The sequence below is a fragment of the Sphingobium sp. PAMC28499 genome, assembly GCF_004795815.1.
GTDB classification, from domain to species: Bacteria; Pseudomonadota; Alphaproteobacteria; order Sphingomonadales; family Sphingomonadaceae; genus Sphingobium; species Sphingobium yanoikuyae.
Map to the genome: position 1 here is coordinate 2,609,894 of NZ_CP039248.1, position 112,343 is coordinate 2,722,236.

The following is a 112,343-nucleotide window of genomic DNA, read 5'->3' on the forward strand; positions in this document are numbered from 1 at the left end:
CGCGGCAACCGGCTTGCCGCGCAGGTCGGCCATCAGCTTGTCTTCCTCGCCGAAGCGGGTCGACATGCCGGCTGCCAGAAGGACGGCGGCGATGCGTTCAGTGCGCATGATCTTGCGATTGTAATGACATGTTTCTGTGGTGCGTTCCCGTTAAGCTGTGATTTGCCACCACAGCGATGTTGTGTCCAGCCGGGGCAAAAAGGCTGGTCAGACGGCCACGCAGTCGCCATATGCCGGGGCCAACAATTATGGAGTGGCCCAGTTCATGGCATATGATCCCGATGCGGAAACCGTAGGCGAAGGCTCGAAGGAGCCGGTCCCGGCCGAAGTGTCGGAGGCGATCCGCACCCTCATCCGCTGGTCGGGCGATGCGCCTGAGCGCGAGGGGCTGGTGGAAACGCCCGAGCGGGTGGCGCGCGCCTGGCGCGAATATTGCCGGGGCTATAATGATGATCCGGCCTATCATCTCTCGCGCATCTTTCATGAGGTGGGCGGCTATGACGATGTCGTGCTGCTGAAGGACATCCCGTTCCAGTCGCATTGCGAACATCATATGGCGCCGATCGTCGGGCGCGCGCACATTGCCTATCTGCCGGGCGACTATGTGGTCGGCATTTCCAAGCTGGCCCGCGTGCTGCACGCCTATGCCAACCGGCTGCAGGTGCAGGAACGGCTGACCTCCGAAGTCGCCAACTGCATCTGGGAAAATCTCAAGCCCCAGGGCGTCGCCGTGGTGATCGAGGCGACCCATGGCTGCATGACAGGCCGCGGCGTGCGCACCCCCAATGTCATCATGAAGACCAGCCGCATGCTCGGCGTCTTCCGCGACGATGAAAAGTCGCGCGAGGAAGTGCTGAAGCTCATCGCCTCGTGAATGATGTGACCGGAGAGGGGGAGGGCGCCGAGCCCGCCTATCGCCCGATCGGCGGCGCGAAGAAGGATGCCGGGCCGACCGGCCCCTTGCCGCTGGCCTCGCGCCGGCTGGCGCTCGTGACCGGCGGCCATCGCCGGCTGGGCGGCATCATTTCGGCGGCGCTGGCGCAGGCCGGCTATTCGCTCGCCATCCATGGCAGCCATGACACGCGGCTGGACTCTCATCTGGCGATCGCGCTGGAGGAGAACGGCGCCGAGTGGGAGGGTTTCGTCGTCGACTTTGCCGATCCCGAAGCGGCCGAGGAACTGGTCGCGCAGGTTGCCGAACGCTTCGGCCGCCCGCCCGACCTGCTGGTCAACAGTGCTGCAATCTTCGGCCAGGACCGGATCGACAGCGTCACCGCCGACGATCTGATGCGCCATTATGCGGTCAATTGCGCCGCGCCCGCGATGTTGACCAAGGCGTTCGCGACCGTTCCGGCCGGGACCGGCGATCGCTGCATCGTCAATATCCTCGACCAGCGGATCGACCATCCCCATGGCGATCAGCTGGCCTATACGCTGTCCAAGCTGGCGCTGGCCGGCCTGACGAAGACGGCGGCCAGCAGCCTGGCGCCGCAGGTGCGGGTCAATGCGGTGGCGCCCGGCCTTACCATCGCCACGCCCGACTATGATGCGGAGCAGATGGCGCGGCTGGAGCAGTTGATGCCGCTCGGCCGGCTGCCGCAGGCGGAGCAGATCGCGCAGGCCGTGCTTTATCTCGCCGGGGCGACGGCGGTGACGGGCCAGACCCTCTATGTCGATGGCGGCGCCCATATGCGCAGCTATGATCAGGATTTCATGCATCTTTGCCGATAGGATCGGCAAAATCGCCGCGCCGCAAAGGCTGGCGATCCGTTTTTGGCCGACATAGATCGGCGCTGACAGCTTAGGGAGACGGCAATGGCATATGAAACGATCCTGGTGGAACAGCAGGGCGCGGTGACGCTCATCACGCTCAACCGGCCACAGGCGCTCAACGCGCTCAACAGCCAGGTGCTCGCGGATCTGGGCGCGGCCTTTGCCGCCTATGATGCCGACCCGACCCAGCATTGTGCGGTGCTGACCGGCAGCGAAAAGGCCTTTGCCGCCGGCGCCGACATCAAGGAGATGGTCGACAAGGAAGCGGCCGATTTCTTCCTGCAGGATTTCTTCTCCGACTGGCAGACCAAGGTCGTCGCCACCCGCAAGCCGTGGATCGCGGCGGTTGCCGGCTTTGCGCTGGGCGGCGGCTGCGAACTGGCGATGATGGCCGACTTCATCCTGGCAGCCGACACCGCCAAGTTCGGCCAGCCCGAGGTGAAGCTGGGCGTGGCGCCGGGCATGGGCGGGTCGCAACGGCTGACCCGCGCGGTCGGCAAGGCCAAGGCGATGGAAATGTGCCTGACTGGCCGGATGATGGGCGCCGAGGAGGCCGAGCGCGCCGGTCTGGTCGCAAGGATCGTACCGGCCGCTGAACTGCTGGACGGCGCGCTCAAGACGGCCGCCGCGATCGCCGCGATGCCGCCGATGGCGGCGATGGTGAACAAGGAAATGGTCAATATCGCGTTCGAGACCAATCTGGCCCAGGGCATTTTGACCGAGCGCCGCCTGTTCCAGATCCTGACCGCGACGCAGGACAAGAAGGAAGGCATGACCGCCTTCGTCGAGAAGCGTCCGGGCGTCTGGAAGGGGCGATAAGGCCTTCAGGAACGATCCTCTCCGACGAAGAGAGGACAGGCGATTTTGCGATCCTCCCCAGGCCAGGCCTGGGGAGGATTTTTTGTGCGCGCGTGCGAGGAAGCGGGCATTGATTGCGAAATCTCAATGCTTTGACGCGCCTCGTTCCGCTTGAGAAATCATCATAAGCGCGTGGTGGATTTTCCCGAAGGGCTCGTTTCAGATGACAAATGGATGACATGGCTGCGCTCGTTCCAAGCGGCGATCGACAGGCCAGGGTCCGGGGAGGAACGGCGCGATAGCCCGAAGGGGCGGGCGCTCCTGATTGGCGCGAACTGCCCTTTTGCAGGGCCTACAGGGAGCCTCTATGCCTTCGATTACGTCTGTTCGTCGCGTGTCTCGCGCTGCGCTGCTGCTTGCCTGCTGCGCGGGTGCCTTATCCACTGCCGCCTTTGCGCAGGAGGCTGCTTCAACGGACGAAAATGACAGCATCACGGTGACCGGTCGTCGTATCTCGCAATCGTCGGAAGCGATCGGCGAAGACAAGATCAACAATGTCGTCGCCGTCACGCGCGAGGCGCTGCTGTCGGCGCCGTCGGGTATTTCGGGCCTGAAGATGCTGGAGCAGCTGCCCGGCTTCAACGTCCAGACCGACGGTGCGCTGGGCCTTTATGAATTTGGCAACAGCGTCCAGACCCGCGCCTTCAACCTCGACCAGATCGGCTTCGTGGTCGACGGCATTCCGACCGGCCGCAGCGACGCCTTCGGTGGCAGCCCTGTCTTCCGCTATGTCGACAATGAAAATCTGGGCGTGGTGGAAGCCTCCGTCGGCGCCGCCGATGTCGGCCTGCCCAGCTATTCCAGCCTCGGCCCGGTGGTGCAGTATAACAGCATCGCCCCACAGGAGGAGATGGGCCTGTTCGTGTCGCAGAGCTTTGGCGACAATAATATGAAGCGCACCTTCATCCGCGCCAGCACTGGCCGGGTGGGGCCGTTCAAGGCCTATGTCAGCCGCACCAAGCTGGACAGCGACCTGTGGCGCGGTCCCGGTTCGGTCGATCGCGAACATTGGGAAGGCCAGATCCATGCCGATCTGGGCGGCGACAGCTGGGCGCGCTTCAAGTTCGTGTCGAACGACTTCTTCGATTATGACTCGCCGACGATCACCCGCGCCCAGTATAATTGCACCGCCACCAGCGTGGTCGGCGCCTGCGGCCGCGACTTCGCCTATATCGAGAATGTGCCCAATACCACGACCGGCTTCGCGCCGACGGCGGCGGGCGTCTATTATTCCAATTCCAACTACACCAATGTCTACAACCTCGCGATCAACGTGCGGAAGGACAAGCTTTATGGCGGCACCTTCCACCTGGGTATCGCCGACGGCATGTGGGCGGAATCGACCCTCTATTATGAGGACAAGAATGGCTATGGCGTCTCGCCCGACAGCTATTCCAACTCGCTGACCCGCTACACGGCGCAGGCGGCCGCCGGCCTGGACGTGACCGCGCCCAAGGGCGTGCAATATGGCCGGTCGGGCGTCGGCGGCGATCGCTATGGCGTGACCACCAAGCTGCACTGGGAAAGCGGCAACAATGTCGTGGAAGGCGGCATCTGGGCCGAGGTCGACAAATATCACCGTACCCAGGCGCGCTACAACACGATGGACGGCGCCCCCGACGGCGAGCCCAATCTGGACGAACTGGTCTATCTGCGCCGCGACTATCGGTCCAAGCGCGACACGCTGCAGATATTCCTGAAGGATACGCTCAAGCTGATGGATGACCGGCTGGTTCTGGATGCCGGCTTCAAGGGGCTGATGCTGGACTACAGCCTGGGCGGTTATCGCGACTTCGACGACTATTATCGCGTCGTGGGCGGCACGGCGGTCGCAGGCTGGGGGCCGCAGTATAATACGGCCCATTATCGCGACATGTTCCTCCCGATGGCGGGCCTGCTGTTCAAGATCAATGAGCGCAGCCAGGTCTTCGCCTCCTATGCCGAGACGATGGCGCTGCCCAAGGGCATGGATGACATTTATGCCGTGACGCGTACCGGCACGTCGGCGCTGGTGCCCCAGCCCAAGGCGGAACGCGCGCAGAATATGGAAATCGGCTTCCGCACCAACCAGGGGCAGCTCTACGCCTCGATCGCGGGCTATTACACCAAGTTCAAGAACCGCATCCAGTCGATCACCACTTTCCAGGAAGGCGGCGGCAGCACCACCGAAACCTTCTACCAGAATGTCGGCCGGGTCGAATCCTACGGCGTGGAAGCCAGCGGCACCTACAAGCCGGCCTTCCTCAACGGCCTGGCCTATGCCAACGCCAACGTCACCTACAACAACGCCAAGTTCCAGGACGATATCGTCGCGTCGGTCACCTATGCGACCTCCGGCAAATATATCCCGGACAGCGCCAAGTGGATTGTCAGTGGTGGCGTCACGATCGAGCCGGCAAGCTGGCTGGTTGCGAACATCAGCGGCAAATATACCTCGAAGCGCTGGTCCACCTTCACCAACACGGCAGGCTCCAGCGTACCGGCCTACACCGTGTTCAGCGGCTATGTGGATATTGGCGACGGCTGGAGCTTCGGCCCGGTGAAGAGCATCAAGGCGCGCTTCAACGTCGACAATATCTTCGACAAGGACACGCTGTCCTACATCTCCTCCTCGGTGACGGGCGACGGTGCCTTCCGGCCGCTGTCCCCACGCACCTTCCAGTTCACCATTTCGGGCGAAATCTGATGCGGAATGCTTATCTGATGGGGGCAGCGCTGGTCGCGCTGCTCCCGATTGCGGCGCAGGCCCAGCCAAAAACAGTGTCGAAACAGGTCTATCAGCTACACCAGAAGCTGATCACGCTCGACAGCCATCTCGATACCCCGGCCTCGCTCGACCTGCCGGACTGGTCGATCGACGAGGAGCATGGCGTCCATAGCGACTATACCCAGGTCGACCTGCCGCGGATGAAGAAGGGCGGCCTGGATGGCGGCTTTTGGGCGATCTACACCGGGCAGGGGCCGCTGACGATCGAGGGCTTCCGCAAGGCGCGCGATTTCGCGCTGCTGCGCGGCATGTCGATCCGATCGATGGTGGCGGCCGACCCCGACAATTTCACGCTGGCGCTGGAGGCGAAGGACGCCGCGCCGATCGCCGCGGCGGGCAAGCGTATTGTCTATATGTCGATCGAAAATGCCTATCCGCTGGGCGAGGATGTCTCGCTGATCAAGACATTCTACGACATGGGCGTGCGCGTGTCGGGCTTTGCCCATTTCGCGCATAACCAGTTCGCCGACAGCTCGACCGATCCGTCGAAGAAGCCGCGCTATGGCGGCCTCAGCCCGCTCGGCAAGGAATTGCTGAAGGAGATGAACCGGCTCGGCATCGTGCCCGACGCCTCGCACAGCTCAGATCAGGTGCTGGACGATCTGCTGGCGCTGTCGACCACGCCGGTGCTGCTGACCCATTCAGGCTGCAAGGCCGTCTATGACCATCCGCGCAATATCGATGACGAACATCTGAAGGCGCTGGCGGCCAAGGGCGGCGTGATCCAGATGAACGCCTATGGCGCCTATCTGCGCGCGTCCAAGCCCAATCCCGAGCGGCAGAAGGCGCTCATGGCGCTTTACAGTCAGATGCGGGAGGGCGCCAAGGTTTCGCCCGAGGCGCGGGCCGCGATGCTCGCCAAGCGGCAGGAGATCGACCGACTCTATCCCGACACCGACCGGCCGACCTTCGACGATTTCATGGCGCATATGCTGCATGCGCTGAAGGTCGTCGGCCCCGATCATGTCGGCATCGGCCTGGATTGGGACGGCGGCGGCGGGGTCGTCGGCATGGAGGATGTGGTCGATCTGCCCAAGATCACCGACGCCCTGCTGAAGGCCGGCTATAGCGAGGCTGACGTACAGAAAATCTGGTCCGGCAATGTGCTGCGCGTGCTGGCCGCGGCCGAGGCGGGCAAGCAGAAATAAGGACTTGTGCCGGACCGGCCGTTGCTGGTCCGGCATGAAATCTTGTTAAGCCAATCGACGGGGGCGTTCCGGCCCGCTAAGGGGAGTCGGCACCAGAAAGGAGCGGTCGCATTTCGCCCATGCAGCACAAGCCGAAGCGCAGCCGGGCAATCGCCCTGCCGAACAGCGAGTTTCGCGCCCGCGCCACCGAATATCTCGATTTCCTCGCCGCCTGGGTGAAGAAGCCCCGGCAGACCGCCTCGGTCGTGCCCAGCAGTCGCTATCTGGCGCGACTGATGGTGGCCGACATCGATCCGCAGGGCGGCCGCGTGCTGGAACTGGGCGGGGGCACGGGCGTCTTCACCCGCGCCATCCTGGAAACCGGGCTTGCCGCCGACCAGCTGGAGGTGGTGGAGATAAATCCCGCTTTCGCGCGTGGGCTGCGGCGTCATTTTCCCCATTTATCGATCCTAGAGACGCCGGCGCAGATCGTCTCGGTTGCGGCCGCCGGTGGCCCCGGCGACTATCAGACCGTGGTCAGCGGGCTGCCGCTGCTGGCGATGGACCGGGCGATGCATATCGACATATTGTCGGAAGCCTTCCGCATGCTGAAGCCGGGCGGCAGCCTGGTGCAGTTCACCTATTCGACACGGCCGCCGGTCAGCCGTGCGGTGCTGGACCAGCTGGGCCTGGAGGTTGTGCGCGCCGGCCATACGGTGCGCAATTTCCCGCCAGCGACGGTCTTCCGCTTCACCCGACGGGGCGAATGACCGGGGCAAGAGAAAAGGGCCGCATCGGATGATGCGGCCCTTCCTTTTTCTGCCTCAGTAGAAGGCGCCGTAGACCACATCGACCACGCGGCGCGACCGGACCTCGACCAGCAGCAGGTCGGGGCCATAGCGCACCCAGCGATAGCCATAGGGCGGCGCGCCCAGGCCCAGGCGCCAATAGTCATTGTAATAATAATAGCTGGAGAAGAAGACCGCCGGCAGGAACAGGCCGACCGTCCAGCGGCGATAGCGATAGCCATGGGGATAGCGGAAGGCGGGGCCGGGGATCGGCCGGAAATTGGGAGGACGGCCGGCACCGGGGCGATGCGGCTGGCCTGGCCGTGGTGGCTGGACGCCGGGACCACCGGGACGCGGCGGCTGGGGCGACGGGCCACCCGGTCGGGGTGGTTGAACTGCCGGTCCACCTGGCTGACCCGGACCGGGCGAAGGCTGTCCTGGGCGGGGCGGTTGCGGTCGAGAAGCACCGGGCCGGGACGGCTGTGTCGACGGACCGCCGGGGCGGGAAGGCTGCACCGATCCGCCGGGGCGTGAGGGGGCGGGGGCAGGGCGCGTGGACGGAGATGGTCGGGCGCCGCCATTGCCGGATGGCGGCCTGTTGCCCTGCTGGGCGATGGCGATATCGGGAACGACGATCAACGCGATCGACAGATAGAGAACTGCCTTTTTCATAGCCTTCTCCACATGGTGGGGGGGCAAGCCTATGCCCGCTCATTACCGGCTTCAATCTTTTTCCAATATGTTGCCCTGCTTCGCTATTTCCCGCACTGCCGGTTGCATGGCGCCGTCCGCCCCCTATCTTGCCCGCACAAGGAAAGGGGGCGCTGCCGCATGGCATCCATCATCGAAATCAAGGGCCTGACGAAAAGCTATGCGTCGGGCTTTCAGGCGCTCAAGGGCGTCGACCTGAATATCGAGGAGGGCGAGATTTTCGCGCTGCTCGGCCCCAATGGCGCGGGCAAGACGACGATGATCTCGATCATCTGCGCCAATGTCCGACCCAGCGGTGGTACCGTCACGGTCGCCGGCCATGACATCATCCACGACTATCGCGGCGCGCGATCGGCGATCGGGCTGGTGCCGCAGGAGCTGAATACCGACCAGTTCGAGCGGGTGATCGATACCGTCACCTTCAGCCGTGGCCTGTTCGGCAAGCCGCGCAACGATGCCTATGTCGAAAAGATACTGCGCGACCTGTCGCTGTGGGACAAGCGCAACAACAAGATCCGCGAACTGTCCGGCGGCATGAAGCGGCGCGTGATGATCGCCAAGGCGCTGAGCCATGAACCGCGCGTGCTGTTCCTCGACGAGCCGACCGCCGGCGTCGACGTGGAACTGCGCCGCGACATGTGGAAGCTGATCGGCGAACTGCGCCAGACCGGCGTCACCATCATCCTGACCACCCATTATATCGAGGAGGCCGAGGAAATGGCCGACCGGGTGGGCGTGATCAACCATGGCGAACTGATGCTGGTCGAGGACAAGACCGCGCTGATGGAGAAGCTAGGCAAGAAGACGCTGTCGATCATGCTGGCCGAACCGATCGAGGCGCTGCCGCCCGAACTGGCGGAATGGGATGTCGCGCTGAAGGCGGAGGGGCAGGAGATCGAATATCTGTTCGACACACGGGCCGAACGCACCGGCGTTTCCTCGCTGTTGCGCAAGCTGGGCGATCTGGGCATCGGCTACAAGGATCTCAACACGCGGCAGAGCAGCCTGGAGGATATTTTCGTGAGCCTGGTCCATCAGGAGAAAGCGGCATGAACGGCCCCAATCTGCGCGCGGTCGCCGCCATCTACAAGTTCGAGCTGCACCGGTTCCGGCGCACCTGGCTGACCGGCCTGCTGGTGCCGGTCATCACCACCTCTCTCTATTTCATCGTGTTCGGCGGGGCGATCGGATCACGCATGACGCAGATTGACGGCATTCCCTATGCCGCCTTCATCGTGCCGGGCCTCATCATGATGTCGATGTTCACGGAGAGCATCTTCAACGCCAGCTTTGGCATCTACATGCCCAAATTCACCGGCACCATCTATGAGCTGCTATCGGCGCCGGTGTCGGCGATGGAGACGGTGATCGCCTATGTGGGCGCAGCGGCAACCAAGGCGCTGATCGTCGGCTTCATCATCTTTGCCACCGCCCATCTGTTCGTCGATTTGCCGGTCGCCCATCCCTTTGCCATGGTCGGCTTCATGCTGCTGATCGCGGTGAGCTTCTGCCTGTTCGGCTTCATCCTGGGCATCTGGGCGCAGGGGTTCGAGCAGTTGCAGGTGATCCCGCTGCTGATCATCACGCCGATGACCTTCCTGGGCGGGGCCTTCTACTCGATCCACATGCTGGCCGAGCCGTGGCGCACCATCACCCTGTTCAACCCGATCGTCTATTTGATCTCGGGCTTCCGCTGGACCTTCTTCGGCAAGGGTGATGTCGGGATCGAGTTCAGCCTTTTGTTCGTGGGGGGCATGCTGGCGGTATGCCTCGGCATCATCGCCTGGGTGTTCCGCACCGGCTATCGGCTGAAGAAGTAACGATAAAAGAAAAGGGCGGCCAATGGCCGCCCTTCTTAATTCGGGTCGATGCGATGCCAGTGCCGGTCAGGCGGCGGCGCTCTGCGGATCGACCGCGAACAGGGTCACGCCCTTATATTTGTCGTCGCCCTGGTCATAGAGGCCGTGCATCGCCTCGAACGTCTCGTCGAGGATCTCGACGTCGCTCAGGCCCGCCAGCTTGAACGTGCCCAGCTTCAGCTCGCGCGGCGGGCGGCCGTCGCGGTCCGTGGTCACGGCGTCCATGAACATCTCGTCATGGCGCGTGTAGAGGATGTGCGGGGCCAACGTGACGACCATCTTGTTATAGGTCGCCTTGAGGCACTTCTGAAGCGCGATCGCTTCGAAGATAGGGGTCGGAGAGTCCATGATGGGCCGCCCATATCAAGAAACACGGCCCCGTTTCAATTGCTTTGTGCGTCGCACCATGTGCCTGCCGTGCAACCGGCCGGATTTTCACGACGAATTGTGCGGCCGTTTTCCTAGCGCAGAACCAGCCCGAGCCGGTCGCGCAGCGACCAGCGCGCGATCAGCAGGATCGCCACCGTGCCGAGGCCCGCAGCCAGGCCGAACCAGATGCCCACGCCATGCAGCCCCATCGGGAAAGCGAGCAGGGCGCCGACGCCGATACCGATGATCCAGTAGCCGAAAAGGGCGAAGATCATTGGCACCTTGGTATCCTGGATGCCGCGCAGCACGCCGGCGCCGACGGCCTGGGCAGCATCGACCAGCTGGAACAGCGCGGCGACCGCCAGGAAGCTGACCGCCAGATTGGCGGTGGCGAGATTGGCCGGATCATGGACGTCGAGGAAGATCGACACCAGCGGTCGCGGGATCAGGACCAGCATCAGCGCAGCCGCCATGGCGAAGCCGGTGCCGACGATCAGCGCCAGCCAGCCGGCCCGGCCGATCGCGGCGGGATCGGATCGGCCATAGGCGACGCCGACGCGCACGGTCGCGGCCTGACCAATGCCCATCGGCACCATGAAGACCAGCGAGGCGATCTGGATCGCCACGGCATGGGCGGCGAGCGATTCCCGGTCGATCAGCCCCATCAGGAAGGCCGAGGCATTGAATACCGTGACTTCCAGCCCCAGCGTGATCGCGATCGGCAGGCCCAGCGTCCACACCGCCCGCTGCCGGTCGCGATCACGTGTCCAGAAGCGGCCCATCAGCCGATAGCGGCGGAAGCGGCGATCGACCAGGATGACGGTCAGCAGGCCCAGGAACAGGAAGGTGGAAGAGAGGGTGCTGGCGATGCCGGCGCCCAGTAGGCCAAGCGCGGGCAGGCCGAGATGGCCGAAGATCAGCGCCCAGCCGACCAGCACGTTGAACGGGATGGCGAGCAGCATGATGATGAGGCCCCAGAGCGGGCGCTCCAGTGCCGAGATGAAGTTGCGCAGCGTGGTGAAGCAGAGGAAGGGCAGCAGCGCCCATTGCATGCCGCGCATCAGATGGCCGGCTTCGCGCGCCAGGTCGGGTTCCTGGCCCATGGCGCGCAATATCGCCTCGCAATGCCACAGGATCAGCCAGGCGGGCAGCACGAAGAAGGCGGCGGCGCGCAGCGTCTGGTGGACGGTGCGGCGCACGTCGCGCACCGAATGGCGACGACGGCCGCGCTCGCTGGCGATCAGCGGCGCGGCGGCGGTGACGAGGCCAAGGCCGAAGATCAGCAGCGCGTTGAAGAGATTGATCGCCAGCGCCCCGGCGGCGACCGCTTCCGCGCCCAATCGACCGACGAGCAGCAGGTCTGTTGCGGCGATTCCCGACCAGGCGACATTGCCCGCGATCATGGGAATGGCGAGCGTGACGAGCGCGCGCGCCTCGATGCGCCAGGGGGAAGATTGGGTCACTTGGAAAGTCCGGAGCGAGGGAAGCGCCGGCAAAGGCGCGGGCGCTCCCCTTAATCGCCTCAGTGCTTCTTGAACAGATGCAGCACGGCAACGATGATGCTGCCGATCACCAGGCCGACAATGCCCGCGCCGATCGCATTCACCAGCCAGTCGATCACCGGACCGATCGCGGGCACCGCATGGGCTGCACCCTCGGCCAGATGATGGATCGTGCCGGGGATCAGATCCCAATGAAATTCGTGCAGGCCATGGACAATCAGGCCGCCGCCGACCCACAGCATCGCCGCCGTGCCGACCACGCCCAGCACGCTCATCACGACCGGCATCGCCTTTACCAGGCCGCGGCCGATGGCGCGCGTCGCCGCGCCGCTGCGCTGGGCGAGGTGCAGGCCGATATCGTCCATCTTCACGATGAAGCCGACGACGCCATAGACGCCGGCGGTGATTGCGATGGCAACGACGACCAGGATGATCGCCTGTTCCCAGATCGGCTCGCTGGCGACAGTGCCAAGAGCGATGGCCATGATCTCGCCCGACAGGATGAAGTCGGTGCGGATCGCGCTGGAGACCTTCTGGTCCTCCAATTCCTTGGAGGTGAGGGTTGCGGCGGCATCCGCCACCTCGTCATGGCCGCCCTGGATCGCCTCCAGCAGCTTCTCCGCCGCCTCGAAGCACAGGAAGGCGCCGCCCAGCATGAGCAGCGGCGGCAGCAGCCAGGGGGCAAAGGCGCTGAGCGCCAGTGCCGCCGGCAGCAGGAACAGCAATTTGTTGCGCAGGGATCCGCGCGCGATCTTCCAGATGATCGGCAGTTCGCGGTCGGGCGACAGGCCCATGACATAGTTGGGTGTCACGGCAGTATCGTCGATGACGACGCCGGCAGCCTTGGTGCCGGCCTTGCCGGCGGCAGCGGCGACATCATCCAGCGACGTGGCCGCCATCTTGGCGATACCGGCAACATCGTCGAGTAGCGCGATCAGACCCGAAGGCATGGTTGAATAATTCCCCTGTTGAAACGGATGGATATCATCCGTGCGCGCTTCTTAATGCGCGGGCAGGGTGGGGGCAATGGAGCGATGATTGCCGGTTCGTGACCGGGCGTCGGCGATATCAGTAATTGCCGGGCGGATCGCTGGCGGGAAAGGATTCGTCGGACTGTTCATCGACCATGTCCCAATCGCTGTCGTCCGCCTGCGGTCCGGCGTCGCGGACGATGCCGGACGAGCCGACCGGGCCGCGATCGTCCGGATCAACGGCCGCGGCACCATCATTCTTGCCGGCCCGTTCCTTCAGGCTCTTCCAGGCAACGGCGCCCAGGCCGGTCAGAAAGGCCAGCTTCAACAATCCCTTCATGGTGTCTCCTTCGACGCGCTGTGGAGATGGACCCACTTGGCGGCGTCCTGGTCGATAGCCTCGGGCGATAGGCGAATTTCGCCCTCTTCGTCCGCGCTGCCGGCATGATCCTCGTCGGCGCCGGTCATGCCGGGCGGAAAGATGGTCCAGCGCTGTTGCAGGGCGGTATCGATCATCGCCTGCCAGGCGGTCACGTCGCCCGTCTCGCGCATGGCGGGATCGGGCTCCTTGAGCATCGCCAATATGCTGGCGGCATCCTCGACCCAATAGGGCCAGTTATGCGTTGCCCCGGCGGCGAGATGCCGGGCGAGGCGCTCAAGCAGGCTACGTTGCTCCATGATGTCCGGAACGTTCATGGCGACTCTCCGTTCCTCATTTTCTCGCCATGCAACTTAATGGCAATCCTCGGGAAACGCCCCTCGGTATTTGAACCGATATGGGACGAAAAAAGGAGGCAGACATGCCCAGAGGCGACAAGGATCGTTACACTGGCAAGCAGAAGCGCAAGGCTGCGCATATTGCGCAAAGCTATGAAGAGCGTGGTATATCGCATGACGAAGCGGAGGCGCGGGCCTGGGCGACCGTGAACAAGGATTCGGGCGGGGGCAACCTGTCGGGATCGGGGCGGGGCAAGCCCGACAGCCATGCCGCCGAACGGCGCAAGGCGGCCGATCGATCGGCCGCGGCGAAGAAGGGGTGGGAAACGCGCCGTCGCCGGGCGCAGGGCTGAAATCAGGGCGAGAAGATATCGCCGTTGCTGAAATGGGCGGCGAGATGATCGATCCAGGCGCGCACCAGCGGCGGCAGCCCGGTGCGGGTGGTGAAGACGAGGTGGACGATCCCCTCCTGCGCCTGCCATTCCGGGAACGGCAGCGCCAAGGCGCCCGAGCGAGACGATCTGGACATGGCCCTTGGGATGGAGCGTCAGGAAATCGGGCAATGGGGCGGTGACGGCGGTGCGGCACTGGTCATAGACCGACAGGCCAAGCTCGGTGAGCGTTCGATCAGCCGCCCAAGGCAACAAAAAAGCCGCCCGGTGACGGACGGCTTTCTCGTTTGTCAGAGCGAAGAGGCTCAGGCTTCTTCGGCCGGGGCTTCTTCCGCCTCGACGGCGATTTCGCCCGGCTCGGCGTTCGGATCGTAATCCTCGGTGAAGCCGGCTTCGTCCTTCTCGAACAGGTCGGCCATCACGTCGACGCCCTGCGCCTGCAGTTCGGCTTCTTCCGGCGAGCGGGCAACGTTCACCGTGATGGTGACGGCCACTTCCGGGTGCAGCGCGACCTTGACGTCGAAGACGCCCAGGGTCTTGATCGGACGCTCCAGCACGACCATCGCCTTGGAGACGTTGGTCACGCCATCGGCGTGCAGCGCGTCGACGACGTCACGGACGGCGACCGAGCCGTACAGGTGGCCGGCGTTCGACGACTGGCGGATCAGGACGATCTGCTTGCCGTTGACGCCTTCGGCAGCCTTTTCGGCGTCCGAACGACGAGCGGCGTTGTCGGCTTCGATCTTCGCGCGGTTGGCTTCGAACACAGCCTTGTTGGCGGCGTTCGAACGAAGAGCCTTCTTGTTGGGCAGCAGGAAGTTACGAGCGTAACCGTCCTTCACGGTGACGACGTCGCCGATCGCGCCCAGCTTTTCGATGCGCTCAAGGAGAATGATTTCCATGGGTCTTTCTCCCTTACTTCACGATGTAGGGCAGCAGGCCCAGGTGACGGGCGCGCTTGATGGCCTGGGCCAGCTCACGCTGCTTCTTGGCGGACACCGCGGTGATGCGGCTGGGGACGATCTTGCCGCGCTCGGACACGAAGCCCTGCAGCAGACGGACGTCCTTGTAATCGATCTTCGGCGCATCCTTGGCGGCGAAGGGGCAGCTCTTGCGGCGGCGGAAAAACGGGCGTGCCATGTTTCAGATCTCCTTATTCGGCAGCCGGGGCTTCTTCGCGCTCACGGCGCGGGCCACGGTCACCACGGGGGGCACGGTCGCCGCGTTCGGCGCGTTCCTGCTTGCGCATCATCACCGACGGACCGGCTTCCAGCTCTTCGACCTTGATGGTCATGTAGCGGATGATGTCTTCGTTGATCTGGGTCTGACGCTCCAGCTCGGCAATCACGTTGCCCGGTGCGTCGATGTTCAGCATGACGTAGTGCGCCTTGCGGTTCTTGGCGATCTTGTACGCGAGCGAACGCAGGCCCCAGGTCTCGACCTTGGTCACCTTGCCTTCATTTTCCTCGACGATCTTGGTGGCGGTTTCCGCCAGAGCGTCCACCTGCGCCTGTGCCAGATCCTGGCGCGCAAGGAACACATGCTCGTAAAGAGCCATGGGTATTGCCTCATCTGTTGGCCGATCGCTGACGCCCACCCCATGTGGAACGCCCCTCCGGCTGTCGTCTCAAGCATTCGAAATCGTCCGACGTCCGAATCCGGGGCCGAGCGAAGGCGCGCCTATGACGGAAAAGCGGGGGAAAGGCAAGCGGCATCGGTGCAGCCATGGGCGGCAGCGGCTCTGCTTGCAGTCAGGCTTCACCTGTCTCTATCCTGCCCTTCAGAAAAAGAGAAGGAGAGACGGATGGCGGTCGCGATCGCGGCACTGGCGCTGATCTTGCTGATGCTGGCGGCCTATCGCGGCATGAGCGTCATATTGATGGCGCCCTTGCTCGCCATGCTGGCGGTGTTCCTGACCGATCCGGCGGCAGTGCCCACCGCCTTTTCCGGCCTGTTCATGGACAAGGTCGCCACCTTCCTGAAGCTCTATTTTCCGGTCTTCCTGCTCGGCGCGTTGTTCGGCAAGCTGGTCGAGATATCGGGTTTTTCCCGCGCGATCGTGACGGCGGTGATCGGTTTCGTCGGTGCGGGGCGAGCGATCCCGGCGATCATGATCGTGACGGCGCTGCTGACCTATGGCGGGGTCTCGGTCTTCGTGGCGGTGTTCGCCGTCTATCCCTTCGCCGCCGAGATGTTTCGCCGCGCCGATATTCCCAAGCGACTGGTGCCGGCTACCATCGGCCTTGGCGCGCTGACCTTCACCATGGATGCGCTGCCGGGCACGCCGCAGATCCAGAATGTCATTCCGGCCAGCTTCTTTGGCACCACTGCCTGGGCGGCGCCGGTGCTGGGCGTGATCGGATCGGTGGTGATCGCGGCCGCGGGCCTGGTCTATCTCAACTGGCGGCGCCGGGCGATGGCGGCCGCGGGGGAGGGCTATGGCGCGCCCGAAACGCTGGTCAACGAACCCGATCGGCAGGAAGAGGCGGTGACCGTCCACCCGCTGGTCGCCCTGCTGCCACTGTTGGTGGTGGGGCTGGGCAATCTGGCGCTGACCCTGCTGATCCCGCGCATCACCGGTGGGGCGGAGACGGTGAGCATTCGGCTGGCGGGGCTGCCCGAGCCGGTGACAGCGAAGGTGACACAGCAAGCGGCGCTGTGGGCGGTGGAGGGGGCGCTGCTGATGGGCATCGCCACCATCCTGATCTTTGCTTTCCTGGTCGTGGCGCGGCGCTTTGCGGAAGGGGCGAAGGCGGCGGTCGGTGGCGCCTTGCTGGCGGGGATGAACACGGCGGTCGAATATGGCTTTGGCGGGGTGATCGCGGCGCTGCCCGGCTTCCTGGTCGTCAAGGACGCGCTGAAGGCGGTGCCCAACCCGCTGATCAACGAAGCCATTACGGTGACGACCCTGGCCGGCATTACCGGGTCGGCGTCGGGCGGCCTGTCGATCGCGCTGGCGGCGATGGCGGACCAGTTCGTGGCGGCGGGCGATGCGGCGGGTATCCCAAGAGAGGTGCTGCACAGGGTTGCGTCGATGGCATCGGGGGGCATGGACAGCCTGCCGCATAATGGCGCGGTCATCACCCTGCTGGCGGTGACGGGCCTCACCCATCGCCAGGCCTATAAGGACATATTCGCGCTGACGCTCATCAAGACGATGACCGTCTTCGTCGTGATCGCCGTCTATTATCTGACCGGCCTCGTCTGAACGCGAAAGCGCCCCGGAGCGGGGGCTCCAGGGCGCTTTTCAGGAGGACGGGCGCTTAGCGGATGGCGCCGGCGACGACCGCGCCGATGATCCCGCTGGTGATCGCGACCAGCACCGCGTCATTGCCCGAGCGGACCCAGTGATAACCGCGCGGCGGGGCCGACAGGCGATAGCCGCGATAATTGTCGACGACCCGGTAATTGGTCGCGTAGCGGCGATCGAAGCGCTGGCCCTTGGCCCAGTGGCGATCGTTGCGCACCACCGTCTTCTTCTGGACGACGGTGCGGTGCGGACCTTCCTTCACGACCCGGACGGTCTCGCGATGGGGCGCGGCCTGGGCCTGGGCGGTGACGATCGGGCTGGCGGCAACGGCGGTGGCGGTCAGGGCCAGAATGATCTTCTTGAACATGTCTTCACTCCTCTTGTTTCAATCGAGGGCGCCGCTTCCGGCGTCGAAGACAGAGATAGGCCGCGCTTGTCGCAAGCCTGTCCCAAGGGTGGGGCAGTTTTGTCGGAAATTGTATCAAATCGCGATTTAAGCTGAATATCGGTTCAGAAATTGCGCTTTTTCAATGCCTTGTTCGACTCACAGCATCAGCGAGATGGCATTGCCGAAATTGTGCAGCAGGATCGGCAGCAGCAGGCTGCCGGTGCGCAGGCGCAGCCAGACGGCCAGCAGCGAGGGGATGGCGGTGAGCGCCATCACCATCGGGTCAAAGCTGAAATGGCCGCCCGAATAGCCGAACGCATGGGCCAGGCCGAACAGGCCGCAGGACAGCAGGGTGCCCCAGCCCCAGTCGACGCCCAGGAAACGGACCCGCCGGGTGAAGGCGCGATCGAGCGCGAAGAGCAGGATGCCGCGATAAAAGGGTTCTTCCTCCAGTCCCGGCATGGTGAGCTGGAAGGCGATTTCCTCCGCGCTGCTCGGATCGTCGGGGAAATAGAGCGCGAGCGCGGTGAAGAAGGCGCAATAGAGGAGAGCCACGGGCAGGGCCGCGGTCAGGCTGCCGCGCGCCTGGCACAGCGTCAGGCCGACCCGCTTCCAGCCAAATGCCGGCAGGGCGGCGACCAGCAGCGTGAGCGCAAGGGCCAGCAGCTTGCCCTGCCAGTTCCAGTCGGCGGCGGGGATGAGATCGGGGATATGGCGATAGGCGCGGGTCAGCAGCGCGTCATTGGCAGCGACCAGGGCGGCGGCAACCAGCAGCCAGCCGGGCCGAAAGCCGCGCCGATCGATCAGGCCGATCGCACCGCCTGCGGCCAGCAGCAGCGCCAGCGTGCCGAGCAGGCCGATGACGCCGTTCATGCGCGCCGCTCCGGCGCGCGGCGGTTCAGTCGGTGGAGGCGGGCAGAGGGACGGCGGGCAGGGGCGTGGCGGTGACGGTCATGCGGGCGAGCAGGATGGGATGATCCTTGCCCTCCAGCACTTGCGCCGTCTGCGGTGCCTGCGCGTCGGCAAAGGGGGTGAGGCTGACCCCGAACAGCAGCGCACTGCTGATGAGGCTGGCGGCGATCATCTTCATGGAGGCATTCCTTCCATGGCACCGGAGCGGCGCCATGGAAGGAGGGATTAGGCAGAAGATGTCGCAGCATTATCCCGGATAACCGCCCTTTTGTCGGAAAATGTATCAGCCTATTCGTGTCGCAGCGCGTCGATCGGATTGAGACTGGCCGCCCGGCGGGCGGGGAAATAGCCGAACACCACGCCGATCGCCGCCGAAAAGAGGAAGGCGATCAGATTGACCTGCGGGTCGAAGGTGAAGGGCACCTTCATCAGCGGCGCGATGCCGACCGATGCGATGAGGGCGATGACCAGGCCGATCAGGCCGCCCATGCACGACAGCACGATCGCCTCCACCAAAAACTGCATCAGCACTTCGCGCGCGACCGCGCCAATGGCGAGGCGGATGCCGATCTCGCGGGTGCGTTCCGTCACCGACACCAGCATGATGTTCATGATGCCGATGCCGCCGACCAGCAGGGATATGGCCGCGACCGCCGCGACGATCTGGGTCAGGATGGTGGTGGTGCCGGTCAGCGTGTCGCTGATCTGCTTGGTATCGAAGACGTTGAAATTATCCTCCGCGCCCGCCTTGATCTTGCGGCGCTCGCGCATCAGCTGCTCCAGGCTGTCCTGCACGGTCGCGCTGTCATAGGCGTCGTCGACCGCGACCATGATCTGGCTGATGTCGCGATCGCCGGTGAAGCGGCGCTGGACGAACTTGATCGGCATGACGACGACATCGTCCTGGTCGCCAAAGCCGCCCTGGCCGCGGGTCGCAAGCACGCCCACCACCTGACAGCTCACGCCCTTGATCCGCATCCGCTTGCCGATCGGGTCATTGCCCTGGAACAGGTTGGTGCGCACCGTATTGCCGATGATGCAGACCGATTTGCCGGCCTCTTCCTCGTCCGGCATGAACAGCCGGCCTTCCGACACATTCCAGGACTGGACCTGCGAATAGGCCGACGTCGTGCCATAGACGGTGGTCGACCAGTTATTGCCTTCATAGATGGCGGTGCCGCTCGACTGGACCACTGGCGCCACGGCGCGCACGCCGGTCAGCTGGTTCTCGATCGCGGTCAGGTCCGCTTCCTTGAAATTGGGCGGGCGCGGCCCGCCGCCGCCTCGGCCAAAGCCCTGACCGGGGCGCAATTGCAGCACGTTTGCGCCGAGCGAGCTGATCTGTTCGCGCACGGCGGCAGTCGCGCCATTGCCCAGCGTCACCATGGTGACGACGGCGGCAACGCCGATGATGATGCCGAGCGTCGTGAGGAAGCTGCGCATCTTGTGCCGGTTGATTGCCCGGAAGGCGAGGATGACGGTGGTGCCCAGCATCAGCCCACGGCTCCCTTCTGCGGTCCGCCCTGGCCCTTGTCGACCCGCTCCACCAGCCCATCCTTGAAATGGACGATGGTATGGGCAAATTCGGCCATGTCGGGTTCGTGCGTCACCATCAGCACGGTGATGCCGCTATTCTGGTTGAGGTCGGTCAGCAATTGCATGATCTCCACTGACCGTTCGGAATCGAGATTGCCGGTCGGTTCGTCCGCCAGCAGCACGTCGGGCTGGGTGACGATGGCGCGGGCGATGGCGACGCGCTGTTGCTGGCCGCCGGACAGTTCGGCTGGGGTATGGTCCCACCAGTCCTTCAGGCCCACCTTGTCGAGCGCGGCCATGCCCATGTCATAGCGGGTCTTCTTGTCCTCGCCGCGATAGAGCAGGGGGAGTTCGACATTCTCCAGCGCGCTGGTGCGGGCGAGCAGGTTGAAGCCCTGGAAGACGAAGCCGAGATAGCGGCGGCGCAGCAGCGCGCGCTGGTCGCGGTCCAGCGTTTCGACATGGCGGCCCTTGAACAGGAACTGCCCGCCCGATGGCACGTCGAGGCAGCCCAATATGTTCATCGTCGTCGACTTGCCCGAGCCCGAAGGCCCCATGACGGCGACGAAATCGCCCTGCTCGATGTCGAGGTCGATGCCCTTGAGTGCCTGAAAGGCGGTGGGGCCGCTGCCGAAGATCTTGGTGATCCCCCGCAGCGAGATGATGGGATCGGCGGCCATGGGGTCAGGTTCCGCTCTGCCGGCCGGTGCCCCGGCTCTCCGCGCCGCCGCTGCCCTGGGGGGGGGCGGGCGTCGGGGCGACCGGGGCGGTCTGGGGCGCGGCATCGCCCGAATTGCCAAGCGACTTGACGCTGGCGGGGCTGCCGTCGGCGGCGGGATTGCGCGGGCGATCCTTCGTGTCGCCAGCGGCGGGGTCTGCCTTCTGGTCCTCGGCGGGCTGCTGCGCGCCGGCGGCAAGCTGGCCGGTGATGACCTTCATGCCGGGCTTCAGGTCGCCGCCGGTGATGACGGTGCGCGATCCGTCGCTGGCGCCGACGGTCACCTGGATCGCCTTGGGATCGCCCTTTTCGTCGAGGACATAGAGGGTCTGGCTGCTACCCGCGCCGAAATTGACCTGGCGGTTGGCGCCGCTGCGGCGCATGCGGCCGGGGCCGGGCAGGACGCTGGTGATGCCGCCGCCCGATCCGGCGCCGCTGCTGGGCTTGAATCGGAGCGCGCTGTTGGGGACGAGCAACACATCATGCAGTTCCTGGGTCACGATGTCGGCGGTCGCGGTCATGCCCGGACGCAGGGTTTCGTCCGCATTATCGACCGACAGCACGGCGGTATAGGCGACGACCGTGCCGGTCGAGCTGCTGGTCGTGCTGGTCGAGGACGAGGAGGACGAGCTGCTGCTGGAGCTGTTCGATCCGACATTCACCCGCGTGACCTTTGCCGGGAAGGTGCGGCCGGGGAAGGCGTCGACGGCGAAATTGGCGGTCTGGCCTTCCTTGACCTGGCCGACATCGGCTTCGTCCACCGACACCTCGACCTCCATCTTGGTGAGATCCTCGGCGATGGTGAACAGCACCGGCGCGTTGAGCGAGGCGGCGACGGTCTGGCCCGGTTCGATGTCGCGCGACAGGACCACGCCGGTGACGGGCGAGACGATCTGGGCGATCGACAGGTTGGTCTGGGCGGTCGACAGCTGGGCGCGCGAGACATTCACCTGCGCCTGCGCCGAACGAAGATTGGCGAGCGCGCCATTATAGTCGGCGCGGGCCGAATCCAGTTCGGTCTTGGCCGGCACCTTGCCACCCGAAAGCTGATAGACGTTGAGCTGACGATCGAGCGTCGCCTTGGCCAGCGCGACCTGCGCCTGCGCCTGGGCGACGCCAGCCTGGGAGGAGGCGACCTGAGCCTGCGTCTGGTTGATCGTGTCGACCAGGCGGCGGGTGTCCAGTTCGGCGAGCTTCTGCCCCTTGGTCACGCGATCATTGACGTCGACATAGACGGCGGTGATCTTGCCCGACTGTTCGGACCCCACATCGACCTGGTTGATCGGCTTCAAATTGCCGGTCGCCGATACGCTGACCGTCAGGTCGCCCTGGCGCGCCTCGCGGGTGGCATAATTGGGCTTGTCATCGCCGGCAAAGCAGCGGGCAACAAGCAGGACCAGGATCAGCAGCACGACGCCGATAATTCCGCGCATCATCCACTTGCGATGCGGCTTTTCCGGCTTGGCGCCCAGAAAGTCGTTGAGATCCTGGTCGGGGCTGGCGTCATTGCTCATGGGGGCGGTCATCCATATTCTGCCAGCCGCCACCCAGCGCATTATAGAGCTGGGCGATGGCCAGGATCTCGTCCGATTGGGCGCTGGCAAGGCTGTTGCTGGCGTTCAGCAACGTGGTTTCGCTGCTGGACAGGGTCTGGAAGTCGATCAGGCCGGACTGATACTGGCTGCGCGCCAGGATCGCGGCATTGTTCGACGCTTCATAGGCGGTGGCGAACTCGACCTTGCGTCGGCGGGCGCTGTCGAGCGAGGCCATGCCATTTTCGACATCCTCCAGCGCGCCGAGGACGCTCTGCTTGTAGGCGGCGAAGGCGCCGTCGGTCGCCGCCTTCTGCGCGCGAACCTGCGAGGCGAGGCGGCCACCATCGAAGATGGTCTGGGCGACATTGGCAAAGACGCCGCCGGTGATGAGGTCGAACAGATCCTTGAAGGCGTTCGACGTGGTGCCGATGTTGCCGCTGATGCCGAGCGAGGGATAGAGCTGCGCCTGGGCGACGCCGATCCGCGCGGTGGCGGCGGCCAGCGCCCGTTCGGCCGAGCGCACATCGGGCCGCTGGCGCAACGTATCGGCCGGAATGCCGGTGGCGATGTCGGTGGCGGCGGTGGGGATCGGTGCCGGCGTTTCCAGCGCGCGCGTTGCGTCGCCCGGCGCCTGGCCGGTCAGCACGGCGATGCGGTTGAGGCTGCCCTTCAGGCTGGCTTCGAGCTGCGGGATGGTGGCGTTGGTCTGGGCGAGCTGGGCCCTGGCCTGCTGCTCGTCGAGCGAGGAGACCAGCCCGGCCTGCAGCCGCCAGCGGGCAATGTCGTAATTGTCCTGCTGCACCTTCTGCGTCTCGCGGGCGATGCGCAGCTGTTCCTGTGATGCGCGCGCCTGAACATAGTTGGTGACCAGTTCGGAAATGATGGTCATCCGCACATTGGCGAGGTCATAGCCGGACGCGGCAAGATCGGCCCGCGCGGCTTCGGCCGAGCGTGACAATTCGCCGAACAGGTCGATCTGCCAACTGGCATTGGCGCCGGCCGAATAGCTGCTGGACCAGTTGCTGGCGCCGGTGGAGATGACGTTGCCGCTGTCATCGACACGGGTGCCGCCGGCCTGGCTGCGGTAATTCTTGCCGCCGCTGGCCGATCCGTTCACCTGCGGCAGGAAGGCGGCATTGGCCTGGCGCAGGGATTCCCGCGCCTGCCGCAGCCGTGCCTGCGCCTGGACGATGTCCAGATTGCCGGCGATCGCCTGATCGATCAGGCCGGTCAGCGTCGGATCGTTGAGCCGCGTCCACCAGGTGGCGAGGGTGGCGTCGTCCAGTGCGGCGCCGCTGCCCTGGCTATAGCCGGCAGGCACGCCCAGCGCGGCGGATTGCGGCGCGTGATAGTTCGGGCCCGCCGCGCAGGCGGACAGGGCAAGCACCGATCCCGTGAGCCATGCAATGCGATATCGCACCTTTTCCTTGCACTCCGTCGTCGTTAAAGGGGCCAGCAATATTCCCCCGGAGAGACAGGGGGGCAGGTGTATCAGGTCGTTACGTGCCGAAAAGCAATGTACGCCTCAATGCCATATATGTCTCAAAGTGTAACGTGCGTGAATTCCCGTGTTTTTCCCAGGAAAGACACCAGTAGATCAGAGGATGGAAGATGAGGGCATTTCTTTTCCCGGGCCAGGGTAGCCAGTCGGTCGGCATGGGCAAGGCGCTGGCCGAGGCAAGCCCGGCGGCAAAGGAACTGTTCCAGGAAGTCGATGACGCCCTGTCGCAGCATCTGTTCCGCATCATGGTGGAAGGCCCCGAGAGCGACCTGACCCTGACCGAGAATGCCCAGCCCGCGATCATGGCCAACGCGCTCGCCACGCTGCGCGTGATGCAGAAGGAAGGCGGCTTCAGCCTGGCCGACAAGGGTGATTATGTCGCGGGTCACTCGCTGGGTGAATATAGTGCGCTCTGCGCGGTCGAGGCGTTCGACCTTGGCACCACCGCTCGCCTGCTCAAGCTGCGCGGTCAGGCGATGCAGGCCGCCGTGCCGGTGGGCGAGGGCGCGATGGCCGCGCTGTTGGGCGCCGACATCGAAAAGGCGCAGGCGCTGGCCGATGCCGCTGCCGAGGGCGAAGTCTGCACCGTCGCCAACGACAATGATCCCAGCCAGGTCGTCATTTCCGGCCACAAGGGCGCGATCGAGCGCGCCGTCGCGCTGGTCAAGGATTATGGCATCAAGCGCGGCGTGCTTCTGCCGGTGTCGGCGCCCTTCCACTGCCCGCTGATGCAGCCGGCCGCCGACGCGATGGCGGAAGCGCTGGCAAAGGCGACGATCAACGCGCCGCTGCTGCCGGTCTATGCCAATGTGCTGGCCGCGCCGATCAGCGACCCGACCGACATTCGCGACCGTCTGGTCGAGCAGGTCACCGGCCGTGTGCGCTGGCGCGAGTCGATCGGCGCGATGTGGGACGCGGGCGTCACCGATTTCGTCGAACTGGGCGGCAAGGTGCTCGGCCCGATGGTCAAGCGCATCGCGCCGGACGCCACCGTGCGCAGCGTGGTGACGATGGACGATATCGAGGCGGTGCTGGGCGCGCTGTGAGCGAGAGCCCGGTTCTTGCCAGCCGCGACGGGGCCGTCCTGACGGTCACGCTGAACCTGCCCGACCGGCGCAACCCCATCTCCGATCCGGCGATGGTGGATGCGCTGTGCGACGTGTTCGAGGCGGCGGACCGGGATGCGAGCATCTATGTCGCGATCCTGACCGGGGCGGGCAGCGCCTTCTCCTCGGGCGGCGATCTCAACGCGATGCGGCCGGATGCCGGCGGGCTGCGGGCCAGCCTGCCGGTGCAGACGCGGCGCAATTATCGCGCGGGCATCCAGCGCCTGCCCTTGCTGTTCCAGGCGATCGAGCTGCCGGTGATCGCGGCGGTCAACGGTCCGGCGATCGGCGCGGGGCTGGACCTGGCCTGCATGTGCGACCTGCGCATCGCGGGGCAAAGCGCGCGTTTCGCCGAAAGCTTCGTGAAGCTTGGCCTCGTCTCCGGTGATGGCGGGGCCTGGTTGCTGCCGCGCATCATCGGTTTTTCCAAGGCGTCGCAACTGTCGCTGACCGGCGAGACGATCGACGCGGGCGAGGCACTGCGGATCGGGCTGGTTGGCGATGTCGTGCCCGACGCGGACTTGATGACGGCGGCGCGGGCGCAGGCTGACGCCATCGCCGCCAATCCGCCGCACGCGACGCGGATGACCAAGCGGCTGCTGCGCGCGGCGCAGACGGCCGAACTATCACAGATACTGGAAATGGCGGGCGCCATGCAGGCGCTGGCCCACGCGACCGCGGATCATGACGAGGCGATCACCGCCTTCTTCGACCGCCGGCCGCCACACTTCAAGGGAGACTAAAATGTTCGATCTGACGGGAATGACCGCGCTGGTGACTGGCGCTTCGGGGGGCATCGGCTCTTCCATCGCCAAGGCGCTGGCCGCGCAGGGCGCCACCCTGGCGCTGTCGGGCAGCAATGAGGAGAAGCTCAAGGCCTTCGCCGCTGAGTTGGGCGGGGATCACAAGACTCTGGTCTGCAACCTGTCCGACCCGGCCGCCGTCGACGCGCTGGTGCCGCAGGCGGTGGAAGCGCTGGGTGGCAAGATCGACATCCTGGTCAATAATGCCGGCATCACCCGCGACAATCTGATCCTGCGCATGAAGGACGAGGAATGGTCGCAGGTGATTGCGGTCAATCTGGAAGCCGCCTTCCGCCTGTGCCGCGCGGCCGCCAAGCCGATGATGAAGGCGCGTTTTGGCCGCATCATCTCGATCACCTCGGTCGTGGGCGTCACCGGCAATCCGGGCCAGTCCAACTATTGCGCGTCGAAGGCCGGCATCATCGGCATGTCCAAGTCGCTGGGCCAGGAACTGGCGAGCCGCGGCATCACCGTGAACTGCGTGGCCCCCGGCTTCATCCGGTCGGCCATGACCGATGCGCTGAACGATGCGCAGAAGGGCACGATCCTGGCCAAGATCCCCGCTGGCGATCTGGGCGATGGCGACGATATCGGCGCAGCAGTCGCCTATCTGGCGAGCAAGGAAGCGGGCTATGTCAACGGCCAGACCCTGCACGTCAACGGCGGCATGGCGATGATCTGATTGAAGTCCCGGTCAGGCGATCTTCGTCCGGCCGGGCAGGCTATAAGCGAGCGCGCCGTCCAGCAGGATGGCGCGCCGCATCGCCAGCGCCAGCACCGCGATCGCGGCGATCAGGTTGACCGGCACATGGGTCCATTCCGACAGGGCTCGGCCGAACAGCGGCGCCATCCAGGCATAGGCCAGCCAGCTGCGTTCCCAGCCAAGCGCGCCGCGCTTGCCCATGTCGGCGGCGACGAAGGCGATCGCCATTCCCAGCAGCACATAGTCATAGTCGAGCACATAGGGCGTGCAGAGCAGGGCGGCGCTGAGCGCGGCGGCACCCCGCACTTCCATCGTCCCGCGGCGGGCGACCAGTGCGGCGATAGCGATGGCGATGGCTGTCACCAGGCCCTGCACCACATAGGCGGCCGGAATGCTGCCGCCCCATTGGCGGATCGCCGCAAAGGGGCTCTGGATCTTTTCCCAGCCGGTGGCGCCATTTTCGATGATGATATGCCGCGTCAGCGGCAGCGAATCGATGAAGGCCTGCCACACCGGCCAGCCCCAGATCAGCAATGTCAGCAGGCACAGGCCGGCCGAGGTCAGGCCCGCAGCCAGGAAGGCGCGGACATTGCCGCGCGCGATGATCAGCACCGGGATCAGCACCGCAAATTGCGGTTTGTAGACCAATGCGCCCAGCAGCATGCCGGCGATCCAGGGACGTCGGTCGAGCAGGGCCATGCCGCCGCCCAGCAGGCCGGCGGTCATGAACGCATTCTGGCCATGGCCCAGGCACACCATCACCACCGGCGCACCGAGCGCGATGAGCAGCGCGTCGCGCTGACCCGGCAGGACACGGCGGACGACCATCAGCGCGCCGGCCAGCGTCAGTCCCTGCCACAGCAGCAGGGCAGGGGTGTAGGGGATTTGCGCCAGCAACGTGGCCAGGATCAGGAAGGGCGGGGGATAGTGCCAGCCATAGAAAGGGATGGCGGGATCATGATGGATCGCCTTCTGCACTTCATGATGGGCGGGCCAGTTCCATGCCTGGGCGGCCTGGCCATGGTCGGCCATCCATCCCGCCGTCCAGACGTTTGAAAAGTCGGTGCCAAGCGGTCGGCCAAGCGAATCTACCGTGCCATGGGCCGTCGCGAACAGGTAGGCGAGGCCGATCAGCGTTGCTGCCAGCATCAGCCAGGCGGTCATTCTTGCCCGTTCCGGGGTGATGAACTGGTCGGGGCACAGGCGGCTTATCATGGCTATTTGCTGGCACAAGCGGCTGAAATTTTGGTAAACAACCCGTTGTTTCCGGGTTTTTTCCGGCTTTTTATTGCCGAAACGCACCTGTCACTCCATCTAGGGGCTTGGCGGGCTTCCCTCTTGCCTCTATCGGGGCTTGGCACTAGGGCAATGCCTTAACGGTTATTCAGAACCACCAACGATACCCAGTAAGAAGGACCACTCATGAGTGAGACCGCGGATCGCGTAAAGAAAATCGTCGTCGAGCATCTGGGCGTCGAAGCCGAGAAGGTGACCGAGGACGCCAGCTTCATCGACGATCTGGGCGCAGACAGCCTGGACATCGTTGAACTGGTGATGGCGTTCGAAGAAGAATTCGGCGTCGAAATCCCGGACGATGCGGCTGAGAAGATCGCCACCGTCAAGGACGCGATCGACTATATCGACAGCAAGGCCTAAGGGCTTCGCGGCCTGCCCCAGTGGCGGGCCGCCCTCCTTGCACAAGGATTGGCTCCTCCTGTCCGGTGATCCCGGAGCTTGGGGAGCCTTTTCGTATCTGGCCTGCCGTTCACAAGTGCGTGTGGAACGCCTAGATGAGCGGCACGGAACCAAAAATTGGAATTTCGGAGCAAGCATATGCGTCGCGTCGTCGTAACCGGCCTTGGCATGGTAAGCCCGCTTGGCGGGGATGTCGAAACCACCTGGAAGAACATCATCGCGTCGAAATCCGGCGCGGCGACGATCACCCGCTTCGACGCCACCGATTACAAGTGCCGCATCGCCTGCGAAGTGAAGCCGGCGGATCATGAATATGGCTATGACGCCTCGCTGGACGTCGACCACAAGATCCAGCGCCAGGTCGATCCGTTCATCGTCTATGGCATTTCCGCCGCCAGCCAGGCGCTGCGCGACGCGGGCCTGGACAATATGTCGGAAGAAGAGCGCCTGCGCGCCGGCTGCTCGATCGGTTCGGGCATCGGCGGCCTGCCGGGCATCGAAAGCGAATCGCTGGTGCTGGCCAACAAGGGCCCCAACCGGGTTTCGCCGCACTTCGTCCATGGTCGCCTGATCAACCTGATCTCGGGCCAGGTCTCGATCAAATACGGCCTGATGGGTCCGAACCATGCCGTCGTCACAGCCTGCTCGACCGGCGCCCACTCGATCGGCGACGCTGCGCGCATGATCGCGATGGACGATGCCGACGTGATGCTGGCGGGCGGCGCGGAAAGCGCGATCTGCCCGATCGGCATCGCCGGCTTCGCCCAGGCGCGTGCGCTCTCGACCGGCTTCAACGACACGCCGGAAAAGGCGTCGCGTCCCTATGACGTCAACCGTGACGGCTTCGTCATGGGCGAAGGCGCGGGCGTGGTCGTGCTGGAAGAATATGAGCGGGCCAAGGCGCGCGGCGCGAAAATCTATGCCGAAGTCATCGGCTATGGCCTGACCGGCGACGCCTATCATGTCACTGCGCCGCACCCGGAAGGCAATGGCGGTTTCCGTTCGATGCAGATGGCGCTCAAGCGTTCGGGCCTGTCGCTGGAAGATATCGACTATGTGAACGCGCATGGCACTTCGACCCCGCTGGGCGACGAGCTGGAACTGGGCGCGGTCAAGCGTCTGTTCGGCGATCATCTGGGCAGCATGTCGATGTCGTCGACCAAGTCGGCGATCGGCCACCTGCTGGGCGGCGCGGGCGCGGTGGAGAGCATCTTCTGCATCCTCGCCATGCGCGACCAGATCGTGCCGCCGACGCTCAACCTCGACGAGCCGAGCGAAAGCTGCAAGGGCGTGGACTTGGTCCCGCACGTCGCCAAGGAGCGCAAGGTGCGCGCGGTGCTGAACAACTCGTTCGGCTTCGGCGGCACCAACGCCTCGCTCATCATGAAGGCGATCTGATACGCCTGATCCTCCCCTAAAAAGGGGAGGATCATGTAAGCCATAGCCGGTTGGGCATTATTTGGGTCGGGCAGTTGGGATGATGGCAAGACGATCCGGCGCAAATCCGGTGCGGCGACTGGGCTGCATCATCCTTCTGATCGGCCTGGCCGTTGTCGCCTTTGTTGGTTTCCGCTTCGTTCATGGCTGGACCGAGACGGGGCCGGCCACCCAGAATATCAGCATCGTCGTACCGGAGGGATCGACCCTGTCCGATGCCGCGGTGCTGCTGAAATCGGCCGGCGCGGTGCGTTCGGCCGATGCCTTCCTGACCCGCGCGAAGGTCTTTGGCGGCGCCAAGCCGATCAAGGCCGGCGAGTTCGTGGTGCCCAAGGGCGCCAGCAACCGCGAGATATTGTCGATCCTGCAGGGCGGCAAGACGCTGACCCGGCTGGTTACCATCCCCGAAGGCATGCCGTCGATCCTGGTGCAGGAACGGCTGATGGCGAATGACGAGCTGACCGGCGAAGTCGCGGTGCCGCAAGAGGGCAGCGTGCTGCCCGACAGCTATGCCTTCGACAAGGGCGAGCCGCGCGCCGCCGTATTGAAGCGGATGCAGGCGGCGATGGACAAGGCGCTGGCGAAGCTCTGGGCCGAACGCGCGCCCAACACGATCGCCAAGTCGCCCCAGGAGGCGATCATCCTCGCCTCGATCGTCGAGAAGGAAACCGCGATCGCCAAGGAGCGGCCGATGGTCGCGGGCGTCTACAGCAACCGTCTGCGCAAGAATATGATGCTGCAGGCCGACCCGACGATCATCTATCCGATCACCAAGGGCAAGCCGCTCGGCCGCCGGATCAAGAAGTCTGAGATCGCCGACGTCAACGACTACAACACCTATGCCATGACCGGCCTGCCCAAGGGGCCGATCGCCAATCCGGGCCGCCTGTCGATCCTGGCGGTGCTGCATCCGGCCGAGACGAATGCGCTCTATTTCGTCGCGGACGGGAAGGGCGGCCATATCTTTGCCGACACCTATCAGCAGCATAATGAGAATGTGCGGAAGTGGTTCGAGATCCGCCGCGCGCGGGGCGAGCTGTAAAGCCCGGCTTGGCCGATATATAGCCGGGCTTGCCACATGGTCCGGCGCGCGCTAGGGACAGTGCAGCATCAAGAGTTGGGGCGACGCCCAACGCCAACCTGCCGTTCCGGGCAAGGTGGCACTCCCGATCCGGGAGGATGTGGCCGATCCGGCAACAAAGCGGACCTCAGCCACCGATCGTCGCCCCGCCAGGAAGGACTGACGAGACGTGCCGATCAAGATTGCCGACGACCTGCCCGCCCGCCGCACGCTGGAAGCCGAGGGCGTTGCCGTGATGGGCGAGGCGGATGCGGTGCGGCAGGATATCCGCCCGTTGCGGATCGCGCTGCTGAACCTGATGCCCAACAAGATCGATACCGAGACGCAGCTTGCGCGGCTGCTCGGCGCCTCGCCGTTGCAGGTGGAACTGACGCTGGTGCGGATCAGCGACCATGTGTCGCGCAACACCTCCGCCGATCATATGCAGTCCTTCTACCGCGCCTGGACCGATGTGCGCGACGAGCGGTTCGATGGCTTCCTGATCACCGGCGCGCCGGTCGAGCATCTGCCGTTCGAGGAGGTGAGCTACTGGCAGGAACTGCGCGCGATCTTCGACTGGACCCAGACCCATGTGCATCGTTCGCTCAGCATCTGCTGGGCGGCGCAGGCGGCGCTCCATCATTTCCACGGGGTCGAGAAACATGCGCTGGAGCGCAAGGCGTTCGGCGTGTTCCGCCATCGCAACCATGCTCCGGCCTCGCCCTATCTGCGGGGCTTTTCCGACGATTTCTCGATCCCCGTGTCGCGCTGGTCGGAAGTGAGGCGGGAATCGCTGCCGCTCGATCGCGGGCTGCAACTGCTGGCCGACAGCGCGGAGACCGGGCCTTGCCTGGTCCATGATCCGCGCCATGGCTTCCTGCACATGTTCAACCATGTCGAATATGACACGCGCACCCTGGGCGACGAATATGCGCGCGACGGCGGCCGCCAGATGCCGGCCCATTATTTCCCGGATGACGACCCGACCCGGCCGCCGGAAAATCGCTGGCGCAGCCATGCCCATCTGCTGTTCGGCAACTGGATCAACGACCTCTACCAGACCGCGCCGTTCGACGTGGACATGATCGGCCAGGAGATATTGCAGAGCGCGGCCTGATCGGCGCCGATCAGCGCAGCAGACCCTTGGCCGCCTGACTGCGGGCGTAGAGCCACTGGCCGATGCCGATCAGGACGATGACGGTCGGGAAGATCGCCGCGCCCGCGCCCTTCACCGCCAGCAGGTCGGTGTGAAGGAATGTGTATCCGAACTGGACGATCACCGCGAGCAGCGACAGCAGGAACAGCGGCACCGCGACGCGGCGGCGCAGCAGCAGGGCGATCGCGCCCAGCGTGCCAGCGCCCACCGCCACCGCATAGACGGCCCAGGCCCAGCCGGGCATCTGGGCAAAGACGCGTGCGGTGTCGGGATCGGTTTTGGCGAGTTCGCCGAGGTCGGCGCCATATTGCATGACGAAGGCGGCGACCCCCATCAGGTTCCATAGCAGCAGGATGACGGCGATGATGACGAAGGATGCCGGTGCGCGCATGATGCTTCCCCTCCTGGGCCGCGCCTGCTTGCCGGGCGCGGCATCTGTCATCATATAGCCTGTCCCGGCCGGGCGAAAGTCCGCCATCGCGTTGCAGGGAGGCGGTCCTGGCTGATCCGATCATTGTCACCGCGCTGCTGGGCGCCGCCGATTTCGCCTGGGCGGATGGCTTGCGCCGCGCCCATTTTCCGCCCGAACGCAATCAGGTGCCGGCGCATGTCACCCTGTTCCATCATCTGCCGCCTTCGCTGCTGCCGGAACTCAGGACGCGGATGAAACAGATATGTGCCGGCCCGGCGCCACGGGCGCGGCTGGGCGATGTGCTGCTATTGGGGCAGGGGGTCGCCTATCGCATCGACAGTCCCGATCTGGCGGCGTTGCGGGACGAATTGGCGGACGCCTTCACAGGCCTGCTGACGCCGCAGGACCAGGCCGGCTTTTGCCCGCATCTGACCGTGCAGAACAAGGTGGAGCCCAGGGTTGCGCGGGCGCTGGCCGACCGATTGCGCGCCGATTTCCATCCCCGCCCGATCGCAATCGCAGGCCTGGCCGCCTGGCACTATCGCGGCGGACCATGGGAACTGGCAAGCGAGACCCGGTTTCGCGGGTAGGGGGGATTTGGGTGGTTTTCCGCTATTCCCCTCCCGCACGCGGGAGGGGCTGCGAGACTTATGCGCGAAGCGCATTAGTCGCAGCGGGGTGGGCTTGTGCGACGTCCATCCCACCCCCCAACCCCCTCCCGCCTGCGGGGGGGGGGGAACAGGGCTGCTCTTGGTCGTCAGCCGTCAAAACCCGATACCTTCATTGCTTCGCTACGCCTGCAATGGCGGGGTTCGCTCGCTTCCCGGCCGTCTTTCCTACTCGGCATTTTTCTGGTCCACCCTGTGGGATGGAATTGGCCGCTCCCATTGCCCCGATATCGACCTTGCTGCAGCGTCCTGCCGCAACAAGTCTGTCGCGTCATGGTAGCCTGATCGTCGCTTCGCTGGCGCGTCGGTGTCGCTTCACAGGCGCGCGATTGTCGCGCTGCCGTCGCTTTCCGATGATCCTGTGCGTGGAAAATGGCGCAAAACGGGGCGACGACACTGTGAACTTCGTAGGAAAATCCGATTGTCGCGTCGTCGCCTACCGATCAGGCGAGGCCCACTTCCTTGAGCGGGATGCCGGCATCGGCCAGCTGCACGGGATCGAGATGGGCGCCCGACAGCACATGGGCGCGGCCCTGGACATAGTCCTTGACGGCATTGACGCAGTCGAGCGCGATCAGCTTGCCGCCCTTCAAATAGACGACCGAGAAGCTGCGGGTGGCGGGATCGCCGCGCAGTACCGTCTGGTCGAAACCGGTCGAGAGGCCCACGGTCTGGAGCTTGAGATCATATTGGTTCGACCAGAACCAGGGCACGGCGTCATAGGCTTCTTCCTTGCCAAGGATGTGGGCCACCGCGGTCTTGGCCTGGTCATTGGCGTTCTGGACGGATTCGAGGCGCATCTGCGCGCCGCCGGCAAAGCGGTTGGCATGGGACGCGCAATCGCCCACGGCATAGATGTCGGGCAGCGAGGTGCGGCAATATTCGTCGACGTCGACGCCATTGCCGCCGGCCGCGCCCGCCGCGATCAGCGGGCCGGTTTCGGGCACGATGCCGATGCCCACGATCACCATGTCGGTCTCGATCCGCTCGCCATCCTGCATCAGCACCGCGGTGGCCCGGCCGTCCTCGACCGCGATACAGTCCATCTTTGCGCCGGTGCGCAGATCGACGCCATGGGCGCGATGCTCCGCCTCGTAGAAGCGCGACAGATCCTCGCCCGCGACGCGGGCCAGCACCCGGTCGAGCGCTTCGAGCAGGACGACGGTCTTGCCGAACTTGGAGAGGACGGCGGCCGCCTCCAGCCCGATATAGCCGCCGCCGATGATGGTGACATGGCTGACGCTGTCGATCTTCGCCATCATCGCGTCGACATCGTCGCGGCGGCGCACGGCATGGACATTGGCGGCTTCGGCGCCGCTACAGGTGAGCATCCGGGGGCTGCCGCCGGTACACCAGATCAGCTTGTCATAGCCGATTTCCGCGTCGCCGACGGTGACGAACTTGCCGACCGGATCGACGCTCCTGACCCGCTTGCCCAGAAGCATGTCGATCTTGCGCTCGTCCCAGAAGGCGGCGGGGCGGATCAGGATACGGTCGAAGCTCTTGTCGCCGGCGAAATATTCCTTGGAGAGGGGCGGGCGCTCATAGGGCGGATCCTTCTCGTCGCCGATCATGCCGACCGAGCCTTCGAAACCGTGTTGCCGCAGCGAGATCGCCGCCTGCGCACCGGCATGGCCGGCCCCCACGATCAGAACGTCATAATAGCTCATCCGCCCGCTCATCCTCTTTTATCCGGGGCTTTGCTTGGCGGCATTTGGCGGTGCTGGCAAGCGCCGATGTGGCGGGGCGGGCAAGCGATGCCCGCCAACCATCGTCGGGGCGGTGCGCGCCGGTCAGGACATGGTCAGAACGCCCTCATAGGCGCGGTCTTCCAGCGCCTTGCCGGCGCCCATGGCGACGCACATCAGGGGCGTGTCGGCGATCCGCACGGGCAGGCCGGTGGCTTCGGACAGCGCCTCATCCAGCCGGCGCAGCAGCGCGCCGCCGCCGGTCAGGGTGATGCCCTCGTCAATGATGTCGGACGACAGTTCCGGCGCGGTCTGTTCCAGCGCGGTCATCACCGCCATCACGATCTGGCCGACCGGTTCGGACAGGGCGTCGCAGATTTCCGCTTCGCTGATGGTCATTTCGGCCGGGCGACCATTCACCAGGTCGCGGCCCTTGACGATGATCCGCTCGCCCTCGCCATCGGGCGGGGTGGCGCAGCCGATCGCGCATTTGACCCGTTCGGCGGTGGCTTCGCCGATCATCAGATTATGGACGCGGCGGATGTGCGAGGCGATCGCGTCGTCCAGCTTGTCGCCGCCGACGCGGGCCGAATTGCTGTAGGCGATGCCGTTGAGCGACAGCACGGCCACTTCGGTCGTGCCGCCGCCGATATCGACCACCATCGCGCCGCGCGGTTCGGTGACGGGCAGGCCGGCGCCGATCGCCGCGGCCATCGGCTCCTCGATCAACTGCACCCGCGCCGCGCCGGCGTTGGAAGCCGCATCGCGCAGCGCGCGCCGTTCGACCATGGTGGAGCCGGTCGGCACGCAGATCACGACATCATAGCGGCGGCCGAAACGTCCGCCGTCCTGCGCCTTCTCGACGAAATGCTTGATCATCTGTTCGGCCACGTCGATGTCGGCGATCACGCCGTCGCGCAGCGGGCGGATCGCCTGGATATTGGCCGGGGTCTTGCCCATCATCAGCTTGGCTTCATTGCCCACCACCTTGACCTTGCGGATGCCGCGAATGGTCTCGATCGCGATGACGGACGGTTCGTTCAGCACGATGCCCCGGTCGCGGGCGTGGATGACGGTATTCACGGTGCCAAGGTCGATCGCCATGTCGCAGGCGGTCGAGGAGAAGAAGCGGGGCATTTTCATGGGAAAGCGGCGATCTGCAAAGATTGTGAAACAATGGCTCCCTGTGCCGCCGCCCGGCGGCGATCAGAAGGGCGCTGCGCCAGTCCGTCCGTTTCCCGCGTCTGGCCGAGGGTGAAGGGACGGAAAAGCACGGTAAAGGGCGGTTCAGGCGGTCTTGCGGATCAGTCGGCGGCCCAACAGCACGCCGGCGATCCCGAGCAGGAACAGGGTCCAGCCCGGCGCTTCGGGCACCGGCGTGCCGCCCGAGCTGCTGCCGGTCGGCGGATCGATCGGCGGCGTATAGGTTCCGGTATAGGTGCCCAGATGCATCTCGCCATTCTGGGTCAGGTTGCCGAACACGGCCGATCCCTGAATATAGTTGGCGGTGGTCGCATCGGCCCAGGGCGCGAGCAGCGATCCGCCCCAGCTGTTGGTGAGGTCGAGCGACTGGGCGTCGCCGAAATTCCAGATCACATGTTCGCCCAGACTGGCGGTGCCGCCCAGGAAATTGTCGTTGAGGCTGACCGCGCTGCCGCTGACATTGACGATCGCGGTGTCGGCGCCGTTCAGGTTGAAGGCGATCTCGCCCACCTTGTCGAGATCGGCGGCGCTGATCGAGAAGACGGCCAGGCCGTTGGCGTCTGGGCTGGCGTTGAAGGTGGCGCGGTTGCCGCTGATCACCATGTCGCTGTTGGCGGCCAGGCCCGACAGGTTGGTCGACAATTGTTTCATGCTGCCGGCCAGCACCGTGCCCTGCGTCGCCAGGCTGGATGCGAAGCCGGGGTCGGACGTGGCCAGGCCGGACTGGACGCTGTTCTGGTTGATATTGGTGTTGCTGATGGTGCCGCCGACCTTCACCGTCTGGGCCGCGCCATTGAGGTTGAAGCCGCTTTCGACATTACCGCCGACCAGTGCGCCCGACCCGTTGTTCAAATTCTTGATGCCGCCGGTGACATTGCCGACCACGGTGAGGCCCGCCTGGCCCGTGGCGGACGTGGCGGGGGTGCTGATCTGGTAGCTGGAGGAGGTGCCGGTAAGGTCGCCGCCAACGAAGGTGCGGCCCTCCACTTCGGAAGAGGAACTGAGGTCGCCCAGCACGATCAGATTCCATTCGCGCAGCGCGTCGGTGCCGGTGACGGGTGAGGCATGAGCGGGGGCGGCAGCCAGCAGCGCCAGCGACGCCGAAACCATGAAACCGGTCTTTTTCATAATAGATAACGCCAAGTCTTCGCATGTCGTCACAATGGATTGCGTGACGCGTGGCGAAGTCCCCCCTTCCGCTCCCTGGATTGTCGGCCCCGACTCCGGCGCCGGGGCGCCAAGGACAGGGTGGGCGCGCCATAATCCTGTCGGACCGGCGCGGCAATATTTTATTAACTATTGCGCGAAGATCGTGGCGGCTCGTCTTGGCGAGGGAAGACGCGGACTTTTCAGGCCAGGGTCAGGTAAAGTTCCGCCTCGATCAGCCACTCGCTGCCAATCTGCCGCCATTTGGCGGTGTAGGCGCCCGAGGCAATGAGGATGCCGGACGATGCGGCGGCGCCCTGCCACTGGCCATGTTCGAAGGCGATCGGTTCGACGGGCGAGACGAGGATCGTGTCGGGCGTGCGGGTGTAGATGCTGCGATCGGGCGCGGCAAATTCGCGCTTCCAGGCCATCAGCTGCGCCTTGCGCCCGGCGATGACGCCGCTGTCGGTGCCGGTCACCATCACCACATCCTGCGCCAGGATCGGCCCGATGGCGGCCAGGTCGGCATCGGCGAGCGCCCGGTTGAAGCTGGCGCGGCGCAGGCGGATGGCAAGATCGGCGGTGGCGGTCATGGCGCTTCCCTTAGCAGGCAGCGCTGCCATCGCCATGCCCGTCAGGTCAAAAAAAAGAACGCCCGCAGCGGGCTGCGGGCGTTCCGTTCGCCAGACCGGGCCATGTCGAGGAGGGCATGGCCGGCCTGGCGGGGAGAGGGGGTTAGAGCTTGTAGCCCAGGGTCAGCACCCAGGAGCGGCCTTCGCCCGGATTGGCCCAGCCATTGTTGCGGATGCTGGTATAATATTTTTCGTTGGTGAAGTTCTGGACGTTGAGCTGCGCCGTCAGCTTCTCGTCGAAGGTGTAGGACAGCATCGCCCGGTGAACGAGATAATCGTCCGCCTTATACATGGTCGCGGCACTCGAATTGCTGAGATACCAGCTGCCCTGATAGGTCAGGCCATAGCCCAGCTGCAGCCCGAAGGGCAGGGTGTAGGTGGTGAACAGGCTGCCCGAATGCTTGGGCGTGTTGGTCAGCGGATTGCCGGCCTGCACGTCCACGACGCCCTGGTCCTTCTGATAGTCGGAGATGCTCTGGATCACCTTCGTATCGAGATAGGTGTAGTTGGCGAAGACGGTCCAGGCTTCGGTGATGTTGCCCGACGCGCCCAGGGTGACGCCGTTGACGCGGTTGCGGCCGTCATTGACCGGCAGCGTGCCGATCAGCGGATCATTGCTGGCGACGCGATAATTGGTGCGTTCGTTGCGGAACAGCGCGGCGGTCAGCTGCAGGCCGCCGTCGAACAGGTCGATCTTGCCGCCGACTTCATAATTGACCGCCTGTTCGGGTTTGGCTTCGCAGGCATTGTTGCTGCCGCCCGAGCCGACGATCACCAGGCCGCAGCCCGACCGCACGCTGGTCGCGGTCGGCGTCTTGCTGTTGGCATAGGCGACATAGAGGCTGGCATTGTCGGCTGGCTTGTAGACCAGGCCGATGCGGTAGGAGAAGAGATCGTCGGTCGCATTCTGCTGCGCGCCGGTGGTGTAGGCGCCGCCGGCGGCCGGCGTGGCGATCGTGTCGGAGCGGAAGCGGGCGCGGTTATGTTCCCAGCGGACGCCGCCATTCAGTTCGAGCCCATCGACGATCTTGGCCGCAGCAAAGGCATAGGTCGCGATGTTGAACAGGTCGCCCATCTGGTGGCCGGACCGGATCTTGTTGACCGAGCCGGTATAGATGCCGTTCGGATCGCTGATGCTGATCGGATCGAGCGTGGGGTTCGGCGTGGCGCCGTTGGCGTTGCGCAGGACGTTGCCATTGTCCAGCGTGTAATCTTCCTGCAGCATCGAGGTGCCGATGACCAGCGTATGGCCGCCCGGAATATTGAAGGTCAGGTCGAGCTGATTGTAGAGCGTCTGGTTGACCGAGTCCCGGAAGCCGCCACGCGGGCCGCTGGGATAATACATGCCCGGCACCTGGCCGGCGGCGCAGGCCGCACCGGTCGGCAGCGTGCCGTTGGCGAGGCAATAGGCGCCCTGTGGCGGGTTGACGACCAGATTCTGCTCGACGCGCTGCCAGCGCGACAGGTTGCGGACCGACAGCAGGTCGCTGAAACGATGGTCGAAGATCGCCGTCGCCTGGTCGATCGTCTGATCCTGCTTGTCGAGATTCTTGTAGCCATAATAGCCGCTATAGGGGGCGCCGGGCAGCGGCCCGTCATAGATCGCATTCTTGTAATAGGGCACGCCGTAGAGCGGCGTATTCTCGTCTTCCTGATGGGTGTAGAGCAGGGTCAGCGAGGTCGGCCCTTCCACGCCCAGCTTGACCGAGGGGGCCACGCCCCAGCGCTTGTAGCTGTCGACATCGCGCCGGGCGACGTCATTTTCATGATACATGGCGTTGAGGCGCACGGCGATTTGCTCGTTGACGCGGACATTGCTGTCGATGGTCGCGCGATAATAGTCGGACGTGCCGATGCCGCCCTGAACCAGCGTTTCGCTGTCGGCCTTGGGACGCTTGGTGACCAGGTTGATATTGCCGCCGATCGCGCCCGAACCACCATAGACGGAGTTGGCGCCGTTGGTGACCTCGATCTGCTCCAGGTTGAACGGGTCGGTGCGGCTATATTGGGCGCTGTCGCGCACGCCATCGATGCTGATGTCGGTGTTGGCGCTCTGGCCACGCAGGTTGATGCTGTCGCCATAGCCGCCGCCGCCTTCGCCCGCGCCGAAGGTGATGCCCGGAACGGTCGACAGCACGTCGCGCAGGGTGAGGAGGTTCTGCTTCTGGATGGTCTGGTTGCCGATCACCGTGATGGTCTGCGGCGTGTCGAGCAGGGGGCGAACATATTTGGGCGATTCGGGCTTTTCCACCTTGATGGAACTGTCGTCGATCGCCGTGTCGGTGACCGTGACGCCACCCAGTGCCTGGCCCTGGCCATTATCCTGCGCGTGCGCGCCGGATGCGAAGGCCATTGCGCCGACGCAGCTCAGTGCGAGGAAGGATGGAGTGTTTCCATATTTCGCCATTGTTTCAGAACCCCTTTCGATTGTTGCAGGGGCTGCTATTGCGACCTATTCGCATTGTCAATGCTATTGCGAGTGGATATCTATTCGACGATGCTTTTTTGCTAAATGATGTAAAAGTCGCACAGTCGGCAAAGTGGCTAAATGGCCGATGCATGGATCATGACGGTGCCATCAGCGGCGCGTGCCTGTGGCGGCACCCGAACGCATCGCTTTGTGGTGTGCGATGCTGCTTCACACGCGGTCGAATGCGCACAAGGTGGCCAAAACCTGCCGATTTTGGCGGTCGGCCTCGAAATGGGCGAGGGCTGGGTCATGATCGGCGATCGCGTCGATGATGCGCAGGCGACCGTGGCGCCATATGCCGAGGTCGAACATGTCGGCCCCGGTGCCGTCGCGCTCCACATCGCGCGCGCTCCCCAGCGCAACACGGGTCAACAGCTCGAACAGGGGCTGGCTGACCATTTTGAACAATATGTCCTGCAGTTGGCCTTCCAACTGGCCGAGCCTGTCCATGCTGTCGCATGCATCGATCTGATTGCGCAGGTCGCGCAATTCCCTGTGAAGGGCCTGGTCGTCACATCGCGCGGCAGCGGCGCAGAGCCTGTTGAACAGCAGCGAGGTGATGTCGAGTATCTCGCGCCAGGAGCCCGGCTCGCCGCATAGATAAGCGCTCAGCATCCGTTCCAGATCGGCCATTTGCGGTCGTCGGCCATAATAGCCGCCGCCCGGACCGCGCCGGACCTCCAGCAAGCCCTCATGCTCCAGGATGCGTGCAGCCTGCTGGACCGTGACGATGCCGACTTCAAGCTCGCGGGCAAGGGTTTGCAGTGAACCAATCTGTTCGCCGGCCGATGCAGCGAGGATGCGCCGGCGCAGGGTGTCGGCGGTATGGCGGACGATCTGCCGCTTGCCGATCGCCGGTTCGGTCAGGTCATTTTGCTGGATGAGGCTCATATGAATTAATGTGCATGTTGATTGATATTTCGCAAGGGCGATACTGAGCGCGATCGCCTTGATGATCTAATAATATGCACATTAATATCAATTCTAAGAGTCGCCGCCCGGTCCTGGAGCGGTGCCGCTGCGCTTGCCGCGCCGGAAGGAGAGAGCCATGGCGTTCAGGGATCCCGTGATCGACGCATTGCCGCGTCACCCCATCATCATTGGCGGAAAGCGCGAAGTGCCCACCGGCCAGGCGCGCCACGCCCATGTCTATCCCGGCACCGGCAAGGTGACGCAGGAACTGGCGTTGGCAGATGCAGAGGATGTCGACCGGGCCACGGCCGCCGCGCGCAAGGCTTTCCCCGCATGGCGCGCGATGCCCGGCGACAAGAGGCGCGACCTCATGTTCCGCATCGCCGCCCTGCTGGAGGCCAAGTCGGCGGATTTCGCGCCGAGCCTGATCGCCGAAAATGGATCGGTGGCGATGGTGGCGCCCTATATGGGTTATGATGCCGCCCAGAAATTCCGCTATTTCGGCGGCTGGTGCGATAAGCTGCACGGTCGCACCATCCCGATGTGGGGCGCGCCGGCCCATGATTATGTCAGCTATGATCCCTATGGCGTGATCGGCATCATCGTGCCGTGGAACGGACCGCTGTTCGCTGCGACCATGGTGCTGGCGCCGGTGCTGGCAGCGGGCAATTGCGTGGTGATCAAGGCACCGGAACTTGCCCCCTACAGCGTCATGCAACTGGTCGAACTGCTGCATGAGGCGGGCCTGCCGGATGGCGTCGTCAACCTGGTCACGGGCGGCGCCGATGTCGGCGCGGCGATGGTCAGCCATCCCGGCATCGACAAGATCGAGTTCATCGGATCGGGCGCGACCGCGCGCCATGTGCTGACCAATGCGGCCCAGTCGCTCAAGCCCGTCGGCCTGGAACTGGGCGGCAAGTCGGCCGTGGTCGTGTTCGATGATGCCGACCTGATGCTCGCGGCGAAGAAGGGGCTGACCGGGGCGATTTCCTCCAATGGGCAGGGCTGCATCAACGGTACACGCCTGCTGGTCCAGCGCGGTATTTATGACCGTTATCTCGACCTGATCGGGGCGATGGCGGGCCATGTGCAGTCGGGCGATCCGTTTGATCCCGCGACGGTGCTGGGGCCGGTGATCAGCCAGACTGCGCTCGATCGGATCAGCGGGATGGTGGCGCGGGGCGTCGCCGATGGCGGCCGCATCATCGCGGGTGGGCAGCGGCTGGACGGCGATTTTGCCGATGGCTTCTACCTGCCGGTGACGATCCTCGCGGATGTGCCGGACCAGTGCGAGATCGCCCGGAATGAGGTGTTTGGCCCGGTCCTGGTCGTGACGCCGTTCGAGGATGAGGAAGAGGCGATCGCGCTCGCCAACGGCACCGACTATGGTCTGGGTGCCTATGTCCACACGCAGAATTTGCGCCGCGCCCATCATCTGGCGCGCGAGCTGCAGGCCGGCATGATCCATGTGAATGGTGCAGGTGAGGCGATGCAGCCCAATTGCCCGTTCGGCGGCTTCAAGAAGAGCGGTCATGGCCGGCTGGGCGGGGTCGAGGGGTTGCATGAGTTTCTCCAGCCCAAGAATATCTGGATGAGCATGGCCGCGCCGGAGGGTGGGCAATGAGCCTGTGTGATCCGGCAGTGCGCAACGCGCTCGGCAGTCGCCTCCAGTCTGAACTGACCGGGCGGGATGATCCCGCGCCGCAATCGCCGGTGGCGGAGAGCTGGCGCGATTTCATCTATGCCGAAATCTGGTCTCGTCCGGGGCTGGATCGGCGCGCACGTTTCCTGATCGCGCTGGCTTCCGCGGCCGGCGCGGATGCGCCCGCCGACCGGCTGGACGGCTATGTCCGTGGGGCGTTGACGACCGGCGCGCTGACCCAGGGCGAATTGCGCGAGGCAGCGCTGCATGTCGCGGTCTATTCCGGCTGGGACAAGGGGGGGACGATTGATGCGGCGATCGATCGGGTCGAAGCAGAGCAGGGGCTGGCGCCGGCTGTGCTGGCACCGATCCGGGCCGAACCCTGGGATGCGCAGCAACGCATGGAGCAGGGCTTTGCCGAATTTCGCGCGGTGATGACCTTTCACGGCCCGCGCGTCGGCAATGGCCTGCCCTATCTGCAGGATGGCATATTGAACTTCGTGTTCGGCGAAATGTGGTGTCGGCCGGGCCTCGATCAGCGGTCGCGCCGCTTCCTCACGCTGGTGGGCGTCGCAGATTCCGCTGCCACCGTGCCGATCGCCAGCCATTTCCATGCTGCGATGGCGAGCGGCAATTGCACCGCCGCCGAACTCAACGAGTTCGTCCTCCAATATGCGGTCCATGCCGGCTGGCCCAAGGCGTCGGTGATCCAGGGCGTGGTGCTGGAAATGGCCGGCAAGGTCGCCAAGGGCCTGGTTTGGAACCAGAAAGAGGGGGGCAAGCAATGAGCATCGCGATCGACATGCGCGGCAAGGTGGCGCTGGTGACTGGGGCAGCTTCGGGCCTTGGCCGCGCGACGGCGATGAAACTGGCACAGGCCGGCGCTGGGCTGTGGCTGGTGGACGTCAATGCGGAAGGGGTGGCCGAAACGCTGAGCCTGCTTCCTGAGGGCGAGCATCAGACCGCGATGGTCGATCTGGCCGATCCTGACGCTTGCCGGGCCACCGTCGATGCGGCTGTCGCCCATTTCAGCCAGCTCGATGCGCTTTGCAATGTCGCTGGCCTCATCTATCTCGCCAATTCGCCCGACATGCCCCGGCTGCTTTGGGACAAGACGCTGGCGGTCAACCTTACCGCGCCCTTCCTGCTGTCACAGGCGGCAATCCCGCATCTGCTGAAGGTCAATGGCGCGATCGTGAATGTCGTCTCTTCGGCCGCCTTCATCGGCGAGGCCTATGCCGCCGCCTATTGCGCGTCGAAAGCCGGCCTTCTCAACCTCACCAAGGCCATGGCGATGGAGTATCAGAAGCAGCCGATCCGCATCAACGCCGTTGCGCCCGGTGGCATGATGACCAATATCGCCACCAATTTCCGGCCGCCCGAAGGTTGCGACTTCGAATTGCTCAAGCGTTTTTCCGGGATGCGCGGCACGGTCGAGGTCGATGATGTCGCCGACATGGTCGCCTTGCTCGCCTCGCCGGCCGGGCGTGGCTTCCATGGCAATTGCATCTCGATCGATGCCGGGATCACCGCAGGATGAGCGGGATGGAACGGATCGGTTTCATCGGCCTTGGCAGCCAGGGCGGCCCCATGGCTGAACGGATCGCTGCCGCTGGCTATCCGCTCATGCTCTGGGCCCGCCGTGCGGATGCGCTGGCGCCCTTCGTCGAAAAGGGCGCCACGGCAGCGCCGGACATCGCGACATTGGGTGCGACCTGCGATCATGTCGGCATCTGCGTCGTCGATGACGCCGGCGTGGCGGAGATCGTCGGACAATTGCTGCCCGCGATGCGACCGGGCAGCCGGATCGTCATCCATTCGACGATATTGCCCGACCATTGCGTCGCACTGGCCGAGCGCTGCGCGGAACGGGGCATCGCCTTCCTCGATGCGCCGGTCAGTGGCGGTGGCCCCGCCGCGGCGACCGGCACCTTGACCCTGATGTGTGGCGGTGCGGTCGATGTCTTCGAGGCCGCCCGGCCGGTGCTGGAAAGCTTTGGCGGCCTGATCGTGCGGATGGGCGATGTCGGCGCCGGGCAACGGGCGAAGATCGTCAACAACGCGCTGATGGCGGCCAATATGGGACTGGCCCATGCCGCGATGGAGGCGGGCAGAGCGCTGGACCTGGATGGCGCAGCCCTGCGCAACCTCATCAAGGCGAGCAGCGGCCGCAGCTTCGGCTTCGAGGTCTATGCCCGCCTGCCGACGCCGGGCGCCTTTGCCCATGGCGCGCCGCTGCTGCGCAAGGATGTCGGTCTGCTGATGCACAGCCTGCCCGGTGACGCCGGTGCCGAAGCCCTGTCCCGCGCCGCGATGCCCTTCCTATCCGCCGTCTGCGGCGACTGACCTTTTCAGGAGATCCAATCATGTCCTTCACCCTCGATCAGTTCCGCCTCGACGGCAAAGTCGCGATCGTCACCGGTGCCGGCGGACGCGGCAATTCCATTGGCCGGGCCTATGCGCTGGGGCTGGCGGCGGCCGGTGCCGCAGTCGTCGTTGCTGACCTCAATGGCGAAGGCGCGCAGGCGGTGGCCGACGAGATTGTGGCCGGTGGCGGCCGCGCCATTGCCGTCAAGGTCGATGTGGCTGATGAGGCATCGACGCTGGCCATGGCGACGACGGCGAGTGATGCCTTTGGCGGCGTCGACATCCTCATCAACAATGCCGCGCTGATGGTCGACATCAGTTACGACAATATTGAGGCCGTCAGCCTCGACGCCTGGAACCGGGCCTTTGCGGTCAATCTCAATGGTGCGCTGCTCTGTGCCCGCGCGGTGATCCCTTCGATGCGGGCGCGTGGTGGCGGACGGATCATCAACCAGACGTCGGGCGGTGCCTTTCCGGCAACCGGTCTCTACGGCATTTCCAAGCTGGCGCTGGTGGGGCTGACGACCACGCTCGCCAAGCAATTTGGCAAGGACAATATCACCAGCAACGCGATCGCGCCCGGCAATGTCACTTCGGACGCCGGCAAGATGCTGGTGCCCGATGATTCCCCGTTCATCCAGTTCCTGCAGATGAGTTGCGCCCTGCGTCCGCGCGGCGAGCCGGATGAACTGGTCGGCACGGCGCTGCTTCTTTGCTCGGACGCTGGGCGATGGATTACCGGCCAGACGATCCATGTCGATGGCGGATGGGTGTTGCGGCCTTGAACAGGGGCGGGGCGTCATGGCACAAATCGCGATCAGGCCAGATGCCCGTTGCCGGATCAGCGTCCGCGATTCCTGTTCGCAAGATTGTCGGCATTTTGTCGGAATTGCCGAATAATCTGCGGATTATTTCCAAAATCGTCAAATGTTACGAAACACATTCGGCCGCCCCCTTGATACCGTTTCCTCCAGAAAAGAACAGAAATGTGGCGAGGAAAACAAATAAAAACAGGGGGTTTTTATGTTGTCATCTCACAAGGGTCGCCTTTTCAAGCTGTTGCAGGCCGGCAGTGCATTATCCTGCATGGTCGCCATGGCTGGCGGCGTCGCACAGGCCCAGGAACAGGATCAGGGCGAAATCGTCGTTACCGCGCTCAAGCGCAACACCCGCGTTCAGGACACGCCGATCGCCATTACCGCAGTCACCGGCGCCAGCCTGGAAGCAGCCGGCACCAGCAGCTTTACCGAACTGACCCGCGATACGCCCAGCCTGCGCATCGTCGATGGCGGCCCCGGCAATCGCCGCGTCATCCTGCGCGGCGTCACGGCAGCCGGTGAACCGACGGTCGGCGTCTATTATGACGAAGCACCCGTATCCGGATCGGTCGGCACCACCAGCGATGCGGCCGGCGCCACGCCCGATTTCCGCATCTTCGACGTGGAGCGCGCCGAAGTGCTGCGCGGCCCCCAGGGCACGCTCTACGGTTCCGGTTCGATGGGCGGCACGCTGCGCATCATCTTCAACAAGCCCAAGACCGACAAGATCGAGGCGGCCTTTGCCAGCACCATGTCGGCGGTCGAGGGCGGATCGATGGGCGCCTCCTTCGACGGGATGCTGAACGTCCCGCTGATCGAGGACAAGCTGGCCATCCGCATCGTCGGCAACGCCACCCAGGTCGCGGGCTATGTCGACAACAGCTATTATGGCTACAAGAATATCAACGATCCCTACACCTATGGCGGGCGCATCATGCTGCGCTTCACGCCGACCGAGGCGCTGACGCTGGACCTGAGCGCCAATTACGAGAAGGCGGCCGGTGAATCGCCGCGCTGGTATGCCGAAACCGGCAAGCGCTGGACCACCGACGCGCGATCGGAATCGGGCAATTACGACACCAACCGCATCTACAATGCGACGCTCAACTATGATTTCGGCCCGGTCGCGCTGACCGCCATCACCACTTACACCGACCGCGACCGCATCGTCGTCGGCGATGTCAGCGATACGTTCAACGGCCGCGACACCGCGGCCCGCTGCCAGACCTATCGCGGCAATGGTGCGGCCTGCTCCGCCGACGTGCTGGCCGATTATCTGTCGGATACCCGCGCCCTGCTGTCGTCCAGCCTGTATCAGCCGCAATCGGTCAAGAACTGGCTCAACGAAATCCGCCTGAGTTCGACCGGGGATGGCCCGCTCAACTGGACCGTCGGCCTGTTCAGCGAGGACCGCAAGACGGTGGTGCGCTCGACCCTGCTCAAGGCCGATCCGGACACCGGCTTCCTCTACGATCCGGACGATATCGCCAATCTCGCCTATGATCGCACCATCAACGACAAGCTGAAGCAGAAGGCGGTCTTCGCCGAAATCTCCTACAAGCTGTTCGACAAGCTGACGCTGACCGCAGGCGCGCGCTATTATGATTATAAGAAGACGGTCGGCGGCCGGATCGACATGGGCCAGGAACATTATGCGTCGGTCGTGACGCCCTATACCGAAGCCAAGTCGTCCGAGGACGGCGTGCTCACCAAGTTCAACATCTCCTATCAGGCGACCCCCGATGTGATGGTCTATGCCCAGGCCGCGCAGGGCTTCCGGCCCGGCGGCGTCAACCAGGTGATCGGCCTGTCGGCGGCGCTGGCCGCCTACACATCGGACAGCCTGTGGAACTATGAGCTGGGCTTCAAGAGCAAGATCCTGCCGCGCACCTATCTCAACATGGCGACCTACCAGATCGACTGGAGCAACATGCAGGTGTCGGCCCGTACGGCGGGTACCGGCTCGGTCTTCGGCCTCATCTCCAACGTCGGCGCGGCCCGCATTCGCGGCGTCGAGGCGGAATTCTCCACCGAGATTGCCGGCATCAGCTTCAGCGCCAACGGTTCCTACACCGATGCCAAGCTCACTGAGGACCAGGTCAGCACCATCGTCGTGGCATCGGGTCGCAAGGGCGACCGGATCGCCAATGTGCCGAAATGGAATTTTGGCGGATCGGCCGAATATAAGCATATGCTGACCGATGCGATGGATGCCGTCATTCGCACCGACGTCACCTATAATGGCAGTTCCTACAGCACGATCAGCCCGACCGACACCTATCGGCGCCGGCTGGATGATTATACGCTGACCAACCTGCGCCTGGGCGTTCAGGCCAGCGACAACAACTGGGGCGCCCATTTCTTCGTGAACAATCTGTTCAATGAACTGGCGGTGGTCAGCTCCAGTTCCAGCAGCAACACCGGCGGCAAGACGGTGGTGTTTACCGCGCCGCCGCGCACCTACGGCATCAACCTCACCAAGAAGTTCTGATCGCCTGGCACGGGGGCGGCCTGTCGGTCGCCTCCCTTTTCGGGGGCCTTATGGCGGCCCCATGATCGACACAGGGGGATGATATGTTCAAGCGACACATGTGTTTCGCCGGCCTTTCACTGCTCGCGCTGGCTGCCGGAGGGGCGATCGCCCAGCCTGCCAAGGCGCCCGTGGAAGCGGTCAAGCCCCGCGCCGGCGCCAATCCCGCACCAGCACGTGCTGCCGGCGAAGGCGCCGGCCCGTTCCGCAAGATGGTGATCCGCGGCGTCACCCTGATCGACGGCAGCGGTGCGCCGCCGCGCGGCCCGGTCGACATCGTCATCGAAAATGACGTCATCGCCGACATCTTGCCGGCCGGAACGCCCGGTCTGCCATTCAAGCAGGGACGCGCGCCGACTGACGCCGATTATGAACTGGACGCGACCGGCATGTTCGTGACGCCCGGCTTCATCGACATGCATGTCCATGGATCCACCGACGACAAGGCGCCGGACCTGTCCTATTCCTACAAGCTGTGGCTCGCCCATGGCGTCACAACGGTGCGCGGCGTCGACCTCGCCCCCATGGAAGTGTCGCTGAGCGAACGGGCACGCTCCGCCCGTAACGAGATCGTCGCGCCCCGCATCTTCGCCTATCAGCGTCCTGGCCAGGGCAAGGGCTGGACCGGTGGCCGCACCAATACGCCCGAAAAGGCCCGCGCCTGGGTGCAATGGGCGGCCAAGCAGGGGATCGACGGCATCAAGCTGCTGGACGACCCGGACCAGCCGCCCGAAGTGATGGCCGCCATCATGGATGAGGCGAAGAAGCTGAAACTGGGCACCACGGCGCATCTGTCCCAGATCGGCGTGGGGCGCATGAATGCCGAACAAGCCGGCGATGCGGGCCTTGGCACCGTCACCCATTTCTACGGCCATTTCGAATCCCTGCTGAAGAATGGCCCGGTCCAGAACTGGCCGGTCGACTATAATTATGCCGACGAGCAGGATCGGTTCGGCAATGTCGCCAATCTGGCGGAAGAAAGCGTCGAGCCGGGATCGGACCGCTGGTGGGCCTATCTGGAGCATCAGAAGGCCAATCATGTCACCTTCGACCCCACCATGACCATCTATGCTGCCGGCCGCGACCTGATGCTGGCGCGCAATGCCGACTGGCACGACAAATATACCATGCCGCAGCTGTGGAATTTTTACATGTCCTCGCGCGAGAACCACGGCTCCTATTTCTATGACTGGACCACCGCGATCGAGGTCAAGTGGCGGAATTTCTACCACAAATATATGCGCCGGATTAACGACTACAAGAATATCGGCGGGCGCGTGACCACCGGTTCGGACTCCGGCTTCATCTTCAAGCCCTATGGCTTTGGCTATGTCCAGGAACTGGAACTGCTGCAGGAAGCCGGCTTCAATCCGTCGCAGGTGATCCAGTCGGCGACGCTGAACGTCGCGCTGACGCTCTATGATCCCAGGGGCGAAGTGCCGCCGATCGGCACGGTTCGCGTCGGCAAGCTGGCGGACCTTGTCATCCTCAAGGAAAATCCGCTGCAGAATTTCAAGACGCTCTACGGCACCGGCACGCTGCGCCTCAACGAACAGACCCAGCGGCTCGAACGAGTGGGCGGCGTCAGCTACACGATCAAGGACGGCATCGTCTATGACGCGAAGAAATTGCTGGCGGATGTCGCGGACATGGTCGTTGCGGAAAAGCGGCGCATGGGCATGCCGGAACAGGGGCTGTCCCACCCGTAACGGGACGGGGCGTTATAATTCAACAGGGACGGGAAAAGAATGAAGAACAAGATGCTGATCCGGTCGGGCCTTGCTGCGCTCGCCCTCATGACGGTCGCCAGCGCCTCTCATGCGCATGATCCGGACGAATGGTATGTCGGTGGCGCGGCCGGCATCGTCAATGGCAAGAAGCCGACCTTCGTGCCCGCGCCGGCGCGCGGCAGCGCTGACAATGTCGGCCCCTTCCGCAAACTCGTGATCCGTGGCGCGACCCTGATCGACGGCACCGGCGCGCCGCCGCGCGGCCCCTATGACATCGTGGTGGAAGGCAACAAGATCACCGCCATCACCCAGGCCGGCTGGCCCGGCCTGCCGCAGGCGAAGGGGCGTGCGCCGACCGACGCCGATTATGAGATCGACGCGACCGGCATGTATGTGATGCCCGGCTTCAACGACATGCATGTCCACACCCCCGCCAGCGACAAGGCGCCGGATATGAGCTATGCCTACAAGCTGTGGCTGGCCCATGGCGTGACCACGGTGCGCGGCGTGCCGCTGGCTGATCCGGTCGTCGCCAGTTCGGAAAAGAACCGCTCCGCCGCCAACGAGATCGCGGCGCCGCGCATCTTCAACTACCAGACGCTGGGTGCCGGCTGGGACGGCGGGCCGATCGACAGCCCGGACAAGGCGCGCGCCTGGGTCAAATGGGCTGCCGCGCACAATATCGACGGCATCAAATTCTTCAATCGGCCCGAGGAGACGCCGCAGATCATCGCCGCCGCCATTGACGAGGCGCACAAGAACAGGATGGGCACCACGGCCCATCTGTCACAGACCGGCGTCGCCAATTTCAACGCCTATGACGCGGCCGAGGCGGGGCTGGATACCGTCACCCATTATTATGGCCATTTCGAATCCCTGTTGAAGGACGGAACGATCCAGCGCTTTCCGTCCGACTATGACTATAACAATGAACAGCATCGCTTCGGCGAGGTGGCGGAAATCTGGAACCAGACGGTTGAACCGGAATCCGAACGCTGGTGGGATTATCTGAAGCATCAGAAGGAGAAGCATGTCACCTTCGACCCGACGATGAACATCTATGCGGCATCCCGCGACCTGATGCGGGCGCGCAATGCCGACTGGCAGAATCTCTACACCACGCCGCAGCTCTGGGCCTATTTCCAGTCGACCCGCGACAATCACGGCTCCTATTTCTACGACTGGGGCACCGAGAACGAGTTTGCGTGGAAGAAATTCTACAACAACTATTTCAAGCTGGTGAACGACTATAAGAATATCGGCGGCCGGGTGACGGTCGGCACCGATTCCGGCTTCATCTACAAAGTCTATGGCTTCGCCTATATCGAGGAACTGGAACTGCTGCGCGAAGCCGGCTTCTCGCCGCTGGAGATCATGCGCTCGGCTACCATGTGGGGTTCGCAGACCCTCTACGAGCCCAAGGGCATGGCGCCGCCGACCGGCGTGCTGCGCGTCGGCATGCTGGCCGACATGGTCATCACCAAGGAAAACCCGCTGGCCAATCTCAAGACCCTCTATGGCACCGGTCATTCGCGCCTGAACCCGGAAACCAACAAGCAGGAAATGGTCGGCGGCGTCAGCTACACGATCAAGGACGGCATCGTCTATGATGCCAAGAAGCTGCTGGCCGAAGTGGCCGAGATGGTGAAGGCGGAAAAGGCGCGTACCGGCCAGGCCGGCGCCGGCCCGGCCAATCCCAACGCCATGTAAGCTTCAGATGTAAGGTCCAGGCAACGGCGCCCGAACAGGGGCGCCGTTGCCGCCATCACAGCGGTAGCGCCGTGGTCGACTTGACCTCTTCCAGCACCGCATAGGTCCGCGTCTCGCGCACACCCGGCATGTCGACCAGTTCCTCGGCCAGGAATTTCCGATAGGCGGCCATGTCCTTCATCCGCACCTTGATCAGATAGTCGAAACCGCCGGCCACCATATGGCATTCCAATATGTCCCGCTGCCGCCGCGTCGCTTCGGCAAACTGGCGGAAGATGTCGCCGGTGGTGCGGTTGAGCAGCACTTCGATGAAGATCAGCAGCGGCCGCTGGTTCAGATGCGGATCGAGCAGCGCGACATAGGAAGAGATATAGCCATTGTCGCGCAGCTTGCGCGTCCGGTCGAAACAGGCCGATGGCGAGAGGTTGCAATGCTTGGCCAGATCCTGGTTGGTTATGCGACCATCGGTCTGAAGCTTGTTCAATATCTTCCGGTCAGTTTCGTCCAGGTTCATCGAAACCCCCAAAACGCTAGCAGTTGGCCAAACCTCAACGATATCTGTGCAAGTCGCGGAAAATGCTGGGCTGCGATCCCATGGGCTCATGCCGGGGATAACGTATCGCTGTGGGAAACCCTCAGCGGCATCGCACGTCCCCTCGCGGGATTAGCGCCCAACTTGCCAGCGAGGCAGGAGTGTACTAAATGGTACACAATGTCGCAGCCGTCAGGGCTGGGCGACTCGATCGGCCTGTGGACCCGTGGGCACCGCTCTCCGACGACCATAAGAGATGAAGGAGGTGCCGCGTGTCAGGCACGAAAATGCACGGCCAGCCGCTCGTTCGCGGTTGGCTGCTTCTGTTGGGGGCGGTGATCCTTGCCGCTGGCCTCTTTTTCGCCATTGGCGGCGGCAAGCTCGTCAGCCTGGGCGGCAGTCCCTATTTCCTGATCGCCGGCATCGCGCTGGTCCTTGCGGGCGGCCTCATTGGCCTGCGCAAGACCAGTGGCGGCCTGCTCTTTGGCGCTACCTTCCTGCTGACCATTTGCTGGGCGTTGTGGGAAGTCGGCTTCAGCTTCTGGCCGCTCATTTCCCGCCTGCTGGCGATGGGGGGCGGCGCGACCGTCGTTGCGCTGTCTTATCCGCTGCTGCGGCGCGGCGACGGTTCTGCGCCCGCCTGGCGGCCTGCATTGCTGATGGCAACGCTGGTCGGCCTGGGTTCGGCGGCCGGTGCCGCCGGCATGTTCATGGTTCATCCGACCGTGCCCTTTGCCGGGCAGGTGGCTTCGCTGGTGCCGGTCGATCCGGCGCGCGAGCAGAAGGACTGGACCGCCTATGGCAATACGCCAGGTGGCAGCCGCTTCGTCGCGCTCGACCAGATCACCCGCGACAATGTGAACAAGCTCAAGGTCGCCTGGACCTATCGCACTGGCGACGTCGCGCAGAGCGACGGCAATGGCGCCGAGGACCAGAATACCCCGCTGCAGATCGGCGACACCCTGTTCATCTGCACCCCGCATAACAATGTCATCGCCCTCGACGCCGATACCGGCCGCGAAAAGTGGAAGACGCTGATCAATGCCAAGGCCTCGGTCTGGATGCGCTGCCGGGGCCTGGCCTATTTCGACGCCCATGCGCCGATCCAGCAGCCGAGCCTGCCGGGCGCAACGCCGGTGACGGCAGCGACCGTGCCGGCCGGCGCCGCTTGCCAGCGTCGCATCCTGATGAACACCATCAATGCCGAACTGATTGCGCTCGATGCCGACACTGGCAAATTCTGCCCTGATTTCGGCACCAATGGCCGGGTCGACCTGAAGGCTGGCCTGGGCAATGCGCCCGATCCCCAATATCAGCTGACCTCCGCGCCGACGCTGGCGGGCACGACCGTCGTGGTTGGTGGCCGTGTGGCTGACAATGTACAGGTCGATATGCCGGGCGGCGTGATGCGCGGCTTCGACGTCATAACGGGCAAGCTGCGCTGGGCCTTCGATCCGGGCAATCCGGCGATCACCGGCGCGCCGGCGGCAGGCAAGACCTATGCCCGGTCGACCCCCAATGTCTGGGCCGCCATGTCCTATGATCCCGCGTCCAACACCGTGTTCATGCCGGTCGGCAGCGCCTCGGTCGATCTCTATGGCGTCACCCGCAGCGCGCTCGATCATAAATATGGCGCGTCGATGCTGGCGCTCGATGCCACCACCGGCCGTGAGAAATGGCATTTCCAGACCGTCCATAACGACCTTTGGGACTTCGACCTGCCGATGCAGCCGAGCTTCGTCGACTTCCCCATCGATGCCGCCCGCAAGGTGCCTGCGCTCGTCTTCGGCACCAAGGCGGGGCAGGTCTATGTGCTCGATCGCGCCACCGGCAAGCCGCTGACGGACGTCAAGGAAGTGCCGGTCAAGCCGGCAAATATTCCGGGCGAGCCTTATTCGCTGACCCAACCCAAGTCGCTGGGCATGCCGCAGATCGGCGTGGGGCCACTGACCGAGGCGGACATGTGGGGCGCCACCCCGTTCGACCAGCTGCTCTGCCGCATCGCCTTCAAGGGCATGCGCTATGAAGGGCTTTACACCGCGCCGGGCACCGACAAGTCGCTGAGCTTCCCCGGATCGCTGGGCGGCATGAACTGGGGCGGCATCTCGACCGATCCGACCAGCGGCACCATCTTCGTCAACGACATGCGCCTTGGCCTGTGGGTGCAGATGTTCCCGCAGACCGCAGCGCAGAAGGGCCAGTCGGGCAGCGCGGGCGAGGCGGTCAATACCGGCATGGGCAGCGTTCCGCTGAAGGGCACGCCCTATTCGGTGGTGAAGGACCGCTTCCTGTCGGCACTGGGCATTCCCTGTCAGGCGCCGCCCTATGGCACGCTGACCGCGATCGACCTCAAGAGCCGCGCGATCAAATGGCAGGTGCCGGTGGGCACGGTGCGCGACACCGGGCCGATGGGCATCCGCATGGGCCTGCCGATCCCGATCGGCATGCCGACGCTGGGCGGTACGCTGGCGACGCAGGGCGGCCTGGTCTTCATCGCCGGCACGCAGGATTTCTACCTGCGCGCCTTCAATGCGGCGACCGGCGCGGAAGTCTGGAAGGCCCGCCTGCCGGTCGGCAGCCAGGGCGGCCCGATGAGCTACAAGTCGCCCAGAAGCGGCAAGCAATATGTGGTCGTGACGGCGGGCGGCGCGCGCCAGTCGCCTGATCGGGGCGATTATGTGATCGCCTACACGCTGCGCTGAACCATGGGCGGGGCGGCCCGGCGCCGCTCCGCCTGTTTGTCGTCATCATTCATGTCACCGCGCGCAGATGTGCCGCGCGGAAGGGAGGGGCTTTGGCCCAACATCTTCACCATCATGCCCGCCTGACCGTGGCGATATTGCTGACCCTGCTGCCGGTTGCGGGCGCCCATGCGCAGGAGACCGCGCCGGAAAAGCCGGTGGCGGCCCCGCGCGAGACGCTGACCGGCGACTGGGGCGGGCTGCGCACGCGGCTGAAGCAGGCGGGCGTTACGGTGCGCGCGGACTATGTCGGCGAAGCCCTTGCCGCGGTCGATGGCGGCCAGCGGCAGGGCAGCGCCTATACCCAGCAATTGCGCGCCAGCCTCGATTTCGACATGGACCGGATTGTCGGCCTCTCCGGCGGCATCGTGCATGTCACCATCAACGACCGGCGCGGCGTCGGCCTCTCTTCCGACATTGTCGGCAATCGCCTGCCGATCCAGGAGGCGGCCGGCGGCAATTATACCCGCCTGTCGGAGCTCAGCTACGAACAGAATATCGACAATGGCCGGCTCAACCTGCGCCTGGGCTATTTCGCCATGGGCAATGATCTGGGCGGGATGATCCTGGGCTGCAATTTCGTCAATGCGGCCTTCTGTGCCCATCCGCTGTCGGAATCGGGCAATAGCGGCTGGTATAATTATCCCAATGCCCGCTGGGGCGCGGCGGTGCGTTATCGCATCCGGCCGGATCTGGCGCTGCGCACCGGCGTCTATCAGGTCAATCCGCGGCTCAACGATCCCGACAATGCCTTCCGCCCCTTTGCCGGCGGCACGACCGGCGTGCTGTTGCCGCTGGAGCTGGAATATGATCCCGGCATCGCGCCGGGCAGCCATGTGCTGCCGGGCCATTACAAGATCGGCGCCTATTATGACACGTCACGCGCCGCCCGGCGCGGCGAGCAGGGCAGGCTGCGTGGCCGCTATGGCGTCTATGCGCTGGCCGACCAGATGATCCTGCGCGAAGGGACGGGTAATCGCGGCCTCTCCATCTTCGCCCAGTTCACCGCCAATCCGGAGGCGTCGGCCCAGATCACCCACTGGTATGCCGCCGGGCTGGTCAAGACCGGCACCTTTGCAGGGCGGGACGCCGACAGCATCTCGATCGGCATCGTCCATGCGCAGGTCAATCCGCGCCTGCGCCGCGCCGAGGCCGATGCGCAGGCTATTCCCGGCGGCTATGCCGCGCTGCCGGTGGGCGAGACCGCGATCGAAATGAGCTATGGCATCCAGCTGCGGCGCTGGCTCAGCATCCGGCCGGACGTCCAATATATTCTCGATCCCGGCGCCTTTTCCTATCGCCGTACCAATGATGCGCTGGCGCTGGGCGGCCAGGTCAAGATGCAGTTCTGATCCGGTCCATGGTCCCGGCCCAGCCTTCAGCCTTCTGCCCGGCAGTAGCGCAGCACATTGTCGATCACCTGCGCGCGCCGCCGCTCGGCGGCCGCTTCGCTGGTCATGTCGACGCCGAAGATCGCGTGGAAACTGTGGCGGTTGGACACGAAGTAGAAGGCCAGGGCGCTGATCGTCATGTGCAGGTCGACGGCGTCCAGCCCGGCGCGGAAGCTGCCATCGGCAATGCCGCGATCGATCAGCGCCTGGGTCTTGGGCAGGACGATCTCATTATGCCCTTCCGAAATCTCGCCGACATGCGGGCCGCCCCGGATATTCTCGTCCATCACCAGCCGCACCAGTTCGGGATGGTTGAAATGATAGTCGAAGGTGAGGGCGGTCAGCCGCTCCAGCGCGGCAAGCGGTGGCAGGTCGCCCAGTTCGGCCTCAAGCTCGGCCGATCTGATGCCGCGATAGGCTTCGGTCAGGACCGCGCGATAGAGCCCGTCCTTGCTGCCGAAATGATAATAGATCATCCGCTTGGACGTCGCGGTCGCGGCCGCAATCTCGTCCACCCGCGCGCCGGCATAGCCTTTTTCCGCGAAATGCTGGGTCGCGATCGCGACGATGTCGCGCCGGTTGCGTTCGGTGAAATTCTGCTTGTCCACGCCTCGCTTTGCGATGCCGGGCGGCCTATTGCAATGCACAACCGGCGCGCCGGATCGCGATCCGCCGGTCTGTCGATCGAGGAGGAATGCGCTTGATCCCCGACAAGAAGACCCAGATCGTCATCGTCGGGGGCGGCGCCGCCGGCCTCGAACTCGCGCGCAAGCTTGGTGCGCGCTACGGGCGCAAGCGGCATGACATCATCCTGATCGATCGCAACCGCACCCATATCTGGAAGCCTCTGTTGCACGAGGTCGCGACCGGATCGCTCGACGCCAGCCTGGACGAGGTCGGCTATCGCAGCCACTGCCATCGCTGGGGCTATCGCTATCTCTATGGCACGTTGCAGGGCATCGATCGGGCCGCGCGGCGGGTCCATGTCGCCCCGGTGTTCGATCCCAAGGGGCGCGAGGTGGTGAGCGCCCATTCGGTGCGCTACGACTATCTGGTGCTGGCCTACGGATCGGTCACCAATGATTTCGGGACGCCGGGCGTTGCCGACAATTGCCTGTTCCTCGACAGCCGGGCCCAGGCCGACAGTTTCCGAGACCAGTTGCTCGACCATTGCCTGCGCGTGTCGCGCGCCATGTCGGCCGATCCCGCGTCGGATGCGCGGGTGCGGATCGCGATCGTCGGCGGTGGCGCCACCGGGGTCGAACTGGCCGCCGAACTCTACAATGCTGCCGATGCGCTGGGCTATTATGGGCTGGAGGTGTTTGATCGCCAGCGGCTCGACGTCACCCTGCTGGAGGCGGGACCACGCATCCTGCCGGCCTTGCCCGACCGACTGGCCGACGCCGCGCGCGAGGAACTGGAGGTGCTGGGCGTCAAGGTGCGCGCTGGCGTCGCCGTCACCGCCTCCACGCCTGAGGGGATGGAGACGAAGGATGGTGGCTTCGTCCCCGCCGATCTTCAGGTCTGGGCCGCCGGGGTCAAGGCGGCGGCGATCCGCGATGGCCTGGATGGGCTGGAACTGTCCCGCGCCGGTCAGGTGATCGTGCGCCCGACGCTACAGAGCCTGGCCGACGACCGCGTCTTCGCGATGGGCGATTGCGCCTCCTGCACGCCACAGGGCGCCGATCGGCCGATCCCGCCGCGCGCGCAGGCCGCGCACCAGATGGCCGACACGGTGTTCGCCAATCTCGGCCGGCTGATGGCCGATCGCCCGCTCAAGAGCTTCGTCTACAAGGATCATGGCTCGCTGGTGTCGCTCAGCCGCTATTCGACGGTCGGATCATTGATGGGCAAGCTGGTCGGCGGGCGCATGGCGGTGGAGGGGCGGCTGGCCCGCTTCGTCTATATGTCGCTCTATCGCATGCATCTGCTCGCCGTTCACGGCAACATACGCGGCCCCGCGCTGATCCTGGTCAGCCATATCAACCGCTTCGTGCGCCCGCGCCTCAAGCTGCATTGAGGCGCCGGGCGGCTGCGGCGGCAAGCGACAGGGCCATCACCACAGAATTGCTGTGATCAGGTTGAGACGGGTGGCGTCTGCGGCCTGGTCTGTCGCTTGAATGCGCCCCAAGGGCCATTTTCGATGTCTTGGAAATGGTAGCGGAGGAGGGACTTGAACCCCCGACACGCGGATTATGATTCCGCTGCTCTAACCAGCTGAGCTACTCCGCCCCATGGGCCTCGCAGGGGGTGTTTCCCTGCGGTGAGGCGGCGCTATACGCAGGGGATGGACGGTGGTCAACGGGGCGATTGCAAAAATCTGCATTCTTTTTTTAACGCCCTGCCAGAGGCCCCATCGCGCGCTCGTTTGCGCGCGTAGAAACGATCGGCACGACCTATTTCCGCAATCCTGACATCGCCGAAGGAACGCTTTTTCCGCTCCGCCATTTTTGTCTTGCAATCGCAACGATGCGGCGCACTATTGTTGCAATGCACAACCGGCCGAGGGCCGAGGGAGGAACGACAACTTGCCCTTCCATGAAATGTTTGAGCCTGATGGTTCGCTGCGCCCCTGTTACGACGAAGTGCAGAAATGGGTGGAGCGGACAGGCATAGCCGGGCTCAATCGTCGCATGGATGAGGCGGAAGCGATCTTCCGGCGCATCGGCATCACCTTCGCCGTCTATGGCGAGGGCGGCGACCCGGAACGACTGATCCCCTTCGACCTGCTGCCCCGCATCTTCACAGCGAATGAATGGCGCATCCTCGACAAGGGCATCCGCCAGCGCGCCCGCGCCCTCAATGCCTTCCTGCACGACGTCTATCATCGCGGGGAAATCGTGAAGGCGGGCATCATGCCGGCCGACATCATCTATCGCAACAGCGCCTATCTGGCCGAAATGGCCGACTTCACCCCGCCGGGGAAGGTCTATAGCCATATCGTCGGCATCGATATCGTGCGCACCGGGCCGGGCAGCTTCGAGGTGTTGGAGGATAATTGCCGCACCCCCTCGGGCGTGTCCTACATGCTCGAAAATCGCGAGATCATGACGCGCATGTTCCCCGAACTGTTCGCGCAGGGCATGGTTGCGCCGGTCGACGATTATCCCGCCGAACTGCTCAAGAGCCTGAAGGAAGTCGCGCCGCCTGCCTGCAAGGGCGATCCGGTGGTGGTGGTGCTGACGCCCGGCTCGCTCAACAGCGCCTATTATGAGCATAGCTTCCTTGCCGACCTGATGGGTGTGGAACTGGTCGAGCCGGCCGATCTGTTCGTCGACAATGACCGGGTCTGGATGAAGACGACGCTCGGCCCCAAGGCGGTCGACGTCATCTATCGCCGCATCGACGACGAATATATCGACCCGCTGGTCTTCCGCCCCGACAGCCTGCTCGGCGTCCCCGGCATCTTCAGCGTCTATCGCAATGGTGGCGTCACGCTGGCGTCGGCCCCCGGATCGGGCATCGCCGACGACAAGGCGGTCTATATCTATGTGCCCGAGATGATCCGCTTCTATCTGGGTGAGGAGCCGATCCTCGACAATATCCAGACCTGGCAATGCTCCAGGCCCGACGAAATGGCCTATGTGCTGGAGCATCTGCACGAACTGGTGGCCAAGGAAGTCCATGGATCGGGCGGCTATGGCATGCTGATCGGTCCCAAGGCGAGCAAGGCCGAGGTCGAGGCCTATGCCGAGCGGATCAAGGCCAATCCCGGCGAATTCATCGCCCAGCCGACGCTCGACCTGTCGACCGTGCCGACGCTCGGGCCGGCGAGCGTGGTCGGCCGTCATGCCGATTTCCGCCCCTATTGCCTGGTCGGCAAGCAGTTGCGGCTGGTCCCCGGTGGCCTGACCCGCGTGGCGCTGACCGAAGGGTCGCTGGTGGTCAATTCCAGCCAAGGCGGCGGGGTCAAGGATACTTGGGTGTTGCAGGATTGATGGGCGCGGCCGCTTCTCTTCTTTCGATTATCCCTGATGATGCAGGGCCGGGCGCAAGGACGTCGGCCCCCACGGTGAAAAGAGCCAAGACATGCTGAGCCGGACCGCCGAAAATCTCTTCTGGATGGCGCGCTATATGGAGCGCGCCGAAGCCACCGCCCGGCTGCTGTCGATGGGGCAGCGCATGGCGATCCTGCCGGGCGCGCATCATCGCGACGAATGGCGATCAGTCGTGCGCGCGACTGGGGCCGGGCATCAGTTCCCGGACGGCGTGCCGGTGACGGAAAGCGATGTCGTGTCCTTCCTGATGCTGGACGCCGACAATCCCAGCTCGATCCGCTCCTGCCTGCTCAAGGCCCGTGCCAATGCTAAGTCGGCGCGCACGATGCTGACCCAGGACATGTGGGAGGCGCTGAACGACGGCTGGCGCAAGCTCGACAGCTATGACGTGGCCGAGGCCAAGGCGCAGCTGCCGGCCCTGATCGACTGGGTGAAGACTCGTGTCATGACCTTCCGCGGCGCGGCCCATTCGGGCCAGCTGCGCAATGAGGGCCATGATTTCCTGCGCTGCGGGTCGGCGCTGGAGCGGGCGCAGATGACGCTGCGGCTGCTCGATGTGAAATATTATGTGCTGCTGCCCGAGACCGAGGTGATCGGCGGCAATCGCGACCATTATCAATGGACGTCGGTGCTCTATGCCCTGTCTGGTGCGCGCGCCTATCATCATGTCTATGGCGGCACCTATACGCCCTGGCAGATCACCGACTTCCTGATGCTCAACCGGCTGTTTCCGCGCAGCGTCGCCTATTGCTGCGATCAGCTCGCCTATCGGCTCAACCGGCTGGCCGGCTGGCACAATGCGCGCGGCACCTGTCATGACACGGTGAAGCAACTGGTGAGCGAATTGGAGGAACTGGACGCTGGCGAGATTTTCCGCCGCGGCCTGCATGAAACGGTGCAGTACAGCCTGATGATGAGCAACCGGCTCGGCGTCGAAATCGCCGAAACCTATCATTTCGGCTGAAGGGGGAGGGGAAGCGCGCCATGAAATTGCTCGTCCGTCACCAGACCGTCTATGGCTATCCCGCCTCGGCCGGCCGCGTCGCCATGCGGCTGAAGCTGGTGCCGGTCGATACGCCGGGCCAGAAGGTCCATGACTGGCAGGTCAGCATCAATGGCGAGGCGCTGACCAATTTCCGTCCCAATAGCTATGGCGAGATGGAGGCGGTGTGGGTCCGCCATGATAGCCTGAACGAGGCGGTGATCGTTGCCGAGGGGCTGGTCGAGACGCGCGAGACCCATGGTATTGGCGGCCTGCCGCAATGCCGGGTCGATGCCCGCTATTTCCTGCGCGACACGGCGCTGACCAGAGCGTCCGATGCGATCCGCGCCATGGTCGCCGCTCTTCCCGAGGGCGACGGGCCGCTGGCGCAACTCCATGCCCTGTCGGCCGCGATCAGCGACGCGGTCCAGTATCGATCGGGCGTGACCGGTGCCGACACGACCGCGGCGCAGGCCTTCGCGCTGGGTGCTGGCGTGTGCCAGGATCATGCCCAGATATTCCTTGCCGGCGCGCGCCTGCTGGGGGTGCCGGCCCGCTATGTCTCGGGCTATCTGCTCGCGGCCGAGGGCGATCTGCTGCACGAAACCCATGGCTGGGCCGAAGCGCTGGTGCCGGGGTTGGGTTGGGTCGGCTTCGATCCGTCCAATCGCGTCTGCGTCACCGAACGCTATCTGCGCCTGGCCAGTGGCCTGGATGCCGACGAAGCTGCCCCGATACGGGGCTCCGTTACGGTCGCGGGCGATATCAGCATTGACGCCGATGTCCGGATCGCGCAGGCGGAAGACGGAGTCGAGGAACGGCAATTGCAACGCCAGCAACAGCAGAGCACGCCCACGCCCCGCTCCTAGGGTAGAGATAAGCAGGACTTCGGGGCGATGACCTATTGTGTGGCGGTACGCGTGGACCAGGGGCTGGTCATGCTGTCGGACACCCGGACCAATGCGGGCATGGACAATATTGCCCGCTTCCGGAAAAGCTTCACCTATCATGTCGAGGGTGAACGGGCGATCACCTTGCTCTGTTCGGGCAATCTGTCGATCACCCAGGGGGTGAAGACGATGCTGTCGCGCGCGATCCGCGAGGCGGAGAGCGACCCCGAGGTTGAAACCATCCTTAATTGCGACACGATGCACCGCGCGGCGCAGCTGGTGGGCGACGCGATGCGCACCATGCAGGGCCGCTATCGTGAGAGCATCGCCATGGACGGATCGGCCGCCAGCGCCTCGATCATGATCGCGGGCCAGCGCAAGGGCGGCAAGCCGCGCCTCTATCTCATCTATTCGGCCGGCAATTTCATCGAGGCGACCGAGGACACGCCCTTCTTCCAGATCGGCGAGCATAAATATGGCAAGCCGATCCTCGACCGCATCATCCAGCGCGAGACGAGCCTGGAGGACGCGACCAAGGCAGTGCTGGTGTCGATGGATTCGACCCTGCGTTCCAACCTGTCGGTCGGCATGCCGCTCGACCTCACCGTGATCGAGACCGACACGTTCGACTTCCGCGTCCGCACCCGGATCGAGGCGGACAATGAGGAATTCGCCATGATTTCGCAGGGCTGGTCCGCCGCCCTGCGCAAGGGGTTCGAGGATCTGCCCAACGTCCTGGATTAAGGGGAGGGGGCCTAACCCGCCACCTCCATCAGCATGGTTGCGACCGCCTCCGGCTCGGTGATCATCAGGTCATGGCCGGTATCGATCTCGAAATTGCGATGCCCGTCCAACTGGCGGGCCCGGGCCTCGTCCGGGCTGTTCTGCAAGGCATGGGTGCAATTGATATTGGTGCGCGGCAGGCGAAAAGCGGCGTCGCCATTTTCCAGCCGTAGCGGCTGGCCGAAGCATTTCCACGGATGCGGCGTCAGCCGCGCCTCGGTCCAGGCGACATCGGCCGGATCAGTGATGCCGAAGAAGCCTGCCATGCCGGGAAAGGGCCACATGACCAGTTCGATCCCGTCGACGGTGCGGCCCATGGCACGGGTCGGCTCCATCTGCGCGGGGGCCACTATTTCCAGCGATTCCCCGTCCCTGGGGTGGGCGGCATCCAGATAGACCAGTTCGCGGATGCGCGCGGCCGCGCGATCGGCGACGCCGGTGATCACCATCCCGCCATAGCTGTGCCCGACCAGGATGACATCCTCCAGCCCCTCGAACGTCATCAGTGCCACCACATCTTGGATATGCGTGTCGAGATCGATGTCGGGGTTCAGCAGATGGGCGCGCTCGCCAAGGCCGCTCAGCGTCGGGCAGTGCACCTCATGCCCCGCCGTGCGCAGCCGCCGCGCGACCTTCTGATAGCACCAGCCGCCATGTCCCCCGCCATGCACCAGCACGAATGTCGCCATGCTCCGTCTCTCCCAATGACTATCGATCCGCCATTTGTGATACATAATGGATCATAGGGCAACGCGGCTTGTGCAACGCCGAGGCGATGCTGCGCCTCAACCTTTGGCCGTCCCAAGCAAATCTCCTGCCTAACTCCTGCTTGCGCGGGGGCTGGCAGGGCCTATCTCTGGCGGCCACACGAATCGCAGCTGGAATTATCGATGACCGCCACTCACTCCACCCGCATGCTCATTCTCGGTTCCGGCCCGGCCGGCCTGTCCGCCGCCATTTATGGCGCGCGCGCGGGTCTGGCGCCGATCGTGGTGCAGGGTATGCAGCCGGGCGGCCAGCTGACCATCACCACCGACGTCGAAAATTATCCCGGTTTCAAGGATGTGATCCAGGGCCCCTGGCTGATGGAACAGATGCAGGCCCAGGCCGAACATGTCGGCGCGCAGATGATGTATGACCAGATTGTCGACGTCGACCTCAGCGAGCGACCCTTCAAGCTGAAGGGCGACAGCGGCACCCTCTATGTCGCCGACACGCTGGTCATCTGCACCGGCGCCCAGGCCAAGTGGCTGGGCGTCGAGGGCGAGGAGCATCTGCAGGGCAAGGGCGTCAGCGCCTGCGCTACCTGCGACGGCTTCTTCTATCGCGGCAAGAAGGTCGTGGTCATCGGCGGCGGCAACACCGCGGTCGAGGAGGCACTCTACCTCACCAACCACAGCCATGACGTGACCCTGATCCACCGCCGCGATTCGCTGCGCGCGGAAAAGATCCTGCAGCAGCGCCTGCACGCCCATCCCAACATCAAGGTGCTGTGGAACAAGGCGGTCGACAAGTTCGTCGGCGGCGGCACGCCCGAAGGCCTGGTCGGCGTCGATCTGATCGACACCGTCACCGGCGAGAAGTCGCATGTGCCGACCGATGGCGGCTTCGTCGCGATCGGTCACCACCCCGCGACCGAATTGTTCGACGGCAAGCTGCCGCTCGATGAAGGCTATATCGTGGTGGAGAAGGGCACGACCCACACCGCCATTCCCGGCGTCTTCGCCGCCGGCGACGTCACCGACAAGATCTACCGCCAGGCGGTGACCGCAGCCGGCATGGGCTGCATGGCCGCCCTCGACGTCGAACGCTTCCTCGCTGAAGCCGACTTTGAGCAACTGGTCGACGCGTAAGAAAAAGGGCTGGGCCGGAAACGGCTCAGCCCGAACTTCTTTGGGAAAGGGCGGCTTTCAGCCCAGCTTGGCGCGCAGGAAGGCGACTAGCGTGCCGAAGGTCTCGAACGTGTCGCCGTCGATATCCTCATCCTCGATCAGGATGTCGAAGCGATCTTCCATTTCGGTGAGCAGGCCGGCGACGGCCATCGAGTCCAGCTCGGGCAGGGCGCCGAACAGCGGCGTGTCGGCGTCGAACGCATCGGCCCGCTCCTGCGACAGGCTCAGCACGTCGCGCAGAAGCGCCCGCACCAGGGTTTCGATATCGTCTGTCCGGTCGACCGGCTGAGTGGATTGCGCCCGCATGATGGCGGCTATCTAATGGCTCGCCGCCTATCCGACAAGCGCGGAAATGCAGGTGCGCGCGGCGGGAATCCAGCTGGATGCGCGGCGCGGATTGAACAGGTCGATCTGATGGAGTGGAATGCGCTCGTCCATCCACTCGCGCTTATAGTCATTGTCACCGGTGCCATAATCGATCGTCGCGACCCGATCATGGTCGATGGCATGGGCGAACATCGCATGGCTCAGCAAGGTGCCGGGCGATCCTTCGTCCTGGGCGCTGTCATGGGCCAGCTTGTGGATCAGCGCCGTGCCATGTTCCACCGTCCATAATTGGGTCGCCACGGCGCGGCCGTCCAGCCGGGCAAAGCCCAGCCGCAAGGTGCCGGCATCGCTTTCCCGCTGGGCCATGGCGCGCAGGAAGTTGAGGCCAGGCTCGGGTGCCTTCCAGCTATGCGCCTGGACATCGACATAATCCTGCCACAGCGTAACGGTCAGCTTGTCATGGATGCTGAGGTCGTAACGCTCCTGCCGGGCCTTGCGCCGCACCTGGTTGCGCAACCGGCCGGGGCGCTGCGCCCAATAGCTAGCGAAATCCCGGCCATCGACATGCAGCAGATATCGGCCGCCCATCGGCCGCTGCACCGCGAGCCAGCCGGCGCGGCGAAAGGCGCCGATCAGCGGGCCGGGCAGGGCAAGCGGATAGAGGTTGATCTGCGCCTGTTCGCGCAGCAGATGGCGGGCGATATTTTCCAGCAGCCGGGCCTGTTGCCGCGCGTCCGGCGCCCCCAGGAAAATCGGGCTCCAGGCGAAACTATACCAATTGGCAAGGGCAGTTAGGCGACGAGCTGAGGGCGCGAGAAGGAACAACCACGCCTCGCAGGCGTCCTCTATCTGTTGGAACACCCTGAGCGGGGTGTCGCCAAGGCAAAGGGGGTGCAATGTTTCAAACCAGTCCAGCCGGTCGAACAGGCTGTCGATATCGTCGCGGTCCATCCGGCCGCCGATCGCCAACCGCACTTCCGACAGCGTCCGATATTCCCTTGGGACCAGCAACCTATTATCTCCCGGCACCTTAGCTGCCCTTAGGACCTAATTCTGGACATGACGTTAAGCGACCCCCTGTTGGCTTCCAAGGCGCCAATCGACGATGCCGATGTGCAGCCGATAGACCATCTGCTGCTGCGTGGCGATCCGGAACGGCCGGCACTGGCGGGGCGATCGGGCGCGCAGGATTATGCCGAACTGGAACAGGCGCTTGGTCGTCTCGCCGGATGGCTGGCGGGCTTTGGCCTTGCGCCCGGCGCGCGGGTGGCGAGCTGGGTGGCCAAGGGGCCGGTCGCGGCGCTGATGCCGCTCGCCGCGCCGCGCGCGGGGCTTGTCCATGTCCCCATCAATCCGCTGCTCAAACATGCGCAGGTCGCCCATATCCTGGCCGACAGCGGCGCGGCGCTGCTGATCGGCACGGCCAGCCGCCTGTCGACGCTGGCACCCGGCGATATTCCGGCCGGCTGTCATCTCCATCGTGAGGATGATGCGGCGGCGGGGATGAGCGGCGGGGCGGCGCTGCCGCCGTCCGATGCCGCGCCCGATGCTCTGGCCGCCATCCTCTATACCAGCGGATCGACCGGCCGGCCCAAGGGGGTGATGCTCAGCCACGCCAATCTCTGGCTCGGTGCGGTGTCGGTGGCCCATTATCTGGGGCTGGCGCCGGAGGACCGGACGCTGTGCGTGCTGCCCTTCAGCTTCGACTATGGCCAGAACCAGCTACTTTCCACCTGGTATGCGGGCGGCTGCGCCTATCCGCTCGATTATCTGACCCCGCGCGACGTGGTGAAGGCGGTCGATCGCTGGGATATCACCACCCTGGCCGGGGTGCCGCCGCTCTGGGTACAACTCACCGAACTGGACTGGCCGGCGGAGATCGCAGCCAGGCTCCGGCGCCTGACGAACAGTGGCGGGGCATTGACCCGGCCGCTGGTCGCGCGGCTGCGTGCGCTGTTCCCGCAGGCCGATCTCTATCCCATGTATGGCCTGACCGAAGCCTTCCGCTCCACCTATCTGCCGCCCGCGCTGGTTGACAGTCACCCGGATTCGATGGGCGCGGCCATTCCCTTTGCCGAGATATTGGTGGTCCGTCCCGACGGCTCGCTGGCCGAGGATGACGAGCCGGGCGAACTGGTCCATGCTGGCCCGCTGGTGGCGCAGGGCTATTGGCAGGATGCGGCGCGCACGGCCGAGCGCTTCAAGTCGGCGCCATCCGCCTCGCGGCATGGCGGCACGGCCGTATGGTCCGGCGATACGGTCCGCCGCGACGCGGATGGGCTGCTCTATTTCGTCGGCCGCGACGATGCGATGATCAAGTCGGCCGGCAATCGCATCAGTCCCACCGAGATCGAGGAGGCGGCGGTCGCCGTTCCCGGCGTGGCGGAGGCTGTTGCCCTCGGTGTCAGGGATGAACGGCTGGGGCAGGCGGTGCTGCTGCTGCTGCGCGCCGCCGATCCCGAAATATCTGCGGCTGTTGCCGTCCACCTGAAGGCCGAACTGCCCAATTTCATGCAGCCGCGCGAGACGCTAGTGCTTGCACAGTTCCCGCGTAACCCCAATGGCAAGATCGATCGAGTCGCGCTGGCCAAGGAGTATGCGTCATGAAGCCCATGGGCCCCATTCCCGCCTGGTTCGCCGAGGAAGAAGGCATGCTGCTGATCGGCGGCTGCGGCGCGGCGAGCCTGGTCGACGAAGCGGGCGACACGCCGCTGTTCGTCTATGACATGGGGATAATCGAGGCGCAGGTCCGCCGCTTCCGCGAGGCGATCCCCAAGCGGATCGATCTTCATTATGCGATCAAGGCCAATCCTTATGCGCCGCTGCTCTCGCGGATGGCGGGGCTGGTCGACGGGTTCGACATCGCATCGGGCGGTGAACTGGCGATGGCGCTGGAGGCCGGCATGGACCCGGCGCGGATCAGCTTTGCCGGACCGGGCAAGCGCAATGACGAACTGGAAGCCGCCATCCATGCCGGCATCACCATCAACCTGGAGTCCGAGGGGGAGGGCGCGCGCGCGCTGACCGTGGCGGAGCGCCTGGGGAAGGTGCCGCGCCTCGCCGTGCGGGTGAACCCGGATTTCGACCTCAAAGGGTCCGGCATGCGCATGGGCGGCGGCGCCAAGCCCTTCGGCGTCGATGCCGAACGTGCGGCCGCGCTGGCGCGCGCGATGATCGATGCCGGCGCGGACTGGCGCGGCTGGCATATCTTCGCCGGGAGCCAGGCGCTTGATCCGATGGCGATCATCGAGACCCAGGCGGCGACCATCGACCTTGCCGCGCGCCTGTCCGATGCGGTCGGCGCTGCGCCGCCGCTCGTCAATCTGGGTGGCGGTTTCGGCATCCCCTATTTCCCCGGTGACGAGCGGCTGGACATTCGGCCGATCGGCGTCGCGCTCGACACTGCGCTCAACGCGCTGCCCGATATCCTGACCGACAGCGCATTCGCGATCGAGCTGGGCCGCTGGCTGGTGGGGGAGGCTGGCATCTATCTGACCCGTGTGGTCGATGTGAAGCAGAGCCAGGGCGAGACTTTCGTCGTCGTGGATGGCGGCTTGCATCATCAACTGGCCGCCAGCGGCAATTTCGGCACGGTCGTGCGGCGCAACTATCCGATCGCGGTGGCCAACCGCTTCGGGCGCGAGCCGACCACCCAGCCGGTCAATGTCGTGGGCTGCCTTTGCACGCCGATCGACCGGCTGGGCGAAAAGGTCGCGCTGCCGCCAGTCGATGTCGGCGATTTTATCGCGATCTTCCTTGCCGGTGCCTATGGCGCGTCGGCAAGTCCCGCGGCCTTTCTTGGCCACCCAAGTCCTCGTGAACTATTACTTGGCTAATCCATGTCCGACAGCAGGCCTAACCCTATCTTTACCCTTTTCCGGCATGACGAGGATGAAGCCATGGGCCTGCACGCGATCATTTTTTCCGGTCGCGCGTCGGCTATGATGGTATGAAGGGGTGAATTTTATGCGTTTCCAGCGGATTTCCAGGCTCCTGATCGGTGCATCGCTGCCTGCGGTGGCCCTGTCGGGTTGCGCTTCGACCAGCTCCGCGCCGCAGCTTCCCCCCGCATCCTTCGTCGCAACCCAGGAAGGGCCGGGCGAGGAATATATCATCGGTCCGCTCGATAATCTGACGATCTTCGTCTGGCGCAACCCGGAACTGGGCGCCAAGGTGCAGGTGCGTCCCGATGGCCGCATCACCACGCCGCTGATCACCGACATGCCGGCCGTCGGCAAGACGCCCAAGATGCTGTCGGACGACATCAAGCTGGCGTTGTCGCAATATATCGAAAATCCGCTGGTATCGGTGATCGTCGACAATTTCTCCGGCACCTACAGCCAGCAGGTGCGGATCGTCGGCGCGACCGAGAAGCCGGCCTCCATCCCCTATCGCGCGAACATGACGCTGCTTGACGCCATGATCTCTGTCGGTGGCCTCAGCGAATATGCGTCCGGCAATCGCGCCCGGCTGGTCCGCTTCGACAAGGCCAGCGGCAAGCAGAAGGAATATCAGGTCCGCATTGGCGACCTGCTCAAGAAGGGCGACACCAAGGCCAATGTCATGCTGGCGCCCGGCGACGTCATCATCATTCCCGAAAGCATGTTCTGATCATGGCGGGTCTGTACGACGAGCTGCTGGTCCTTCTCCACGGCATATGGAGCCGGCGCTGGATCGCGCTGGCCGTGGCCTGGGGCGTGTGCATGCTGGGCTGGCTGGGCGTGTCGCTCATCCCCAATGGCTATGAATCCAAGGCGCGGGTCTATGTGAACACCCAGTCGCTGCTGGAGGACAAGATCGGCATCACCCAGGTCCAGTCCCAGCAGGATCTCGACCGGGTGCGCCAGACGCTGCTGAGCGCGGAAAATCTGGAAAAGGTCGTGCGTGGCACGGATCTCGCCCAGACCATTTCCGGGCCGCGCGACGTGGCGGGCAAGATCACCACCTTGCGTGAGCATATCACCGTGCTGGCCCAGGCGGACCCCAGCATGATCGACATCAGCGCGACCTCGGCCGACAGCGGCCTGTCGGATGGCGCCAATGCCCGCATCGCCCAGCAGGTGGTGCAGAAGCTGATCGACATCTTCCAGGAAGAAAATCTGACCGGTGGTCGCACCGAAACCCGCCAGAGCCTGGCCTTCCTCGACCAGCAGATCGCCGGTCGCGGCAAGCAGCTCGAAGCCGCCGACAAGCGGCGCGTCGAATTCGCCCAGCGCTATGCCGGCGTGCTGCCGGGCGCCGGCACGATCAGCCAGCGCATGGATGCGGCCCGTCTGGAGATCAACAATATCGATGCCCAGTTGGTGCAGGCGCAGAGCGCGCTCAGCGCGATGAACGGCCAGCTCGCCGGCACCCCGGCGACCCTGCCGGGCGTGGCGGTCGGTGGCGGTGCATCCCCGCTGGCCCAGGCCCAGGCCGAACTCGCCGGCATGCGCGCACGCGGCTGGACCGCCAGCCATCCCGACGTGATCGCCGCCCAGCGGCAGGTCGACAATCTGCGTCGCCAGGGCGGCGCCAGTGGCGCGGCCGCTGCCGGCACACCCAATCCCGCCTATCTGTCGATCAAGTCGATGCAGGCCGAACGGGCCGCCACCGTGCAGGCGCTGTCGACCCGCAAGGCGCAGCTTCAGGCAGATCTCAACACCATGACCGCGCATCAGATCGATGAGCCGGGCGTGGCGTCCGAACAGGAAAAGCTGGATCGCGACTATGCCGCGCTCCAGACCCAATATGACAAGCTGCTCGCCGACCGCGAGGAAATCCGCCTGCGTGGCGACGTGAAGACCGAAACCGGCGCGGTGCAGTTCAGCGTGCTTCAGCCCGCCAGCCTGCCGACGGCGCCCGCTGCACCCAACCGGCCGCTGCTGTTGCTGGGTGTGCTGATCCTCGGCATCGGCGCCGGGATTGGCGTCGCTTTCGCGATCGGCCAGCTCAAAGGCACCTTCCCGACGGCCGCCCGTCTGGAACGGGCCGTGGGCATTCCGGTCGCCGGGTCGATCACCCAGGTCGCCAGCACGGCCCAGGTCGCTCTCGACAAGCAGCGGATGAAATGGTTTGCGGGCGCCAGCGGCGGCCTGGCTGCCCTGTGTCTGTTGTTGATCGCCGTCGAATTCATCCAGCGCGGTACGGCGTGAAGGAGCCTGATCCCATGAACCAGCATAGCCCCATCAAGGGCCGCGGCTCGCTGATCGAACGCGCCACCGAGATTTTCGATTTTCAGGCGGCCCTGCGTGGACGCGCAGCACCGGCCGTCGACGTGCCGGCCGATGCGCCGCCGCCGCCGCCGATGTTCGATCCCGCGCCGCCGGCGCCGGCCCCGGTCATGTCCGACGAGGCGCCGATCTTCCGCGCACAGGCCTGGACCAGCCCGGCCCAGCCGGTCGATCGCGACCGACTGACCGAAGCCGGTTTCCTGGTGCCCGGCGCGCCGGTCACCGCGATGAGCGAGGAGTTCCGCCTGCTCAAGCGCGGGCTGCTGACCCATCTTCAGGACAATCCGCGCGGCAACCGCATCCTCCTCTGTTCGCCCCATAGCGGCGAGGGGAAGACCTTCTGCGCGATCAACCTGGCGCTCAGCCTGGCGGCCGAACAGGATCGCGAGATTTTGCTGGTCGATGCCGATTTCGGCAATCCGGGCATCCCTGAAACGCTGGGCCTGCAGGCCGGGCCGGGGCTGATGGACGCGCTCGCCGATCCGCTGGTCGCGATCGAGGATTGCGTGCTGCGCACCGACATTCCCTCGCTGTCGGTCCTGCCGGCGGGCCAGCGCAGCCATGCCGACACCGAATATCTTGCCTCGGCGCGCACCGAAATGCTGCTGCAGCGGCTGACCGAGGGTCGGCCCGATCGCATCATCGTGTTCGATTCCCCGCCCTTGCTCGCGGCCTCGCCCGCCGCCGTGCTAGCCAGCCATGTCGCGGTCGCGCTGCTGGTGGTGCGCGCCGACAAGACATCGGAAAGCGCGCTGCGGGAGGCGGCCGCACTGCTGAAGGGCGGGGCGCAGGTCCAGTTGCTGCTCAACGCCGTCCGTTATATCGGCGGCGCCCGTCGCTTCGGTTCCTATTATGGCAAGGGGGAGGCGGGATGACCGCGCGCGCCCTGATTGCCGGCACCTCGCTGCTGGTGCTTGCCAGTGTCAGCGCCCCGGCGCTGGCTCAAGGTACGCCCGTGTCGACCAAGAAGGTCGATGTCACGCCTTATCTGGGCATCGATCAGGTGGTGATGGTGCCGCTCAAGGGCGACGGCGACGTGGTGACCTACACCAATCTCACCGCCGGCGTGACGGTGGAGGTCCAGACCCGTCGGCTCAATGCCGCGGCGGACGTCCAATATATGCACAGTTTCGGCTGGGGCCACGCGACCGATTCCGACGTGCTGAGCGGTATCGCCAATGCCGGCTACAAGCTGACCCCCGAACTCACCCTGCAGGCCGGCGGCATCGCCTCGCGCGTGCGGACCGACGGCTATTCGGGCGCTGCGGCGATCGACAACCGTTTTACCAGCCAGATCTGGGGCGGCTATATCGGGCCCAGTTACGCCACGAAGGTCGGCGATCTCGACATCAAGGCTTCCTATCGGCTGGGCTATGCCCGCGTCGATGATGATGTCGATGTGAATGTCCCCGGCGCCGCGATCGCCAACGGCTCCTTCGCACAAAGTTGGTCGCATGACCTGAACGGCTCCATCGGCTTTGCGCCGGGCACCATATTGCCGGTCGGCCTGACCGCCAGCGCCGGTTATAGCCGCGAGGATGCCAGCCAGCTCGACCAGCGGTTCGAGGATGTCTGGGGCCGGGTCGATGCGATCATGCCGGTTTCGCCCACGGTCGCGCTGCTCGGCGGCATCGGCTATGAGGATATAGAGATCAGCCAGCGCGCGCCCTTGCTGGACGAGGATGGCGTGCCGATCATTCGCAACGGCCGCTATGTCACCGACAAGAGTTCGCCGCGCGAACTTTATTATGATTTCGGCGACCTGATCTGGGATGTGGGCGTGCTGTGGCGGCCCAATCGCCGCACGTCGCTCAAGGCGACGGTGGGCGAACGCTATGGCGGCATGTCCTATCAGGGCCAGTTCACCTGGCAGGGACGCAACAGCAGCATCGGCATTGCCGTGTTCGATGGCATCGAAAGCTTTGGCCGGATGATCACGGCGGATGCTGCTGCCTTTACCGGCACCAACCTGATCGTGCCCCGCAATCCCTTCACCGGCGATCTCACCGGCTGCGCCTTCTCGCCGACCGGCGGGGGCGAATGCTTCAACGATGCGCTGGCCGGCATCACTGGCGCCAATTTCCGCTATCGCGGCGTCGCGGGCCAATATTCCACCCGACGCGGCCCGTGGGGCTTTGGCCTGGGCGGCGGCTATTCCAACCGCAAATTCATCACGCCGACCACCCAGAGCGTGCTGATCAGCGGCACCCGCGACCAGAATTGGTATGGCAATGGCACCGTCACCTATGCGTTCAACGACCGCGATTCCCTGGATACGGCGGTCTATATCAATTATTTCGATGCCAGCGGCGCCCGCGCCGATGTCTTGAACTATGGTGCCTTCACAAGCTATTTCAGAGGCTTGACCAGGAAACTTACGGCATCGGCTTCGCTAGGCGTCGATGCGGCGAAGGCGGATGATTTTGACACGCTGATCAACGCGATGGGCCAGGTCGGCCTGCGTTACAGCTTTTAAGGAAATTCGGGCTATAACGGCGTCTGTACGACGCCGGTCGGCCGGATGGAGACGACAGATGTACGATCAGTTCTATGGATTGCAGGGACGCCCGTTCCAGCTGACGCCGGACCCGCATTTCTATTTCGAGAGCACGACGCATCGCAAGGCACTGTCCTATCTGGGCTATGGTCTGGCGCAGGGCGAGGGCTTCATCGTCATCACCGGCGACATCGGCGCCGGCAAGACGACGCTGGTCGGCCATCTGATGAGCACGATCGACCCCGCGCGCCTGACCGCGACCAAGATCGTGTCGACCCAGGTCGAGGGCGACGACATGCTGCGCCTTGCCGCGCAGAGCTTCGGCCTGGCCACCGACGGCGTCGCCAAGGCGCAGATATTGCGCCAGATCGAATCCTATCTTCAGGGGCAGGCCCGCGCCGGCCGCCGCTCGCTGCTGATCGTGGACGAAGCGCAGAACCTGCCGGTTTCGGCGATCGAGGAACTGCGCATGCTGTCCAACTTCCAGTTGGGCGGCCAGTCGCTGCTGCAGATTTTCCTGCTCGGCCAGCCCGAATTTCGCGACCTTGTCCGCTCGCCCGAACTGGAGCAACTGCGCCAGCGCGTGATCGCGACCCATCATCTCGACCCGATGCTGCCGCAGGAGGTCGAACCCTATATCAGCCATCGCCTGACCTTGGTCGGCTGGACCGGCAATCCCTATTTCACCGACGATGCGCTCGACGCCATCTATGCCGCCACCGGCGGCGTGCCGCGTCGCATCAATGCGCTGGTCAGCCGCGTGCTGCTGCTGGGCGCGCTGGAGCAACTGACCGAGATTGACGGTCAGGCGGTCCAGGCAGTGATCGAGGATATGGGCGTGGACGAGGATGTCAGCGCCGAACCGATCGCGCCGTCCGTGCTGGATACCGCCGGCGAAACCGCGCCGGAACCGATCGCACCGGCCGAACCGGCCGCCGCTGCCCCCGCACCGCAGGCGGTCGCCTGGCAGGCGCCGGCGCAGCCCGATCTCGTATCGCCCGCCGTGCATGAGGAGATTGAGGCGCTGCGCGCCGAGATCGCTGCCCTGCGCGCGATGCAGAACCATGCCTCCTATGCCGCGCCGACGGTCGATCCCGAAGCCTTGAAGGGCTGTTTCGCCCTGATCGAGGAGCGTCTGTCGGGCCTCGAATTCCGCGTCGAGGAACAGGATGCGGCGCTGCGCCGCGTGCTGACCCTGCTGGTCGACTGGGTCGAGCGCGACGAACGCGCCGCCGATCCGGAGCGCAACGCCGCCTGATCGCGCCCGCGCGCACAACCGGGACAAGATCATGATGCACAATGCCCTGTCCGTCGATGTCGAGGACTGGTTCCAGGTCGGCGCCTTCGAGCGGACGATCGACCGTTCCGATTGGGAGGGGCTGACGCATCGCGTCGAGCGTAACACCGATGCGGTGCTGGACCTGTTCGCGCAGGCTGGCGTCACCGCGACCTTCTTCACGCTGGGCTGGGTCGCCGAACGCTATCCCGCGCTGATGCGTCGCATCGCCGAAGCCGGGCATGAAGTGGCCAGCCATGGCTATGACCATGCTCGCGTCTTCACCTTCACGCCCGAACAGTTTCGCGCCGACCTGCGCAAGTCCCGCGCGATCCTGGAGGATGCCAGTGGGCAGAAGGTGTCGGGCTATCGCGCGCCCAGCTTCTCGATCGATCCGCGCACGCCCTGGGCGCATCCGATCCTGGCGGAAGAAGGCTATGCCTATTCCAGCAGCGTCGCGCCGATCCGGCATGACCATTATGGCTGGCCCGATTCGCCGCGCTTCGCCTGGAAGCCGGTGGCCGGATCGGATCTGCTCGAACTGCCCGTCACCACGGCAAAGCTGGGCCAGCGCACGCTGGCGGCTGGGGGCGGGGGCTTTTTCCGCCTGCTGCCCTATGGCTTTTCGCGCTGGGCGATCCGCCAGGTGAATGGCCAGGCGCAGCGGCCCGCCATCATCTATTTCCACCCCTGGGAAATCGATCCGGATCAGCCGCGCGTCGCCGGTGCGCCACTGCGCTCGCGGGTGCGCCACTATACCAATCTGTCCGTCATGGCCGCCAAGCTGCGCCGCCTGACCCAGGATTTCGCCTGGACCCGCGTCGATGCGCTGGTCGCGCAGGAAGCGGCGCGCGCCGCATGATCGCGGGCAATCGGGCCGATCTGGCGATCACCACGCTGGACCTTGCCGATCCGGCGCAGGCGCAGGCGGCCGATGCCTATGTGCTGGCCCATGGCGCCAGCACGCCCTTCCATCGCCCGGCCTGGCTGATCGCGATCGAGCGGGCGACCGCGAACCGGGCGCTGATGCTCGCGGCGGTCGCGCCCTCGGGCCAGATTTGCGGCCTGCTGCCGCTCCAGCATGTGCGCAGCCGCCTGTTCGGCCAGGCGCTGGTATCCGCCGCCTTTGCCGTCGATGGTGGCATATTGGCTGATGATCCAGCCGTGATCGCCGCCCTGGCTGCTGCCGCCCGGAATGCGGCGCGGGCACGCGGCGATATGCCGGTCGAACTGCGCGGCGGTGCCGCGCCGGGGGAGGGGTGGCGCGTCTGTGAGGGCGAGCATGTCGCCTTCGTCCGCCCGCTTGCCGTCGATGACGAGGCCGAACTGCTCGCCATTCCGCGCAAGCATCGCGCCGAACTGCGCAAGGCGCTCGCCAATCCGGCGCTGACCGTCGATCATGGCCGCTCGGCGGCGCATCTGCGCGACCATTATCGCATCTATGCCGAATGCGTCCGCAACCTCGGCACCCCGGTCTTCCCCGCGCGCCTCTTCCGCGAGGTGATCGCCGCCTTTGGCGCGGATGCCGATATCAGCATCGTGCGCGATGGCGATCGCCCGGTCTCGGCCGTGCTGACCCTCTATCATGGCGATCGGGTCATGCCCTTCTGGGGGGGCGGCGGCGCCGATGCGCGCCGGCTGCGGTCCAACGAACTCATGTATTACCGGCTGATGGGCCATGGCCGCGCCCGCGGTGCTGGCCGGTTCGACTTTGGCCGGTCCAAGGTCGGCAGCGGCCAGGCCGCCTGGAAAAAGAGCTTTGGCTTCGATCCGCAGCCGCTCGTCTATTATGACTGGTCGCCCACCGGCCAGTTGCGCGACGTCAGCCCGACCAGTGCAAAATATCAGCGCCGGATCGAACTGTGGAAGAAATTGCCGCTGCCGGTCGCCAATCTGCTGGGGCCGATAATCAGTCGGGGTCTTGGCTGATTACCATATATTCAGCCCTTTGGGCCTATGCCGGTGCCAGGGGTACTGAGGGAATGAGCAGATGAATGCGATTGTCGATCTGAGCGTCATCGTCGGAGAGGCGCGCCTGTCCGATCCGGCTGTCGTGGCGGAAATCGATGCCTGGGTCTGCGCCCAGCCGGGCTCGACGCCCTTTCATCGACCGGCCTGGATCATGGGCGTGGAGGCCGGCACCGGCCAGAAGGCGATCATGCTGGTCGCCCGCACGCCCTCGGGCGAGATCAACGGCGTGCTGCCGCTCACCCATATCCGTTCGGCCCTGTTCGGCAAGGCGCTGGTCGGCAGCGGTTTCGCGGTCGATGGCGGCATTCTCGCAACCCATCGCAAGGCGATCGCCAAGCTGGCCGATGCCGCCTGGTATCAGGCGGAAAGGCTGGGTTGCGACACGCTGGAGCTGCGCGGCGGCGAAGCGCCCGGTGGCGCCTCATGGCAGAACAAGGCCGACGCCTATCTCGGTTTCTCGCGCGCTCTCGCGGCCGATGACGAAGCGGAACTGAAGGCCGTGCCCAAGCGCCACCGCGCGGAAATCCGCAAGGGCCTCGGCAACGACCTCCAGTTCGAGACCGGCCGCGACCAGCGGCTGCGCGACATCCATTATCGCCTCTATTGCCAGAGCGTCCATAATCTCGGCACGCCGGTCTTCCCGCGCGCGCTGTTCGATGCCATCCTCGACCGGTTCGGGGCGGATGCGGACATCGCCATGGTATCGAAGGACGGCAAGCCCCTGTCGGCGGTCATCAGCCTCTATCATGGCGGTGCCTGCATGCCCTATTGGCATGGCGCCGGGTTGGAGGCACGGGCGATGCGCTCCAACGAAGTCCTCTATTTCACCCTGATGCGCCAGGCCCGCGAACGCGGCCTCACCCATTTCGACTTCGGCCGGTCGAAGGTCGGCACCGGCCCCGCCGCCTGGAAGAAGACCTGGGGGTTCGAGGGCGATCCGCTCGGCTATCATCTGCGCACCGCGCCGGGCAAGGAGACGCGTGACGTCAACCCGCTCTCGCCGCAATATCGGCGCAAGGTGGAATTGTGGAAGAAGCTGCCGCTGCCCGTGGCCAACCTCATCGGCCCGCATATCGCGCGGGGCCTTGGATGACGGGCGAGCTTCTTTTCCTCTGCCATCGTATCCCGTTCCCGCCCGACCGGGGCGACAAGATCCGGTCCTATCATCTGCTTCAGCGGCTGGCGCAGATGGCACCGGTCCATGTCGGCTGCTTTGCCGATGATGATCGCGACATGGGCTTTGCTCCCGACATGGCGCAACTGACGGCCAGCCAGTGCGTGTTGATGCGCGACCGTTCGCGCATCGTCGCCGGCCTCTCGGGTCTGGCGCGCGGCCAGTCGCTGCTGGTGTCGCTGTTCGATCATCCGGGCCTGCATCGCTGGGTTGCGCAGGTCATGGCGGAACGGCCGATCCGCGCCGTCATTGCCTATTCGGCGCAGATGGCGCATTTCGTGCCCATGCTGCCGGCGGGGGTGCAGTTCCTGATGGATTTCGTCGATTTCGATTCGGCCAAATATGCCGCTTATGGCGCGCAGGGTTCCGGCCCGATGGGCTGGATCAACCGCCGCGAGGGCCGCGTGCTGCTCGATTTCGAGTGCAAGGTTTCGGCCCGCGCCGATATCTGCAGCTTCGTTAGCGAAGCCGAAGCGGCGCTGTTTCGCGATGCCTGCGGCCTTGGCGCCGACCGGATCGTCGCGCTCGAAAATGGCGTGGCGCTCGACTATTTCGACCCGGCGGCCGATTTCCCGGCCGTCGATAAGGGGGCGGGGCCGCTGATCGTTTTCACCGGTCAGATGGACTATCGCCCCAATGTCGAGGCGGTCGAGAGTTTTGCGCGCCAGGCGCTGCCCGCCATCCAGGCCGCACGACCCGATGCGCGCTTCGCCATAGTCGGCCGCAACCCGTCGAAGCCGGTGAAGGCGCTCGCCGATCTCCCCGGCGTCATCGTCACCGGCGGCGTGCCCGATGTGCGCGGCTGGCTGGCCGCCGCCGATCTGGTGGTGGCGCCGCTACGCATCGCACGGGGTATCCAGAACAAGGTGCTCGAGGCCATGGCGATGGCCCGTCCGGTCGTCGCCTCGCCTCAGGCCGCCGAAGGCATTGATGCGGTCGATGGCCGCGATTTCCTGGTCGCGGATGACCCGACGGCCGAAGCCCAGGCGGTCCTGTGGCTGCTCGCCGATCCGGCGCGAGGGACACAGCTTGGCCTCGCCGCCCGTCGCCGCGTCGAGGACCGCTATCGCTGGTCGGCGACGCTCGGCGGTCTGCCCGACCTGCTGCTCGGCGCGCCGGGCAAGGCCGATCCGCGGGCCGCATGACCGATCGCGCCCGTTCCCTTGCCGACATGCCGCGCATGGGCCTTGCCGGCTGGCGTGGCCATCTGACCGCGCTCGGCGTGGTCGCGGCTGCCATATTGACGCTCTTCTTCGACGATCTCTATTCGATGGTCTCGATCTGGTGGAACGCTTCCACCTTCGGCCATTGCCTCTTCATCCCGATCCTCATCGCCTGGCTGGTGCAGCAGCGTCTGCCCGGCTTGCGCCAGCTGGAGCCGATCGCCTGGCCGCCGGGCCTGATCTGGCTGGGCCTTGGCGCCTTCGCCTGGCTGCTCGGCGCGGCGGCGGGCGTCGCGATGGTCCGCCATGGCGCGCTGGTCCTGATGCTCCAGGGCGCGGTGATCGCGCTGCTCGGGCCGATGGTGGCGCGCGCCTTGCTCTTCCCGCTCTTCTACGCCTTCTTCATGGTCCCCTTCGGCGAGGAGATCGTGCCGCATCTCCAGTTGGTGACGGCGCACCTGTCAATGATGTTCCTGACGCTGGCCGGCGTGCCCGCCCATATGGAGGGCATCTTCATCACCACCCCGACCGGCTATTTCGAGGTGGCGGAGGCCTGTTCGGGCGCCAAATTCCTCATCGCCATGACCGCCTATGGCGCGCTGGTCTGCAATGTCTGCTTCCAGAGCTGGCCGCGTCGCATCCTGTTCATGGCCGGGGCGCTCACCTTGTCGGTGCTGGCCAATGGCGTGCGCGCCTTCGCCACCATATTGGTCGCCCATCTGACCACGGTCGATGCCGCCGTCGGTTTCGACCATGTCGTCTATGGCTGGGTGTTCTTCGCGATCATCATGATCATCGTGATGGCGACCGCCTGGCCGTTCTTCGATCGCAAGCCCGGCGATCCCTGGTTCGATCCCGCGCCGCTGCAGCGCCCTGTCCGGCGGCAGGCGCCGGCCGGCATGATGGCGGCCATCGCGCTCGGCATCATCGTTGCCGCGCCGCTCTGGCTGGCGGCCACCGCCGCCACCGCCCGTCCGCTGCCATCGCAAATCGATCTGCCGGCGGTGCCGGGCTGGACCCGCACCAGTGCCGCCCAGACCTACCCCTGGAAACCGCGCTTCGATGGCGCCGATCATTTCATCTCGGGCCGCTATGCCAATGCGCATGGACAGGTCGTGGACCTCGTCGTCGCCGCCTTTGACCGGCAGGAGGACAAGCGCGAACTGGTCGGTTTCGGCCAGGGTGCGGTCGATCCCGACAAGGAATGGACCTGGTCCTCGCCCGCACCGGCGCCCGCCGACGCACGCGGCGAGCAGATCACCGGTCCCGGCCCGCTCGTCCGCCATGTCGTCAGCTTCTATGTGGTGGGGCAGGGCGCGCCGACCGGCAGCAAGCCGGAAGTGAAGATCCAGACCATGCTCGCCCGCCTGCTGGGCCGCGATCCGCGCTCGGTCGCGATCCTCGTTTCCGCTGAAGAGCATCCGGGCCATTCCTCCGACGCGGCGATCGCCGCCTTCCTGCGCGATCTGGGCAATGTGAAGGAATTGGCTGACCGCAGCGCGGGCATAGGCTAGGACCGTAACAATGTGCGGAATTGCGGGCATCTTCCATCTCGAAACGGCCAAGCCGGTCGATCCTGCGCGGGTGCGCGCCATGCTGGACGTGATGCCGCATCGCGGCCCGGACGGCAGCGGCATCTGGACCGCGCCGGGCGTGGGCCTCGGCCATCTGCGCCTGTCGATCATCGACCTTGGCGGTGGCGCCCAGCCGATGCTGACCGAGGATGAAAGCCTGGTCGTCACCTTCAACGGCGAAATCTACAATTTCGCCGAGGTTCGTGCCGAACTGGAGGCGAAGGGCCATGTCTTCCGCACCGACAGCGATACCGAAGTCATCCTGCATGGCTATCGCCAATGGGGCGAGGAGTGCGTGCAACGCTTCAACGGCATGTTCGCCTTCGCCCTGTTCGACGCGCGCGCCCAGTCGCTCTGGCTGGTGCGCGACCGGCTGGGAGTGAAGCCGCTCCATTATGCCCTGTTGTCGGATGGCAGCCTGATCTTCGGATCGGAATTGAAAAGCCTGCTCGCGCACCCCTTGCTTCGCCGCGCGCCGGACCTGAGCGCGGTCGAGGATTATCTCGCCTATGGCTATGTCCCCGACGATGCCTGCATGGTCGCGGGCGTGCGCAAGCTCGGGGCGGGCGAGACTCTGCGCCTGGTGCGCGGTCGTCCGCTGGCCCATCCGCAACGCTATTGGGACATCAGCTTTGCCGATCGCAGCAAGGCCAGGCCCGAGGCGCTGGAGGAGGAACTGGTCGCCATGATGCGTCAGGCGGTGCGCTCCCGCATGGTGTCCGACGTGCCGCTCGGCGCCTTCCTGTCCGGCGGCGTCGACAGCAGCAGTGTCGTGGCGCTGATGGCGGAGGCGTCGAACCAGGCGGTCAAGACCTGCACCATCGGCTTTGATGTCGCCAGCCTGGACGAGACCGCTTATGCCGACCGGATTGCGCGGCGCTTCGCAACCGATCACCGCACGCGCATCGTATCACCCGATGATTATGGATTGGCCGACACGCTGGCCTTCCATTTCGACGAACCCTTTGCCGATGCCTCCGCGCTGCCCACCTACCGGGTGTGCGAACTGGCGCGCGAACAGGTGACGGTGGCGCTGTCGGGCGATGGCGCGGACGAGGCGTTCGCCGGCTATCGTCGCCATCGTTTCCAGATGCAGGGGGAAAGGCTGCGTGGCCTGATCCCCGCGTCGGTGCGCGAACCCTTGTTCGGTACGCTCGGCCGCTATTATCCCAAGGCCGATTGGGCGCCGCGCCCGCTGCGCGCCAAATCGACCTTCCTCGAACTGGCCGGCGACGGCGGGGAAGCCTATGCCGCCTCGGTCGGGGTCACGCCCCATGCCCTGCGCCAGCGTCTCTTCAGCCAGGACATGAAGAGCCGGCTGGGCGCCTATCGCGCTGAGGATCGCTATATCAAGGCGATGGCCAATGCCCCGGCGCGCGACCCGCTCGACCGCGCCCAATATGCCGATATCCGCATCTGGCTGCCCGGCGATATCCTGACCAAGAGCGACCGGATGAGCATGGCCGTCAGCCTGGAGGCGCGCGAACCGCTGCTCGACCATCGGCTGGTCGAATTTGCCGCGCGCCTGCCGGTCGCCCAGCGTATCCGCGGCAATAGCGGCAAGTACCTCATGAAGAAGGCGATGGAGTCCTTCCTGCCGCAGGATATTCTCTACCGCCCGAAAATGGGCTTCGTGACCCCGATCAGCGCCTGGTTCCGCGGCGCGCTGGCGGGGGAGGCGACAGCGGTCGCCGGCGGCTCGGCGCTGGCCCGCACCGGCTGGTTCGACACGAAGATGCTGGCGAAAATCGCGGCCGACCATAAGGCCGGTCTATCCGACCATGGCCGGCTGCTGTGGCAAATGGTGATGCTCGACAAGGCGCTCGGCCGGCTGTTCGGCGCGTGATCCCCTTGCAACCGGCCCCGCCCGGTGCCAACGGGACAGCATAATGATCATGCAGGGCGCCTCATTGACTGTCTCAAAGGAAATTGTGCGGCTGCGCCTCTATGCGCTGTGCCTGGCCGGCGACATGGCGGGGCTGTTCATCGCCTTCCTCCTCGCCAACTGGCTGGTCGTCGGCGCCTTTCTGGGCGAACCGGGCAAGCCCCATGGCCTGGTGATGTTCTCGATGGTCGCGCCGCTCTATGCGCTGCTCGCGGTGCAGGGTGGTGCCTATGGCATCAATACGCTGGATCGCGTGCGGCGCGGCATCTTCCGCGCGCTGCTGGCGCTGGCGCAGGCGGCGCTGCTGATGCTGCTGATCGTCTATCTGGGCAAGATCGCCGAACAGCTGTCCCGTCTGACCTTCCTCACCGGCCTGCTGCTGGGCGCGGCGACGCTGGCGCTGGTGCGCCTGGCGGTTGCGCGCCTGGCGGTTAGCCTGCTGGGCGATGTCCCGCACCTCACCGCCGTCATCATGGACGGGGTCGCGATCGAGACCGGCGCCCATATGGAGGTGATCCAGGCGGACGCCGCCAATCTCCATCCCGAACGCCATGATGCCGACATGGCCGCGCGCCTGGCTGCTGCGGTCGGAATGGCCGAGCGCGTGATTGTTGCCTGTCCGCTCGAACGGATGGACGATTGGTCCGCGGCCTTGAAATCGCTGTCGGCGCGGGGTGAAATCGTCGTCCCCGAACTGCTGCGCTTCGCACCTGCGCGGGTGGACGAGTTTGACGGCCAGCCGACGATCATCGTTGCCGGTGGCCCGCTGCAATTCCGCGATCGCCTGATCAAGCGGCTGTTCGACATCATCGTCGCTACCATCGCCACCATCGCGCTGTCGCCCGTCCTGATCGGCGCCGCGTTGGCGGTGAAGCTGACCAGCCCAGGCCCGATCCTATTCCGCCAGCCGCGCATCGGCAAGGATGGGCGGCCCTTCTCCATCTACAAGTTCCGATCGATGCGGACCGAGGCGAGCGACCACAAGGCCGCAACGCTGACGAAGCGCGACGATGATCGGGTGACCCGCGTCGGCGCCTTCCTGCGCAAGACCAGCATCGATGAACTGCCCCAGCTCTTCAATGTGCTGAACGGCGACATGAGCGTGGTCGGCCCGCGCCCCCACGCCGCCGCCGCCAAGGCGGGCGACAGCCTCTATTGGGAGGTCGATGCCCGCTATTGGGAACGGCATTGCATCAAGCCGGGCATGACCGGCCTTGCCCAGGTGCGCGGCCATCGCGGTGCGACCGATCATCATCAGGATCTGATCGACCGACTCCAGTCGGACCTGGAATATGTCAGCGACTGGTCGATCTGGCGCGACCTGCGCATCATCGTTGCGACGCTCGGCGTGCTGGTTCATCACAAGGCTTATTAACCGTGACCAACCTGCTGCTTGCCCCTGTCCTGCTGGCCTCGTTGGTCGCTGTCGCCTGGCCCTTCCTCTTTTATCCGCTGATCCTGCGGATGCTGCCAACCCGCGCGGAAACACCGGTCGCCGGCCCGGTGCCCAGCGCGTCGCTGCTTTTCTGCGCCTATAATGAGGCGGGTGCGATGCCGGAAAAGCTCGCCAATCTGGCGATGCTGAAAGGCCGGCATCCCACGCTCGAAATCCTCGCCTTTGACGATGGATCGTCCGACGAGACCGCCGCGCTGATCGCGGCGCAGGGCGATCTGGTCACTTTGCTGCGCGGGCCGGGTCGCAGCGGCAAGGCGCATGGCATGAAATTGCTGGCCGCCCGTGCGCGCGGCGATGTGCTGATCTTCACCGACGCCAATGTGCTGCTGGATGCCGACGCGATCGATAATCTGCTCGCCCGCTATGCCGATCCCGATATTGGCGGCGTGCTCGGCTCGCTCCATTATCTGGGCGAGGGCGACAGTGCGACCGCCGCCGTCGGCTCGCTCTACTGGCGGATCGAGGAACGGCTGAAGGACGAGGAGTCGCGCACCGGCAATGTGCTGGGCGCCGACGGCTCGATCTTCTCCATCCGCCGCAGCCTCTATCCCGAATTTCCCGACAGCGTGCTGGATGACCTCACCGTCTCGATGGCGGTGGTGTTCGCGGGCAAGCGGCTGGTAAAGGCGAAGGATGTGATTGCGCGCGAGCGGCTGGTAACGGGGCGCAAGGACGAATATCGGCGCAAGGTGCGGATCGCTGCCCGCGCCTGGCACACGCACAGCCATCTGCGCCCGCAACTGCGCCGCATGGCCGCGATCGACCGGTTCAAATATGCCTCGCGCAAGATCGTCCGCTGGTTCGGCGGCGCCTTCATCCTGACCGGTGCGATCGCGGCCGGCGCGCTGGCGCTGCGCCTGTCGCCCATGCTCTACATGGCCGGCGCGATCGGCATCGCGCTGCTCGCCTGGATCGGCCTGCGCTCGCGCGGCGGGCCGCTTGCCGCGCTGGTCGATATCATGATCGCCTACGCCGCCACCTTGCAGGGCGTGCTCAAGGCGATGAGCGGCCGCACCGTCACGATCTGGAACCCCGCCAAATCGCGCTGATCCCCCCTCGCCAAAACCGTGTCATATTGTATAGGCCGGAAGCTGATACCGAGCGGAGAATGGCGTGATTACTGTCCAGCGGGTGGCCAAGGCCGCCGGCAAGCATCTGACCAAATTGGGTCTCGACCTGCGCAAGGCACTGGGCGCTTCCGCCAATCGCGGCTGCCCGGCCTGCGGCATGACGGTCGTCGGCTTCTTCCGCTATGGCGACAATGGCGAATGGGGCTGTCCCAATTGCAACGCGTCGCCGCGCGAGCGGCTGATGAACTATCTCCTCATGAAGGGCGTGCTGACCGTGCCGACCGATGGCGCGATCCTGCACATGGCCCCCAATGAAGGGAGCCTGGTCAAGCGCTTCTCGGCGGCGGCCGACTATGTCCCGGCCGATCTCGATCCCGCGCGCTATACCGTGCCCGGCATGCACAAGGTCGACCTGATGGCGCTGTCCGACAGCGATCGCTACGACCTCTTCTATGCCAGCCATGTGATGGAGCATGTGCCCGACGACATGGCCGTGCTGCGCAATATCCTGCGCGCGCTCAAGCCCGGCGGCGAAGCCTGGCTGATCGTGCCGCTGTGGGACAAGCCGACCGAGGATGGCAGTTTCGACATCCCCCCGCGCGAGCGCGAGCGCCGCTTCGGCCAGTGGGACCATGTCCGCCAATATGGCCTCGACTTTGCCGATCGCATCCGCGCTGCCGGCTTCGAGTTGGAGGAAATCGACGCGCGCGACATCGACGCCGACACGCGCCATTTCTATGCGCTCGATGATCGGCTGTTCCGTGCGCGCAAGCCGCTGGGAACTGCGACGCAGTGAGCATGCTCGCGCGGATGGAGGCATCCGCCCGCATCCTCGCGCTGGTCAAGCTCGCCAATGTCGGGCTGGTGATGATCTGGGGCTTTGCCGTCACCTTCGTCTTCGTGCGGGTGCTGCCGCTGGCGGAGTTCCAGGCCTTCCTGCTGCTCGTCGCCTTCGGCAATTTCACCATCTCGGCGGAGTTCGGCCTCACCAGCATCATCTATGCGCGCCTGCGCCGCTTCTGGCTGGGCAATGATGAGGGGGCGGCCGATGGCGGCTTCCGGCTGGAGGAAATGGGTGTCCTCTTCCTCTTCCTCGGGCTGCTGATTGCCGGCGCGGTCGCTATCCTGCTCGGTGCGCTGGCGCTGGGCGGGCTGCATACCGCCATGCCGATGCTGTTCCTGCTCTTCTTCCTCACCGCCTGCCTCAACCTGCCGGCTTTGCTCGCCAAGCGGGCGCTGGCGGCGATCGATGGCAATTTCCTGTGGGAAGGGCTGGATTGCGCCCGCCGCCTGGTGACGATCGGCCTGCTCGCGGCGATCCTGTTCGGGCTCGATCCGCGCCTGTCGGTCGCGCTGCAACTGGCCGTCAGTGTTCTGGTGATCGGCTATGCCATCGTCCATGTCCACCGCCGCCTCAATATGCGCCGCAGCCACTGGTTCGCCTTCCGCGTCGGCGGCGGTCATGTGCGCCGCCATTATCTGCGCGATATCGGCGCGTCAGCTGCCTTCACCGTCTCCGACATCGTCGCCTATAACGCCCCCTATTTCACCATCGCCATGGCCACCAGCGATGCCCGGCCGATGCTGCTGTTCGACTTCTTCTTCAAGATGTCGCGCTCGCTCTCGATGCTGGTGCGCGCCATGGTGGAGGCGGCCCTGCCGCGCATCACCCGCGCTTATCATGCCGGCGAAGGCGCGCGGGTGCGCCAGCTCCTGACCCGTGCGCTTGGCGCTGCGCTCTTCTTCGCGCTCGCCGGTTCGGCGCTGCTGATGCTGATCGGCGGATGGCTGTTCGACAAGCTGTTCGACGGCCGCGCCGCGATCGACCAGGCTGACCTTGGCCTCACCGCGCTGGCACTGATCGCGCTCTCGGTGGTTTGCGTCTCGGTCTATGTCCAGGCCGCGCTCGGCCGCTTCGCCCATCTGCTCCAGCGCTCGCTGCCTTTCCTTGCCGGTTCGCTGCTCAGTGTACCGCTCGCCGGTGCGTTCTGGCCGGATCGCTTCGATCTCGGCTTCCTCGGCCTCTATGCCCTGACCCTGATGCTGGCGGCTGGCCTGCATCTCGTCTCGCTGCGCCGGCTGGTGCGCGCATGAAGATCGCCATGCTCGATCCGTCGCTCTTCACCGGGCGCTATGATGACGGGCTGTGCGCCGGCCTGGCGCAGGTCGGCGCGGCCGTGACCTTGCTCGGCCGGCCGATGCGCGCTACCGATGCGATCGTGCCGCAGGGCTATAGCTACGCGCCGCGCTTCTTCCGCCACAGCGAGGCCCTGCGCGATCGGTTGGGGGAGGGGCGTGCTTTCCGCCTCGTCAAGGCGGCCGAATATGGCCTGACCTGCGCGCTCGGCAATCTTGATGCGATGACCGGCGCGGACGTGACCCATGTCCAGTGGTTGCCGCTGGCGCCGGCCGACCGGCTGATGCTCGATCGGCTCAGGGGGCGCACCGCGCTCGTCCACACCGTCCATAATGCCGATGCCTATCATGCCGACAGCGGCCTGCAGGGGCGCGGCTATCGCGCGCTGCTTGATCGCTTCGATGCGCTGATCGTCCATGGCGACACGACGCGCGCGGCGCTGGTCGGGCAGGGCGTCGATCCCGCCCGCATCCATGTGATGCCGCATCCGCCGATGCGCCTTGCACCCGCCACCCCGGCGGACCTCGCCGCCATCCCCGAACCCGCCGCGCCCCGCATCCTCTTCTTCGGCACGATCCGCCCTTATAAGGGCGTCGACCTGTTGGTGGAGGCCTGCCTGTCGCTCTGGCGCGCGGGTCACCCCTTCGAACTGGTGCTGGCCGGCAAGCCCTTCATGGATGTCGCCCCGATCCTCGATCCGGTCCATGCCGCCGGTTTCGGCGACCACCTCATCACCGATTTTGGCTTCCTCACCGAGCCCCGGCTAGACGCGCATATGAGGAGGGCCGACCTGATGGTCTTTCCCTATCGCCATATCGATTCGAGCGGTGCCTTCCTGTCGGCGCTGCACCATGGCAAGGCGATGGTCACCTCCGACGCCGGCATGTTCGGTACCTTGCCGGACGGCGTCACCACGCGGGTTCCGGCCGGAAATGCGGTGGCGCTTGGCCAAGCCCTCTTGCCGCTGATCGAAAGCGCGGCCATCAGGCAGGCAGCGGGTGCGCGGGCGCGCGCCTATGGAGATATTATGGGCAATTGGAAGGACATGGCCTTGGCGACGATGGATATTTACCGCCAGGTGCTGCGCGCATGAGCCGTTATGTCCGCGAATTGTCCGACCGCGCGCTGGCCCTGCGCCTGGCACTGGCCGGCCGCGTCCATCAATATCCCGAAATCCAGGCGCTCAAGCGCTTCCTGTCCGCCTTCGCCATCGACTGCCTGTTCGACGTCGGCGCCAATCGCGGCCAATATGCGACCATGGCGCGCAAGGATGCGGGCTTTGCCGGCACCATCCTCTCCTTCGAGCCGAACCCGGACGTCTTCGCCGAACTGAGCAAGGCCGCCGCGTCCGACCGCAAATGGCATGTCTTCAACATGGCCCTGTCCGATTTCGACGGCGCCGCCAGCTTCAACATCATGGCCGCCGACCAGTTCAGCTCGCTGAAGGCGCCGTCGGGCGCACAGGACGCGATCTTCGCCGATCGCAACAAGGTGACCAGGACGGTGGAGATGCAGTGCCGCCGGCTCGACAGCCTGCTGCCCGAACTGCGCGCCGCCCATGGCTTCGCCCGGCCCTTCCTCAAGATGGATACGCAGGGCCATGACCTGTCGGTCTGCGAAGGGGCGGGGAGCGTCATCGCCGACATGGCCGGCATCCAGACGGAACTGGGCGTGCGTCCCATCTATGAAGGCGGCACCGGCTATCGCGCGATGATCGACTGGCTGGAGGCGCGGGCCTTCGTCCCCTCCGCCTTCTTCGCCAACAACAAGGGCCATTTCCCGCTGCTGGTCGAAATGGACGGCATCTTCGTCAACAAGGCGCTGCTGGACAGCTGATGCCAGGGGGAATGCCCTTCGTCAGCGCGCGGCGCCTGTTCCTCGCCGGGGCGATCGGCCTTGCCCTGTGGCTGGGCGCGACCTTTCTGTGGCACGTGACCTGGCGTCAGGGTGTCAGCCTCGCCGTCATCCTGTTCCTGGACCAGGATTTTCCGGCGCTGATGATCGGCCTGTTCCTGCTGGCGCTGGCCACGCCCTTTGCCGAAGGGATCGGCTTTCGCTTGCCGCAACCGCGCGCGCGCATCATCGTGCCGATCATCGTCCTGCTGGGGCTCGCCGCCTGGGCCGGCCATTATGCCCTGTTCCAGGATTATTCGGTTTCCCGTGATGAAGAGGTCGCGCGCTTTGCCGCCGCCTATATGCGCGAAGGCCTGTTCGCCCGACCGATCCCGGTCGAATGGGAACCCTATCGCCGGGCGATCATGCCCGAATTCTTCTCACCCTTCGGCGCCGCCGATTACTGGACCGCTGCCTATCTGCCGGTGAACAGCGCGATCCAGGCCTTGTTCTGGCAGATGGGCGACCCCAATCTCGCCGGCCCGGTCTTGCTGGTGCTCGGCCTCTTCTCGCTATGGCGGGTGGCGCTGCATCTCTTTCCCGACCGGCCCGATGCCGTCTGGGTGACGATGCTGCTCGGCCTCTCCTCGGCCCAGCTCTGGGTCACGGCGATGACCCCCTATGCCATGACCGGCCATTTCGCATTGAACATGGTCTGGCTGGCGCTGGTGCTGCGCGGCGGCGTTGCCGGCCATCTGTCGGCCGGCGTGGTCGCGCTGATCGCGGCGGGCCTGCATCAATGGCATTTCCCGCCCATCTTCATCGGCCCCTTCATCCTCTGGATGCTGCTGGCGCGGCGCTGGACCGTGGCCGCCTTCCACGCGCTGACCCTGGTCGCGATCGTCATCGTCTGGGCCAAGATCTGGCCCGGATTCCTGCTTCATGCGCTGGGCGCGCCGACCGATGTGCGCCCCTCCGCTGGCGTCGCCGACAAGGTAGGCAGCCTGTTCCAGCGCCTGGGCGATCGCTGGCAGCCGCTGGTCAATCTCAGCCGCTATGCCGCCTGGAACAATATATTGATGGTGCCGCTCGCGGGCCTGGGCGTGCTGGCCATGCGCTGGCGCGATGCGATCCGCGGGCGTGAGATCGCCCTGCCGCTGGCGCTGGGCTGCCTTGCCGGGTGCCTGCTGGCGCTGGCGCAGGGCTATGGCTGGGGCTTCCGCTATGCCCATGGCTTCATCGGCCCCTTCTGCCTGCTGGGCGGTCTTGGCTGGGCGCGCTTCCGGCCACAGGGGGCGATGCGGCCGATCTTCATCGGCTTCGTGGTGACGCTGCTGACCGCCGGCTTCCTGGTCTGGCGCACCCATGTCTTCGTTGAGCCCTATGCCGCCAGCCACCGGATGATCGACGCCTCGCGCGCCGACGTTGTGCTGGTCGATCCGCGCGGCGGCCTTTACGTCACCGATCTGGTGCGGGGGCGTAACGGCGTGCCGGGTAAGCCGATGGTGATGAACCTTGGCATGCTGACGCTCGATCAGGTGGATGAGCTGTGCAAGACCTATGTGGTTGAGCTGTTCGACCGCGCCGAATTCCGCCCGCTCGGCGTGCCGCTGGCGCGCTGGAACCTCGGGCGCATGGACACGCTGCGCGCCCATATGAAGCTGGCCGGTTGCGATCGCCCGGTCCAGCCGCCGTTGCCGGAGACGATCGACGACGCCATGAACGCCGCCGACAACGCGATGTGAGCGGCCGGTGAAGGGGCTATTGCCCCTTCACATAGACCCGCTTGCCGTTGATCCAGGTTTCCAGCACCTGCGTGCCGCGAATGTCGGTCGGGCTGGCCGTCTCGATATTGCGATCGATCAGCAGGAAGTCCGCCCGCTGCCCCGGCACCAGGCTGCCGAACTTCTTCTCGGCAAAGCCGGCAAAGGCCGCCTGCCGGGTAAAGCCGTCCAGGGCCGCCTCGAAGCTCACCTTCTGCTCGGGCATCCAGCCGCCGGCCGGCTCGCCCCTGGCGTCCTGTCGCGACATGGCGGCGGCAATGCCGGGGAAGGGATTGGGGCTTTCGACCGGCACGTCGGAACCGAATGCCAGCGGCACCTTATTGTCCAGCATCGCCTTCCAGGCATAGGCGCCCTTCAGCCGGGCCTCGCCCAGCCGCGCCGTCGCCATGCGCCAGTCCGACGTTTCATGCACCGGCTGCATCGACGCGATCGTGCCATAGCGGGCAAAGCGCGGCAGGTCGGCCGGATCGATGATCTGGGCATGTTCGACGCGCCAGCGCCGGTCGCCGCTATAGGTGTCCGACATTTCCTGGATCGCGTCGAGTATCTCGCCATTGGCGGCGTCGCCGATCGCGTGGACCGCAACCTGGAAATTGTCCATCGCCGCCCGGCTCATGATATTGCGCAACTGGGTCGACGGAATCATAGGCAGGCCGCGCTGGCCCGGCGCATCGCTATAATCCGCCTTCAGCCAGGCGCCGCGTGACCCCAGCGCGCCGTCCAGCAACAGCTTGATCCCGCCCATGCGCAGATGATCGTCATACAGCCAGGGCGTGGGTTCCGGCCCGGCGATCAGCACCATATTGTCGAGGCCATAGGCATAGGACATGATCCGCACGCGCAGCGCGCCGCGATCGGCCGACCGGCGGAAGGCCTGCCAATCCTCAATGCTGGTGCCCATGTCGGCAATGCCGGTGATACCCACCGCCAGCAGCGCGCGCTGCGCCTTTTCCAGCGCATTGTCGCGATCCTTGGGGGCAGGGGCGGGAACGACCTTCTGGATCAGGTCCATCGCCTTGTCGACGAAGACGCCCGCCGGCTTGCCCGCCGCCATCTCGATCCGCCCGCCAGCCGGCGCCTTGGTCGTTGCGCTGACGCCGGCCGCGCGGATCGCGGCGCTGTTGGCCCAGCCGGCATGGCCGTCGATCCGCTCCAGCCAGACCGGAATATCGCCCACGGCCGCATCCAGTTCGGCGGCGGTCGGGAACCGGCCCAGACCCCATGTCTCCTGGTTCCAGCCGGTGCCGATGATCCATTTGCGGCCGGTATTCTCCTGCGCATAGGCGCGGATCTTCGCTTGCGCCTCGGCCAGCGATTTCGTGTCGGACAGGTCCAGCGTGATCAGCGACAGGCCAAACCCCATGACATGGCCATGCGCGTCGATCAGGCCGGGGATCAGCGTCTTGCCGCCTGCGTCCAGCTTGAAGCTCGGGCCTTTCGGCCGCTCGGGCCAGGGCTGGCCGCGCTTGGGCTTCTTGGGCTTATATTCGGGCTCCTGATAGCGGCCCTGGATCAGCTTTTCGACCTTGCCCTCATCGTCGATCATCAGCGCGCCGAAATGGACGATCTTGCCATCCGGTCCGATGGCGATGCCGTTCACATTGTCGATCACGCCCGACGCATAAGCGGGCATCGGCAAAGCAAGCGCGGCGATCGCCGCCAGCATCATCTTCCTCATGCGCGGGTGATCCGCCGCACCAGCGCGCTGGTATCCTGCCGGTTGCCGCCCATCGCCTGCACGTCGGCGTAATATTGATCGACCATCGCCGTCACCGGCAGGGTCGCGCCATTGGCCCGCGCTTCCTCCAGTGCCAGCCCCAGATCCTTGCGCATCCAGTCCACCGCAAATCCGAAATCGAAACTGTCCTGCGCCATCGTCTTCCATCTATTGTCCATCTGCCAGCTTTGCGCTGCGCCCCCCGAAATCGCCTCGAACACCTTGTCCAGGTCCAGTTCCGCCGCCTGGGCAAAGCGCATCGCTTCGGCCAGGCCCTGCAGAACGCCGCCGATGCAGATCTGGTTCACCATCTTGGTCGTCTGGCCCGCACCCGCCTTGCCGACATGGACGATGCGTGCGGCATAGGCCTGCATCACGATCGTCGCGGCCGCCACTGCCGGGGCGGACCCGCCGCACATGATCGACAGCCGGCCATTTTCGGCGCCTGCCTGCCCGCCCGACACCGGCGCATCGACGCAGTGCAGGCCCAGGCTCTCGCCCTCGACGGACAATTGCCGGGCAATGCGCGCCGACACGGTCGTATGGTCGATGAACAGGCCGCCCGGCTTCATCGTGCGGAACGCGCCTTCGCGCCCCAGCGTGATCTGGCTCAGGTCATCGTCGGTGCCGACGCAGCTGATGACGATGTCGGCCTCCTCGGCGGCCTTGGCCGGACTGATCGCGACTTCGCCGCCATAGGCCTCGGCCCAGCTCTTGGCCTTGCCGATCGATCGATTGTAGACGGTCAGATGATGCCCCGCCTTGGCCAGATGCCCCGCGATCGGGCCGCCCATGACCCCCAGGCCGATAAACGCGATATTAGCCATACGCCTCGTACATTTCGTGCGTGCAACCAAGCCATAGGGCCAGTTTTCGGCAAGTGCCAGTTTCTTCACCGGCAATTTTGCGTTAGGGCGCTGCGCCATGAACACGCTGAGCAAGATAGAGGGCGCCCTGCCGCTGCCCGTCACCGTCGATGACATCCTTGCGGCCCGGACACGCATTTCCGGGTCGATCGTCAAGACGCCGACGCTCATTAGCCAGACCTTCTCGCAAATGCTTGGCTGCAACGTCTATCTGAAGTTCGAAAATCTCCAGTTCACCGCCGCCTACAAGGAACGCGGCGCGCTCAATCGTCTGCTGCAACTTGATGAAGCGGCCAAGGCCAAGGGCGTGATCGGCGCCTCGGCTGGCAACCATGCCCAGGGCCTTGCCTATCATGGCAAGCGCCTTGGCGTGCCCGTCACCATCGTCATGCCCACCACCACGCCGATCGTGAAGGTCACCCAGACCCAGGGCCATGGCGCCACCGTCGTCCAATATGGCGAGAAGTTCGACGACGCCTATGCCCATGCCCGCAAGCTGGAGGTGGAGCAGGGCCTGACCTTCATCCATCCGTTCGACGAGCCCGACATCATCGCCGGCCAGGGCACGGTCGGTCTGGAAATGCTGGAGGATGCGCCGCAAATCGACACGCTGATCATACCGATCGGCGGCGGCGGCCTCTTCTCGGGCATCGCCACCGCGGCGCGCGCGATGAAGCCGGACATCCGCCTGATCGGCGTGCAGGCGGAACTCTATCCGTCGATGTATGACTTCATAAAGGGCGCGGACCTCGCCTGCGATGGCGACACGCTGGCCGAGGGTATTGCGGTGAAGCAGCCGGGCGAACTCACCCGTCGCTTCGTCGAGCGTCTGGCCGACGATGTGCTGCTGGTCACCGAACGCCGGCTGGAGGAGGCGGTCAGCCTGTTGCTCCAGATCGAGAAGACGGTGGTGGAGGGCGCCGGCGCGGCCGGCCTGGCCGCGCTGCTCAGCTATCGCGAGCAGTTTGCCGGTCGCAATGTCGGCCTGATCCTGACCGGCGGCAATATCGACACCCGCCTGCTCGCCAATGTGCTGCTGCGCGATCTCGCACGCTCGGGCCGTCTCGCCCGCCTGCGCATCATCCTGCAGGATCGGCCCGGCGCGCTGTTTCATGTCGCCCGCATCTTCGACCAGGAAGCGGTCAACATCCTGGAGCTGTCGCACCAGCGCATCTTCACCAATCTGCCGGCCAAGGGGCTCAGCCTCGACGTCGAGTGCGAGACCCGCGATGGCGCCCATCTCCAGCGGCTGATCACGGCGCTGGGCGCGGCCGGTTATGAGGTCGCGCCGATCGAGGTTGCCTGATTTTGGGACATGCTTAACCATCGGTAAAAATTTCGTGGTAAATGACCTTTTCATGGTTGGGCCGGGACGGCATAGTCCGACCATGAAAAGGCACATTCGCATGACTGAATCGGGGGGAGAGGCATGAGCGCACCATTCCGCTTTCCGCGTTTCTTCGTGACGAACCCCAGCCCTTGCCCCTATCTGCCGGGCAAGAGCGAGCGGAAGGTCTTCACCGAACTCAACGGCGACAATGCCTCGGAACTCAATGATGCGCTTGGCCGCATCGGCTTCCGCCGCAGCCAGAATGTCGCCTATCGCCCCAGCTGCGCCGATTGCTCGGCCTGCGTGTCGGTCCGCGTCGTCGCGCAGGAGTTCAAGCCCAATGCGACGCAGCGCAAGCTGATCCGGCGCAACAGCGACCTCGTCGTCACCGCCTGCAAGCCCTGGTCGACCGAGGAGCAGTTCGAACTGCTCCAGCGCTATCTGCGCGCGCGGCATCCCGGTGGCGGCATGACCGAAATGGACGAGATGGACTTTGCCGACATGGTCGAACAGACCCCGGTCGAAAGCCATGTCGTCGAATATCGCCTGCCCGGCGAGGATGGCCGCCCCGGCAAGCTGGTCGGCGCCTGCCTGACCGATCGCCAGGGTGACGGCCTGTCGATGATCTACAGCTTCTTCGACACCGAACTGGAAGATCGTCCGGGCCTCGGCAACTTCATCATCATGGATCATATCCAGCGCGCTGCCCGCGCGGGCCTCGCCTATGTGTATCTGGGCTATTGGGTCGATGGCTCGCAGCGGATGCAGTACAAGATCCGCTATCGGCCGCTCGAAAAGCTCAGCCGTGCCGGCTGGGTCCGTTTTGATCCTGAGGAGCAGGCGCAGGCGATCCGGGTCGTCATGCCGCGGGACGAGCCGCCGCTGCCGGTCGAACTGGCCGCCATTCTGCGCCGCTGACGGCGCAGTTTCTGTAAATTACAGATTCCCGATCGTTCCGGTTACGTGCAGGCTTGTTTAAGCTTTTCCTGCATCATCGCTGCCATGAGGAACAGGGCGGCACGGCAATCGGGGATGGGCGATGGATCGTTTCGCTGATCGGCGCTTTGCCGATGGTGCCCGCGAGCTTGGCGGGCCTCCAGCCCATATGCCGTCCGGCGCCAGCGTCGCGCACAGGACATTATCGTCCAAGATCAAGCATGTACGCCCGCCCGTCATTCACTGGTTCGCGGATTATCGCGGTCGCCTGCTGACCTACTGGGTCGAGGGCGAGGTGCGGGGCGGGGGGCTTCGCATGGGGCTGATGCGCCATGGCTGGCGCAAGGGCTTTGATTCGGTCGATATCGGGATCATCATACGGGCCGCCGCCGCGTCGTCGCAGCCGGAACCGCTGGTCGTTCGCCTGCGTTGCGCAGATGGCGCAAGCCGCTGGTGCCTGCTCCGCATGACGCGGCAGGCAATGCCCGCAGGGGCATGGCGCTGGTATGGAACGGTCGAGGATATGCATGATCGTCGCGACAAACAGGCTGAACTGCTGGAAACCGCGCTGGCGGAAAGTCGCGAACATCATCGCTGGTCGGTAGAACTCAGCCCCCAGGTTCCCTGGACCGCCACCCCCGATGGCGCGATCGAGGAGGTCGGGCCGCGCTGGCGCGATCTGACCGGCAGCTCGCCCGAACAGGCGATGGGCGCCGGCTGGATCAACGCCCTGCATCCCGACGACATGGACCGGACCCTGGCGCTATGGCGCGAGCGGCTCCAGTCGGGCGATCCGGTCGATGTCGATTATCGCCTGCGCCTGCGCGACGGCAGCTATCGCTGGATGCGCGCCCGCGCGGCCGCACGGCGCGATGGCCGGGGCGCGATCATCCGCTGGTATGGCACGCTGGAGGATATCCATAATCAGAAGCTGGCGCAGCAGGCGGTGGCCGAGAGCGAGGAGCATTTCCGCCTCGCGGTGCAATCGGCGCGGCTCGGCATCTGGGACTATGACGCCCGTTCGGGCCAGCGCAGCTGGTCGGCGGAATTCCGGGCGATGCTGGGCCTGACGGCGGATGCGCCGGCGACCACCGAACTGGCCCTGTCGCTCGTCCATCCCGATGATCGCCACAAGCTCAAAGCGATGATGGACGGCGTCGCCGCCAATGTCCTGCCGCCCCATTTCGAGGCGACCCTGCGCGTCCATCGCGCCGACAATGGCGCACTGCGCTGGATCCGCAGCACCGGCTGGGCGACGCGCACGGAGGTTGGCCAGTTGCGCCGGATCATTGTTACCTTCCTCGACGTCACCGAACAGCGCGATGCGGAAGAACGTATCCGCTGGGCTGCCACCCACGATCCGATGACGCGGCTGCCCAACCGGACATTGTGGCAGGGCGTGCTGGAGGAACTGGCGGATCAGGCGCGCCCGACCGGCGCGGGCTTCGGCCTGATGCTGTTCGACATCGATGACCTCAAGCGGATCAACGATTCGCTTGGCCATGACGCGGGCGATGCGCTGCTCTGCGGCTTTGCCGAGCGGCTGGCCGCGGCGGCGCCGGCCGATGCGGTGGTCGGTCGCCTGGGTGGGGACGAGTTCGGCCTGATCGCCGCCTCGCTGGTGGATAGTGCGACGGTGCAGGCCTGCAGCCAGGCGATATTGGACAAGATGCGGGTGCCCTTCGCTTATCAGGGGCAGTTGCTCGAAGCCGGGGTCAGCGTCGGCGGCGCCGTGTTCGGCGAACATGGCGACGATGCGCATGAACTGTTCAAGGCGGCCGACCTGGCGCTTTATGCGTCGAAGGCGAGCGGTCGTAGCCGGCTCACCATGTTCCATTCCCAGTTGCGCGCCGACGCGCAGCAGCGCAGTTCGATGATCCATATGGCCCGCCAGGTGATCGCCGAGCGACTGGTCGAACCCTATTATCAGCCCAAGGTCGACATGCGCAGCGGGCAGGTGCTGGGCTATGAAGCGTTGCTGCGCTGGCAGCATCCCCGGCTCGGTGTCCAGGCGCCCGCCACCATTGCTGCCGCCTTCGAGCATGGCGAACTGGCCATCCGTCTGACCGACCTCATGCTCGACGCGGTGCTGCACGACATGGCGGCCTGGCTCGGGATGGGCTTCGATCCCGGCCGGGTGGCGGTCAATGCCTCGGCGGCGGATCTGCTGCAGGCCGATTTCGCCGATCATGTCCTCGCCCGGCTGGATCAGCATGGCGTGCCGGCTCAGAATTTCGAGATCGAAGTGACCGAGTCGGTCTTCCTCGGCCGCGGCGCCGATCAGGTCGCGCGCGCGCTTGATCGGTTCGCGCGCGGGGGGGTGCGTATCGCCCTCGACGATTTCGGCACCGGCTTCGCCTCGCTCAGCCATCTCAAGCAATATCCGGTCAATGTGCTGAAGATCGACCGCAGCTTCGTCAGCCATGTCGACAGCGATGCCGGCGACGCCGCCATCGTCGACGCCGTCATCAAGCTGGGCAGCAGCTTCCGCATGGAGGTGGTGGCCGAAGGCGTGGAGACCGCCGAACAGGCCGCTTTGCTGCTCCAGCATGGCTGCCATATCGCGCAGGGCTATCATTATGGCCGGCCGCAGCCTGCCGCGTCGGTGCTCGCCGCCCGCGGCGCGGCGCCTATCGCGCCGAAAAAGTGACCGCCTCTATCTTGTTGCCGTCGGGATCGCGCACGAAGGCGCCATAATAATGCTCGTCATATTGCGGCCGCACGCCCGGCGGCCCGGCATCGCTGCCGCCCAGCTCCAGCGCCAGCCGATGAAATCCATCGACCGCGTCGCGATCGGCCGCGACGAAGCAGATATGGATGCCGTTGCCCGCGCTCGCGGGCGCGCCATCGACCGGTGTCTCGACGCTGAACACCACGTCGGTCACGCCATAGTCGAGCGAATGGGGATGGTCGCGCAGGCTGCGATAGCCCAGCAGCGCCATCAGCGGGTCGTAGAAGGCCCGCGCCCGCGCCACATCATTGGTGCCCACCGATACATGATGCAGCATTGCTGCCACTCCCGTCATCTGATCTAGCCCGTCAACGCACTAACCCATGGTCGCGGTTCCGGACGGTTCAGCGCGGCGCGGCCTCGGTCGCATAGCGGGTGGTGGCCTGGGTCGTGCCGTCGGGATTGATGATGATGGTCGTCACCAGCGGCGGCGGATAATAGAAGCCGCCCGAAATATAGCCTCCCGGCGGCAGGCCGGGCACCGGCGGAGCGGCCGACACGACGGTCGTGGTCGCCGGCTGGTTCGACCAGTGCGTGCCGCTCGTCGCCGCCACCGGTGCTGCCGGAGCCGTTGGAGCCGCCGCAACCGTCGTCACCGCCGTCGCGCTCGGGCTGACGGCGCTGCTGGCATAGGCGGGCGCATCATAGTCCACGCCGGGGCGGCTGGACGGGGCAGGCTGCGCCGCGGGGCTATAGGTCACCATGTCGTCGGGCGCGCTATAGCCGGCCTCGCCACCGGAACTTGCGATGACGGCCGGCTGCGCCGCACCCTCTTCATAGCCGCCCTCATAGCGCGACCAGTCGATGCCGCTGCGCACGTCGCGCACCCGGCCATATTGGTCGGTCATCACCGCATCGTCATAATAGCGCGACCAGCCATAGCCGGTGGTCGGCGCCGGCAGGCCATAGACGCCATAATTGGCGATGAACAAGCGCGGATGGACCCAGTAGGCGGGCAGGGCGAAGCCCACGCGTGGCCGCTGATAGCTTTGCCAGCCGCCCGGCGCGGCCCAACCGGCATACCAGCGCCCGTCATAGCGCGGCCCCCAGCGATGGGCGGTGGCAGTCGTTGTCGTCGCCGTGGTGGTGGTGCGGACCACGCTGGTGCCGGACGTCGCTGGCGCCTGCGCGGCAACCGGCCCCGAAAGGCTGGCGATCAGCGCCATGGCGCTGCTGGCGAAGAATAAGCGCGCGGCCATCATCATGCTCCCTGTTCCTGCAGGGGCGTCAGGCCGCCCGCACGGTCATCATGCTAACGCGGAAATTAGCATGACGATCCGTGCAACGCCATGTTCGGCTTATGAAATCCTGTCCCGGAACGGGGCAGGGCGGCGATCAGCCGATGCGGCCGGCGATCCGCGCGACCAGTTCTTCCAGCCCCTGCTGGTCGGCACTGTCGAACCGGGCGGGGCGGGGGCTGTCCAGGTCCAGCACGCCGATCAGCCGGCCGTCATGCACCACCGGCACGACGATCTCGGACGCACTCGCCGCGTCGCAGGCGATATGGCCGGGGAAGGCATGGACATCGGCCACCAACTGCGTCTCGCGCGTCTGCGCGGCGGTGCCGCACACGCCGCGGCCCAGCGGGATGCGGATGCAGGCCGCCTTGCCCTGGAACGGGCCAAGCACCAGCTCGTCCTCGACCATGCGATAGAAGCCGGCCCAGTTGAGGTCGGGCAGGAACTGCCAGATCAGCGCCGACAGGTTCGCCATATTGGCGACCGCATCGGGCTCGTCACGGGTCAGCGCGTCGGCAGCGGACAGAAGATCGGCGTAAAGCGTCGCCTTGTCGGCGTCGGCAGCGGGGGCGAAATCATACATGGGCACGCATATAGGATGGCCCGCACCGCTCGGCCAGAGGTTAGGATGTAGGGACGGGATTATCGATCCATCGCCGCTTGAGAGGAGCCGGCAACAGCAGATCTGCATAGGATGTGCCCGTGTAGCAGCGTATCTGGACGACAAGGCCGGCAAGCAGGGCGATCGGCGCAATGAGGTTCCACGCCATCACCAGCAAGGGCGCGGCAAAGGCCATCCACAGGATGATCCGCTCGTTGCGATGAAGCGCGTGCCATTGGCCATAAAGCAGGATCGCGAAGCCAAGGCAGCAAACCGTCAGGTCATAGTTGAAGATATAGGGGGTGATCAGGGCCGTCGCGGTGGCCGTGATGAAGGCCAGTTGATGGACGGAGCAGTCACGCGCGCGCCAGACCAGGTAGAGCGCGCTGCCCGCAAACAGGGTCTGGGCCGTCAGCGGCAGCCAATAAGGCCCCTCGCGCAGCGCGACATAGGCCGATGTCATCATGAAGAAGTAGAATTTCTCGCCTTCGGCGGTCATGATCCGGGTCTGGAGGGCAGAGGTATCCGTCAACCAGGTGGGCCAGAGATCGAAGCCGAACGCCAAGCCGCTCAGCCCGATCAGCCCCAGGGTGACGGCGAGTGCCGCGCCTATCGCCCGGAAGGCCCTGCGATGGACCAGCGTCAGGGCAATCAGCAGGCCCAGATGGGGCTTGAGCGTCAGCAGCCCGGCGACAAGGCCCGCGCGGACCGGCGCATGGCGCAACTGGGCGAAGAACAGCAGCCACAGGCCGCCAATGACGAACCCATAATGGCCGACCCAGATATTGACGATCGCCGCTGGCGTCAGCAGCGCAAGCCAGGGGGACAGGCCGGCCGGTATGTAGGGACGGGCCGCCCAGGCAAAGAAGATGGCGCCAAGGCCCGTCCACAGGGCGAGCGCAACCGGATAGGGAAACAGCGCAAAGGGTATCGCCAGGAACAGGCTATGCGGAGGATAGGAGTAGTTCAGCATCTCCAGCGGGCCGAAAAGCCCGGCCTGCCAGTCCATATAGGCCTGAAAATCATAGAGACGCTCAAGCTGGCCGGTCAGTGCGAGCGTTCCGCCGGACCAGACATTCAGGAAATCGCGGCCGATCAGAAGTCGGGCTTCGGGCAGGTGCAGGCCGTCAAGCTGACGCAAATCCGAGAGGATCAGGAAGACGCCCAGGAGGGTGGCGGCAACCCACATGAACCAGTTCCAGGGGCGCGGTGGCAGAAGAATAGGGCGTTCGGCCGGCATGGCATCCTCGGGAAGCTGGGAACGCGTTCCTGCGTCCCATTCTCCCTAGCAAGGCAATGATGGTTAATTCGTAAATGGCCGCTAAATTCAGTCCATCCTGACCCGGCCGCGCCCCTGTTTCACGGCGGCGCGCTTGACCTTCCCGTCGACGCGGCGCTTCTGCGATGCCTTGGTCGGCTTGGTCGGGCGGCGCTTCTTGGGCACGATCGTCGCCTCGCGGATCAGCGCGAACAGCCGCTCGCGCACTTCCTGCCGGTTGAGCAGTTGCGACCGCGCGCCCTCGCTGCGCAGGATCAGTACGCCCTCGCGGGTCATGCGCGATCCGGCCAGGTCCGCCAGCCGCTGCTTCACTACATCGGGCAGCCCTGGCGAGGCGGCGACGTCGAAGCGCAGCATCACTGCGCTGTCGGTGGTGTTCACATGCTGGCCGCCCGGCCCCGACGCGCGCGCGAAGCTCTCGACGATCTCGTCGCTGTCGATCGCGATGGAGCGGGTGACGGGGATGGCGACCATGGCGCGGGGCCGGGGCTTACAGCCCGGCTTCCTCCAATATCTCGGGGCCGAAACCCGCATCGACGAAGCTCTGCGGCAGCGGCGCGGTCGCCTGCGCGGGCGGTTTGTTGTCGCCGCGCGGCACGCTCAGGAAGCGGCTGTGCAGCAGCATCGCGCCCTGTCCGTCGCCATAGACCGGGTCGCCGACGATGCCGAAGCCCAGCCCATGCTGGGCATGGACGCGGATCTGGTGGGTGCGGCCGGTCTCGGGCGTGAAGGCGATCAGCGCACGGCCGTCCTTCACCGCCAGCTTGCGCCAATGGGTGACGGCGGGCTTGCCGGCCTTCGCCGCGATCATGCGCCAGCCCTGGCTCGGCGTGCTCACCTTCTTGAGCGACAGGGCGATAGTGCCCTCATCTGCCTCGGGCACGCCCTCCAGCACCGCGACATAGCGCTTCTCGACCGTGCCGGCCTCAAACGCGGCGGCAAAGCGCTTGTGCGCCTTGGGATTGCGCGCGAGCAGCAGGCAGCCGCTGGTGTCGCGGTCCAGCCGGTGGACCGCCAGCGGCCAGCGCTGAAAGCCGAAGGTCAGCGAGGCGAGGTGGTTTTCAAGGCTGATCGATCCGTCGCGCGGCGCGTCGACCGGCAGGCCGGCCGGCTTGTCGAGGATGATGGCCTCGCCATCGATGAACAGCACTTTGTCGCTAAGCAGGGTCAAATATCAATCCGATCGGGAAATCTGGCGTCCGGGTAATCTGGTTGGGCGATTGACGCCCACGCCGCATCCTATAGGGCGTGGAGCCGATGGAGAATAGGGGCCTTGCCTATCAACATGCGCCGCAGCGGCTCGACTGGGTCGATGTCGCGCGCGGCATCGGCATCATCGCCGTGGTGGTCGGCCATGTCTGGACGCGCGGCGCCTTGCGCGACGCCATGTACAGCTTCCACATGCCGCTCTTCTTCCTGCTGTCGGGCATGCTCTCGCGCCCGCACCCTGTCGGCCCCTTCACCCGGCGCCAGTTGCTCGGCCAGTTGCGGCCCTATACGATCTTCCTCGCGCTGCTGATCCTGGCCGATCAGATCATCGAACCGGCCAAGGGCAATCTGCCGATTTTCCACCAATGGCCGCGCGATCTGCTGCCGATCCTGCTCGGCGGCTATTGGCTGCGCGGCCCCTATACCATCTTCTGGTTCGTGCCCTGCCTGATGCTGGCGCGCATCCTGTGCAACCTCGCGCTCAACCGCTGGCCCGATCCGCTCGACCGGCGCTGGCTGATCCTGATGCCGGGACTGCTAGTGCTGGCGGAGGGGCTGGGCTGGATGACGCCGGCCTCGCCGCTCGGCCTGCTGAGCGTGCCGATGGCGATGATCCTGCTCTGGGTCGGCGCGCTCTGGCCCCGACTGCACTGGCGCAATTTTTGGATAGCGCCACTCGGCCTGCTCGCGCTGGCGGGCCTTGCCGGCTGGCTACCGACGCTCAACATGAAGGCGGCCGACTATGGCTGGCCCTTGCTCTCGATCGGATCGGGCATCGCGACGTCGCTGCTGCTGTTCCGCCTCTCTGCACGGCTCGCGCCAGTCGCCACCCCGCTCGCCGCGCTTGGCCGGGCGTCACTGGTCATCATGTATCTGCACGTCGCGATCATCCATTATGGCACGCCCTATCTGGCCAGGCCCTGGCTGCTTGCGCTCGCGCTGCTGGCGCCCTTCGCCCTGTGGCACCTCATCCGCCTGTCCCCGCGCCTCAGCCGCTGGATGCTCTAGGGCAAGGGCGGCGCCGACGCTGGCCAGGATCGCCAGCCGGCCAGGAAAAAGGCGATGGCCGCCATGGCGCGCGCGCGCGTCCGGTCTGAAACGCCAGCCGGCTCGATCCCCTGCGCCGCCCGGTCCAGCGCCTCGCCGGCGACCAGCCGCACGAACATGTCCGCGCCCAGCCTGACCGTCTCTGCCGGCCGGGCGCCATCCTCGGCCAGGATGGCGGCGATCGCCGTGCTGGCGCGCTGGAACGGGCCATCGACGCTGAGCGCCAGCCCCGGCTGACGCGCAGCCTCGGCCACGATCATGCGATACAGCGCGATCGCATGGGGATTGAGCAGCCAGCCGAGCAATATCTCGCCCGCCGCCTGCAAGCGCTGTTCCAGCGGACCGGCCTCGACCCGCGCCAGATTGGGCATGCCCGACTGGTGGGCCAGGCGCTCGACCACCTCTACGAACAGGTCCGACTTGGTCCGGGCGCGGCGATAGAGGGTGCGCTTGGTCACCCCCGCGCGGCGGGCGATGGCCTCCATGCTGGCCCCCTGGAAACCGGCCTCGATGAAGGTCGCCAATGCCGCATCCAGCATCGTCGCTTCAATCTGTTCGGCCGCCTCGCGCGATGGCCGGCCGGTCGGCCGCGCCGATCCGTCGCTCCCTGATCCGTCAGCCCGCTGGCTGGTATCGGCGGCCATCCCTGCTTTCCTTCCATTCGGCTCCGGCATAAAAGGATACGGAGCCGGATACTTTGAGTTAAGTTTATTTCCCATCAGTCATGCCGTCGCCCGGCGGCGATAATCAAGGAGCAGTTGGAATGGCGTTGTTTCAGGATCGGGTCGCGATCGTCACCGGCGGTGCATCGGGCATTGGCGAAGCGGTGGTGAAGGATTTGCTGGCGGAAGGGGCGAAGGTCGTCATCGCCGATTTCGACGAAGCGGGGGCGCAGCGTCTCGCGCAATCCTGTGGCGAGGATCGGGCGCGCGCCTTCAAGGTCGATGTCAGCGATGCACAGGCGGTCAGCGCCAGTGTCGACTTCGCCGTCGAAACCTTCGGCGGACTGCATCTGGCGGTCAATAATGCCGGGATCGGCGCGCCGTCCACACCGCTGGCCGACATCGCCATCGATGACTGGCACCGGGTTGTCGGCGTCGATCTGCACAGCGTCTTCTACGGCATGAAATATCAGATCCCGGCGATGCTGAAATCCGGTGGCGGCGCGATCGTCAACATGGCCTCGATCCTGGGCGCGGTCGGCTGGGCCGGTTCCGCCGCCTATGTGACGTCCAAGCATGCGGTCGTCGGCATGACCAAGACCGCCGCGCTCGACTATGCCGGCCAGGGTATCAGGGTGAATGCCGTCGGGCCGGCCTTTGTCGAAACCCCGGCACTCGGCAAGACCATGACCGATGCGGAACGGGCCGTCCTCGCCGGCCTGCATGCGTTCGACAGGCTGGCCCGGCCGGAGGAGATCGCTGCCATGACCAGCTTCCTCCTGTCCGACCGCGCCTCCTTCATGACCGGAACCTATTATCCGGTCGATGGTGGCTATCTGGCGCGCTGACGGCGCGGGGCGTCAGCCCTGCTGGATCAGCGACAGCCGATGATCCTCGCCGGCGCGGGCGACCAGGGCATAGGCGGCCTGGGCGATCACCTGCGCCTGGCTCAGCGCGGCGGCATCCTCCTGCTGGGCGGGAGCGACCGGGTCGGCGACGGCCGATGCCGCTGGCGACGCATAATAGCCCGCGTCGGACAATTGCGTGTCCAGCGTGGTTTCCGGTGCCGCGACGGCCTGCGATCGCGGCGCTGGCGTGGGCGCGCTATAGGTCAGGGGTGACAGCGAAGCTGACAGGGCAACGCTATCGCTGACGACGGCGGCGGATTCGCTTGCGATCGCCGGCGCCGGCGCGGTCGCTGCGGCAGTTGGTGTCGTTTCGACCGCCGGCTGGACGCTGGCGACCGGCTCGCTGGCCGCAACCGGCGTGGTGGCCGCCGGTGTGCTCGCCTCTGTCACTTTCGCTGTCGTGCTGCCGCTATTCTGGTTCGCCTGCCGAACCTTTTCGGCAAATTCTTCCATCGCCTTCTTGAACTGGCCCCAGCCATTGCCCGAGCCGCCGATCGCACCAACCATCTTTGTGTCGCTCCCGGTCCCCGATGCTGCCATGGCGCGGCAGGGGCTGCGATTTTGACAAGGAACGGGCTTATCCGGCGATTAAGCATTCAATGCAGATGGCGCAGCTTGTCGGGGTTGCGCATGATGTAGATGGCGGTGACATGCCCGTCCTCGATATCGAGCGCGGTGGTCTGCAATTCGCCATCGGCCTCGCGGGTGACGAAGCCGGGCAGACCGTTGACCATGCAGGTGCGCAGCAGGGTCGACCCATATTTGCCGAACAGCACCGCCAGCGCCTTGTGCACCTGCATCACCTGGCCATGGCCGATCGCCGGGCGGATCGCGGCCGGGCGCTTGCCGCCGCCATCGCTGTGGAAGCTGACATCCTGCGCCAGCAGCGCGCCCAGAGCCCCCATGTCGCCGCTGCGCGACGCGGCGAAGAAGGCGCCGGCAATCTCCAGCCCGCGCTGCTTCTCGACTTGGAACCGGGGGCGGGCGTCGCGCACATGGGCGCGCGCGCGGGCGGCGAGCTGGCGACAGGCGGCGGCATCGCGCTGGATGGTCCTCGCCACCTCGTCAAAGGCGAGGCCGAACACATCATGCAACAGGAAGGCGGCCCGCTCCAGCGGCGACAGTCGCTCCAATGCCAGCATCAGCGGCAGGGTGACATCCTCTTCCTCATCAGCCTCTTCGACCACCGGCTCGGGCAGCCAGGGGCCGACATAGGTTTCGCGCTGCGCCCGCGCCGACTTCATCTGGTCCAGGCAGAGCCGGGTGACGATGCGGCGGAGAAAGGCTTCGGGCTCGCGCACCGCGTTGCGGTCGGTGCCCATCCAGCGAATGAAGGCATCCTGCACCACATCCTCGGCATCGGCGACCGATCCCAGCATGCGATAGGCTACCCGGATCAGCCGGGGACGCAGCGGGTCGAAGCTGTCGGCGGCGTCCATCTGCGTCCCCCCTTCCATCAGGCCGCTGCCTTCATCGGCATGTCGTACCAGAGGTTGAAGCCGACGGCGATGCGGTTCCAGCCATTGATGATGTTGATCATCAGGGTCAGCTTGACCTGTTCCTCCTCGGTGAATTCCCAGTTGAGCGCCTCCTTGGCGGCCTCGTGGGTGTGGCCCTTGGCGATTTCGGTCAGCGCCTCGGTCCAGCCCAGCGCAGCGCGCTCGCGGTCGGTGTAGCAGGGCGCCTCGCGCCAGGCGGTCAGCAGGTAGATGCGCTGTTCGGTCTCGCCCTTCTCGCGCGCTTCATAAGTATGCATGTTGATGCAGTTGGCGCAGCCATTGATCTGTGAGGACCGGATCTTCACCAGTTCGATCAGGCTCGGCTCCAGGCTGTCGGCGACGGCAGTGGACAAAGCGGTCCAGCTCTTCATCAGTTGCGGCGCGGCGGCATAGGGATTGATCTTGTCGGTCATGATATAGCTCCTTTGCTTGCTATTGCTGACATGACGAGACGGCCGCGCCCGATGTGACATGGGCTGCAACTTTTTTCGCGAGGGGCGAAAATATTTTGCCGATTCCGGCTCTGGACAGGGGGCAGGGGCAGGCGCTAGCGGCCGCGCCATATGTCTATCATTGCCACCATCATGAACACGGCCACCGGCCAGCCCATCCAGAAGATGAAGTTCGAGCGCATGCCCCAGCCCTGGGTGTCGCTAAACCTTGAAAATGGCGAACTGGTCACCGCCGACCGCGTCGTCGTCGGCAAGCCCGCACCAGGCAAGTTCATCACCCCGGTCGAAGTCTGGGTCACGCCCAAGACGCTGGGATAATAAAAAGAAAAAGGAGCTGGCGCGCAGTCCCGGCGTGCCAGCTCCCTACAACCTGATGGCGCACCCATGCGACCGAAGAACGCAGCCAGGCTGCGTTCCCCAGACGGCGCGGGCTGCGATTAACCGTGCAATTTGATCGCGGTTTCGGCGATCCGACGGCCCTGATAGCGGGCGCCGTCCAGCTCTTCCTCGCTCGGCTGGCGGCTGCCGTCGCCATCGGCCAGGGTGGTCGCGCCATAGGGCGAACCGCCGCGCACCTTGTCGACGCCCATCTGGCCGGCAAAGCCATAGTCCAGGCCGACGATCGTCATGCCGAAATGCAGCAGGTTGGTGATGATCGAGAAGAGGGTGACTTCCTGGCCGCCATGCTGCGATGCGGTCGAGGTGAAGGCACCACCGACCTTGCCGTTGAGCGCGCCACGCGCCCACAGGCCGCCGGCCTGATCGAGGAAGGCCGCCATCTGGCTCGACATGCGGCCAAAGCGGGTGCCGGTGCCGATGATGATCGCGTCATAATCCGCCAGTTCGGCGACGGTCGCGACCGGCGCGTCCTGGTCCAGCTTGAAATGGGCAGCCTTGGCGACTTCCAGCGGCGCGGTTTCGGGTACGCGCTTGATGTCGACCTGCGCGCCGGCGGCGGCTGCGCCTTCGGCCATGGCCTTGGCCATCGTTTCGATATGCCCGTAGGACGAATAATAGAGAACCAGAACCTTAGCCATTGTCACGTCTCCTCATCTGAAACTGAAAAGTTGAAAGGGTGGTCGCCCGCACAAGGGAGGGAGCATGCGGGCGACCGGGACCGGTCCGTCTAGGGGAGGGCAATGACGGACCGGTGCGTAAGCGTCATGTCTATTCGCTGTCGACCAGGACGATCTCGCTGTCCTCGACCGCGGTGATGGTGATGGGCGCGCCGCCGATGATGGCTGCGCCGTCCCGTGCCTCGAAGACCTGACCATCGATCTCGATCCGGCCCGTCGCCGGGACCAGATAGAGATGGCGACCTTCGCCGGCCTCATAAGTCACGCTGTCGCCGGCATTGATCGTGCCGCCCAGCAGCCGGGCGTCGGCCCGGATGCGCAGCGCTTCCTTGTCCTCGTCATGGCCGCTGGCCAGCACGACCAGCTTGCCGGAGCGATCGCCCTTCGGGAAGGGCTTGGCGCCCCAGCTGGGCGATCCGCCGACCGACCGGGGAATGACCCAGATCTGGAACAGGGTGGTGGTCTCGTCCTCCAGATTATATTCGGCGTGGCGGATGCCGGTGCCGGCCGACATCACCTGGACATCGCCCGCCTCGGTGCGGCCCTTGTTGCCCAGGCTGTCCTGGTGGGTGATCGCGCCGGTGCGGACATAGGTGATGATCTCCATGTCGCTGTGCGGGTGGGGCGGAAAGCCCGAGCGCGGACCGATCTCGTCGTCGTTCCATACCCGGATCGCGCCCCAGCCCATGCGGGCGGGATCATAGTAATTGGCGAAGGAAAAATGGTGCCGTGCGTTCAGCCAGCCATGGTCGGCATGGCCGAGCGACGCGAACGGGCGGCGCTCGATGCGGCTCGCGGTTGTCGTGCTCATGGGGTCTGCCTTTCGAATGCGAATGCCGGACGCTTCCGGCTTGCTTTCCGACAATCTAGCGATCAGGTTCGTTTCTTGAATAAGCAGTGTTGAAACGGATTGTTTCCCTATGCGATTACCGGATTTCGAGGCCTGGGCGATGTTCGCCGCCGTGGTCGAACATCGCAGCTTCACCGACGCGGCCAAGGCGCTCAGCGTTTCCAAGGCCACCGTGTCCAAGGCGGTGACCCGCCTGGAGCAGCATCTCGACACCAGCCTGTTCAGCCGCACCAGCCGCCGTCTGGCACTGACCGAGAGTGGCCGACGCCTCGCCGATCATGCCCAGCGCATCCTGGCCGAAGGGCAGGCGGCGGAGGAGGCCGCGCGCGACGAGACCGCCGAACTCTCCGGCACGGTGCGGCTGGGTGCGCCGATGAATTTCGGCCTGTTGCGGATCGCGCCGCTGATCGCGCAGTTCACCAAGGAAAATCCGCTGGTCGATGTCGACCTGCATCTGTCTGATGCGAAGATCGACATCGTCGAACTTGGCCTCGACGCCACCATCCGCATCGCCGACATGCCCGACAGTTCGCTGCGTGCGCGCCGGCTGGCGGACGTCCATATGCATGTCGTCGCCTCGCCCGCCTATCTGGCCGAGCGCGGCCGCCCGACCCATCCGTCCGACCTCGGCAGCCATGACTGCCTCTGCTATTCCAACGTCACCGCGCCCGATGTCTGGCGCTTCACCGGGCCGGGGCAGCAGAATGTCACGGTGCAGGTCCGCCCGCGCATCACCGTCAACAGCGGCGAGGCGATGATGCCCGCGCTGCGGCTGGGCGTCGGTATCGCCCGTCTGCCCGATTTCATCGTCGGCGACGCGATCCGTTCGGGCGAGCTGGAGGAGATATTGCTCGACTGGCGGCCGCCGCCCTTCGGCCTGCATCTGGTGACGCCGCCCTCGCGGCTGCGGCCGGCGCGGGTGGAGGCGCTGCTCGACTTCCTGACCCGCCACCATGGTTGCTGAGGCTGGTTTACGAAGTGCAAATTTCCGCCTTGTGATCGCCACGGATCGCCCGTGCGAAAGGCGGAACCAGGGCAGGACTTTGCTCGTTTCGTCCCGGAATCCAGCTTGACTCGATAGGGATCGTTACGGGGTCAACGCTTTGTAAATAGATTCGTTTTTATACGACTCGCGGATTCCTGCGGGTTAGCGAAAAATTAACCTTTGTCCTTCAGAAGTTTTTTGGTTAATGATTGCGAGCAGAAACCGTTCTGGTGGGGTGAACGGACCTGCGACACGAAGGGGCTTCCAATGCGCGTGCTGCTGATTGAGGACGAACCGACCACCGCCAAGGCGATCGAGCTTATGCTCACGACCGAGGGCTTCAATGTCTACACCACCGATCTCGGGGAAGAGGGCCTCGATCTCGGCAAGCTGTACGACTATGACATCATCTGTCTCGACCTGAACCTGCCCGACATGCACGGCTATGACGTGCTGAAAAAGCTGCGGGCGGCACGAGTGCAGACCCCGGTGCTGATCCTGTCGGGCGTTGCCGAAATGGACAGCAAGGTCCGCTCCTTCGGCTTCGGCGCCGACGATTATGTCACCAAGCCCTTCCATCGCGAGGAACTGATTGCGCGCATCCACGCCGTGGTCCGCCGCTCGAAGGGCCATTCGCAGTCGGTCATCCGCACCGGCAAGCTGGCCGTGAACCTCGACGCGAAGACCGTGGAAGTGGACGGCAACCGCGTCCATCTGACCGGCAAGGAATATGCGATGCTGGAGCTGCTCTCGCTCCGCAAGGGCACGACCCTCACCAAGGAGATGTTCCTCAACCATCTCTATGGCGGCATGGACGAGCCCGAACTCAAGATCATCGACGTATTCATCTGCAAGCTGCGCAAGAAGCTGGCGCTGGCCTGCGGTGGCGACAATTATATCGAGACCGTCTGGGGCCGCGGCTATGTGCTGCGCGATCCCGATGAGGTCGAGGCGCTCGAAGCGCGGGTTGCCTGATCGACCGCTGATTGCATGTCAGGGGGTGGAAAGGCCGGCGGTCCGATGGGATCGCCGGCCTTTTCCGTGTCCGCCATATTGTTACAAATTATGTAATTTCCGTAGAATTAAGCCGCTATTTACCATCGTTGCCTATGCCGGGCGTGAAGGAGTTTTATGTTCATGGGCCAGGCCATTCACCCCCACAGCCGCGATGCCGTCTGGGACGCCATCTGCCGTTCGCAGGCGGTGATCGAATTTGCGCCGGACGGCACGATCCTGTGGGCCAATGATCTGTTCCTGGCGACCATGGGCTATGCGCTGGGGGAGATTGTCGGCCGCCATCACCGCATCTTCTGCGACGAAGGTCAGGCGCTCTCGGCCGCCTATGCGGCGCTGTGGGACAAGCTGGCGCAGGGCGATTTCGATGCCGGCGAATATCGGCGCCTCGACAAGCATGGCCGCGACATCTGGCTGCAGGCCACCTATAATCCGGTCTTCAATGCCGAAGGCCGGGTCGAGCGCATCCTCAAGATCGCGACCGACACCACCCCGTCCAAGATCTTGCGGGCGGAACTCAAGAGCACGGTCGACGGGCTGGTCGACATTGTCGACACGATCAGCGGCATCGCTAACCAGACCAACCTGCTCGCCCTCAATGCCACGATCGAGGCAGCACGGGCCGGCGAGGCCGGGCGCGGCTTCGCGGTGGTCGCGGCCGAGGTCAAGAAACTGGCGGGTGACACGCGCGCGGCGACCGATCGCGCCCGCGCCATGGTGGTCGCGTCCAGCTGATCCCGTCAACCGATTGCGGACATGATGCGGCCGGCGATCCAATGGGGATCGCCGGCCGTTTCCGTCAGGCGACGGCTA

General features: G+C 65.2%; 108 protein-coding genes, 1 tRNA gene and 1 riboswitch (1 of these 110 cut by a window edge). Of the genes, 63 read left to right on the plus strand and 46 right to left on the minus strand.

The genetic code is table 11. From position 1 onward, the window contains the following. On the minus strand, positions 1–108 hold the 5' portion of the coding sequence (locus tag E5554_RS12655; protein WP_010335385.1) for a nucleotidyltransferase family protein. 489 nt of this gene lie to the left of the window's left edge; 108 of the gene's 597 nt are visible here — the first part of the coding sequence; the start codon lies at positions 106–108; its stop codon lies off the left edge, out of view. Positions 109–265: 157 nt separating this feature from the next. On the opposite strand from E5554_RS12655, the gene folE reads away from it, so the two are divergent. The 6 genes from folE to E5554_RS12685 all read left to right on the plus strand — a co-directional run bounded on the left by folE (position 266) and on the right by E5554_RS12685 (position 7,295). Next, positions 266–874 carry a GTP cyclohydrolase I FolE gene (gene folE, locus E5554_RS12660; protein ID WP_037507879.1) on the plus strand — a complete coding sequence of 203 codons (609 nt, stop codon included), beginning with the start codon at positions 266–268 and terminating at the stop codon, positions 872–874. Continuing rightward, positions 871–1,731 (plus strand): SDR family oxidoreductase, encoded by an 861-nt coding sequence (locus E5554_RS12665; protein WP_010335387.1) that lies wholly within the window; start codon positions 871–873, stop codon positions 1,729–1,731. The genes folE and E5554_RS12665 overlap by 4 nt, the downstream gene beginning before the upstream one ends. 84 nt (positions 1,732–1,815) lie before the next feature. After that, the gene (locus E5554_RS12670; protein ID WP_136186986.1) at positions 1,816–2,592 is read left to right on the plus strand and encodes an enoyl-CoA hydratase-related protein; all 777 of its coding nucleotides are present in this window, start codon (positions 1,816–1,818) and stop codon (positions 2,590–2,592) included. 346 nt (positions 2,593–2,938) lie between these two features. Continuing rightward, positions 2,939–5,317, plus strand: coding sequence for a TonB-dependent receptor (locus tag E5554_RS12675; protein ID WP_136186987.1), 2,379 nt, complete (start codon positions 2,939–2,941; stop codon positions 5,315–5,317). Then, the gene (locus E5554_RS12680; RefSeq protein ID WP_136186988.1) at positions 5,317–6,546 is read left to right on the plus strand and encodes a dipeptidase; all 1,230 of its coding nucleotides are present in this window, start codon (positions 5,317–5,319) and stop codon (positions 6,544–6,546) included. The genes E5554_RS12675 and E5554_RS12680 overlap by 1 nt, the downstream gene beginning before the upstream one ends. A 119-nt stretch (positions 6,547–6,665) precedes the next feature. Then, positions 6,666–7,295 carry a methyltransferase domain-containing protein gene (locus E5554_RS12685; protein ID WP_136186989.1) on the plus strand — a complete coding sequence of 210 codons (630 nt, stop codon included), beginning with the start codon at positions 6,666–6,668 and terminating at the stop codon, positions 7,293–7,295. Between the two features lie 54 nt (positions 7,296–7,349). On the opposite strand, the gene E5554_RS23495 is transcribed toward E5554_RS12685, so the two are convergent. After that, entirely contained in the window at positions 7,350–7,985 is a 636-nt protein-coding gene (locus tag E5554_RS23495) for an RcnB family protein (RefSeq protein ID WP_136186990.1), read from the minus strand. A gap of 159 nt (positions 7,986–8,144) precedes the next feature. On the opposite strand from E5554_RS23495, the gene E5554_RS12695 reads away from it, so the two are divergent. Both E5554_RS12695 and E5554_RS12700 read left to right on the plus strand, forming a co-directional pair. After that, the gene (locus E5554_RS12695) at positions 8,145–9,077 is read left to right on the plus strand and encodes an ABC transporter ATP-binding protein (RefSeq protein WP_136186991.1); all 933 of its coding nucleotides are present in this window, start codon (positions 8,145–8,147) and stop codon (positions 9,075–9,077) included. Beyond that, positions 9,074–9,844, plus strand: coding sequence for an ABC transporter permease (locus E5554_RS12700; RefSeq protein ID WP_004212064.1), 771 nt, complete (start codon positions 9,074–9,076; stop codon positions 9,842–9,844). The genes E5554_RS12695 and E5554_RS12700 overlap by 4 nt, the downstream gene beginning before the upstream one ends. Positions 9,845–9,910: 66 nt before the next feature. Here E5554_RS12700 and E5554_RS12705 read toward each other — a convergent pair whose 3' ends face one another. The 5 genes from E5554_RS12705 to E5554_RS12725 form a co-directional block, all read right to left on the minus strand. Then, a complete protein-coding gene (locus E5554_RS12705; protein ID WP_004212065.1) occupies positions 9,911–10,231 on the minus strand; it encodes a hypothetical protein in 321 nt (106 codons plus the stop codon). Positions 10,232–10,344: 113 nt separating this feature from the next. After that, positions 10,345–11,655 carry an MATE family efflux transporter gene (locus E5554_RS12710; protein ID WP_107917692.1) on the minus strand — a complete coding sequence of 437 codons (1,311 nt, stop codon included), beginning with the start codon at positions 11,653–11,655 and terminating at the stop codon, positions 10,345–10,347. A gap of 119 nt (positions 11,656–11,774) precedes the next feature. Then, entirely contained in the window at positions 11,775–12,704 is a 930-nt protein-coding gene (locus E5554_RS12715) for a DUF808 domain-containing protein (protein ID WP_125999489.1), read from the minus strand. A 118-nt stretch (positions 12,705–12,822) separates the two neighbouring features. Then, positions 12,823–13,065, minus strand: a complete 243-nt coding sequence (locus tag E5554_RS12720) for a hypothetical protein (protein WP_136186992.1) — start codon at positions 13,063–13,065, stop codon at positions 12,823–12,825. Beyond that, positions 13,062–13,421: a hypothetical protein gene (locus E5554_RS12725; protein WP_037518903.1), complete on the minus strand. Its 360-nt coding sequence runs from the start codon at positions 13,419–13,421 to the stop codon at positions 13,062–13,064. Before E5554_RS12725 ends, E5554_RS12720 begins: the two co-directional genes overlap by 4 nt. A gap of 104 nt (positions 13,422–13,525) precedes the next feature. Between E5554_RS12725 and E5554_RS12730 the strand changes: the two genes are divergently transcribed. Further along, on the plus strand, positions 13,526–13,795 hold the full coding sequence (locus E5554_RS12730; RefSeq protein WP_136186993.1) for a plasmid stabilization protein: 270 nt from the start codon (positions 13,526–13,528) through the stop codon (positions 13,793–13,795). Positions 13,796–13,797: 2 nt separating this feature from the next. Here the strand turns inward: E5554_RS12730 and E5554_RS12735 are convergent, their stop codons facing one another. The 4 genes from E5554_RS12735 to rpsF form a co-directional block, all read right to left on the minus strand. Continuing rightward, positions 13,798–13,971 (minus strand): hypothetical protein, encoded by a 174-nt coding sequence (locus E5554_RS12735; protein ID WP_247594252.1) that lies wholly within the window; start codon positions 13,969–13,971, stop codon positions 13,798–13,800. A gap of 168 nt (positions 13,972–14,139) precedes the next feature. Next, entirely contained in the window at positions 14,140–14,736 is a 597-nt protein-coding gene (rplI, locus tag E5554_RS12740; protein ID WP_004212072.1) for a 50S ribosomal protein L9, read from the minus strand. Between the two features lie 13 nt (positions 14,737–14,749). Next, positions 14,750–14,974, minus strand: coding sequence for a 30S ribosomal protein S18 (gene rpsR / locus E5554_RS12745; RefSeq protein WP_004212076.1), 225 nt, complete (start codon positions 14,972–14,974; stop codon positions 14,750–14,752). 13 nt (positions 14,975–14,987) lie between these two features. Continuing rightward, positions 14,988–15,392, minus strand: coding sequence for a 30S ribosomal protein S6 (gene rpsF / locus E5554_RS12750; RefSeq protein ID WP_004212077.1), 405 nt, complete (start codon positions 15,390–15,392; stop codon positions 14,988–14,990). 246 nt (positions 15,393–15,638) lie between these two features. On the opposite strand from rpsF, the gene E5554_RS12755 reads away from it, so the two are divergent. Beyond that, the gene (locus E5554_RS12755; RefSeq protein ID WP_136186994.1) at positions 15,639–17,042 is read left to right on the plus strand and encodes a GntP family permease; all 1,404 of its coding nucleotides are present in this window, start codon (positions 15,639–15,641) and stop codon (positions 17,040–17,042) included. A 55-nt stretch (positions 17,043–17,097) separates the two neighbouring features. Here E5554_RS12755 and E5554_RS12760 read toward each other — a convergent pair whose 3' ends face one another. The 7 genes from E5554_RS12760 to E5554_RS12790 all read right to left on the minus strand — a co-directional run bounded on the left by E5554_RS12760 (position 17,098) and on the right by E5554_RS12790 (position 23,593). Then, positions 17,098–17,451, minus strand: coding sequence for an RcnB family protein (locus tag E5554_RS12760; protein ID WP_010335400.1), 354 nt, complete (start codon positions 17,449–17,451; stop codon positions 17,098–17,100). A 177-nt stretch (positions 17,452–17,628) separates the two neighbouring features. Continuing rightward, positions 17,629–18,345: a CPBP family intramembrane glutamic endopeptidase gene (locus E5554_RS12765; RefSeq protein ID WP_136186995.1), complete on the minus strand. Its 717-nt coding sequence runs from the start codon at positions 18,343–18,345 to the stop codon at positions 17,629–17,631. Between the two features lie 25 nt (positions 18,346–18,370). Further along, positions 18,371–18,562, minus strand: coding sequence for a hypothetical protein (locus E5554_RS12770; protein WP_136186996.1), 192 nt, complete (start codon positions 18,560–18,562; stop codon positions 18,371–18,373). Between the two features lie 110 nt (positions 18,563–18,672). Beyond that, the gene (locus E5554_RS12775) at positions 18,673–19,878 is read right to left on the minus strand and encodes an ABC transporter permease (RefSeq protein ID WP_004212085.1); all 1,206 of its coding nucleotides are present in this window, start codon (positions 19,876–19,878) and stop codon (positions 18,673–18,675) included. Next, the gene (locus E5554_RS12780) at positions 19,878–20,600 is read right to left on the minus strand and encodes an ABC transporter ATP-binding protein (RefSeq protein WP_099234273.1); all 723 of its coding nucleotides are present in this window, start codon (positions 20,598–20,600) and stop codon (positions 19,878–19,880) included. The genes E5554_RS12775 and E5554_RS12780 overlap by 1 nt, the downstream gene beginning before the upstream one ends. Before the next feature lie 4 nt (positions 20,601–20,604). Further along, positions 20,605–22,152 (minus strand): efflux RND transporter periplasmic adaptor subunit, encoded by a 1,548-nt coding sequence (locus tag E5554_RS12785; RefSeq protein WP_168708714.1) that lies wholly within the window; start codon positions 22,150–22,152, stop codon positions 20,605–20,607. Continuing rightward, positions 22,142–23,593, minus strand: a complete 1,452-nt coding sequence (locus E5554_RS12790) for an efflux transporter outer membrane subunit (RefSeq protein ID WP_136186998.1) — start codon at positions 23,591–23,593, stop codon at positions 22,142–22,144. Before E5554_RS12790 ends, E5554_RS12785 begins: the two co-directional genes overlap by 11 nt. Before the next feature lie 191 nt (positions 23,594–23,784). Here E5554_RS12790 and fabD point away from each other — a divergent pair, with 191 nt between their 5' ends. Genes fabD through fabG form a run of 3 tightly spaced genes read left to right on the plus strand, consistent with a single transcriptional unit; the run spans position 23,785 to position 26,265 of the window. Next, positions 23,785–24,720 carry an ACP S-malonyltransferase gene (gene fabD, locus E5554_RS12795; protein ID WP_004212090.1) on the plus strand — a complete coding sequence of 312 codons (936 nt, stop codon included), beginning with the start codon at positions 23,785–23,787 and terminating at the stop codon, positions 24,718–24,720. Then, positions 24,717–25,523: a crotonase/enoyl-CoA hydratase family protein gene (locus E5554_RS12800; protein ID WP_136186999.1), complete on the plus strand. Its 807-nt coding sequence runs from the start codon at positions 24,717–24,719 to the stop codon at positions 25,521–25,523. The genes fabD and E5554_RS12800 overlap by 4 nt, the downstream gene beginning before the upstream one ends. 1 nt (position 25,524) lies before the next feature. Further along, positions 25,525–26,265, plus strand: coding sequence for a 3-oxoacyl-[acyl-carrier-protein] reductase (gene fabG, locus E5554_RS12805; protein WP_004212094.1), 741 nt, complete (start codon positions 25,525–25,527; stop codon positions 26,263–26,265). A gap of 12 nt (positions 26,266–26,277) precedes the next feature. Here the strand turns inward: fabG and E5554_RS12810 are convergent, their stop codons facing one another. Beyond that, a complete protein-coding gene (locus E5554_RS12810; protein WP_136187000.1) occupies positions 26,278–27,501 on the minus strand; it encodes a glycosyltransferase family 87 protein in 1,224 nt (407 codons plus the stop codon). 207 nt (positions 27,502–27,708) lie between these two features. On the opposite strand from E5554_RS12810, the gene E5554_RS12815 reads away from it, so the two are divergent. From E5554_RS12815 to metA, 4 genes are all read left to right on the plus strand, one after another. After that, positions 27,709–27,942 carry an acyl carrier protein gene (locus E5554_RS12815; protein WP_004212096.1) on the plus strand — a complete coding sequence of 78 codons (234 nt, stop codon included), beginning with the start codon at positions 27,709–27,711 and terminating at the stop codon, positions 27,940–27,942. Positions 27,943–28,119: 177 nt separating this feature from the next. After that, the gene (gene fabF, locus E5554_RS12820) at positions 28,120–29,379 is read left to right on the plus strand and encodes a beta-ketoacyl-ACP synthase II (protein ID WP_004212097.1); all 1,260 of its coding nucleotides are present in this window, start codon (positions 28,120–28,122) and stop codon (positions 29,377–29,379) included. Between the two features lie 109 nt (positions 29,380–29,488). Then, on the plus strand, positions 29,489–30,460 hold the full coding sequence (mltG, locus tag E5554_RS12825; RefSeq protein WP_136188348.1) for an endolytic transglycosylase MltG: 972 nt from the start codon (positions 29,489–29,491) through the stop codon (positions 30,458–30,460). A gap of 60 nt (positions 30,461–30,520) precedes the next feature. Continuing rightward, positions 30,521–30,629: riboswitch (SAM-I-IV-variant riboswitch) on the plus strand. Positions 30,630–30,668: 39 nt separating this feature from the next. Continuing rightward, on the plus strand, positions 30,669–31,595 hold the full coding sequence (metA, locus tag E5554_RS12830) for a homoserine O-succinyltransferase (protein ID WP_136187001.1): 927 nt from the start codon (positions 30,669–30,671) through the stop codon (positions 31,593–31,595). A 10-nt stretch (positions 31,596–31,605) separates the two neighbouring features. Here metA and E5554_RS12835 read toward each other — a convergent pair whose 3' ends face one another. Continuing rightward, positions 31,606–32,025, minus strand: a complete 420-nt coding sequence (locus E5554_RS12835; protein ID WP_136187002.1) for a sugar transporter — start codon at positions 32,023–32,025, stop codon at positions 31,606–31,608. A 107-nt stretch (positions 32,026–32,132) separates the two neighbouring features. Here E5554_RS12835 and E5554_RS12840 point away from each other — a divergent pair, with 107 nt between their 5' ends. After that, on the plus strand, positions 32,133–32,636 hold the full coding sequence (locus E5554_RS12840) for a 2'-5' RNA ligase family protein (RefSeq protein ID WP_168708762.1): 504 nt from the start codon (positions 32,133–32,135) through the stop codon (positions 32,634–32,636). Between the two features lie 521 nt (positions 32,637–33,157). Here E5554_RS12840 and E5554_RS12845 read toward each other — a convergent pair. The 6 genes from E5554_RS12845 to E5554_RS12870 all read right to left on the minus strand — a co-directional run bounded on the left by E5554_RS12845 (position 33,158) and on the right by E5554_RS12870 (position 40,744). After that, positions 33,158–34,384: an FAD/NAD(P)-binding oxidoreductase gene (locus E5554_RS12845; protein WP_136188349.1), complete on the minus strand. Its 1,227-nt coding sequence runs from the start codon at positions 34,382–34,384 to the stop codon at positions 33,158–33,160. Positions 34,385–34,507: 123 nt separating this feature from the next. Continuing rightward, entirely contained in the window at positions 34,508–35,545 is a 1,038-nt protein-coding gene (locus E5554_RS12850; protein ID WP_004212110.1) for a rod shape-determining protein, read from the minus strand. A gap of 144 nt (positions 35,546–35,689) precedes the next feature. Continuing rightward, complete coding sequence (locus tag E5554_RS12855; RefSeq protein WP_136187004.1) at positions 35,690–36,733, minus strand: choice-of-anchor A family protein; 1,044 nt, start codon at positions 36,731–36,733, stop codon at positions 35,690–35,692. A gap of 221 nt (positions 36,734–36,954) precedes the next feature. Beyond that, a complete protein-coding gene (locus E5554_RS12860) occupies positions 36,955–37,344 on the minus strand; it encodes a DUF4440 domain-containing protein (protein ID WP_048937052.1) in 390 nt (129 codons plus the stop codon). 142 nt (positions 37,345–37,486) lie between these two features. Next, on the minus strand, positions 37,487–39,790 hold the full coding sequence (locus tag E5554_RS12865; protein WP_136187005.1) for a TonB-dependent siderophore receptor: 2,304 nt from the start codon (positions 39,788–39,790) through the stop codon (positions 37,487–37,489). Between the two features lie 231 nt (positions 39,791–40,021). After that, the gene (locus E5554_RS12870) at positions 40,022–40,744 is read right to left on the minus strand and encodes a GntR family transcriptional regulator (RefSeq protein WP_017501166.1); all 723 of its coding nucleotides are present in this window, start codon (positions 40,742–40,744) and stop codon (positions 40,022–40,024) included. Between the two features lie 157 nt (positions 40,745–40,901). On the opposite strand from E5554_RS12870, the gene E5554_RS12875 reads away from it, so the two are divergent. From E5554_RS12875 to E5554_RS12910, 8 genes are all read left to right on the plus strand, one after another. Continuing rightward, entirely contained in the window at positions 40,902–42,389 is a 1,488-nt protein-coding gene (locus E5554_RS12875) for an aldehyde dehydrogenase family protein (protein ID WP_136187006.1), read from the plus strand. Next, the gene (locus tag E5554_RS12880) at positions 42,386–43,195 is read left to right on the plus strand and encodes a carboxymuconolactone decarboxylase family protein (protein WP_136187007.1); all 810 of its coding nucleotides are present in this window, start codon (positions 42,386–42,388) and stop codon (positions 43,193–43,195) included. The genes E5554_RS12875 and E5554_RS12880 overlap by 4 nt, the downstream gene beginning before the upstream one ends. Beyond that, positions 43,192–43,947, plus strand: coding sequence for an SDR family oxidoreductase (locus tag E5554_RS12885; protein WP_136187008.1), 756 nt, complete (start codon positions 43,192–43,194; stop codon positions 43,945–43,947). Before E5554_RS12880 ends, E5554_RS12885 begins: the two co-directional genes overlap by 4 nt. Beyond that, complete coding sequence (locus E5554_RS12890; protein ID WP_136187009.1) at positions 43,944–44,753, plus strand: NAD(P)-dependent oxidoreductase; 810 nt, start codon at positions 43,944–43,946, stop codon at positions 44,751–44,753. The genes E5554_RS12885 and E5554_RS12890 overlap by 4 nt, the downstream gene beginning before the upstream one ends. 20 nt (positions 44,754–44,773) lie before the next feature. Next, positions 44,774–45,559: an SDR family oxidoreductase gene (locus E5554_RS12895; protein WP_136187010.1), complete on the plus strand. Its 786-nt coding sequence runs from the start codon at positions 44,774–44,776 to the stop codon at positions 45,557–45,559. 238 nt (positions 45,560–45,797) lie between these two features. Continuing rightward, positions 45,798–48,083, plus strand: coding sequence for a TonB-dependent receptor (locus E5554_RS12900; RefSeq protein WP_247594253.1), 2,286 nt, complete (start codon positions 45,798–45,800; stop codon positions 48,081–48,083). A gap of 98 nt (positions 48,084–48,181) precedes the next feature. After that, positions 48,182–49,831 carry an amidohydrolase family protein gene (locus E5554_RS12905; protein WP_136188351.1) on the plus strand — a complete coding sequence of 550 codons (1,650 nt, stop codon included), beginning with the start codon at positions 48,182–48,184 and terminating at the stop codon, positions 49,829–49,831. 39 nt (positions 49,832–49,870) lie between these two features. Then, entirely contained in the window at positions 49,871–51,562 is a 1,692-nt protein-coding gene (locus E5554_RS12910; protein WP_136187011.1) for an amidohydrolase family protein, read from the plus strand. A 55-nt stretch (positions 51,563–51,617) separates the two neighbouring features. Here the strand turns inward: E5554_RS12910 and E5554_RS12915 are convergent, their stop codons facing one another. Continuing rightward, entirely contained in the window at positions 51,618–52,076 is a 459-nt protein-coding gene (locus tag E5554_RS12915; RefSeq protein ID WP_010336120.1) for an Lrp/AsnC ligand binding domain-containing protein, read from the minus strand. A 305-nt stretch (positions 52,077–52,381) separates the two neighbouring features. On the opposite strand from E5554_RS12915, the gene E5554_RS12920 reads away from it, so the two are divergent. Both E5554_RS12920 and E5554_RS12925 read left to right on the plus strand, forming a co-directional pair. After that, complete coding sequence (locus tag E5554_RS12920) at positions 52,382–54,796, plus strand: membrane-bound PQQ-dependent dehydrogenase, glucose/quinate/shikimate family (RefSeq protein ID WP_136188352.1); 2,415 nt, start codon at positions 52,382–52,384, stop codon at positions 54,794–54,796. Positions 54,797–54,888: 92 nt separating this feature from the next. Continuing rightward, entirely contained in the window at positions 54,889–56,187 is a 1,299-nt protein-coding gene (locus E5554_RS12925) for a carbohydrate porin (protein WP_136187012.1), read from the plus strand. A 26-nt stretch (positions 56,188–56,213) separates the two neighbouring features. On the opposite strand, the gene E5554_RS12930 is transcribed toward E5554_RS12925, so the two are convergent. Further along, on the minus strand, positions 56,214–56,834 hold the full coding sequence (locus E5554_RS12930) for a TetR/AcrR family transcriptional regulator (RefSeq protein ID WP_136187013.1): 621 nt from the start codon (positions 56,832–56,834) through the stop codon (positions 56,214–56,216). Between the two features lie 86 nt (positions 56,835–56,920). Here E5554_RS12930 and E5554_RS12935 point away from each other — a divergent pair, with 86 nt between their 5' ends. Beyond that, the gene (locus E5554_RS12935; protein WP_136187014.1) at positions 56,921–58,246 is read left to right on the plus strand and encodes an NAD(P)/FAD-dependent oxidoreductase; all 1,326 of its coding nucleotides are present in this window, start codon (positions 56,921–56,923) and stop codon (positions 58,244–58,246) included. Positions 58,247–58,381: 135 nt separating this feature from the next. Here E5554_RS12935 and E5554_RS12940 read toward each other — a convergent pair. Further along, positions 58,382–58,458 (minus strand) — tRNA-Met (locus tag E5554_RS12940). A 296-nt stretch (positions 58,459–58,754) separates the two neighbouring features. Between E5554_RS12940 and E5554_RS12945 the strand changes: the two genes are divergently transcribed. The 4 genes from E5554_RS12945 to E5554_RS12960 all read left to right on the plus strand — a co-directional run bounded on the left by E5554_RS12945 (position 58,755) and on the right by E5554_RS12960 (position 62,840). Then, on the plus strand, positions 58,755–60,164 hold the full coding sequence (locus E5554_RS12945) for a circularly permuted type 2 ATP-grasp protein (protein WP_136187015.1): 1,410 nt from the start codon (positions 58,755–58,757) through the stop codon (positions 60,162–60,164). A 91-nt stretch (positions 60,165–60,255) separates the two neighbouring features. Further along, positions 60,256–61,188, plus strand: a complete 933-nt coding sequence (locus tag E5554_RS12950; RefSeq protein ID WP_004212140.1) for an alpha-E domain-containing protein — start codon at positions 60,256–60,258, stop codon at positions 61,186–61,188. A 20-nt stretch (positions 61,189–61,208) separates the two neighbouring features. Then, positions 61,209–62,075, plus strand: a complete 867-nt coding sequence (locus E5554_RS12955) for a transglutaminase family protein (RefSeq protein ID WP_136187016.1) — start codon at positions 61,209–61,211, stop codon at positions 62,073–62,075. 27 nt (positions 62,076–62,102) lie between these two features. Continuing rightward, on the plus strand, positions 62,103–62,840 hold the full coding sequence (locus E5554_RS12960) for a hypothetical protein (RefSeq protein ID WP_004212142.1): 738 nt from the start codon (positions 62,103–62,105) through the stop codon (positions 62,838–62,840). Between the two features lie 11 nt (positions 62,841–62,851). Here E5554_RS12960 and E5554_RS12965 read toward each other — a convergent pair whose 3' ends face one another. After that, complete coding sequence (locus E5554_RS12965) at positions 62,852–63,568, minus strand: alpha/beta hydrolase (RefSeq protein WP_136187017.1); 717 nt, start codon at positions 63,566–63,568, stop codon at positions 62,852–62,854. 201 nt (positions 63,569–63,769) lie between these two features. On the opposite strand from E5554_RS12965, the gene trxB reads away from it, so the two are divergent. After that, positions 63,770–64,732: a thioredoxin-disulfide reductase gene (gene trxB / locus E5554_RS12970; protein ID WP_026108917.1), complete on the plus strand. Its 963-nt coding sequence runs from the start codon at positions 63,770–63,772 to the stop codon at positions 64,730–64,732. Positions 64,733–64,789: 57 nt separating this feature from the next. On the opposite strand, the gene E5554_RS12975 is transcribed toward trxB, so the two are convergent. After that, positions 64,790–65,077 carry an acyl carrier protein gene (locus tag E5554_RS12975; RefSeq protein WP_136187018.1) on the minus strand — a complete coding sequence of 96 codons (288 nt, stop codon included), beginning with the start codon at positions 65,075–65,077 and terminating at the stop codon, positions 64,790–64,792. Positions 65,078–65,104: 27 nt separating this feature from the next. After that, positions 65,105–66,109 (minus strand): GNAT family N-acetyltransferase, encoded by a 1,005-nt coding sequence (locus E5554_RS12980; RefSeq protein WP_136187019.1) that lies wholly within the window; start codon positions 66,107–66,109, stop codon positions 65,105–65,107. 48 nt (positions 66,110–66,157) lie between these two features. Between E5554_RS12980 and E5554_RS12985 the strand changes: the two genes are divergently transcribed. From E5554_RS12985 to E5554_RS13080, 20 genes are all read left to right on the plus strand, one after another. Beyond that, complete coding sequence (locus tag E5554_RS12985) at positions 66,158–67,705, plus strand: acyl-CoA ligase (AMP-forming), exosortase A system-associated (RefSeq protein WP_136187020.1); 1,548 nt, start codon at positions 66,158–66,160, stop codon at positions 67,703–67,705. Continuing rightward, a complete protein-coding gene (locus tag E5554_RS12990; RefSeq protein WP_136187021.1) occupies positions 67,702–68,934 on the plus strand; it encodes a pyridoxal-dependent decarboxylase, exosortase A system-associated in 1,233 nt (410 codons plus the stop codon). The genes E5554_RS12985 and E5554_RS12990 overlap by 4 nt, the downstream gene beginning before the upstream one ends. 130 nt (positions 68,935–69,064) lie before the next feature. Then, the gene (locus tag E5554_RS12995) at positions 69,065–69,709 is read left to right on the plus strand and encodes an XrtA/PEP-CTERM system exopolysaccharide export protein (protein WP_037507924.1); all 645 of its coding nucleotides are present in this window, start codon (positions 69,065–69,067) and stop codon (positions 69,707–69,709) included. Between the two features lie 2 nt (positions 69,710–69,711). Then, complete coding sequence (locus E5554_RS13000; RefSeq protein ID WP_097382817.1) at positions 69,712–71,232, plus strand: XrtA system polysaccharide chain length determinant; 1,521 nt, start codon at positions 69,712–69,714, stop codon at positions 71,230–71,232. 14 nt (positions 71,233–71,246) lie between these two features. Further along, positions 71,247–72,185: an AAA family ATPase gene (locus E5554_RS13005; protein ID WP_136187022.1), complete on the plus strand. Its 939-nt coding sequence runs from the start codon at positions 71,247–71,249 to the stop codon at positions 72,183–72,185. Beyond that, positions 72,182–73,786 (plus strand): hypothetical protein, encoded by a 1,605-nt coding sequence (locus E5554_RS13010; RefSeq protein ID WP_136187023.1) that lies wholly within the window; start codon positions 72,182–72,184, stop codon positions 73,784–73,786. The genes E5554_RS13005 and E5554_RS13010 overlap by 4 nt, the downstream gene beginning before the upstream one ends. Positions 73,787–73,844: 58 nt before the next feature. Further along, entirely contained in the window at positions 73,845–75,065 is a 1,221-nt protein-coding gene (locus E5554_RS13015) for an XrtA/PEP-CTERM system-associated ATPase (protein WP_010339943.1), read from the plus strand. Positions 75,066–75,096: 31 nt separating this feature from the next. Further along, positions 75,097–75,945: an XrtA system polysaccharide deacetylase gene (locus E5554_RS13020; protein WP_037507929.1), complete on the plus strand. Its 849-nt coding sequence runs from the start codon at positions 75,097–75,099 to the stop codon at positions 75,943–75,945. Continuing rightward, entirely contained in the window at positions 75,942–77,012 is a 1,071-nt protein-coding gene (locus E5554_RS13025; RefSeq protein ID WP_136187024.1) for a FemAB family XrtA/PEP-CTERM system-associated protein, read from the plus strand. Before E5554_RS13020 ends, E5554_RS13025 begins: the two co-directional genes overlap by 4 nt. 61 nt (positions 77,013–77,073) lie before the next feature. After that, positions 77,074–78,147 (plus strand): FemAB family XrtA/PEP-CTERM system-associated protein, encoded by a 1,074-nt coding sequence (locus tag E5554_RS13030; RefSeq protein WP_136187025.1) that lies wholly within the window; start codon positions 77,074–77,076, stop codon positions 78,145–78,147. Then, complete coding sequence (locus tag E5554_RS13035) at positions 78,144–79,373, plus strand: TIGR03087 family PEP-CTERM/XrtA system glycosyltransferase (protein WP_136187026.1); 1,230 nt, start codon at positions 78,144–78,146, stop codon at positions 79,371–79,373. Before E5554_RS13030 ends, E5554_RS13035 begins: the two co-directional genes overlap by 4 nt. Beyond that, entirely contained in the window at positions 79,370–80,905 is a 1,536-nt protein-coding gene (gene xrtA / locus E5554_RS13040) for an exosortase A (protein WP_136187027.1), read from the plus strand. The genes E5554_RS13035 and xrtA overlap by 4 nt, the downstream gene beginning before the upstream one ends. 10 nt (positions 80,906–80,915) lie before the next feature. Then, positions 80,916–82,811: an XrtA/PEP-CTERM system amidotransferase gene (locus E5554_RS13045; protein ID WP_136187028.1), complete on the plus strand. Its 1,896-nt coding sequence runs from the start codon at positions 80,916–80,918 to the stop codon at positions 82,809–82,811. A 43-nt stretch (positions 82,812–82,854) separates the two neighbouring features. After that, positions 82,855–84,225 (plus strand): sugar transferase, encoded by a 1,371-nt coding sequence (locus E5554_RS13050; protein ID WP_136187029.1) that lies wholly within the window; start codon positions 82,855–82,857, stop codon positions 84,223–84,225. Positions 84,226–84,227: 2 nt separating this feature from the next. Beyond that, positions 84,228–85,355, plus strand: a complete 1,128-nt coding sequence (locus tag E5554_RS13055) for a glycosyltransferase (RefSeq protein WP_136187030.1) — start codon at positions 84,228–84,230, stop codon at positions 85,353–85,355. A gap of 64 nt (positions 85,356–85,419) precedes the next feature. Beyond that, positions 85,420–86,172 (plus strand): methyltransferase domain-containing protein, encoded by a 753-nt coding sequence (locus E5554_RS13060; RefSeq protein ID WP_136187031.1) that lies wholly within the window; start codon positions 85,420–85,422, stop codon positions 86,170–86,172. Between the two features lie 14 nt (positions 86,173–86,186). Next, positions 86,187–87,470 (plus strand): hypothetical protein, encoded by a 1,284-nt coding sequence (locus tag E5554_RS13065; protein WP_136188353.1) that lies wholly within the window; start codon positions 86,187–86,189, stop codon positions 87,468–87,470. Continuing rightward, positions 87,467–88,606 carry a glycosyltransferase family 4 protein gene (locus E5554_RS13070; RefSeq protein WP_136187032.1) on the plus strand — a complete coding sequence of 380 codons (1,140 nt, stop codon included), beginning with the start codon at positions 87,467–87,469 and terminating at the stop codon, positions 88,604–88,606. The genes E5554_RS13065 and E5554_RS13070 overlap by 4 nt, the downstream gene beginning before the upstream one ends. Further along, positions 88,603–89,349: an FkbM family methyltransferase gene (locus E5554_RS13075; RefSeq protein WP_136187033.1), complete on the plus strand. Its 747-nt coding sequence runs from the start codon at positions 88,603–88,605 to the stop codon at positions 89,347–89,349. Before E5554_RS13070 ends, E5554_RS13075 begins: the two co-directional genes overlap by 4 nt. After that, positions 89,349–91,091: an MFS transporter gene (locus E5554_RS13080; protein WP_136187034.1), complete on the plus strand. Its 1,743-nt coding sequence runs from the start codon at positions 89,349–89,351 to the stop codon at positions 91,089–91,091. Before E5554_RS13075 ends, E5554_RS13080 begins: the two co-directional genes overlap by 1 nt. A gap of 16 nt (positions 91,092–91,107) precedes the next feature. Here E5554_RS13080 and E5554_RS13085 read toward each other — a convergent pair whose 3' ends face one another. Both E5554_RS13085 and E5554_RS13090 read right to left on the minus strand, forming a co-directional pair. Continuing rightward, positions 91,108–92,796, minus strand: coding sequence for an amidohydrolase (locus E5554_RS13085; RefSeq protein ID WP_136188354.1), 1,689 nt, complete (start codon positions 92,794–92,796; stop codon positions 91,108–91,110). 8 nt (positions 92,797–92,804) lie between these two features. Next, positions 92,805–93,674: an NAD(P)-dependent oxidoreductase gene (locus tag E5554_RS13090; protein WP_136187035.1), complete on the minus strand. Its 870-nt coding sequence runs from the start codon at positions 93,672–93,674 to the stop codon at positions 92,805–92,807. A 97-nt stretch (positions 93,675–93,771) separates the two neighbouring features. On the opposite strand from E5554_RS13090, the gene E5554_RS13095 reads away from it, so the two are divergent. The 3 genes from E5554_RS13095 to E5554_RS13105 all read left to right on the plus strand — a co-directional run bounded on the left by E5554_RS13095 (position 93,772) and on the right by E5554_RS13105 (position 98,629). Beyond that, a complete protein-coding gene (locus tag E5554_RS13095) occupies positions 93,772–95,019 on the plus strand; it encodes a threonine ammonia-lyase (RefSeq protein ID WP_004212176.1) in 1,248 nt (415 codons plus the stop codon). A 123-nt stretch (positions 95,020–95,142) separates the two neighbouring features. Next, positions 95,143–95,961: an arginyltransferase gene (locus tag E5554_RS13100; protein WP_004212177.1), complete on the plus strand. Its 819-nt coding sequence runs from the start codon at positions 95,143–95,145 to the stop codon at positions 95,959–95,961. Positions 95,962–96,082: 121 nt separating this feature from the next. Further along, complete coding sequence (locus E5554_RS13105) at positions 96,083–98,629, plus strand: GGDEF domain-containing phosphodiesterase (RefSeq protein WP_136187036.1); 2,547 nt, start codon at positions 96,083–96,085, stop codon at positions 98,627–98,629. Here the strand turns inward: E5554_RS13105 and E5554_RS13110 are convergent. The 6 genes from E5554_RS13110 to E5554_RS13135 form a co-directional block, all read right to left on the minus strand. Further along, positions 98,610–98,987 (minus strand): VOC family protein, encoded by a 378-nt coding sequence (locus E5554_RS13110; protein WP_136187037.1) that lies wholly within the window; start codon positions 98,985–98,987, stop codon positions 98,610–98,612. The genes E5554_RS13105 and E5554_RS13110 overlap by 20 nt on opposite strands. 67 nt (positions 98,988–99,054) lie before the next feature. Further along, on the minus strand, positions 99,055–99,915 hold the full coding sequence (locus E5554_RS13115; protein ID WP_136187038.1) for an RcnB family protein: 861 nt from the start codon (positions 99,913–99,915) through the stop codon (positions 99,055–99,057). A 130-nt stretch (positions 99,916–100,045) separates the two neighbouring features. Beyond that, positions 100,046–100,531, minus strand: a complete 486-nt coding sequence (locus tag E5554_RS13120) for a GAF domain-containing protein (protein WP_125987183.1) — start codon at positions 100,529–100,531, stop codon at positions 100,046–100,048. Positions 100,532–100,571: 40 nt separating this feature from the next. After that, entirely contained in the window at positions 100,572–101,738 is a 1,167-nt protein-coding gene (locus E5554_RS13125) for a glycosyltransferase family 87 protein (RefSeq protein ID WP_247594255.1), read from the minus strand. Positions 101,739–101,876: 138 nt separating this feature from the next. Beyond that, entirely contained in the window at positions 101,877–102,302 is a 426-nt protein-coding gene (arfB, locus tag E5554_RS13130; RefSeq protein ID WP_048936954.1) for an alternative ribosome rescue aminoacyl-tRNA hydrolase ArfB, read from the minus strand. Positions 102,303–102,318: 16 nt separating this feature from the next. After that, positions 102,319–102,999 (minus strand): RNA pseudouridine synthase, encoded by a 681-nt coding sequence (locus E5554_RS13135; RefSeq protein ID WP_010339964.1) that lies wholly within the window; start codon positions 102,997–102,999, stop codon positions 102,319–102,321. An 86-nt stretch (positions 103,000–103,085) separates the two neighbouring features. Here E5554_RS13135 and E5554_RS13140 point away from each other — a divergent pair, with 86 nt between their 5' ends. After that, positions 103,086–104,045 carry an acyltransferase family protein gene (locus tag E5554_RS13140; protein WP_136187040.1) on the plus strand — a complete coding sequence of 320 codons (960 nt, stop codon included), beginning with the start codon at positions 103,086–103,088 and terminating at the stop codon, positions 104,043–104,045. Here the strand turns inward: E5554_RS13140 and E5554_RS13145 are convergent. Continuing rightward, complete coding sequence (locus E5554_RS13145; protein ID WP_136187041.1) at positions 104,042–104,728, minus strand: TetR/AcrR family transcriptional regulator; 687 nt, start codon at positions 104,726–104,728, stop codon at positions 104,042–104,044. The two genes, E5554_RS13140 and E5554_RS13145, sit on opposite strands and share 4 nt — an antisense overlap. Positions 104,729–104,847: 119 nt before the next feature. Between E5554_RS13145 and E5554_RS13150 the strand changes: the two genes are divergently transcribed. Next, entirely contained in the window at positions 104,848–105,594 is a 747-nt protein-coding gene (locus tag E5554_RS13150) for an SDR family NAD(P)-dependent oxidoreductase (RefSeq protein WP_125987192.1), read from the plus strand. A 12-nt stretch (positions 105,595–105,606) separates the two neighbouring features. On the opposite strand, the gene E5554_RS13155 is transcribed toward E5554_RS13150, so the two are convergent. The 3 genes from E5554_RS13155 to E5554_RS13165 form a co-directional block, all read right to left on the minus strand. After that, the gene (locus E5554_RS13155) at positions 105,607–106,161 is read right to left on the minus strand and encodes a hypothetical protein (protein WP_136187042.1); all 555 of its coding nucleotides are present in this window, start codon (positions 106,159–106,161) and stop codon (positions 105,607–105,609) included. 89 nt (positions 106,162–106,250) lie between these two features. Further along, positions 106,251–107,111: a sigma-70 family RNA polymerase sigma factor gene (locus E5554_RS13160; protein ID WP_136187043.1), complete on the minus strand. Its 861-nt coding sequence runs from the start codon at positions 107,109–107,111 to the stop codon at positions 106,251–106,253. After that, positions 107,111–107,566 carry a carboxymuconolactone decarboxylase family protein gene (locus tag E5554_RS13165; protein ID WP_136187044.1) on the minus strand — a complete coding sequence of 152 codons (456 nt, stop codon included), beginning with the start codon at positions 107,564–107,566 and terminating at the stop codon, positions 107,111–107,113. Before E5554_RS13165 ends, E5554_RS13160 begins: the two co-directional genes overlap by 1 nt. A gap of 150 nt (positions 107,567–107,716) precedes the next feature. Here E5554_RS13165 and E5554_RS13170 point away from each other — a divergent pair, with 150 nt between their 5' ends. Continuing rightward, a complete protein-coding gene (locus E5554_RS13170) occupies positions 107,717–107,923 on the plus strand; it encodes a hypothetical protein (protein WP_210729743.1) in 207 nt (68 codons plus the stop codon). Positions 107,924–108,042: 119 nt separating this feature from the next. On the opposite strand, the gene wrbA is transcribed toward E5554_RS13170, so the two are convergent. Together wrbA and E5554_RS13180 are read right to left on the minus strand one after the other, a co-directional pair. Continuing rightward, complete coding sequence (gene wrbA / locus E5554_RS13175; RefSeq protein ID WP_004212197.1) at positions 108,043–108,642, minus strand: NAD(P)H:quinone oxidoreductase; 600 nt, start codon at positions 108,640–108,642, stop codon at positions 108,043–108,045. Between the two features lie 130 nt (positions 108,643–108,772). Next, on the minus strand, positions 108,773–109,492 hold the full coding sequence (locus tag E5554_RS13180; RefSeq protein WP_136187046.1) for a pirin family protein: 720 nt from the start codon (positions 109,490–109,492) through the stop codon (positions 108,773–108,775). A gap of 109 nt (positions 109,493–109,601) precedes the next feature. Here E5554_RS13180 and E5554_RS13185 point away from each other — a divergent pair, with 109 nt between their 5' ends. From E5554_RS13185 to E5554_RS23500, 3 genes are all read left to right on the plus strand, one after another. Continuing rightward, the gene (locus E5554_RS13185; RefSeq protein ID WP_029548055.1) at positions 109,602–110,495 is read left to right on the plus strand and encodes a LysR family transcriptional regulator; all 894 of its coding nucleotides are present in this window, start codon (positions 109,602–109,604) and stop codon (positions 110,493–110,495) included. 288 nt (positions 110,496–110,783) lie between these two features. Further along, on the plus strand, positions 110,784–111,491 hold the full coding sequence (locus tag E5554_RS13190; protein WP_004212203.1) for a response regulator transcription factor CtrA: 708 nt from the start codon (positions 110,784–110,786) through the stop codon (positions 111,489–111,491). Positions 111,492–111,647: 156 nt separating this feature from the next. Further along, positions 111,648–112,265: a methyl-accepting chemotaxis protein gene (locus E5554_RS23500; protein ID WP_136187047.1), complete on the plus strand. Its 618-nt coding sequence runs from the start codon at positions 111,648–111,650 to the stop codon at positions 112,263–112,265. Positions 112,266–112,343 lie beyond the last annotated feature (78 nt).

What these genes read in the sequence shown, in the direction of transcription:
- folE (WP_037507879.1), top strand. Translation starts at nt 266, where the DNA reads ATGGCATATGATCCCGATGCGGAAACCGTAGGCGAAGGCTCGAAGGAG.
- E5554_RS12670 (WP_136186986.1), top strand. Translation starts at nt 1,816, where the DNA reads ATGGCATATGAAACGATCCTGGTGGAACAGCAGGGCGCGGTGACGCTC.
- E5554_RS12675 (WP_136186987.1), top strand. Translation starts at nt 2,939, where the DNA reads ATGCCTTCGATTACGTCTGTTCGTCGCGTGTCTCGCGCTGCGCTGCTG.
- E5554_RS12680 (WP_136186988.1), top strand. Translation starts at nt 5,317, where the DNA reads ATGCGGAATGCTTATCTGATGGGGGCAGCGCTGGTCGCGCTGCTCCCG.
- E5554_RS12685 (WP_136186989.1), top strand. Translation starts at nt 6,666, where the DNA reads ATGCAGCACAAGCCGAAGCGCAGCCGGGCAATCGCCCTGCCGAACAGC.
- E5554_RS23495 (WP_136186990.1), bottom strand. Translation starts at nt 7,985, where the DNA reads ATGAAAAAGGCAGTTCTCTATCTGTCGATCGCGTTGATCGTCGTTCCC.
- E5554_RS12695 (WP_136186991.1), top strand. Translation starts at nt 8,145, where the DNA reads ATGGCATCCATCATCGAAATCAAGGGCCTGACGAAAAGCTATGCGTCG.
- E5554_RS12700 (WP_004212064.1), top strand. Translation starts at nt 9,074, where the DNA reads ATGAACGGCCCCAATCTGCGCGCGGTCGCCGCCATCTACAAGTTCGAG.
- E5554_RS12705 (WP_004212065.1), bottom strand. Translation starts at nt 10,231, where the DNA reads ATGGACTCTCCGACCCCTATCTTCGAAGCGATCGCGCTTCAGAAGTGC.
- E5554_RS12710 (WP_107917692.1), bottom strand. Translation starts at nt 11,655, where the DNA reads ATGATCGCGGGCAATGTCGCCTGGTCGGGAATCGCCGCAACAGACCTG.
- E5554_RS12715 (WP_125999489.1), bottom strand. Translation starts at nt 12,704, where the DNA reads ATGCCTTCGGGTCTGATCGCGCTACTCGACGATGTTGCCGGTATCGCC.
- E5554_RS12720 (WP_136186992.1), bottom strand. Translation starts at nt 13,065, where the DNA reads ATGAAGGGATTGTTGAAGCTGGCCTTTCTGACCGGCCTGGGCGCCGTT.
- E5554_RS12725 (WP_037518903.1), bottom strand. Translation starts at nt 13,421, where the DNA reads ATGAACGTTCCGGACATCATGGAGCAACGTAGCCTGCTTGAGCGCCTC.
- E5554_RS12730 (WP_136186993.1), top strand. Translation starts at nt 13,526, where the DNA reads ATGCCCAGAGGCGACAAGGATCGTTACACTGGCAAGCAGAAGCGCAAG.
- E5554_RS12735 (WP_247594252.1), bottom strand. Translation starts at nt 13,971, where the DNA reads ATGTCCAGATCGTCTCGCTCGGGCGCCTTGGCGCTGCCGTTCCCGGAA.
- rplI (WP_004212072.1), bottom strand. Translation starts at nt 14,736, where the DNA reads ATGGAAATCATTCTCCTTGAGCGCATCGAAAAGCTGGGCGCGATCGGC.
- rpsR (WP_004212076.1), bottom strand. Translation starts at nt 14,974, where the DNA reads ATGGCACGCCCGTTTTTCCGCCGCCGCAAGAGCTGCCCCTTCGCCGCC.
- rpsF (WP_004212077.1), bottom strand. Translation starts at nt 15,392, where the DNA reads ATGGCTCTTTACGAGCATGTGTTCCTTGCGCGCCAGGATCTGGCACAG.
- E5554_RS12755 (WP_136186994.1), top strand. Translation starts at nt 15,639, where the DNA reads ATGGCGGTCGCGATCGCGGCACTGGCGCTGATCTTGCTGATGCTGGCG.
- E5554_RS12760 (WP_010335400.1), bottom strand. Translation starts at nt 17,451, where the DNA reads ATGTTCAAGAAGATCATTCTGGCCCTGACCGCCACCGCCGTTGCCGCC.
- E5554_RS12765 (WP_136186995.1), bottom strand. Translation starts at nt 18,345, where the DNA reads ATGAACGGCGTCATCGGCCTGCTCGGCACGCTGGCGCTGCTGCTGGCC.
- E5554_RS12770 (WP_136186996.1), bottom strand. Translation starts at nt 18,562, where the DNA reads ATGAAGATGATCGCCGCCAGCCTCATCAGCAGTGCGCTGCTGTTCGGG.
- E5554_RS12775 (WP_004212085.1), bottom strand. Translation starts at nt 19,878, where the DNA reads ATGCTGGGCACCACCGTCATCCTCGCCTTCCGGGCAATCAACCGGCAC.
- E5554_RS12780 (WP_099234273.1), bottom strand. Translation starts at nt 20,600, where the DNA reads ATGGCCGCCGATCCCATCATCTCGCTGCGGGGGATCACCAAGATCTTC.
- E5554_RS12785 (WP_168708714.1), bottom strand. Translation starts at nt 22,152, where the DNA reads ATGAGCAATGACGCCAGCCCCGACCAGGATCTCAACGACTTTCTGGGC.
- fabD (WP_004212090.1), top strand. Translation starts at nt 23,785, where the DNA reads ATGAGGGCATTTCTTTTCCCGGGCCAGGGTAGCCAGTCGGTCGGCATG.
- fabG (WP_004212094.1), top strand. Translation starts at nt 25,525, where the DNA reads ATGTTCGATCTGACGGGAATGACCGCGCTGGTGACTGGCGCTTCGGGG.
- E5554_RS12810 (WP_136187000.1), bottom strand. Translation starts at nt 27,501, where the DNA reads ATGATAAGCCGCCTGTGCCCCGACCAGTTCATCACCCCGGAACGGGCA.
- E5554_RS12815 (WP_004212096.1), top strand. Translation starts at nt 27,709, where the DNA reads ATGAGTGAGACCGCGGATCGCGTAAAGAAAATCGTCGTCGAGCATCTG.
- fabF (WP_004212097.1), top strand. Translation starts at nt 28,120, where the DNA reads ATGCGTCGCGTCGTCGTAACCGGCCTTGGCATGGTAAGCCCGCTTGGC.
- E5554_RS12835 (WP_136187002.1), bottom strand. Translation starts at nt 32,025, where the DNA reads ATGCGCGCACCGGCATCCTTCGTCATCATCGCCGTCATCCTGCTGCTA.
- E5554_RS12845 (WP_136188349.1), bottom strand. Translation starts at nt 34,384, where the DNA reads ATGAGCTATTATGACGTTCTGATCGTGGGGGCCGGCCATGCCGGTGCG.
- E5554_RS12850 (WP_004212110.1), bottom strand. Translation starts at nt 35,545, where the DNA reads ATGAAAATGCCCCGCTTCTTCTCCTCGACCGCCTGCGACATGGCGATC.
- E5554_RS12855 (WP_136187004.1), bottom strand. Translation starts at nt 36,733, where the DNA reads ATGAAAAAGACCGGTTTCATGGTTTCGGCGTCGCTGGCGCTGCTGGCT.
- E5554_RS12860 (WP_048937052.1), bottom strand. Translation starts at nt 37,344, where the DNA reads ATGACCGCCACCGCCGATCTTGCCATCCGCCTGCGCCGCGCCAGCTTC.
- E5554_RS12865 (WP_136187005.1), bottom strand. Translation starts at nt 39,790, where the DNA reads ATGGCGAAATATGGAAACACTCCATCCTTCCTCGCACTGAGCTGCGTC.
- E5554_RS12870 (WP_017501166.1), bottom strand. Translation starts at nt 40,744, where the DNA reads ATGAGCCTCATCCAGCAAAATGACCTGACCGAACCGGCGATCGGCAAG.
- E5554_RS12875 (WP_136187006.1), top strand. Translation starts at nt 40,902, where the DNA reads ATGGCGTTCAGGGATCCCGTGATCGACGCATTGCCGCGTCACCCCATC.
- E5554_RS12880 (WP_136187007.1), top strand. Translation starts at nt 42,386, where the DNA reads ATGAGCCTGTGTGATCCGGCAGTGCGCAACGCGCTCGGCAGTCGCCTC.
- E5554_RS12885 (WP_136187008.1), top strand. Translation starts at nt 43,192, where the DNA reads ATGAGCATCGCGATCGACATGCGCGGCAAGGTGGCGCTGGTGACTGGG.
- E5554_RS12890 (WP_136187009.1), top strand. Translation starts at nt 43,944, where the DNA reads ATGAGCGGGATGGAACGGATCGGTTTCATCGGCCTTGGCAGCCAGGGC.
- E5554_RS12895 (WP_136187010.1), top strand. Translation starts at nt 44,774, where the DNA reads ATGTCCTTCACCCTCGATCAGTTCCGCCTCGACGGCAAAGTCGCGATC.
- E5554_RS12900 (WP_247594253.1), top strand. Translation starts at nt 45,798, where the DNA reads ATGTTGTCATCTCACAAGGGTCGCCTTTTCAAGCTGTTGCAGGCCGGC.
- E5554_RS12905 (WP_136188351.1), top strand. Translation starts at nt 48,182, where the DNA reads ATGTGTTTCGCCGGCCTTTCACTGCTCGCGCTGGCTGCCGGAGGGGCG.
- E5554_RS12910 (WP_136187011.1), top strand. Translation starts at nt 49,871, where the DNA reads ATGAAGAACAAGATGCTGATCCGGTCGGGCCTTGCTGCGCTCGCCCTC.
- E5554_RS12915 (WP_010336120.1), bottom strand. Translation starts at nt 52,076, where the DNA reads ATGAACCTGGACGAAACTGACCGGAAGATATTGAACAAGCTTCAGACC.
- E5554_RS12920 (WP_136188352.1), top strand. Translation starts at nt 52,382, where the DNA reads ATGCACGGCCAGCCGCTCGTTCGCGGTTGGCTGCTTCTGTTGGGGGCG.
- E5554_RS12935 (WP_136187014.1), top strand. Translation starts at nt 56,921, where the DNA reads ATGCGCTTGATCCCCGACAAGAAGACCCAGATCGTCATCGTCGGGGGC.
- E5554_RS12950 (WP_004212140.1), top strand. Translation starts at nt 60,256, where the DNA reads ATGCTGAGCCGGACCGCCGAAAATCTCTTCTGGATGGCGCGCTATATG.
- E5554_RS12955 (WP_136187016.1), top strand. Translation starts at nt 61,209, where the DNA reads ATGAAATTGCTCGTCCGTCACCAGACCGTCTATGGCTATCCCGCCTCG.
- E5554_RS12960 (WP_004212142.1), top strand. Translation starts at nt 62,103, where the DNA reads ATGACCTATTGTGTGGCGGTACGCGTGGACCAGGGGCTGGTCATGCTG.
- E5554_RS12965 (WP_136187017.1), bottom strand. Translation starts at nt 63,568, where the DNA reads ATGGCGACATTCGTGCTGGTGCATGGCGGGGGACATGGCGGCTGGTGC.
- trxB (WP_026108917.1), top strand. Translation starts at nt 63,770, where the DNA reads ATGACCGCCACTCACTCCACCCGCATGCTCATTCTCGGTTCCGGCCCG.
- E5554_RS12975 (WP_136187018.1), bottom strand. Translation starts at nt 65,077, where the DNA reads ATGCGGGCGCAATCCACTCAGCCGGTCGACCGGACAGACGATATCGAA.
- E5554_RS12985 (WP_136187020.1), top strand. Translation starts at nt 66,158, where the DNA reads ATGACGTTAAGCGACCCCCTGTTGGCTTCCAAGGCGCCAATCGACGAT.
- E5554_RS12990 (WP_136187021.1), top strand. Translation starts at nt 67,702, where the DNA reads ATGAAGCCCATGGGCCCCATTCCCGCCTGGTTCGCCGAGGAAGAAGGC.
- E5554_RS12995 (WP_037507924.1), top strand. Translation starts at nt 69,065, where the DNA reads ATGCGTTTCCAGCGGATTTCCAGGCTCCTGATCGGTGCATCGCTGCCT.
- E5554_RS13000 (WP_097382817.1), top strand. Translation starts at nt 69,712, where the DNA reads ATGGCGGGTCTGTACGACGAGCTGCTGGTCCTTCTCCACGGCATATGG.
- E5554_RS13005 (WP_136187022.1), top strand. Translation starts at nt 71,247, where the DNA reads ATGAACCAGCATAGCCCCATCAAGGGCCGCGGCTCGCTGATCGAACGC.
- E5554_RS13010 (WP_136187023.1), top strand. Translation starts at nt 72,182, where the DNA reads ATGACCGCGCGCGCCCTGATTGCCGGCACCTCGCTGCTGGTGCTTGCC.
- E5554_RS13015 (WP_010339943.1), top strand. Translation starts at nt 73,845, where the DNA reads ATGTACGATCAGTTCTATGGATTGCAGGGACGCCCGTTCCAGCTGACG.
- E5554_RS13020 (WP_037507929.1), top strand. Translation starts at nt 75,097, where the DNA reads ATGATGCACAATGCCCTGTCCGTCGATGTCGAGGACTGGTTCCAGGTC.
- E5554_RS13025 (WP_136187024.1), top strand. Translation starts at nt 75,942, where the DNA reads ATGATCGCGGGCAATCGGGCCGATCTGGCGATCACCACGCTGGACCTT.
- E5554_RS13030 (WP_136187025.1), top strand. Translation starts at nt 77,074, where the DNA reads ATGAATGCGATTGTCGATCTGAGCGTCATCGTCGGAGAGGCGCGCCTG.
- E5554_RS13035 (WP_136187026.1), top strand. Translation starts at nt 78,144, where the DNA reads ATGACGGGCGAGCTTCTTTTCCTCTGCCATCGTATCCCGTTCCCGCCC.
- xrtA (WP_136187027.1), top strand. Translation starts at nt 79,370, where the DNA reads ATGACCGATCGCGCCCGTTCCCTTGCCGACATGCCGCGCATGGGCCTT.
- E5554_RS13045 (WP_136187028.1), top strand. Translation starts at nt 80,916, where the DNA reads ATGTGCGGAATTGCGGGCATCTTCCATCTCGAAACGGCCAAGCCGGTC.
- E5554_RS13050 (WP_136187029.1), top strand. Translation starts at nt 82,855, where the DNA reads ATGATCATGCAGGGCGCCTCATTGACTGTCTCAAAGGAAATTGTGCGG.
- E5554_RS13065 (WP_136188353.1), top strand. Translation starts at nt 86,187, where the DNA reads ATGGAGGCATCCGCCCGCATCCTCGCGCTGGTCAAGCTCGCCAATGTC.
- E5554_RS13070 (WP_136187032.1), top strand. Translation starts at nt 87,467, where the DNA reads ATGAAGATCGCCATGCTCGATCCGTCGCTCTTCACCGGGCGCTATGAT.
- E5554_RS13075 (WP_136187033.1), top strand. Translation starts at nt 88,603, where the DNA reads ATGAGCCGTTATGTCCGCGAATTGTCCGACCGCGCGCTGGCCCTGCGC.
- E5554_RS13080 (WP_136187034.1), top strand. Translation starts at nt 89,349, where the DNA reads ATGCCAGGGGGAATGCCCTTCGTCAGCGCGCGGCGCCTGTTCCTCGCC.
- E5554_RS13085 (WP_136188354.1), bottom strand. Translation starts at nt 92,796, where the DNA reads ATGCTGGCGGCGATCGCCGCGCTTGCTTTGCCGATGCCCGCTTATGCG.
- E5554_RS13090 (WP_136187035.1), bottom strand. Translation starts at nt 93,674, where the DNA reads ATGGCTAATATCGCGTTTATCGGCCTGGGGGTCATGGGCGGCCCGATC.
- E5554_RS13095 (WP_004212176.1), top strand. Translation starts at nt 93,772, where the DNA reads ATGAACACGCTGAGCAAGATAGAGGGCGCCCTGCCGCTGCCCGTCACC.
- E5554_RS13100 (WP_004212177.1), top strand. Translation starts at nt 95,143, where the DNA reads ATGAGCGCACCATTCCGCTTTCCGCGTTTCTTCGTGACGAACCCCAGC.
- E5554_RS13105 (WP_136187036.1), top strand. Translation starts at nt 96,083, where the DNA reads ATGGATCGTTTCGCTGATCGGCGCTTTGCCGATGGTGCCCGCGAGCTT.
- E5554_RS13110 (WP_136187037.1), bottom strand. Translation starts at nt 98,987, where the DNA reads ATGCTGCATCATGTATCGGTGGGCACCAATGATGTGGCGCGGGCGCGG.
- E5554_RS13115 (WP_136187038.1), bottom strand. Translation starts at nt 99,915, where the DNA reads ATGATGATGGCCGCGCGCTTATTCTTCGCCAGCAGCGCCATGGCGCTG.
- E5554_RS13120 (WP_125987183.1), bottom strand. Translation starts at nt 100,531, where the DNA reads ATGTATGATTTCGCCCCCGCTGCCGACGCCGACAAGGCGACGCTTTAC.
- E5554_RS13125 (WP_247594255.1), bottom strand. Translation starts at nt 101,738, where the DNA reads ATGTGGGTTGCCGCCACCCTCCTGGGCGTCTTCCTGATCCTCTCGGAT.
- arfB (WP_048936954.1), bottom strand. Translation starts at nt 102,302, where the DNA reads ATGGTCGCCATCCCCGTCACCCGCTCCATCGCGATCGACAGCGACGAG.
- E5554_RS13140 (WP_136187040.1), top strand. Translation starts at nt 103,086, where the DNA reads ATGGAGAATAGGGGCCTTGCCTATCAACATGCGCCGCAGCGGCTCGAC.
- E5554_RS13145 (WP_136187041.1), bottom strand. Translation starts at nt 104,728, where the DNA reads ATGGCCGCCGATACCAGCCAGCGGGCTGACGGATCAGGGAGCGACGGA.
- E5554_RS13150 (WP_125987192.1), top strand. Translation starts at nt 104,848, where the DNA reads ATGGCGTTGTTTCAGGATCGGGTCGCGATCGTCACCGGCGGTGCATCG.
- E5554_RS13155 (WP_136187042.1), bottom strand. Translation starts at nt 106,161, where the DNA reads ATGGTTGGTGCGATCGGCGGCTCGGGCAATGGCTGGGGCCAGTTCAAG.
- E5554_RS13160 (WP_136187043.1), bottom strand. Translation starts at nt 107,111, where the DNA reads ATGGAAGGGGGGACGCAGATGGACGCCGCCGACAGCTTCGACCCGCTG.
- E5554_RS13165 (WP_136187044.1), bottom strand. Translation starts at nt 107,566, where the DNA reads ATGACCGACAAGATCAATCCCTATGCCGCCGCGCCGCAACTGATGAAG.
- E5554_RS13170 (WP_210729743.1), top strand. Translation starts at nt 107,717, where the DNA reads ATGTCTATCATTGCCACCATCATGAACACGGCCACCGGCCAGCCCATC.
- wrbA (WP_004212197.1), bottom strand. Translation starts at nt 108,642, where the DNA reads ATGGCTAAGGTTCTGGTTCTCTATTATTCGTCCTACGGGCATATCGAA.
- E5554_RS13180 (WP_136187046.1), bottom strand. Translation starts at nt 109,492, where the DNA reads ATGAGCACGACAACCGCGAGCCGCATCGAGCGCCGCCCGTTCGCGTCG.
- E5554_RS13185 (WP_029548055.1), top strand. Translation starts at nt 109,602, where the DNA reads ATGCGATTACCGGATTTCGAGGCCTGGGCGATGTTCGCCGCCGTGGTC.
- E5554_RS13190 (WP_004212203.1), top strand. Translation starts at nt 110,784, where the DNA reads ATGCGCGTGCTGCTGATTGAGGACGAACCGACCACCGCCAAGGCGATC.
- E5554_RS23500 (WP_136187047.1), top strand. Translation starts at nt 111,648, where the DNA reads ATGTTCATGGGCCAGGCCATTCACCCCCACAGCCGCGATGCCGTCTGG.